This is a genomic window from Brachybacterium tyrofermentans (genome assembly GCF_039526165.1).
In the GTDB taxonomy this organism is placed as follows: Bacteria; Actinomycetota; Actinomycetes; order Actinomycetales; family Dermabacteraceae; genus Brachybacterium; species Brachybacterium tyrofermentans.
Window position 1 is genome coordinate 56973 of sequence record NZ_BAAAIR010000044.1, and the last position, 91056, is coordinate 148028.

A 91056-nucleotide genomic window follows, 5' to 3' on the forward strand; every position below is an offset into this window, starting at 1 on the left:
GGGGTCGTCATGGCGCCCAGCTCGATGCCGCGGGCGGCGTTGTCGACGATGGTGCTCCCGACCTGCTCGGACTGCATGTCCTCCGCGAACTGCACGGGATCCAGCCCCAGGTCGTCGGCGAGCTCGATCAGCGCCTCGCCGCTGAGCTGTGAGGACGATCGGATCTCGCCCCCGTCGAAGAGCGCCTGCTGATAGTCGGCGTGTCGTCCCTGCATGGCCGCGGCGAGGGCCGCGCGGGCGGCGCGCACGGAGTCCTCGCCGTAGACGTTCACGTCGCGCCATTCGATGCGCAGCTCTCCGCGCTCGACGTAGTCCTGCAGGGCGGGCAGGGTGTCGTGCGTCCAGCGGGCGCAGTAGGGGCACTGGTAGTCGGTGAAGACGACCAGCACGACGGGTGCGTCGACCGGTCCGTCGGCGAGGAGGTCCTCGGGGTCCCGTGACTCCGCGTCGCTGAGGTCCGGCACGGCGACCTCGGAGGGAGGCGGGAGGTCCGAGACGTCGACGGAGGATCCGGCCGTGCTGACGGTGTCGCCGCCGCCCTGCTCGCCACCCGGCCGGAGCCAGAGGACAGCCGCGATGAGCAGCGCGACGACCACGATGATCACGGCGGGGACCAGGAACCGGCGGCGCGGGGGAAGCTGCCGACCCGTGCCGGGTTCGGACTCGGACGAGTTCGCTCCGGTCATGTCGCCTCCGCTCCTGCTCGCCGGGCCCCCACGAGCGAGGGGTCCGGTCCCCCGCCACTGTGCCAGACCCGCAGGACTGCCGCCCTCAGCCGGCCCCTCCGAGCTCGACGAGCAGCACCCCGGCGACGATCAATCCCATTCCGGCCATCATCACCGGGGTGAGGGCCTCCCGGAACAGCAGTCGGGAGAGCAGGGCGGTCAGCACGATCCCGGCCGCGGCCCAGACCCCATACGCCACACCGAGCGGCATGCCCGCCTGCAGCGACCCGGACAGCAGAGCGAAGGCGATGGCGTATCCGACGATGACCAGGGCGTACCAGGATCGTCGGCCGCCCGCGGCGGCCCTCAGCGCGAGCGTCGAGACCACTTCGCTCACCACCGCGCCGCTCAGCAGCAGCCAGCTCATGCGTCCTCCCTCCGTCGCGCGGGCTCCGCTGCGCCGAGGGCATCCGGGGCGTGGGGAGCGTCGGCGGCAACGGAGCCGTCGGAGCCGTCGGAGCGAGCATCGACGGTTCCGCGGGCGCGGTGGGAGCCGATCTCGACCACCGCCACACCGGCCGCGATCAGCACGATGCCGCTGGCCTTCAGCACGGTGAACGCCTCGCCGAACAGCAGGGCGGAGAGGATGGCCGTGAGCACCACGCCGCACGCGGCCCAGATGCCGTAGGCGACTCCCAGACCCATCCCCCGGCGCAGCACCAGCGCGAGGAAGCCGAAGGAGAGCGCGTAGCCGGCGACGACCACCACGTAGAGCGCGGAATGGTCGAGGGCGCCGCGCAGCGAGAGGGTGGCGGTGACCTCGCTGAGAATCGCGCCGATCAGCAGGAGCCAGGCACTCATATGTCGCCTCCCAGCAGGTCCACGGCGATCTTCCGCAGCGTGACGGCCTCCTCTGCGGAGGTCTCGAGCAAGCCGCTGGCACGGTCGAACCAGAGGCCGTCGGCCAGGAGGCGCACGGCGAGCAGGCGCCTCCGGAGGCCGACGGACGTTCCCGCGGGAACGTCGAGCCAGCGATCCACCTGCTCCTGCCAGCGCTGGGTGAGCGCGACCCGCAGCTTCGGATCCGCGAAGATCACGAGGTCGGCGGAGCTCAGCGAGGCCCGGCCGGCCCACTCGAGGTAGGCCAGGAAGCGCTGCGGCGCGGTCGCCTCGGCGAAGACGGCGTCGTGGGTGCCGGCACCAGCACCGGCCTGGGCGTCGACAGGACGTCCCTCCTCGGGGGCACCGTCCGACGGGCTTCGGTCGATGGAGCCGAGCACGGCCCCCGCCGGAGGGCGCCCAGCGGGCGCCCTCTCCACCAGCGTCGACACCGCCTCCGCCATCTCCTGCTCGTAGCGGGCGGCGAGGCGGTCGAGGATGGCTGTGAGCAGCTGCTCCTTCGTCGCGAAGTGGTACATCAGCCCGGGCTTGGTGACGCCGGCCGCGCGGGCGGCGGAGTCCAGGCTCAGCGTGCCGTCGGCCCCGAGATGCGCCTCGGCGGCGTCGAGCATCGCGTCGCGGGCGGAGGGTCGGTGCGCGGGGCGAACCGACGTCGCGGAGGCCATCGGGTCGGACGGAGAAGGCATGCTTGTTACTTTACCTGTTGGCTAGGTGAGCGGCGCACGCCGCGGAGACGATCTGCACACCCTCATCGACGACCTGGGAGCAGGGCCGGTCAGGGACCTCGATCTTCTCGACTCCGCCGCCCATCGGCCGGCAACGACCCTGTGGGGGCGCGAGGCCTGCCCATCCATAGATCTGCAGGCCGCCGTGGCCCTCTCCCGCTGGCGGCGACCCGGCCTCCGCAGCGCTACTCCCCCCCGGCGGGGGCCCAGCGGGCGATCTGGGCGGCGAGGTGACCGGCGCCGTAGCCGTTGTCGATGTTCACCACGCCGATGCCGGGGGCGCAGGCCGAGAGCATGGTGAGCGCCGCGGTGACGCCGCCGTGCGCGACGCCGTAGCCCACCGACGTGGGCAGGGCGACCACGGGCGCGCTGATCTGGCCGGCGACCACGGTGGGCAGTGCGCCGTCCATGCCGGCGGCGACCACCACGCAGGCCGCCTCGCGCAGCTCGGGGAGGCGGGTGAGCAGGCGGTGCAGACCGGCGATGCCGATGTCGGCGATAAGCCTCGTGGGCCGGCCCAGGTAGCGGGCGGTCAGCTCGGCCTCGCGGGCCACGGGCAGGTCGCTGGTCCCGGCGCAGGCCACGATGACCAGGCCTCCCGTCGGCTCCGGGGCCTCGGCGGGCCAGGCGAGCAGGCGGGCGTCCGCATCGTGGAAGGCACCCGGCAGGGCGGCGAGGGCCGCCTCGGCGCGGGCCGGATCGGCACGCGTGAACAGCACCGGCCCGAGGTCCTCCCACCCGGCCGCGGCCAGCCGGGCGTACTCCTCGGCGATCGAGGCCACCTGGTCCACGCTCTTGGCGTCGCACAGCACGGCCTCGGGGGCGCCGCGCCGACGGGTCCGGTCCAGGTCGAGCTCGAGGACGCCCTCGATCTGCCCGTCGGCCGCTCCACCGTCCGGAACGGGACGCCCGTCCGGTCCCGGAGCGCTCTCAGCCACGGCTGCTGGAGTTGAGGATCTGCAGGGAGAACAGGCCCGAGCGGATGCCGTCGAGGTCGATGGTGACGTGCGAGAAGCCCGTCTCCTTGCCGGCGGCGACAAGGGCGGCGCGGATCTGCGGCTCCATGGCGCGTGCAAGCTCGTCGGTGGGCAGTTCGATGCGCCCCACCTCGCCGTGATGGCGCACCCGGCAGTCGCTGAAGCCCTGCTCGTACACGGCGTCCTCGAGATCGTCGATCTGGCGCAGCTTCTCGGGGGTGACGCTCTGCCCGAAGGGGACCCGGGAGGCCAGGCACGGCGCGGCGGGCTTGTCGGCGACGGGCAGCGAGAGGGCCCTGGCGATGCTGCGCACCTGCTGCTTGGTGACGCCGACGGTCGACAGGGGCCGCAGCACCTGGTGGCGGGTGGCGGCGCCGGCGCCGGGACGGTCGTGCCGGGTGGCGTCGTCGGCGTTCTCCCCGTAGGCGACGGCGTCGAGCTGGTGGGCGCCGACGATCTCGTCCCCGATGCGGGTGAACAGCTCGTTCTTGCAGTGGAAGCAGCGAGTGCCGTCGTTCTTCTGGTAGTCGGGGTTCTCGCCCTCGTGGGTGTGGACCTCGACCACGTCGGCGCCGATCACGGCGGCGACCTCGTGGGCGAGGCGGCGTTCCCGACGGGCGAGGGACGGGGAGACGCCCAGCAGCGCCACCACGTTCTCGGCGCCGAGCGCGCGGACGGCCAGGGCCAGGAGGGTCGCGGAGTCGACGCCGCCGGAGTAGGCGACGCCGAGGCGCTGGACGCCCTCGAGCTGCGCGGAGACCTCGTCGGCGAGCGCGAGCTCCTCTCCGCCGAGCGCCGCGACGGTCATCTCGGTGACCTCGAAGGAGGGGCGCCCGGGGGTGAACAGCGATGCGGTTCGCGTGGAGGGGTCGGCAGCCGGTGGGGAGTCCGGGGCCGACGGGGTGGTCGCAAGGGTGAGGTGGCCGGTGCGGCGGTCGGTGGTGGTCACAGGTCCTGCTCCTCTCCACCGTCACGTTCCGTGGCCAGGCGGAAGAGCACTTCGCCGGCGTGGTCGATGACGAGGGTGTCGGGGTCGGCCCGCAGCGCCTCGAGGTCGAGGGAGGCGGGGTCGATGTAGGGCACGTTGTACTCGGCGCACACCTCGGGCGGGATGGAGGTCGCGAAGGAGCGCTTGACGCGCTGCTTCTCCTCGCCGGTCGCGGGATCGTAGGTGCCCAGCCCGGTGACGTGCGTGGAATGGGCGAGCTCGCCCCAAGGGTGGTCCTTGAACCGGTCCCACTGCTTCGTGAAGTACTCGATGTTGTGATAGCCGATGTCGCGCAGGCCCGGGTGCATGGCGGCGACCTCGGTGATGTGCGGGGCGTAGAGGATGACCTCGCCGCCGTCGGCGCACACGGGCTCGGATTTGTAGAAGCCCTTGGCGCCGGTCCAGATGTCCTCGTACATCTCCGGGACCAGCGCGACGATCCGCTGGTAGGGCTTGTCGACGTACGTGATGTGCGTGAGCGCGGAGATCTTCGCGCAGGCGGCCCAGGCGGCCTGGGGATCGCCGTAGGCGATCGCGCCGAGGTCCGCTCCGCCCTCCTTGACGTCCATGGTGAGGCAGTATTTCTCGGCATCGATGAGGTCGCTCGCGGCGTCGACGAGCTGGCGCACCGGGGTGATGCCGAGAGCGCCGATGATGCGGCTGGCGGTGATGAGCGCACCCACCCAGTGGGAGATGTCGATGACGTCGTGCACCGAGCAGCCGGGGAAGAAGTACTTGTTGCCACCGGAGAAGCCCACGACCTCGTGCGGGAACACGGGGCCGACGATGAGGTTCACGTCGCTCTCGACGCACAGTCTGTTGATCTGCACGCGCATGGGGACGTCGGTGAGGAGCCCACCGGTGAGCTCGCCGATGCGCTCGGCGGAGATCTCGCCGAGGTCGGCGATCTGCTCCGGGTCGTCCCAGGCGTGGTTGACGACGGTCCATTCGGGATAGGCGGCCTTCGCGCCGCGCTCGGTGGAGCCCAGGAGCTTGTCGATCGCCTCCTCGCTCATCGCGGCATGGGTGCCCAGCGCGATCAGCACGGTCACCGAGGAGGCGCGGCCGGCGAGCGCGTCATGGATGGCGGGCAGCACCTTGGGCAGCGGCACGGAGCGGGTGCCGTCGGGGATGACCAGGCAGACGCTCTTGCCGTCGTAGTCGGTGCCCGCGAGCTGCTCGGCGACGAAGTCCCGGATCTGTTCGTCGGTCAGCGTGCCCTCCGGGCCGCCGAGCAGGGCGGCGCGTTCCGCGAGACCCTCGGGGATCGGCTGGATGGTCGGCACCGTTGCAGTCTGCTCGCTCATCGCTCCATGATGCGACGCCTGAGCAGGGAACGCCAAGGATGGGCTGGCTGTTGCCACCGGGGCGGTGTCCCGCGCTCGCTCCTCACCGTCGCAGACCCTCCGGCCGCTGCGTGCCGCGTCGCACTCCCACCGGGCCGGTGAGCATGCGCGGACTCCTCGACGGTCGCCCTGCCTGCGGTCTAGGCGAGCTCGGACAGCAGTGCGCGGACGCGGGCATCGATGTCGTCGCGCACGAGACGCATCCGCTCCATGCCTTCGATGCCGCGTTCGGAAGGCTCGTCGGTCTGCCAGGTGAGGATCGGTGCCGTCATCCCGTCGACAGGTTCGACGACGGCTTCACTGCCGACGACGACCACCCGATCAGCGCTGCGCAGCAGTTCTGCGGTGACCGGCTTCGGGGTCGCGCCGGACATGTCGGCACCGGCTTCGGCGATGGCGTCGGCCGACTGCGCGTTGAGCTTCGTGCCGGGCAGAGTTCCCGCCGAGTGCACCTCGACGGCCTCGCCGGCGTGATGGCGCATGAGGGCCGCCGCCATCTGCGACTTTCCGCCGTTCTTCACGCAGATGAACAGAACTGTCGGAGGGTCGGTGGTCATCAGGAGCTCCTGTGCGAGGCGGTCAGCGGGCCGGGACGGTGGCATCGTTCGGGAAGAGCCGCTTCCCCAGCCACAGAGAGACATAGACCAGAGCGACGAGCACCGGGACTTCGATCAGGGGGCCGACGACTCCTGCCAGCGCCTGCCCGGAGGTGACGCCGAACGTGCCGATGGCGACGGCGATGGCGAGCTCGAAGTTGTTGCCCGCGGCGGTGAAGGCCACGGTGGTCGACTTCGCGTAGTTCAGCCCGACCCCGCGCGCGAGGAACAGTGAGCCCAGGAACATGAGAGTGAAATACAGCAGCAGTGGCAGTGCGATGCGCGCGACGTCCAGGGGGCTGGTAGTGATCGCTTCGCCCTGGAGCGCGAACAGCAGCACGATGGTGAACAGCAGCCCGTACAGGGCCCACGGACCGACCTCGGGCAAGAACCGTCCCTCGTACCAGGTGCGGCCCTTGACCCTTTCACCGATCAGGCGGGTGAGGAACCCGGCTACGAGCGGTATGCCCAGGAACACCAGCACGCTGATCACGATGGTGCCGATCGAGAACTCCGCTGAGGCCGTCGGCAGTCCCAGCCAGGACGGCAGGACTTGCAGGTAGAACCAGCCCAGCGCCCCGAATGCGAGAACCTGGAACACGGAGTTGAGCGCCACGAGCACAGCGGCCGCCTCACGGTCGCCACAGGCCAGGTCGTTCCAGACGAACACCATCGCGATGCACCGCGCGAGCCCGACGATGATCAAGCCCGTGCGGTATTCCGGCAGGTCCGCCAGGAAGAGCCAGGCAAGGGAGAACATCAGTGCTGGGCCGACGATCCAGTTCAGCGCCAGCGACGTGACCAGCAGACGCCGGTCCGCGCCGATCCGACGGGTCTCGTCGTAACGGACCTTCGCCAGCACCGGATACATCATCACCAGCAGCCCGATCGCGATCGGCACCGAGATCCCGCCGATCTTCACCGACTCCAGCGCAGCGTTCAGGCCAGGAACGAACCGCCCCAGCAGCAGCCCGACGGCCATGGCGAGCAGGATCCACAGCGCCAACCACCGGTCCGTGAAGGACATCTCCCTCATCACCGGAGCGGAAGGCTCCACCGCAGCCGCCTTGGTACTCACGAGGTCCAGAACTCCCTTGCATCGATGGTTGTCGATGCGAACGGTACGCAGACACATTGATGTTCGTCAATGTAAGGTGGGGGCATGACTGCGAGTTCAGCAACGGGCCACGCCCCGTCGGCAGCCGGCGGCCAGGGGTGCTGCTCACTCTCGACCGGCCCCCTCGAGATCGCAAGCGCCGAGCGCCTCGCCGCACTCCTCAAAGCCCTGTCCGATCCCACTCGCCTGCGGCTGCTCTCCCACATCGCCAGCCAAGGCTGCGAGACGGTCTGCGCCTGCGATCTCACGAAGGAGCTCGGCATCAGCCAGCCCACCGTCAGCCACCACACGAAGAAGCTCGTCGACGCCGGACTGCTGACTCGAGAACAACGTGGACGCTGGGCCTACTACTCGGTGATCCCCACCGCCTTCGCCGAACTGCAGGCCTTCCTCGACCTCACCTGAATGACTGCGTCGCGACGTGGGCATTCACGAGATGGGCGATACTCGGAGCACTTCGAGGAGAGGTCGTGCGGGCATGAGTGACGAAGCCGATTCCGGATCCGAGGTCTCCACGGTGGTGCGCCAGCGCATCCGGGGGCTGCGGCAGGCGCGCGGGTGGAGCCTGGAGGCTCTCGCGGGGCGCTGCCAGCTGAGCGCGTCGACCTTGAGCCGCATCGAGACCGGCCATCGCAGCATCGGTCTGGAGCAGCTGGCACCCTTGGCCCGAGCGCTGGAGACGACGATCGATCAGCTGGTCGCCTCGGATCAGGACGACGACGTGGTCATCCGCCCGATTCCCCACGAAGAACCGGGCCTGACCATGTGGGCTCTCTCGCGGGACTCCCCGCAGCACGGCGGGTCCCTGGTCGCCAAGATGCGGATCACCAGCCAGCGGCGGCACGGGCCCGGCAGCCTGGCCGTCCATCCTGGCCGGGAGTGGTTCATGGTCCTCTCCGGCGTCGCGCTGCTGCATCTGGGAGAGCGGCGGATCACCGTGGAAGCCGGCCAGGCCGCCGAGTTCAGCACGATGACCCCGCACTCCATCGGCACCCTCGAGGGGACGGTCGAGATCCTGACCATGTTCGATGCGGACGGCGAGCAGGCCCATCGACGGTCCACCCGCTCCGAGGCATAGATCCGCCCCGTCCACCAGTTTTTGCGGTTACCGCAAGAGTCATTGCGGGCCATGGGATGTCTCGACATTCTGGGTGCATGCACCCAGAATCTTTTGACCCCCACCAGACAGCCTCCGAGGGCCACGGCGACCCCACCGCGTCCCTCCCTCCCGCCGAAACCGTCCGACCAGACGACGGCCCGACCTATGACGTGGCAGTGATCGGCGGTGGCACCGCGGGCCTGAGCGCCGCGGTGGCCCTCTCGCGCTTCCGACGCTCCGTCGTCGTGATCGACGACGGCACGCCGCGCAATGCACCTGCCGGCCACATCCACAACCTGCTGAGCCGCGATGGCGTCTCACCCGAGGAGCTCTACCGTCTCGGCCGGGACGAGGTGGACGGCTTCGGAGGCGAGTTCGTGAGGGGGACGGTCGACGCGGTCCGCGGCGAGCTGGGCGCGTTCACCCTGGACGTGGCCGACGAACGGCTCACTGCCGGTCGCGTGATCGTGGCGACCGGTGGCTGGGATGAGCTCCCGCAGCTGCCGGGCCTGGCGGAGAGGTGGGGCAAGGACGTGATCCACTGCGGCTTCTGCCACGGCTACGAAGTGCGGGACCAGCGGGTGGGCGTGCTCGCCACCAGCCCCATGGCAGCCCACCAGGCCATGATGTTCCGCCTGCTCAGCCCGCACGTGACCCTGCTGGCGCACACCACCGCGCCGAGCGCCGAACAGCACGAGGATCTCGCTCGTCGGGGAATCGCCGTCGCCTCAGGGACCGTCACGGAGGTGCTGAGCGAGAGCGATCGCCTCAGCGGTGTCGTGCTCGAGGACGGAACGCGCATCGAGCTGGACGCTCTGGTCGTGGCGCCCGTCGTGCATGCTCGCGCTGACTTCCTCGCGCCCCTGGGACTGCAGCCCACCGAGTTCGCCGTGGACGGCCACACCATGGCGACGCAGATCGAGACCGGGCCGAGCGGATCCACTGACGTGCCGGGCGTGCGGACCGCCGGAAACGCCAGCGAGCCCATGGGCCAAGTGGTCAACGCTGCAGCCAGCGGCCTTGCCGCGGCCTCCGCGATGGTCGGCGAGTTCGTGCTCGCGGGGGCGAGCGCCCGATGAGGACGACCACGCCCCACCAGCACTCACCTCATGCGCACGGCCCGACGGCCCACCCTCATGCCGATGCGATCCAGGCGCAGGTGCTCGATCTGGACGCGAAGGTCATGGCCGACCAGGTCGATGCGGTGATCGAGTGGATGCCTGTGCGCAGCGCTCCGACACGGATCGTCGACCTCGGCGCCGGGACCGGTGCCGGCACCTTCGCGCTGCTGCACGCGTTCCCCGACGCCGTCGCGACTGCTGTCGACTCCTCCGCGGAGCACCTCGAGCTCCTCCGCGACCGTGCACGCCGTGACGGACTCGACGACCGCATCCGGACCCTGCAGGTCGATCTCGACGCGGCCGACTGGCCCGATCTGGGCAGGCCCGATCTCGTCTGGGCTTCGGCGTCGATGCATCACCTCGCCGACCCGGACCGCGCCCTTCGCACCGTCCGAGACGCTCTCGGCGACAAGGGTCTGTTCGTCGTCCTCGAACTCTCCGGACTCCCCAGATTCCTCTCGCCGGACACGCCTGAGGGCCGTCCCGGCCTGGAGGAACGCTGCCACGCCGCCCTCGAGCCGTCGACCTCCGCCCGCATGCCTCATCGGGGCTCGGACTGGGCGCCGAAGCTCACTGCCGCCGGCTTGGAGGTCGCTGCCCACCTGGCTTTGGACGTCGCCATCGACAGCACCGAGAACGAGGCGATCGGGCCCTACGCCCTCGCCGCGCTCACAGGACTCCGCCGAGCGGGCGCGGAGCTCCTGCCCGCCGAGGACCTCGCTGCTCTCGATGAGCTCCTGGACACCACGAGCCCGCACAGCATCCTGTCCCGATCCGACCTCACCCTGCGCACCACGCGACTCGTCTGGGCCGCTCGCAGACCTGACACACCGGACGCCGACGAGGCTGACGATCCGTTCTCCCCCGCTGCGGAGGCGGCGAACTGCGAACGGGTGCTCGGGAGCAGGCGGCACGGCCTCGACAGCACCGTCTGAATCGTCCGCCTGCGCCGCACCGTCCGGGCGGCGCGCCAGGAAGTCCGCCGGGTGACAGCGAACTGTGCGGCACACCAGGGAAGGACCCGCTCCGACTGGTCGTCATCGAAGATCGGACGGCGGCTCAGAGCGGCGGTCTCGGGCAGACCGTCATCCTGCAGCGGGCTGCACTGCCAGATCTCCCCGGACGGAGGCTCACGCCGAAGGCCTGGGTGACCTCTGATAGCGCGCCTGAAGGCGAGACCAGGCAGCTGGCCAGCCGATGCTGCCCGCACAAGCAGGTGTCCCACCCCGGCCCAGATCTGCGAGGTTGAGCGCAGCTGCAGCGCCTCCCGGTCGGTGCAGATCAAACTGTGTACGCACTACGTCACCTCGGGATCGGGACCCGGCGAGGCTCCGCGTCGGCAATAGCGCTGGCCAACGACTGGTCCGGGCTGAATACTGCAAGGATGGTCCCTGCCGATCCGATTCGACGCGCTCCACAACCCCTCGCCGTTCTCCTGGCCGGCCTCACGGGCTCCGGGAAGACAACCGTCGCCACCGCTCTCACCGAACTGGGTTTCCAGCGGCTTTCCGTCGACGAAGAAGTGTTCCGTCTCCATGGACGCTACGGAATCGACTACCCGGAGGACACATACTTCGAGCGAGAGCAACCTGTCGTCGACGCCGTCCGCAGGGAATTCACGACTCTCCTGCACGACGGCATGAGCATCGTGCTGGATTACGGCCTCTGGACGCGGGCCGAGCGGACTCGATGGCGCGACATCGCGCGCGGCTCCGGAGGAATACCAGTCCTGATCTACCTGCCCGTGGAACGCGATGAGCTCTTGGCACGGCTCACGCTCCGCAATCACCGCTCTGACGCCAATTCCCTCACGGTGACCGAGAGCGCACTCGATGACTTCATCGACCGATTCGAACCTCCGCAGGACGACGAGCCGCTCCTGGAGTACAGCAACGACCTGGAGTCGCTGGGTTCACGAATCCTGTCCGTCCAGGCGGACCCTCAGACTGCGACGATCCGATGAACTGCGCGCGGGGGCGCCCTGGCCACGGCTCGCCATCCGCGCTGTCGCACGCAAGGATGGGCCCATGCCCGCTCCCCTGCCCCAAGCCGTCCACGATGATGTGCTTGCGGTGGCTGAGAGGAGTCACAGGTCATCCCGCTGGTCCAGGCTGCTGGGGTGCCGACTCCGGACCTCGTCGGCTACGACCAGGTCACGTCACACATGCCGTTCGGCCGGTGAGGCGAGAACTTCCGGGGCGACATCATCGCGGCCGCCACGATCGACCTGCTCGCCACCATGCCGCCCCGACAGTACGGACGTTGCCCTGGGCGACCCGGTCGGCTCGGGCTGCTAGTGCCAGAGCCAGCGGAGTGCGTCGGGAAGGAGAACACCGCCGTGGTTGGGACTATGCCCCCCGTCGCCGACCACCACGCGCGAGTCGTACCCCGCACGAGACAAGGCCGCCGCCGTCTCCAGGTTCTCCGCGAACCAGTTCATCTCGCGCCGGCCCCAACCGAGGTCCCGCTGTGCTGCGTGGAGGAAGACGCGAATCGGCCGATCGACCCCCTGGGCGAGCTGCCGCGGGTAGGGATTGCCGTCGGGCATCTGGGCGAAGCTCGCATTGAACGTGATGACCTTACGGAAGACGTCCGGCCTCTGCCAAGCGGCGGTGAAGGCGGCGTCACCGCCGGAGCTGCCTCCGCAGATGCCCCGCCCGGACGGGTCATCCGCCAGTGAGTGCATCTCCGCGACCCGCGGGAGCACCTCGGTGGCGAGGAAATCGCCATAGCGGCCGTCGTCCGCGTCGTACTCGACGTTGCGGTTCTTCGGATTCTCCGCGTCGGGGAAGACACCCGGGTCGACGAAGACGCCCACCAGAGGCGGCACGTCCCCGCTGTCGGCCAGGTTGTCGAGCACGGTCCCGCCGCGTACGTCCCCGTCCGGATCGAGATACCACCAACCGTCGTTGAAGACCATCACCGCCGCCGGAACAGTGGAGTCGTGGCCCCCGGGCGTATGCACCCAGACACGGCGGGTCGTTCCTGGGTAGGCCCGGGGGTCGACGATCTCGAAGGACCGGGTCTCCCCTGGTGCTCGGGTCCGCGGCACGGAGAACGGGCCGTACTCGTAGCGGACACCGTCGTCCGGATCAGGAAGGGGCCGGTAGGGCTCACAGTGCGTCACGGAAAGACCCTAGGCCCTGCGCACGGAGGCGCCCAGCGATTTTTGTGCACGGGAGGGGGCACCGGCGTCCGACGAACAATGGCCGTGGCCGACGACCTCGGACACTCAGGCTCGCCCTGTCACTCCGAGGGGACGGACCGACTGAAGCGCCTGCACACGTAGACCCGCGAGAACCGAGCGCGGAGGTCAGACTCGTCCTCAAGCCTCGCATGGCAGAAGGCCGCCAGCGGGGCAGAGAGCCGGTCCGGGCTGGTCCAGCCATCGTCCGAGTCCTCGCAGGTCTTGTAGACGTGGAGGTAGTGCTCCGATTCCACGAAGCCCTGGGCGTGGTACGAACCCAGTGCGGGCTCGTCCTCGCGGGTCCACGCGTCCACGGTGGTCACGGTGCTGGGCAGCTCGCGCCGCGCGTGCGTGAGCAGTGCTGCGGCGATTCCTTCGCCCTGGTTGTCCGGGTGCACAGCCACAGTGTCGATCGTTGCCAGATCATCCTCGATCTCGACGTCCAGGATGCCGACGACGGTGTCACCGCACCTCGCCACGAGCTGCACGGCGGGGCTCGCCGGGCGCTGCGTCCACACATCGTCGTAGTAGCAGGTGCTCAGGAAGGACAGGGCTCGACATCGCAGCCAGCTGGTTTCGTCAGTCGGCTCGTAGCTGCGGATCGTGAAGGACATAGATCTCCTGCGGATCGGGGTCATGGACTCGGAACCTCACGCGAAGAGCATGCGACGAGGGTATGCGCTCATCTCCTACGGGTCAGACCTTTTCCGGCACGGTGCAGACGCGACACCTCAAGAGGCAGAATCGAGTGATGACCCCAGAGCGCTGCGTGTTCCATTCCCGCACCACGCACAACGCCGACGCAGACGAGCTGCACCCTCTCAGTGCGCTCGAGCGGACGGACCCTCGTGCCTTCGCCGCCGCGATCGCCAAGTACGACGACACGCCAGAACGCCGACGGCTCCGGGAGACGTGGATCCCGGTTCTCGAGGCGACGTGGACCGGGGTGGTCTTCCTGTCCCCGATCCAGCCGCACGCGATCCGGGAAGCGTGGCGCGCCATCGCAGGGGTGGAGCTGCCCGCGCAGGAGTTCTGGGCGATCCCTGTCGACGACCTCGGCCCCGCGGTTGTCTTCGACCGGCATCTGAGCAGCACGGGCGATCCGATCGATCCGCAGGAGATCGAGGTCCTCGACGTCGCCGCCTACCGCTCCCGGGACGAGACTACGCCGCGAAATGCTCGGTGGATCGACCAGCTCGCGAGAGCGGGCAAGCGCGGGGCCTGGTTCAACGGGACACCGCACATCCTCACGAAGGGTCCCGTTCCGCTCCACTCCGCCGAAGTGATCGACTGGCGGGCGCCGTAAACGCTCTCCGACCCTGGGCAGGAGCGCGTCAGCACACGCCGCCAGTCGCGCCCTGACCGATACGGGATCTCGACTTCATCGGCAGTCTTCGCACAGCTCGTTCAGATCGGGCTGGTACTGCGCGATCAGGCCTTCCGAACACGCGGGAAACGACATCGACGAGCGCGGCGAGTATCACTGTGCCTGGTTGGACGCCTATCGCAACGAGGCGGATCGCCACGCGCACCTCTTCCGCGTTGGGTCGCATCCCGCTGGGTTCGCGCTCATCCGGCGCGGCGAGCCGACGATGGTGGCGGAGTGCTCGCGGACCGACGGACCGGCGACAGCGGTGGAGCTCGGATGCGGTATCGGTGTCGAGGCACGCTTCCTGGCCGAGAGCGGCTTCACCGTGCACACCGTCGACGGGGACGCGAGCGTCGAGCGCCCCATGGCGGCGCTCTCTGCGCAGCTGCCGATCCATCACACGAGCGTCGACCTCGCTCAGCTGCGAGAGCTGCCTCCGGCGGATCTGCTCCTGTCCTGCGCCACTCTCCCGTTCGTCCCCCAGCCCGCCTTCGGCGCTCTCTGGTCGAGGATGCGCGCGGCGCTCCGCCCCTGCGGGATCCTGGCGGTCGATCTCTTCGGCGACCGTGACGGCTGGGCGGGTACCGTCGGCACTTACCTCAGCCATGGCGACGTGGAGGGGCTCCTCGACGGACTCGAGATCCTCGAGCTCACCGAGGACGAACGCGACGGCCGCTCCTTCAGCGGCCCCAAGCACTGGCACACCTTTCGCGTGATCGCCCGTCGGCCCTGAGCAGAGAGCTCATTCAGACCCCTCGGTCTGCCGAGGCTCGACGATGGCAGTCAGAGTCGGCGAGCGGCGGCAGCTGTCGCCGTCGTGCCCTGTACTTCGGAACCCTCTGCCGCGAGGACGGCGTCGAGCAGGCCCGGGAAGCGTTCCGCCAGCTCCTCATCGCGCAGGCAGTTGAGGATGGCGGTGCCGCGGTAGCGCTGCGAGATGATGCCGGCCTCCCGGAGCACCCGAAAATGATGGGTCGACGTCGACTTCGTGACCGGCAGGTCGAAGGCGATGCAGGCCTGATCGTCATGCCCGCCCGCGAGCTGACTGACGATCACCCGGCGGATCGGGTCCGCCAGCGCGGAGAGCACCTGATCGAGGGCGATCTCCTGGACGTCGGGGTGAGGGAGTGAGCGCACCGTCGCCTCCTGGTCTCTCGGAACAACCTCCATAGTACTATTCTTCTCGTAGTACGGTGATCCTCGTACTATCCGACGACCTCTGGAGATCCCTCCTGTGACGACCCTGTTCAGCCCCATCCGGCTCCGCGACCTCGAGATGCCCAACCGGGCTTGGATGTCTCCCATGTGCACCTACAGCGCGGATCCCTCGCCGTCGGCGGCCGGGCGCCCCACCGACTTCCACCTCGCCCACTACTCGGCCCGAGCCGCCGGTGGCGCCGGACTGGTCATGGTCGAGGCGACGGGCGTGGCCCCCGAAGGCCGCATCTCGCCCTTCGACCTAGGCATCTGGGACGACTCGCAGACCCCCGACTTCGCGCGCATCGCCTCGGCGATCCGCACACAGGGAGCGGTGGCGGGTATCCAGCTCGCGCACGCCGGCCGCAAAGCATCCACGGGCCGCCCGTGGGAGGGCGGCGACTGGCTGAGCACCGAGGAGTACGGATGGATGCCGTACGGCGCCAGCCCGGTCGCCTTCCCCGGCGGCCCGGTCCCGCACGAGATGAGCCGTGAGGATATCGCGGCCGTCGTAGCCTCGTTCGCCGAGGCGGCCCGCCGCGCCCTCGAGGCCGGCTTCCAGGTGGCCGAGGTGCATGCCGCGCATGGCTACCTGCTGCACTCCTTCCTCTCCCCCATCGCCAACCAGCGCACCGACGAGTACGGCGGCGATCTCGCCGGCCGCGCCCGGCTCGCGCTCGAGGTGATCGACGCCGTCCGCGCGGTCTGGCCGCAGGACGCGCCCGTCTTCCTGCGCATCTCCACGACCGACTGGGTCGAGGAGAACCCCGAGGACTCCCGGGAGAGCTGGACCTACGAGCAGTCCGCCCAGCTGACCGCCTGGGCCGGCGAGCACGGCGTGGACCTGGTCGACGCCTCCTCCGGAGGGACCGACATCGTGCCGATCCCGCATGAGGAGGACTATCAGACGCGCTACGCGGCACGCCTGCGCACGGACACGACGGTCCCCGTCGCCGCGGTCGGCCGGGTGAAGGACGTCCGCCGTGCCGCCGAGCTGCTCAGCAACGGTGAGGCCGACGCGGTGTTCGTCGGCCGCGAGATGCTTCGCGACCCGTCCTGGGCCAATCACGCGTCCCGCGAGCTCGGGGAGGCTCCCCGATTCCTCGAGCAGTACGCGTACGCGCTGTAGCCAGTACGCGTACGCGCTGTAGCGCGTGAATCCGGCGCGCCCGTCGGCCGCCTGACCCACACGTGGAACGAGCCCGGTGAGCACCGCTCGCCGGGCTCGACACGCGGCTACGCTCTGCCCATGCAGACCCCACCGATCCGCGTCCGTGATGCGACGAGCGATGATGTCGAAGCACTGACCTGCCTCGCGGTTCAGGTGCAGACGCTCCATGCCGAGGGGCGCCCGGATCTCTTCCGCCCGGCCGTCGAGAGTGCGCTGCGCGACTTCCTGGTCGCCCGCCTCGCGGACGACGCGATCCTCCTCATTGCGGGCGATCATGAAGGGAAGGCCCTCGGATACCTGCTGGCGGAGGTGGTCTCGCGGCCCGATTCGCCCTTCCTCCTCGCCCACAGGTCTGTGTACGTGCATCACATCGCGGTCGATGAGGACGCTCGCCGTCAGCACGTCGGCACGCTCCTCATGGAGGAGATCACCCACAGGGCGCGGCAGGCATCCGCCGACACCGTGCGCCTGGACTCATGGTCCTTCAACGAGCAGGCTCACCGCTTCTTCGAGGATCAGGGGTTCCTGGAATCGCGCGTCATCTTCGAGCGGCCGGCCGGCACGTCGGGCTGACGCAGAAGAGGGCAGGCCCGATGCGGCGCCTGCACCCGCCTGCGACCCCAGAGGGGCGGACCTCATCGACCGATACGGCGCCCTCCTGTTCCGCATGATGCTCGGCACCGGGAAGCGTGCGCTCCCAGACACCTGTGCACTCAGGGAGCGCAGTCGATGCAGGTGGTGACCTCGGGGCGAACGGCCAGCCGGGCCGGAGCGATCAGGTTCCCGCAGGATCGGCACACGCCGTCCTCCCCACGTGCCCGGCGCTCCGTCGCGTCGTCGATCCCGGCGAGCGCTTCGAGGCGTGCGAGCCGCAGGCCCTCCAGGCGGGACCACTGCTCCGACAGCGGCACCCCGTCGGGGTCGTGCTCGTCATCGTCCGCCGCACCCTCACGCGAGCGCCTCAAGGCAGCAAGTTCGCGTTCGACGTCCTGCAGCTGCATCTGCATCTCATGGCGCCTGGAGGCGAGCTGCCCGGCCCGGTCGCGCGGGGTGCCGGCCCCTTCTGGTGGATCGTCCATCGATCCAGTGTGCCCGGTCGCCCACGGAGCACTCATCACTGGAGAGGTCCCGCGCTGAGCGGCCGCCCGCTCTCCGCACAGCACACGCATCAGCCCCATGATCCTCGGCCCGCCACGGAGAGCAAAGTTCGTCGTGTCGTACTTACTACTTTGCTTCGCCGTAGTTCTGCGTGCTACAACTAGATCTAGGGCCCCAGCCCTTCCATGTCACTACATCTAGTGCCGCCCGGCGATCGAGAGGATCTCCGAAGATGTCACTCCCATGGCGCCACGACAGCGGCGCGAGTGCTGCGACGGAGTCCGTCGCTCCCGAGACGCCCGACCTCGTGCACTTCTCGAGCGTTTCGGAGAACACGCACCGGTTCGTCGAACGGCTCCAACGCCCGTCGGCGCGGATACCCCTGCGGCCCCGGATCGAAGGTTCGCTGCACGTGAACCGCCCCTATGTCCTGGTCGTCCCGACCTACGGCGGCGGCACCCTATCGGGAGCCGTCCCCAAGCAGGTCATCCGCTTCCTCAACGACCCCTCCAATCGCCGTCTGCTGCGCGGGGTGATCGCCGCTGGCAACACGAACTTCGGCGCTGACTACTGCTTGGCCGGCCCGGTGATCTCCGCGAAATGCCAGGTGCCGGTGCTGTACCGCTTCGAGCTGCTCGGCACGCCACAGGACGTGGCGCGCGTCGACGACGGCCTGGACCAGTTCTGGGAACTATCCGCAGCGACGGACGTCCCCGCGTGAACCGCGCCGCACCACACCCAATTCCCTCCACCCTCACCGACGAAGGACACCGATGACCGCCCCGACCGCTGCCGTCGCTCTCACCGAGCGCTCCGTCACTCCACCCTCCTACCGCCACGACCCCTCCGTCCGACTGCGCCCGATCAACTGGAATCGCGTGACCGACGAGAAGGATCTCGAGGTGTGGAACCGGCTGACCGCGAACTTCTGGCTGCCCGAGAAGGTGCCGCTGTCCAACGATCTCCAGGCGTGGAGGAGGCTGGGAGAGGAGGAGCGCACCCTGACGATGCGCGTGTTCACCGGGCTCACGATGCTCGATACGGTCCAGGCCACCGTCGGAGAGGTCTGCCAGATCCAGGACGCCCGCACCGAGCACGAAGAGGCCGTCTACACGAACATCGCCTTCATGCAGTCCGTGCACGCCCGTTCGTACTCGTCCGTGTTCTCCACGCTGACCAGCACTCCGGAGATCGACAGCGCCTACCGGTGGGCTGTCGACAACGACCTGCTGCAGGAACGGTGCAAGAAGGTGCTGAGGCACTACTACGGGGACGATCCGCTCAAGCGCAAGGTGTCCTCGACGCTGCTGTCCTCGCTGCTGCTCTACGCCGGCTTCTACCTGCCACTGCACTTCTCCGTCCGTGCCACCCTGACGAACACCGCCGACATGATCAGGTTGATCCTGCGGGACAAGGCCGTGCACGGGTACTACTCCGGCTACAAGTACCAGCGGGGCCTCGAACACCACGACGACGCGACGCGCGAGCACATGCGGAAGTTCACCTACTCGCTGCTCGAGGAGCTCTACGAGCTCGAGCTGCAGTACTCCGGCGAGCTGTACGAACCACTCGGGCTGATGGACGACGTCGCCGCCTTCGTCCGCTACAACGCGAACAAGGCGCTCATGAACCTCGGCTATCCAGCGCGCTTCCCCGCCGAGGAGACCCAGGTGAACCCCGAGATCATCGCCGCCCTGTCCCCTGGCGCCGACGAGAACCATGACTTCTTCAGCGGATCCGGCTCGTCCTACGTCATCGGCACGGCAGAGAACACCAGCGACGAGGACTGGGACTTCTGAAGCGTCGGCGCGCTGGACGGGGCGGTCGTCGCGGTCGGCCCCCAGGCCGACGGCGACGACCGTTCAGGGCAGGCGGTTCGCCGCCGCGAGGTTCTCGCGCAGCTCGGCGGCCGTCTGGCGCACCACATAGGCGGGACGGTCCCGCTCTACGCGCCAGGATTCGCTGAGCGGGCTCACGTCGACCGCGTCGAAGCCGAGCTCGTCGTACAGACGCACGGCGAACTCGACCGCCTCGGGGAAGTCGCTCGAGACGGCGAGCGCGCGACGGTTCGGGGAGCCCGCAGGAGCGGTGTCGGTGGTGATGTCACCGAAGGGGATGTGGTTGAAGGCCTTGACGACCTTCGAGGTGGGCAGGTGCTCCTGGAGCATCTGCGAGGTGGTCGTCTCGCCCTGGTCCAGGTCATCGATGCGGCCGTCGCGCTCGTAGTAGTAGTTGTTCGTGTCCAGCACGATCTTCCCCGCGAGCGGCTCGACCGGGATGCTGTCGAGGGCGTGCAGCGGCACCGTCACCACCACGACCTCCCCCGCCGTCCCGGCGTCCTCTGCGGTCGCGGCACGAGCCTTCGGGCCCAGCTCCGCGACGAGATCGGTGAGCGTCTCGGGTCCGCGCGAGTTCGCGATCACCACGTCGTATCCCGCGGCGATCACCGCCCGTGCGACCTGGCTGCCGATGTGTCCTGCCCCGATGATGCCGATGGTGTTCGGAGTTGTCATGGCAGGTGCAACGCGGGCGGGGGTGTTCTGCTTCCCGGCGTGATCCCTGCCCCAGGGCCGGCGGCGCTCTCCCTGCCCGCCGGTGCGCAGACGTACCGTGTCGGAGGCAGTTCCCCGCCTCCCGATCCCCGCTCGCGACCCGTCCAGGGCGCGCGCACAGACCACCACCGGAGCATTCCCCACGATGAGCACGTCTGCGCGACCCGCGACCGTCCCCGACACCGCCCGCCGGGCACCGGGGCTGAAGGCGCGGCACATCCACTTCATCGCGCTCGGCTCCGCGATCGGCACCGGACTGTTCTACGGCTCCGCCGGGGCGATCCAGGCGGCCGGGCCGTCGGTCCTGCTGGTCTATCTGCTGGGCGGCGCGGTCGTGTACTTCATGCTGCGGGCACTCGGCGAGATGGCGGTGCGGATGCCGATCTCGGGCTCGTTCGCCGAGTACACCCGGCGGTTCCTGGGCGGCTGGGCCGGGTACATCACCGGCTGGATGTTCGCGTTCGAGATGCTCATCGTGTGCCTGGCCGACCTCACCGCGATCGCGATCTACATGCGGTTCTGGTTCCCCGACACCGCGCAGTGGATCTGGGTGGCCCTCACGCTGCTGATCGTGGGCGCGGCGAACCTCGCCAGCGTGCGCTGGTTCGGGGAGCTCGAGTTCGTGTTCACGATCATCAAGGTCACTGCCGTGATCGCGATGATCGTGGGCGGCGCCGCGATCCTCGTGTTCGGTCTCGGCGACGCGGGCACCGCCACGGGGCTGGCGAACCTCACGGCCGACGGCGGCTTCTTCCCGCACGGCGCCGGCGGCATGATCTCCGCGTTCATCCTGGTGCTGTTCGCCTTCGGCGGCACCGAGATCATCGGTGTGGCGGGCACCGAGGCGGAGGACCCGGGCACCGCGATCCCCAAGGCCGTCAACACGGTGCCCGTGCGGATCCTGCTGTTCTACGTGCTCGCGATCGGGGTGATCCTGCTGCTGAACCCCTGGCGCGAGATCACCGGCGAGGAGTCGCCGTTCGTGCAGATCTTCGACACCCTCGGGGTGAACTGGGCGGCCGCGCTGCTGAACGTCGTGGTGCTCACCGCGGCGCTGTCCGCGATCAACGCCGACCTGTTCGGGGCCGGCCGCGTGGTCGCGGGGATGGCCCGCGAACGGCTGGCCCCGCGCGCCATGGCCCGCACGATGCGGGGCGTGCCCGTGGTCACGACCGTCGCCCTGCTCGGGGTGCTGGTGGTGGGCGTGCTGCTGAACTATGCGCTGCCGGAAGAGGTCTTCACGATCGTCGCCTCCCTGGCCACCTTCGCCACGATCTTCGTGTGGCTGATGATCCTGCTCGCACAGGTCGCCTCCCGGCGCGGCATGTCCCGCCAGGAGCGCGCCGAGCTCGCCTTCCCGGTGCCGCTGTGGCCGTTCGGGCAGCTCTTCGCGATCGCCTTCATCGTGTTCACGTTCGGGATCATGGTGTGGCAGCCCGCGTATCACACGGCGCTCGGGGTGGGCGCAGGATTCCTCGTCGTGATGACGCTGCTCTATGCCGTGACCGGCCGCCATCGGGCGGGCCGGGTCTGAGCCGGGGCCGGCCGACGGGCGCCCGAAAGCGCTCCGCGGGAGGGCCGACGGTGAGTGCGCCTGTCAGCGCCGCGCCGTTCCGTCGTCGCTGGCCGCCTCGGCCGACTGCTCGGTGACGGCGAGACTGCCCAGGAGCCTCAGCCGCTCCTCGGAGGGAGTGCCGGGCTCCGCCGTGTAGGCGAACATGAACCATTCGGGGTTCGCCGGCAGGTCCATCGCCTCGTAGCTGAGCTCGAGGTCCCCGACCACCGGATGATGGAGCCGCTTCACTCCGCCGCGATGATGGCGCACGTCGTGCACCGACCAGCGCTGCCGGAAGGCGTCGCTGCGGGTCACGAGCTCGCCGATCAGGTCCGTCAAGCCCTTGTCCAGGGGGTTCTGCCCGGCATAGGTGCGCATCGTCGCCACGATGCTGTCCGCGTTCTCCTCCCACTCCAGGAAGAAGGTGCGCGCCGCGGGGTCGAGGAACGTGAACCGTGCCGTGTTCGCCCGGCCCGTCGGGTCCTCGAACAGCGGTGCATACAAGGCCCGCCCCAGCGGATTGGCGGCCACGAAGTCCATCCGTCGGTCCCGGACCCACACCGGAGCACCGGTGACCGCATCGAGGAAGCGCTGGAACGCCGGGGGCACACCGCGCGCACTGGGCTTCCTGCGCTTGCGGACAGGGCGCGGGCCAGCGGTGCGCGCCAGGTCCGCCAGATGATCGATCTCGGCCTCATCGAGCCTGAGGGCGTGGGCGATCGACTCCAGCACCTCGGTGGACACCCCGGCCAGCTCACCGCGCTCCATCCGCGCGTAGTACTCGACGCTCACGCCGGCGAGCAACGCCACCTCCTCCCGGCGCAGGCCGGGCACGCGACGCCGGGAGCCGCCGATGATGCCTGCCTGCTCCGGCGTGATCCGGTCCCTGCGGGTGCGCAGGAACTCCGACACCTCTGCTCGATGGTCCATGCACCCCACGGTAGGGCTGCCGTGACGCGGCAAGGAGGAACTGCCAGTACACGGATCAGCCGTTCCTCGCACCTCGGCATCCGGAGGACATACGGTGCCACCACCGCCCTGGCGACGCACCGGTCGTCGCAGGGCGCCCGCAGTTGACCACCACACCGCCCGACCCGAGGACCTTCCCGTTGAACCGCTTCCTGGTGCCGACCTCCGCGTTGATGTGGGGACTGCAGATCGCCTTCCTCAGCCCTTCGCTCGCGCTGATCCTCTCCACCCTCTACGGCGCGACCACGGCAGAGATCGGCTGGGTGCTGGCGATCTACAACGTCAGTGGCTTCATCGCCTCCCTCGTCGTGCCCGCCTGGGCGGATCGTCACCTGGACTATCTGCGGCCGATGCTGCTCAGCGGCGCGCTCACCCTGCTGCTCGTGCTGGTGCTCGCCGTGGTGACCACGCTTCCCCTGGTCACGATCGTCCTGGTGGTGGTCGGCGGCCCGGCCGGTGTCGGCATCTCCATGCTGTTCGCGCACCTGCGCCATGCCGGTGCGCGGCCCTCCCAGATCGTCGACACCCGCGCGATCGTCTCGGTCGCGTGGGTCGCCGGCCCACCGATGGCGACGCTGATCATCGGCTGGTTCGGACCCCGCGCAATCCTCCTCGCGATCGGCCTCGTGGCCCTGGCCAACATCGCCACCACGATGCTCATGATCCGCGGTCACCGCGCCGCGCTCTCGGCCGACGACCCCTCGACGCCCGCACCGGCCGACGAGGAGCTGCCGCTCGGGAAGATCGGGGTCGTGCTCGTCACCGCGGCGTTCGTGCTGCTGCAGGCGACGAACGCGACCAGCATGTCGTTCCTCGCCGTGTACGTGCCGCAGACCGTAGGGATCGACGTGGTGTGGGCGGGGGTCGCTCTCGGTGTCGCCGCCGGTCTCGAGGTGCCGGCGCTGATGATCGTCGGCCGGCTCACCGAGCGGTACTCGAGCCTGGGCCTCATCGTCACCAGCTGCCTCGCCGGGATCGTCTACTACCTGGGTGTCGCCGCCGTGACGGGGCCGTTCCTCCTGATCGCGCTGCAGGTGCTCAACGCCTGGTGCTTCGCGGGCATCGGGGGGGTGGGGCTCACGCTGTTCCAGCAGATGATCCCGCGGCCCGGTCTGTCCACCGGGCTGTACATGAACACCCGACGCGTCGGCGCGGTCCTCTCCGGGCCGCTGATCGTGCTCGGCGGTGCGACCGTCCTCGGCCAGCGCGCGACCTTCTTCGCGTGCGCCCTGCTCACCCTGGTGGGCCTGCTGATCATCGGCGCGGCGGGCCGGCACAGCACCTCACGCGCTCCCGCGGAGTCTGCCGCACCGGCCCGGTGAGGACCCCGCTGCCGTCGGCTCGTCAGATCGTCGCGACCGACCCCGCATCGACCCGGTAGTTCGAGCCGGTGACGAACGAGGCCCGGTCCGAGCACAGGAAGGCGACCACCGCGGCGACCTCCTCGGGCTCGCCCCGGCGCTTGAGCGCGAGATGGGGCCGCTGCTCCTCGAGGAAGGAACGGATCGCCTCATCGCGGTCGACGCCGAGCTCCGCAGAGCGCTTGTCCATCATCGCGTCGGTCATCGGGGTGTGGATGAAGGCCGGGGAGACCGCGTTGACCAGCAGACCCTCCCGCGCATAGGTGCGCGAGAGACCCTTGGACAGCGCGAGCAGACCGGCCTTGGAGGCGCAGTAGGGCAGTTCGTCGTCGTAGGGCTGCACGGCGTCCTCCGACGTGAGGAACACCAGGCGGCCCCAGCCGCCCCGACGCAGCGCCGGCAGGAACTGCTGGGTGACGCGCACGGCGCCGAGCAGGTCCGTGGTGAGGGTGTCCACCCAGCCCTGGTCGTCGATCTCGTGGAACAGCCCCTGCGCCCCGGTGACCCCGGCGGCGTGGACGAGGATGTCGATGTCGCCGATGGCCCCCTGCACCGCCGCGTCCAGCGCGCTGATCTCCTCGAGGCTGGTGACGTCGGCGGCGTGGTGCAGCACCTGGCCCTCCGGTGCCTCGAGAGCCTCCGCGGCCCGGGCGAGTTCGCCGGGGTCGCGGTCGGTGAGGAACACCGTGACGCCTTCGCGCACGAGCTCCTGGGCGGTGTGCCAGCCGATGCCGGAGTCCGCTCCGGTGATCAGTGCCTTCTTGCCGGTGATGTTCAGATCCATGGTCAGCCGATGCTCCCTCGCAGCAGGTCCCGGTCCGTGATCGCGTCGGCGATCACCGTGCGTGCGGCGTCCCGTGCCCCGTCGATCTGCCACATCAGCACGCCGACGGGTCGCCCGTGGTCGTCGAGGTAGTAGACGACGCTGTGGGCGGTGTCGTGGTGCACCTCGAGGGTCTCCAGGGAGGGATCCAGGGTGCCCACCGCTTCCCAGCGCACCCCGTAGACCATCGAGTAGAAGTAGGGGGTGTGCTCGTAGGTGGCATCGGACCCGGTCATCGATCGCCCCGCGGCCGCGCCGGATTCGCGCGCGTGGTCGACGTGCTCGATCCGGGTGACGCCCAGGATCGCGTCGGGGTACTCGATGATGTCGCCGGCCGCCCAGATCGACGGGTCGGAGGTGCGCAGGTGCTCGTCGACCACGACCCCCTCGGAGACCTTCAGCCCGGCCTGGCGGGCCAGGTCGAGACGGGGTTCGGCACCCAGGCCGACCACCACGATGTCGCCGCCGACGGCGGTGCCGTCGTCGAGCGTCACGCCGACGTCCGCGTCGTCCTGCACGGTGAGCGCCTCCGCACGTCGACCGGGGCGCAGCTCGACGCCGTGGTCGGTGAACAGCTTCTGGTAGCGCTCGGCGATGCTCGGCGGGAACTGCGAGGCGCCGAGCACGTCATCGGGGAAGACGAGGGTGACGTGGGCGCCGTTGAGCGAGAGCGACGCGGCGACCTCGGCACCGATGTATCCGCCGCCGACGACCACCGCGCGGGCCCCGTCGGTCATCAGGTGACGCAGGGTGCGGTAGTCGGCGAAGCTGCGGAAGTGGATGATGCGCTCGTCCTCCGGGCCGTCGAGCCGGCGCGGTTCCGAGCCGGTGGCCAGCAGCAGCTTCCCGTAGTCGATCCGCTCACCGCCCTCGAGCTCGACCTGCTTCGCTGGCGGGTCGATCGCGGTCACCACGGTGCGCACGCGCAGGTCGGCGCCGGTGTCCTCGGCCGTGTTCAGCGGGACGGAGTCCTCACCGAAGTCCGGGTCGATCCACAGCTTCTTGGTCAGGGCGGGCCGGGTGTAGGGAGCGTCCTCGTCGGAGCTCACGATGCCGATGGTGCCCACTGCATCGTGCTCGCGAAGCGCCCGGGCGGCGTCGTCCGCCACCTGGCCTCCGCCGATGATCAGATAGTCGTACGAGGTCATCTCAGAGATCTCCTTCGTCGCGGCGTCGCTGTGCCCCGAGTAGACACGTTCGGCGCGCGAACTTCGACCCTTGAGCGGGAAATCGACCGTTCGGTCTCACTCTGCCGTCGCGCATCGAGCGCTCGGGCACGAGGAGCACCCCGATCACCTGCTCACCGGCTGCGGCGCGAGCGCGGACCGGCAGGTCAGCCGAGCCTGGTGGTCTCTGCGCAGCCCGTCCGACCGCCCGGACCGCACCCGTGACGTCGGCATGGGGGTGACGTACCGTCGGGGCCACGCGGCTCGTCCCGCACGGGCGATCACCCGCCGCTGCGCGAGAGGAAGGCATCCCATGGACCACATCCGTCTTGGCCACTCCGGTCTCTACGTCTCCCGTCTGGCCCTGGGGACGATCCCCTTCGGGTCCGGGGGCGGTTTCGAGAAGATCGCCGGACTCTCGGTGGATGAGGCTCGTCGGCAGCTCGACGAGGCCCTCTCCTGCGGCGTGAACTTCCTCGACACGGCGAACATCTACTCGGCCGGCGACTCCGAGCGCGTCCTGGGCGAGGCTCTGGGGACGCGCCGCGACGACATCATCCTCACGTCGAAAGCCCGCACCTCCACGGGCGAGGGCCCGAATGACTCCGGCGCGAGCAGGTACCACGTGACCCGCGCGGTCGAGGACAGCCTGCAGCGGCTGGGCACCGACCACCTCGACCTGCTGTACATGCACCAGTGGGACGGTCAGACCCCGATCCTCGAGACCATCCAGACCGCCACCGATCTGATCCGCGCCGGCAAGGTCCGCTACTGGGGCGTGTCCAACTACAGCGCCTGGCAGCTCACCAAGACGGTCTACGAGGCGCGGCAGGCCGGTCTCGAGGCCCCCGTCGCGCAGCAGGTTTACTACACGCCCGAGGCGCGGGAGATCGAGTACGAGATCATCCCGGCCGCCCGCGACCTGGGCGTCGCCACGTTCGGCTGGAGCCCGCTGGGCGAGGGACTGCTGAACGGCAAGGTGCGCCGAGGCAAGGAGACCCCCTCCGATACGCGGCAGGGCGCCGGCTGGCCCGAGCCGCACGTGACGGACTGGGACCGCGCCTACGACCTGATCGAGCTGTTCGACGAGATCGCCGGTGACCTGGGGTGGACGATCCCCCAGGTGGTCATCTCGTGGATCCTCGATCGCCCCGGGGTGGACGGCACCGTGATCGCGGCGCGGTCCTTCGAGCATTTCCAGGAGGATCTCGCCGCCGCCGACCTCACGCTCCCCCAGGAGGCCCGGGACCGGATCACCCTGGCCTCGCAGCAACCGGCCTACTACCCGCTGTGGCATCGCCTGCTCAACGGTCAGGACCGCCCCGAGCCGGCCGAGACCGAGTTCTACCGGGAGCACCAACGCGCGCTGGATGCTCGCCAGGATGGGTGACACCGGGGCACCGAGAGGCATGCCGCCTGCCTACGGGGAACTTTGCAGGACCTCACCCGGGGCCGTCGTCAGCGAGGGAGAAGGATCTGGACGAAAGAGCAGCCTCGACATGGTCGGTACGACAGATTCGCGACTCATCATCATCCGCGGCAACTCCGGCAGCGGGAAGACCCTGCTAGCCCACGCGATTCGAGAGGCGCGGCCCCGAGGCATCGCCATCATCAGCCACGATGTCCTGCGCCGGGAGATCCTCCACGTGCGCGACCATCCCGAGTCCCTGAGCGTCGGGTACATCGACCTATCGGCACGGTTCGCGCTGAACCATGGCCTGCACGTGGTCGTCGAGGGGATCCTGCACTCCGAGTCCTACGGTGAGATGCTCACGCGCCTCGTGGAAGACCATGCCGGCGTGAGCCGCTGCTACCGCTATCACCTCGACCTGGCCGAGACCCTGCGTCGTCACCGCACCAAGAGCCTGGCCTCCGAGGTGAGCGAGGAGCAGGTGAGCTCCTGGCACCGACCCTTCGATCCGGTTACAACATTGCCGGAGATCGTCTTCGACGCCACTGTCTCCGCCGAGAGCGCTCTGGACGCGGTCCTGTCGGACGTGGGCTGGGAGCGAAGGAAGACATCCCTGCCCTAACGCCCATGCCGCTGTGAACACATCTGGGCACGTGCACCGCTCAGGGGCACATCGGATCGGAACGCCCGACGAGGGGCGCCCTGCGGGCCGCCCCTCGTCGTCACGCAGGCGCTCTCGGCGCCTATCGGCTCGTCGTCAGAAGCCGCCCTGGCCCTGGCCGGAGTCGGAGCCGCCGACGCCGCCCTGACCACCCTGGCCGCCGCCCTGATCCTGGTTCTGGCCGGCACCGCCGAAGCCACCACCCTGACCCTGATCGCGCTCCTGACCGGAGTCGACACCGCCGAAGCCGCCCTGTCCCTGCTGGGAGGACCCGCCCTGGCTGTCACTCTGGCCTTGCCCTCGGCCCTGCTGGTTCTGGTCCTGGCCGCCACCCTGGCTCTGCTGGCCCTGGCCGGCGTCCGCGCCGCCGATACCGCCCTGACCACCTTGGCCGCCGCCCTGGTCCTGGTTCTGGCCGGCGCCGCCGAAGCCACCGCCCTGGCCCTGGTCGCGCTCCTGGCCGGAATCGGCACCGCCGAAGCCGCCCTGGCCCCCCTGGCTCTGGCTCTGCTGGCTCTGCTGGCTCTGCTGGTCCTGGCCGCCGCCGAAGCCGCCGCCCTGCTGCCCCTCGTCCTGAGCGCCGAACTGTCCGGAGTTGTTCTGTTCAGTCATGACGGAACTCCCATCGTGTCCGTCGGCCGCACGCCGACCGAGCAATCTGCCCGTGACCGAAACGTTATGCGCGGTGTCGGGCAGATCACAAGTGCGCAGGTCGGCTCGGCGAGCCACTCCCGACAAGTCGCTCCAGTGGACCTCGCGAATCTGTGACCTGCAGAGAGACCTCTCTGACGGCTGGCTATCGGTTCGACCGCGCCGTGCCGCTGCCGTCCGGGCGCTCCGTGAACAGTGCGTGAACTTCTCGTCCGCGGCGACACTCCCGATACGGCGTGCGGTCAATGCGCTCCCCCGACGGAGGTGTCGATGCGCCGCGTCAGGCCCGCCGAAGCCCTGGAAACTCCGGTGCGGCCGTAGCAGGCCGGACCTACCATGACCGGATGACCTCTCCGGACGCCCCGAACTCCCTGGTCATCGCGCGCGCCGTCGAGGCGGATCACGAGCTGCTGGCGCGCCTGCTCCAGCTCAACCTCTACGACTTCTCCGACCATGCGGGGTACGACGTCGACGAGCGCGGCGAGTTCCACTACGCCTGGCTGGAGGAGTACTGGCGCGCCTCGGACCGCCACGCCTTCCTGATTCGCGTGGGCGGCCACCCCGCGGGCTTCGCGCTGGTCCGCAGCGGGAACCCGTCACGCATGGCGGAGTTCTTCGTGCTGCGAAAGCACCGTCGGACCGGCGTGGGAACCCAGGCGGCGCGCACGATCCTCGAGGCGTTCCCGGGACCCTGGTCGATCACCCAGCTCGCCACCAACACGCCCGCGACACGATTCTGGCGGCGCGCGATCCCCGTGCACTTCGACGAGGTCGTGCACCCGGACGGACACATCGAGCAGACCTTCACCATCGCGCCCCCGGTGCGCGCATGATGCCGTCCGAGGAGTTCCGCGCCCGGCTGCTCGCGCAGGACGACGCCGCCTGCCGTCCCTGGCTGGATTCCGTCGCTGAGATCTGCTCCGACGTCGCCCGGCTCTGGCAGCTCGAGCCGGCGGGACCACCGTCCTTCGGCGGCGCCGGCATCGTCCTTCCCGTGACACTGTCCGACGGTCGTCCCGCCGCTCTGAAGCTGGTCTCCCCGATCGCGGATGCCGGTGCCGAGCACCGAGCACTCTCCGTGCTCGCCGGCCACGGCGCCGTGGAGGTCTACGACGCGGACCTCGCGCGCAGCGCGCTGCTCCTCGAATTCGTCCCCGGGCCAACTCTCGCGGGAGCGAGCACACGCATGGATTCCCTGAGGGCAGCCTCCGTCGCGGGACACGTCGCTCGTACTCTCGCTGACTCCCCGGCGCCGCGTGACGCGCCCCAGCTCGCCGATGGAGCAGGGCGCTGGCTCACGCAGCTCGAGGCGCAGCACGAAGCGGCTCGTCAGGACGGCGATGCCGTGGACCAGGAGACCTTCACCGCCGCCGCCCACGCCGTGGAGCGGCTGGGTCGCGTTCGATCCGAGTTGCTCACCCATGGCGATCTCAGCTTCGAGAACATCATGTGCCGCTCCGACGGCACGTGGATCGCCATCGATCCCGGCTTCCTCTCCGGACCTGTCGAAAACGAAGCGCACACCATCCTGCGGAGTCTGCTGCCATGGATCGTGGAGTCCTCGGACCCGGTCTCAGCGATGGCTGAGGCAGTTCAGGCATTCTGCACGGCTGCGGGAGCCGACCTTGCGGTCGCCCTCGACATCTCCTTCGCGCGGTTCGTCGCCTCCTTCTACTGGGAAGCGCAGCACCAGGGTGACCCCGTGAACATCGAGCGACTGCGCAGGGCAACTCGCTGCGCCGACGCGCTACGTCGGGAGAATCCGAGCGCCCGCTGATCCTCAGCAGCGGCTCACGAGGCGCAGTCGATGCAGGTCGTGGCCTCAGGACGGGCTGCCAGCCGGGCCGGGGCGATCGGGGCTCCGCAGCGTCGGCAGCTCCCGTCCTCGCCCCGTCCCAGGCGACCCTCCGCCTCGTCGATCCCGGCGAGCGCCTCGGTCCGCGCGAGCCGCAGCCCTTCCAGGCGAGACCACTGCTCCGACAGCGGCACCCCGTCGGGGTCGTGCTCGTCGTCGTCCGACGCACCCTCGCGGGTACGGCGCAGCGCTGCGAGCTCCCGCTCGACCTCGTCCAGCTGCGCCTGCACCTCGCGGCGGCGCGAGGCGAGCTGGGCGGCCCGACCCCGGGTCGCGTCGGACTTCTGCGAAGGATCCTCCATGGAGACAGTGTGCTCCGAGAGTCCGACGCCGCTCTCGCGCCCGTCAGGGTTGGCGCGATCTGTACGGCCGGTGTCCGCGCTGCCGCTGGCGCCGGGGCAGGTGCTGCGGTGGAGTGGCGTCATGACAGAGAATCGAACAGCCACCGACCGCCGCGGCGGAGACGGCAGTGCGGGAGACGCCGACTACGGAACCATCGGATCCGGCTACTCCCGGTACCGTCGGCCCGAGCCCGCCTTCGTCGACGCCATCCACGCATCCCTCGACGGCGCGCGGAACCTGCTCAACGTCGGGGCGGGCGCCGGCTCCTACGAACCGGATCACCTCGAGGTGACAGCGGTCGAGCCCAGCGCCGCCATGCGCGCGCAGCGTCCTGCCGGGGCAGTTCCCGCGGTGGACGCCGTCGCGGAGGATCTGCCGTTCGGCGACTGCACTTTCGACGCGGCGCTGGCGTCGTTCACCGTGCACCAGTGGCGGGACCTGCGCAGCGGGCTCCGCGAGGTGCGACGGGTGACCCGCGGCCCGGTCGTGGTCCTCACCTGCGATCCGACCGCTCTGGAACGCTCGTGGCTCCACGAGTACGCGCCCGAGGTGATCGCGACCGAGGCAAGCCGCTATCCCTCGATCTCCGATGTGCGGTCCGGGCTCGGCGGAACGGTGACGGTCGAGCAGCTCCCGATCCCGCTGGCCTGCGTCGACGGGTTCTCCGAGGCCTACTACGGCCGGCCCGAAGCGCTCCTGGATCCCGGCGCGCGCCGCGCGAACTCGGCGTGGAGCTTCATGGGCTCGGACATCGAGGAGCGCTTCGTGAGGACGCTCCAGGCAGATCTCGCGTCGGGGGCGTGGGATGACCATTATGGGCATCTACGTACCCAGCCGACGTTCGATGGCTCCCTCCGGCTCGTCGTGGGGCAACGGTGACGGGTAGCCGTCTCCTGCGACACGGGCGAGTGCTCTGGCCGGCAGCCGCATGGTTCTGGGCCCTCCAGTTCGCAGTTCTCAACCCCCTCCTCGCGGTTCTCCTCGTCACGCTCTATGGTGCAACGCCGTCACAGGTCGGCTGGGTGCTGGGCCTCTACAACCTCGGCGGTTTCATCGCCTCACTGGTCATCCCGACATTGGCCGACAGGTCGGGCGACTACCTTCGCCCGCTCGTATTCTGTGCACTCGGCGGGGTTGGCCTGGTCGTGGTCCTCGCGGTGACGACGTCGTTGCCAATCGCGGTGATCGCACTCATGGTTCTCGGCGGCCCGACCGGGGTGGGATCGACTCTGCTCTTCGCGCAGCTGCGGCACGAGGGCGCACCGCCCGCTCAGGTCATCCGCACCCGCGCGATCGTCTCGTTCGCCTGGGTGATTGGCCCACCGCTCGCGACCCTGATCGCGGGCGCATCCGGAACACCTGCCGTGCTGCTGCTTCTTGCCGGGATCAGCCTGGTCAACGTTGTCACGGCGCTGCTACTCCTGCGCCGACGCACCCCGAACCTCAGGCAGGACGACACGCCTCGTCCGAGCCTGCTCAAGCAATTACGCGGATGGTCCCGTTGGGCAGCCGTCACGGCCTTCATCCTCCTGCAGGCGTCGAACATCGCCACCGTCACGGTAGCGACGCTGTTCGTCACTCATGACCTACACGCCCCAATCATCTGGGCGGGCGTCGTCCTCGGGGCCGCCGCCTTCTTGGAAGTCCCCGCGCTGATGATCATCGGCCGCCTCCACGAACGAACCCGGGCCCGAAGACTCCTTGGTACCGGTTGGGCCGCTGGAGTCCTCTACTACGGGCTCGCTACGCTTGTTCACGAGCCGTGGCAGCTGCTGGCCCTGCAGCCGCTGAACGCCTGGTTCTTTGCCGTGGTCGCGGGCGTCGGCCTGACCGTCTTTCAGGACGTCTTCCCCAGCCCGGGACTGGCGTCGGGACTGTTCACGAACACGCGCCGAGTGGGCGCCGTCCTGGCGGGTCTACTCATCGCCGCGCTCGGAGTCCTTCCGGATCCGTATCGTGCCGTGTACGGAGCCGCTGCCGTCATCGTCCTGCTTGTCATCGTCGGGGGCGTTCTCATCATGGTTGCGCAGACCCGTTCCCGGGAGTCGCTCGATGCGCGCTAGATTCACGCCCATGAATGCCGTTCGAGACCACCGCGTAGCAGTGCTCGTCCTCGAAGGAGCAAAGGCGCTCGACGTCGGAATCGCGGCGCACGTCTTCGCGAAACGGCCGAGCATGCCCTACGAAGTACGGGTCTGCGGCGAACAGGTCGGCACGGTCGACGGATGGAACGGACTGGCCTACGCCGTCAGCCATGACCTCGAGGTCCTCGCATGGGCAGACACCGTCCTCGTGCCCGGCTACCGGAACCCAGCCGACACCACCACCCCACCCACGGTGATCACCGCCCTCCAAGCAGCACACGACCGCGGCACCCGGATCGCAGCCATCTCCACCGGCGCATTCACCCTCGCCGCCGCAGGGCTGCTCGATGACCACCGCGCCACCACGCACTGGCACTACACGCACGTCCTCCACGAGCGCTACCCGAAGATCGACGTGGACGAGAACGTGCTCTTCGTCGACGCCGGTCAGGTCCTCACCAGCGCCGGCGCGGCAAGCGGTATCGACCTCTGCCTGCACCTCATCAGGCGAGACCACGGCGTCGCACTCGCGAACCACGTCGCACGACGACTCGTCAGCGCCCCCTACCGCAGCGGCGGCCAGGCGCAGTACGTGCCCCGCAGCATCCCCGAACCTCTCGGCGACGTCTTCGCGGCCACCCGTGCCTGGGCTCTCGAACATCTCCGGGAGGATCTCTCGCTGGCCGCGCTCGCGCAGCAGGCCAACGTCTCGCCCCGCACCTTCTCCCGACGCTTCACCGCGGATACGGGGATCACCCCGATGCAGTGGGTGCTCCGCGCCCGCATCGACCACGCTCGCGAGCTCCTCGAACGGACCGACCTCACCGTCACCCAGGTGGCGGAGGCGTCCGGACTGGGCTCCGACACCAACCTCCGTCGACACTTCGGCGCCATCATCGGCACCTCCCCCACGGCCTATCGGGACGCCTTCCAGGAAGGGGCGCATCCGTGATCAGGCGTCCGGCCGGGGGAGAGGTGCAACGCTCACCGCGCTGACGGGCAGGGCTGTGCCTCGAACTCTCCCTGCTGGGCGGCACACCGCCCGGCCCGGCGGCACGCTCTCGGCGGATTGCCCCCTGCGCTGAGGGCTGGCTCCGACTACTGTTCAGAGGATGGCCTCGGCGCATCGAACGCCCGGGCGAGGACGCCCTCCGGCCATCACGACCCCCAAGGGAACATCATGACTCGCGAACTGGTCTGGACCGGCTTCATGACGCTCGACGGCATCGTCGACTCCCCCGGCGGCGTGGTCGAGGGGCATCCGCAGGGCGGCTGGGTCCTCAGCACACCGATGGACCCTGAGGCCTTCTCCCTGAAGGGCGAGGAGATCGCCGAGACGTCCGCACTCATGTTCGGCCGGCGCAGCTACGAGGACTTCGCGCCGGAGTGGAACGGCTCCCCGGATCACGCCGCCTACCAGGACATCCCGAAGCTCGTCGTCTCCAGCTCGCTCGACGAGGCGGATCTGGTCGACGGCTGGGGCGAGACCCGGATCCTCCGCAGCACGGAGGACGTCGCGGAGGTGAAGCGGGACGAGCACGGCGCTGGTGGCGCGATCTTCATCCACGGCAGCGCAGAGCTCGCCCGCCGTCTCGCCGAAGCGGATCTCATCGACTGCTACCACCTGCTGCTGTTCCCGGTGCTGCTGGGCACGGGGAAGCGGGCTCTGCCCACCTCGGAGCACGAGCGACGGGATCTGAAGCTGCGCGACAGCGCCACCTACTCCAACGGCGTGGTGAAGCTCGTCTACGACGCCGTGCGCTGACCTCGATCGGCCATCGGCCGGAGAGACCGCCAAGGGACCATGGTCTACTGCAACTCATGAACCCGCCCGACGTCGTCCTGGTGCATGGCCTCTTCCATCAGCCCGCCCACATGGAGAAGCTCGCCGGCGTGCTGCGGCGCGAGGGAGCGATCGTCCACATCCCGCGCCTGCATCGCGGCTCCCTCGCCGAAGACGTCGCCGCGGTCCAGGAGGTGGTCGACGGCTGCGAGAGCACACCCGTCCTCCTGGGCCACAGCTACGGCGGCGCCGTCATCGCGGATGTTCATGGCGGGTGTGCGCAGGTCTTCGTCGCGGCGTTCGTCCCCGATGTGGGCGAGTCCTGCGCAGAGCTGGGCGGCCCGGACGCCCTCATCAACCCGTGGGTTCGCCCGCATCCGTCGGGCGGTTCCTGCATCGATCCTGAGGACGCGATCGAGCTGTTCTACGCCGACTGCTCTCCTCGCGACGCTGAACGAGGCGCCGCACTGCTCGTGCCCCAGGCAGGCGGCCACGGTCGGGGGATCGTTCAGCACGCGACGTGGAATAGCGCTCCGAGCAACTACATCGTCTGCTCGGAGGACCGAGCCGTGGATCCGGCTCTGCAGCGCCGTATGGCGGAGCGCTGCACCACCAGTCAGACAGTCGCCACGAGCCATTCGCCGTACATCTCGCAGCCAGAGGTACTGGCCCAGATCATCACCAGCTTCTGACCAGAGCGTCCTGACGTCCTCACCGTCACCGCGATCTCGAGCCCTCGCCCCGGGTTCGAGGCGCCAGGATCTCGATCGCCGATCACCGCGTCTTGGTAGTCTCGCGGCATAGAGAGTACGTCTCTCGGGTGGGTGGGAATCTCCAGGATTCCGTCATGCCACTACAGCCCTCCACGTCGACATCGACGCCCGTCAACTCGTCCCGTCGCGGCGCACTCGGCCTCCTGGCCGTGCTCATCTGCGCGACTGCCATCGGGGCGGTGAACCTGGCCGCACTGCAGATGGTCGCTGCTCGCCTGGGCAGCTACGCCCCGGCCGCCCTGGTCGTCGGGGCATTCTCCCTGGGCAATGCACTCGGCCTCGTCGCCCAAGGTCGACTGATCGATCGGTATTCCGCGACTCGCGTCCTCTACCCGGCCTCCGCGATCTTCTGCCTCGCGCTCAGCTCTGCGGTGTTCTGGCATTCGACCCACCAGGGGGTCTACCTCGGGCTGTTCCTCCTGGCCGGACTCTCACTCCCCGCGGTCACCGGTGTCGTCCGCGCTGCCGTGCCGGCCCTCTACCCCGAACGCCTTCATCTGCGGATGTACTCGGCCATCGCCGTGACGTTCCAGGCGGGCATGGCCTGCGGACCGCTCGCAGCGGCCGCCTTCTCCCCGCTGCGGTACAGCGGTTACGCCTTCCTCGTCATCGCCGGTCTCGTCGCGGCGTCAACCGTGTGCGTGGCCGGGCTGCCACGCCCAACGCGCCCCGCGGCTCAGCTGCTGGCATCGTCCCCGGGACAGCCGATGCGCCCCCCGCCAGCACGCTCAGGTCGCACAGACCCGGCGCTGCTGACCCGCGGCTACGTCACGGTCCTGCTGGGGATGGCGGGCTTCGGAATCTCCACCGGCGTGATCGCCGTAGGCGTGCCTGCGGCGCTCGACGCGGCCAACCCTGCTCTCGTCGGTGTCGCCTTCACCGCGTTGGCAGTCGGCGATCTGAGCTCGGGCATGCTCTACGGCAGCCGCAACTGGCCCGGAACCCTTCGCCAGCACCTGCTGCTGTCCCTGGTCCTCGCAGCCTGCGCCGCAGCGCTTCTCGCGTCACTGGTCAGTTGGCCGGCACTGGCACTCTGCGCGATGTTCCTGCTGGGAGCGATGAGCACGCCCGCCGGAATCGCGATGTCGGCCCTCCTGGACATCACGGTGCCTCGATCGCGACTGACCGTGGCCTACACCTCGATGATCGCGACAAACCTGGTGGCGGTCTCCCTCGGCAGCGCCGCCGCCGGGATGACGGTGGAGGCCGCGGGCCCGACACTCTCCCTGGTCATCGCTCCGCTGGCACTGCTCGGCGCCGCGTGCATCGTCGCGATGCGTCGACGCTCGATCAGCTGATCCCGGGCCGACCGCTCGCTCCGTCCGGGCCGTGCTCCATCAGAGCGCGACACGGAGAGCGAGATCGTCGGGACGACGGGTTCGATCTGCGCGACGATTCCGCAGCGGCTCGTGACGACCCGGCGCTGACAGACCTTCCGCTCGAGCCACGGCCTCACTCTGCACAGTGAGGACGTCACTTTCTACAGTGAGGACGTCACTCTCTACAGTGAGACGCTCAGTGCATACAGTGAGGCGCTCCCGGACGTACCTCCTCCGGCCTTCCCGGTGAGCCGGAGCCGAGGCGAGACCCCGATCCGTTAGCCACACGCCCGGAAGATCAGCTGGCCGTCGGCGCCTCCGCGGCGAGCACGGCGTCGAGCAGGCCCGGGAACCGCTGGGCGAGGTCGTCCTCGCGCAGGCAGTTGAGGATGGCGGTCCCCCGGTAGCGCTGCGAGATAACGCCGGCCTCGCGCAGCACACGGAAGTGATGGGTGGAGGTCGACTTGGTGACCGGCAGCTCGAAGGCGATGCAGGCCTGATCGTCGTGCCCATCGGCGAGCTGGGCGACGATCGTGCGCCGGATCGGGTCCGCGAGCGCGGAGAGCACCTGGTCGAGGGCGATCTCCTGGACGTCAGGGTGATCGAGGGTACGCACTGCCGCCTCCTGGTCGGTCGGAACGAGCACCCATAGTACTAGGGTTCCCGTAGTACGCTTCCCGTCGTACTAACCGGCAATCCCCTGGAGGCGTCTCCCGTGACGACCCTGTTCACCCCCATCCAGCTCCGCGGCCTCGAGATCCCCAACCGGGCCTGGATGTCCCCCATGTGCACCTACAGCGCGGACCCGTCGGCCACTGCCGCGGGCCGTCCGACGGACTTCCACCTCGCCCACTACTCCGCGCGGGCCGCCGGCGGGGCGGGCCTGGTGGTGCTGGAGGCCACCGGCGTGGCTCCCGAGGGACGGATCTCCCCGTTCGACCTGGGCCTGTGGGACGACACGCAGATCCCCGACTTCGCCCGGGTCGCCTCCGCGATCCGCGCCCAGGGCGCCGTCGCCGGGATCCAGCTCGCGCACGCCGGGCGCAAGGCCTCCACCGGGCGCCCCTGGGAGGGCGGCGCCTGGCTCGGTGCCGACGCCCTCGGGTGGACGCCGCACGGGGCCAGCCCCGTCGCGTTCCCCGGCGGCCCCGTCCCCCAGGAGATGAGCCGGGAGGACATCGCCGCCGTCGTGACCTCGTTCGCCGACGCGGCACGCCGCGCCCTCGAGGCCGGCTTCCAGGTCGCCGAGATCCACGCGGCGCACGGCTACCTGCTGCACTCGTTCCTGTCCCCGCTCGCGAACCAGCGCACCGACGAGTACGGCGGCGACCTCGCCGGCCGGGCGCGGCTCGTGCTCGAGGTCATCGACGCCGTCCGCGAGGTCTGGCCGCAGGACCAGCCCGTCTTCCTGCGCATCTCCACCACCGACTGGGTGGAGGAGAACCCCGAGGACGCCCGCGAGAGCTGGACCTACGAGCAGTCCGCCCAGCTGGCCACATGGGCCGGCGAGCACGGCGTGGACCTCGTCGACGCCTCCTCGGGCGGCTCCGACGTCGTCCCGATCCCGCACGATGAGGACTACCAGACCCGCTACGCCGCGCGCCTGAGCCGCGACACGGACGTGCAGGTCGCGGCCGTCGGCCGGGTGAAGAACGCCGCGCGCGCCGACCAGCTGATCCGCGACGGCGAGGCCGACGCCGTGTTCGTGGGGCGCGAGATGCTCCGCGATCCCTCCTGGGCCAACCACGCGGCCCGCGAGCTCGGCACGACCCCGCGGTTCATCGAGCAGTACGCCTACGCGCTGTGACGATGGACCGTGACGACGAGCCCTTCGCGGCGCTGACCCCGGACGCGAGGGATCAGCGCCGCTGAGGATCACGGCACGAGCGTGATCAGGCGCTGGGTGGCGCGGGTCTGCGCGACGTACAGGTCGCGCAGGCCCGCGTCCCCGGCGTTCTCCATGGCGGCCGGGTCGACGATGAGCACGGTGTCGAACTCGAGGCCGCGGGCCTCCGGGGCACCGAGCACCGTGACTCCCGTCGAGCTCAGCGCCGCCTCGAGCGCCGCGGCTTCGGCGGCGGGCGCGACGACGCCGATCAGCTCCCCCGGGTGCGCGGCGCCGAGCTCACCGATCAGGGAGTGGAGCGCGGCCTCGACGTCGCCGCGCTCCGCGGTGACGGTCCGCGGCGGTTCGCCGTGGCGGATGGAGCGGGACAGCTGCTGGTCCGGGGCGATCCTCGCCAGCAGCGGCCGGGTCGTCTCCAGGATCTCGGCCGTGGTGCGGTAGTTGATCGTCAGGGCGTGGTGGAGGAACCGGTCCTGGACGAACGGCTCCAGAGCGTCGGCCCAGGTCCGCACCGTCGTGGTCGGGCCCGCCTGGGCGAGGTCGCCCACCACTGTCATCGAGCGCGCCGGGCAGCGGCGCATCAGCACTCTCCAGTGCATCGGCGAGAGCTGCTGGGCCTCGTCGACGACCACGTGGCCGAACGTCTCGCCGGGCGGTCCGTCCACGAGGGCTCGCGCTTCGTCGAGCAGGGCGAGATCGGCAGTGGACCACTCCCCCGGGGCGTCGTCCGCGATCTGCGCGAGCTCCTCGGCAGCGGCGTCCGGGAGCATCGCCGCGAGCGCCGACGGATCACCGAGCACGCCGCGCACCACGTGCTCGGCCTCCAGCCGTGGCCAGATCTGCTCCACGGCGCGGTCGATGCCGGGATCCTCGAGCAGCTCGTCGCGGATCGCGTCCCAGTCGATGTCGAGGGCAGACGCCGTGCTGCTCGCGGGACCCGCTCCGGAATCCCCGAGATCCTTCGCGGCCAGGCGGTCGAAGCTGATCCCGAGCAGCGCCTTGGCCTCGTGCTCGAAGTCGGCGTCCTCCTGCGTCGACCGTGCTTCCAGCTCGGTGACCAGGTCCTCGACGATGGCCTCGGTGAACAGCTCGCGGGCGGGGTTGTGGCCGATCCCGCCCTGCAGCGCGAAGCGCCGTGCCGCATCGACCAGGCCGGCGTCCAGGACGAGGGCGTCGTGCGCGGTGCGCAGCCCGAGCGGCACGCCGTGCGGCTCCCGGTCGCGCACCCACGTCGCCAGGGCGTCCGCGAGCTCGGCGCGGCCCTTGAGGCGCGCGAGGTGATCGGGTTCGGTGCGCTGCGCGTCCACCTGCACGAGGTCCGACAGGGTCGACAGCTGCACGTCGTTCTCGCCGAGCGAGGGCAGCACGTCGGAGATATAGGTCAGGAACCGCTGGTTCGGCCCGTGCACGAGCACCCCGTGGCCGGCGACCGACGGCCACGCGTAGAGCACGTAGGCGGCGCGGTGGAGGGCCACGATGGTCTTGCCCGTCCCGGGGCCGCCGTCGACCACCATGACCCCGCGGTGCGGTGAGCGGACGATCTGGTCCTGCTCCGTCTGGAGGGTCGAGGCCGCTTCGCGCATGCGCCCGGTGCGCGCCCCGCCGAGCGCGGCGACGAGCGGGCCGTCGCCCACGACGTCCTCCGGGAGCGGCGGGCTGCCGTCGAGGATCTCATCACTGAGGTCCACGACCCGACGCTGCTGCACCCGCAGGTGGCGGCGCTTCCGCACGCCCATCGGGTGGGCCATCGTCGCCGCGTAGAAGGGCCGCGCAGCCTCCGCGCGCCAATCCACCAGGAGGATGTCCCCGGTATCCGTCCGCATCCCGATCCGTCCGATGTGCAGGCTCCCGCCGCCCTCCGCACGGTCGATGCGACCGAAGCACAGGCCCTGCTCCGCGGCACGCAGCTGACCGATCCTGTCCTGCAGCCGATGGAACTCGAGGTCCCGCGCGTGGGTGCCCGCGGGGCCCTCCGCCGGTTCTGCCAGCACGCGGTCCCGCGCCGTCTCCCGTGCCTGCAGATCGGCGTCGAGATGCGCGTACATCCCCTCCAGCGCGCGCTGCTCGATCTCTGCCTGGATCGCCTGATCCTCGTTTTGACCTGCCATGCTCATCTGCTCCCCCATGCACCCCGCCGTTCTGACCCCCACCAACTATGGGGATCGGGCGGCAGATGCACAACGTTGACTTTCCCCGGGAGCTCTGCCCGTGAGCAGGACATCTCGGCGCGCACCGTGACGACATCTGCCACGATGTCACCATGGCTGAACCGCGAGACCTCCGCCCCGCCGCCGACGCGATCGCCTCCATCGTCGAAGGCGTTCCAACGGACTCCCTGACGCATCCGACCCCGTCGACGGAATACCTCGTCGGCGATCTCCTCGAGCACATCGACGGCCTGTCCACCGGGTTGCAGGCAGCGGCCCGGAAGCAGCCCGTGCCCGAATCCGAGCTGCGCGACGGGGACGCGGATCTGCTGCGCCCCGACTGGCGCGAGCGCATCCCCGTCCAGCTGGCCGACCTGGCCCGTGCCTGGGCGCCGCCCTCCGCGTGGCAGGGGGAGACGGTCGAGGGCGGAGTGCCCCTGCTGGCCTCCGCAGCAGGGATGTTCGTGCTCGACGAGCTCGTGGTCCACGGCTGGGAGCTCGCCCGCGCCACCGGTCAGCCGTTCGACGCCCCCGAGGACGATGTGCTCGCCCTCATCGACTTCCTGTCCTCGCTGCCGCCGATGCCGGAGGGCGAGAGGCTCTTCGCCCCGCGCGAGCCGGTGCCGGAGACTGCACCGGCGATGGACCGCCTCCTCGGCCTGACCGGCCGCGACCCGTCCTGGCTGGGGGCGGCGCGCGAGCGCTGAGCACACCGCTACCCTCGAGCCATGGACAGCCCCGCGATCCGCGTACGCGACGCCACGAGCGACGACGTCGAGGCGCTGACCGGTCTCGCCGCCCAGGTGCAGACTCTCCACGCCGAGGGCCGACCGGATCTGTTCCGACCCGCTGATGGCGATGCGCTGCGTGAGTTCCTGACCGCGCGCCTCGCCGATCACTTCATCGTGCTCATCGCAGAGGACCTCGACAGTCACGCTCTCGGATACCTGCTGGCGGAGGTGACCTCGCGACCCGAATCCCCCTTCCAGCTCGCGCACACGGCCATGTACGTCCATCACATCGCGGTGGATGCGGGTGCCCGCCGCCAGCGCGTGGGCGAGCTCCTCATGGACGAGATCGCCGAGCGTGCACGGCAGGCCTCCGCGAGCACCATCCGCCTGGACTCGTGGTCCTTCAACACCGACGCCCACCGCTTCTTCGAGGCACAGGGGTTTGCGGCATCGCGGGTCATCTTCGAAAGGCCGGCCGACGCGGCGGAGTAGCTCGATCGTCGAGGGCTCGAGCCGGGTGCCGCGCCTACACTCGGCGCATGGATCGCGACGACCTCCTCGAGCACATCGCCTCGCGCCGTCGCGCGGCTCGGCACCCGCTCGTCGTCGGGATCTCGGGATACTGCGGATCCGGGAAGTCGACCCTGGCCCGTGACCTGGTGGGCTCGCTCTCCGGTGCGGTGCGACTGCGCGGCGATGACTTCCTCGATCCATCCCGCTCGCACCAGCGCTCGACCGACTGGGACGGCGTCGATCGGGCACGCCTCGTCACGGAGGTCCTGGAGCCTTTCCGTGCTGATCTGCCCAGCACCTTCCGTCGCTTCGACTGGTCCACCCGTGCCTTGGCCGACCCCGAACCGATCCCGCGCACCGATCTCCTCGTCGTCGACCTCATCGGGCTCTTCCACCCCGAAGCGCTCGCGCACCTCGACATCCGGATCTGGTGCGATGTCGAGCTCGAGGTCGCTGCCCGCCGCGGCCTCGCCCGGGATCGAGCGCTCGGCCGGAACCATGTGGCTCTGTGGCACGACGTCTGGATCCCGAACGAGCGCGACTTCGAACAGAACTTCTCACCCCGGGACCATGCTGACCTCTTCTACGTCCTGCCGGCTTGGCGGGGCGCCGGTGCGTCCACGGAGAGCACTCCCGGAGCAGCCATGCCCGAGGGTCCGACGCGATGACCGCGACGACGCGGCGAAGGGTGTGGACGATCGCCATCGTCGTCGTCGCGATCCTCGCCCTGCTCTACGGAGGCCGCGTGGCGGTGCAGTTCATGGGAGCTACGGAGGGCGATGTGCCTTCCGCGTCCGACATCCCGCTTCCCGACGGCGCCACGATCGTCGGTGAGAGCCGTGACTGCGGGAGTGGAGGCTGCTGGGTGACGTTCTCGGTGCAACCCCCACCTGGCCAGTCGCCGGCCGAGCTCGCCCAGGAGCTGGGGGCGACCCCTCAGCTCGAGATCCCCGGGACGTTCCTTGACCCGCGCACGACGTGGCTGACGGCAGAGCCGAAGACCGACGTGCTCTCCGTGCAAGCGGACTACTTCTCCCAGCGATGGACCCCGTAGCCGACCAATGCCGTCGGGCGGAATGGCTCATACCGGGCAGCTGCCGTGCGCTGGGCGTAGCTTCGGCCGCTGGCTAGGATCAGCCGGATGAGTCCAACTTTCCCCGCCCCGCTGACGCCCGGCGACGTCGTCGGCGTGACGAGCCCGTCCTCCGGGGTGCCCGCTGAGCTGCAGCCCCGCCTGGACGTCGCCGTGCAGGTCGTTCGGGATGCCGGCTTCGAGGTCGAGATCGGCTCCTGCATGGACGGGTCGACGCTCGTGAGCGCGCCGGCCGCGGAGCGGGCTGCGGAGTTCCAGCGGATGCTGGTGGACCCGTCGCTCCGGGCGATCGTCCCGCCCTGGGGCGGCGAGCTGGCCATCGACGTCATCCCCCTGCTCGACTGGGAGGCGATCGCCGCAGCGGAGCCGACGTGGGTGGTGGGGTTCTCCGACATCTCCACGCTCATCACCCCGCTGACCCTGCTCACGGGATGGGCCACAGTCCACGGTCAGAACCTCCTGGACACCCCGTACGCGATCCCCGAGGGTCTGCTCGGATGGCTCGACCTCGTGCAGCTGCCCGTCGGATCCACGGTCACGCAGTCCTCCCCCGGTGCCTACCGACACGGCTTCGTGGACTACGTCGAGCACCCGGAGGTCGACGAGTACGTGCTCGACACCCCCGGCAGCTGGTGCCGGCTGGACTCCCTGGGCGGTGACGTCGACGTGACGGGCCGTCTCCTCGGAGGATGCATCGAGACCCTCTCGAACCTCGCCGGCACCCGCTATCTCGACCCCACACCGTTGGCCGCGGCCGGTGACGGCCTGATCTTCTACGTGGAGGCCACCGGGGACGACGCGGCCGAGATCTGCCGGAACCTCCACGGCATGCGACTCAGCGGGTTCTTCGACGGCGCCTCGGCCATCCTCGTCGGACGAACTCCTGCGCCGTCCCTCGAGACCCTCACCCAGCACGAGGCGGTCATCGACGCCCTGGGCTCCCTGGGCGTGCCGCTCCTCGCCGACGTCGAGTGCGGCCACATCGCGCCGTACATGCCGCTGGTGAACGGGGCGCTGTGCCGGGTCGAGCACACCGCAGAGACGTCACGCCTGACCCAGACGCTCGCCTGAGAACGGTGCCCTCCGTCGCAGCACACCGATCTCGCAGTGATACCTTCGCCCTCGTCAGCTGGCCTCGCAAGGTCGGTGCCATGCATCCAGTCCGTCGGAAGGCAACCGTCATGAAGGTGCTCGTCATCGGGGCGACCGGGAACATCGGCCGCGTCGCAGCGTCCGCGCTCGAGAAGCAGGGGCACGAGGTCGTCCGCGCCTCCCGGTCGAGCGAGCCGTCGGTCGATCTGGCCGATTCAGCGTCGGTCGCCGCGCTGTTCGACGCGGTCGGTCCGCTGGACGCCGTGGTCGTCACCGCCGGTGGCGTGCCCTTCAAGCCGGTCACCGAGCTCACGCGCGAGGACTATGCGGACGCGTTCGCCGTGAAGACTCTCGGGCAGCTCGATGTGGTCCGCCATGCCTTCGACCATCTGAACGCCGACGGTTCGGTCACGCTCACGTCCGGGGTCCTGTCCCGCGAACCGATCGCCACCGCCGCGGCCGCCGCGGCCGCCAACGGGGCGATCGAGTCGTTCGTGACCACCGCGGCGACCGAGGCACCGCGCGGCATCCGCCTCAACGTCGTCTCCCCCGACGTGCTCGAGAACTCCCCGCACTTCCACGCGACGTTCCCCGGCCACCGGCCCGTCTCCGACGAGGAGGTGGCCAGGGCGTTCGTCCGTGCGGTCGACGGGGTGGACACCGGTCGGACGATCATCGTCTGAGGATCCCTGGCCCGGGCGAGATGCCCCGGACGGCTCCTCGGGCGCCCGCCCGGGTGTTCCGCAGGCGTCAGCCGCGCGAGACCCGCTCCGGGAAGACGTCCGGGTGCTTCTCCTGCACGCGCGAGAGCCGCCAGCGGTCGGGGAACAGCGCGACGGGCTCGCCGCTGGGTCGGAAGAGCACTTCGACCCCGCTGATCGACGCGATCGTGGAGACCTCGGAGCGCGCGAAGGGGCGCGACAGGCTGTACGGCATCGGCGGATCGAGCGCGATCTCGACCCCGAACTCACGACGCATCCGCTCGTAGACCACCTCGAACTGCAGTTCGCCGACCGCTGCGAGCACCGGCCCGCCGGGGCTGCCGTTCGAATCCCGGAGCAGCTGGATGGCGCCCTCCTCCTCGAGCTGGGCGAGGCCCTTGGTGAAGCGCTTGTGGCGCGCGGTGTCCAGGGACCGGGCAACGCGGAAACGCTCCGGGTCGAAGCGGGGCATGCCCGGGAAGACGACGCGACTGCCCTCGTGGATGGTGTCCCCGACGTGCAGACCGGTGGTGTTGACGAAGCCGACGACGTCGCCGGGCCAGGATTCATCGACGGTGGCTCGGCTGCGTCCGACGAGGTGATGGGCGTACTTCGAGGACACCGGGCGACCTGACTGCGCATGACGGAGCTCCATGCCTCGGCTGAACACGCCGGAGTTCACCCGGACGAACGCGACCTGGTCGCGGTGGGCAGGGTTCATGCCCGCCTGGATCTTGAACACATAGCCGGAGAACTCGGCGTCCAGCGGCCTGGCCACCCCCGCCTCGTCGGGCCGGGGGCGGGGCGCCGGCGCGCGATGGAGGAGGAAGTCCAGCAGGTACCGCACGCCGATGTTCCCCGCGGCGGCGGCGAACAGCACGGGGGTCTGCTCGCCGTCGAGGAACGGCTGGGCCTCGAACGTCCCGTTCAGCTCGGCCGCGACCCCGGCACCCTCGACCGCCTCATGCCAGAGCTCCTCGCCCAGTCCGCTGTCGGTGGCACCGTCAACGATCTCCTCGCGGGCCAGGCGCGCCCCGGAGGCGACGACCTCATGCCGCAGATAGGTCGATGCCCCGGGCTCCAGCAGCCCGCGGAACTCCCCGGCGTATCCCACCGGCCAGTTCACGGCGACCGGCGTGCGACCCGTGGCCTCCTGGATGTCGTCGAAGAGCTCGAGGGCTTCCAGCCCCGGCCGGTCCCATTTGTTGATCACGGTCACCACGGGGAGCCCGAGCCGCCGGCAGGCGTCGAAGAGCTTGCGGGTCTGGGCCTCCATGCCCTTGGCCGCGTCGACGAGCATGACGGCGAAGTCCACCGCGGTCAGCACCCGGAAGGTGTCCTCGGAGAAGTCCGAGTGCCCGGGGGTGTCCAGCAGGTTGACGACGACGTCGTGGTAGTCGAAGCGCAGAGCGGTCGAGGTGATCGAGATGCCTCGCTCGCGCTCGACCTCGCCCCAGTCGGAGAGGCTCGCGGCACGGCTCGCCTTGCCATGGGTCGCGCCGGCCTTGTCCACCAGGCGGGCGTGCAGCGCCAGCGCCTCGGTGAGAGTCGACTTGCCCGCGTCCGGGTGCGAGATCACCGCGAACGTGCGGCGTCGCGTCGCCTCCGCGAGCACACGGGGCGAGGTCGAGGTGGGGTCCGGAGAAGTGAGCATCATCAGCACTCTACGTGCGGGGGCGGAGGATGCCCCAGGGACGGACCGCCATCGACGCGCTGATCACAACGGACAGCCCTCGGCGCACACCAACCGGATCTACTCAGAAGAGAAGGGCCACCGCGCTCACTCTTCGAGCCGGCCACAACTCACGGCGTGTGACTCTGCCACCCTGCATCACCTTCACCGAGGACCTTCTGGGCGTGCTCGAACTGCGGGACTGCCGCGATGAACCGCTCCCTATACCCCTCGAACTGCTCACCACCTGCCATGCGCAGTGCGCGCGAGATCGCGATGATCGAGCACGTCAGCGCGACACTGTCCCGTAGCTGGCCGGGGTCGATATCGAGAGACCTCGCCCCCTCGAGATAGCTCTCCTGCAAAGACTCCACGGGAGCGTCGACCCACATGCTGAAGGTCGCGAGGTCCGCACCGATCGGGGCATGGCCCAGCTGGTCCCAGTCGATCGCGGTGACCACCCCGGCGTCGTGGCGCAGCAGGTTCCGCGGAAGGGCGTCACCGTGCGAGAGCACGTGGGGCATCTCGTCGAGCAGCGTCAGGGCGCCCGATCGACGCGACCAGATCTCCTCCGCCAGCCGTCGGATCCCGGTGTCGACGCCCTCGAGATCGACAGCCCCCACACCGGAGGCCTCGGCCAAGCGTGCACGGTCGCGGAGCCGACCGGTCACGAACCATCCCGGGTCCTCGATCCCGACAGTGGCGAACCGTCCCAGGGCTGTCGCAGCAATCAGCGGCGGGATCGGGCCGACGGTGATCTCACGGGTCCACAGGGTCGCGCCCGCCGAGTCCTCATGCACATAGGACTCGGGTGCGACGAGCCCGTCGAACGCCGCCGTCATGCCCGATGAGGCGACGTCGATCTCGCGACGCCACCACCGGAAGGACCTCGGATCGCGGCTCGGGTCGCCGCGTCGGATCCTCTTGACGACCCAGGATCCGTCGTCGCGTCGAGCGCGCCACACCCCGGCGGTCGCTGCGCCCTCGCCGCCACCGAGCGCATCCCAGTCGGAGCAGGGCACCCACGAAGCCGTCATCGGTGCAGAGTACGCGTGCTGCAATAGCCTCATGCCCCATCACGTCGTCGCCGGTGCCCTCCTCGGACCGCAGGGCGTTCTCCTCGTCCACCGGAGTCCGAACCGCCGGTACTACCCGGCCTGCTGGGACTTCCCCGGCGGTCATATCGAACCCGGCGAGAGCGCAGCCGCGGCCCTGGTCCGGGAGCTTCGCGAGGAGATCGGCGTCGACGCGACGGTCACCGGTGCGCCGGCTCTGCGAGTCGTGGAGAACGAGACGGCCGACGACGGGCTGGTTCTCCAGCTGTGGATCGTCACCGACTGGGATGGGGTACCTGCCAATCTGGCGACCGATGAGCACGATGAACTGCGATGGGTCGACGCCCACGATGTCTCCACGCTCTATCTGGCTCACCCGTCCTACCTGCCGTTCCTCGGTGGGCCGACGGGCACCGTGGCGTACGTGCTGCCGATGGCCTCGACGCCAGGGCCTCGTCCCGGGAGAATCACTGCATGACAGGCACTCATGGCATGGCGGAAGACGATTCGATCGCACCGTGGCAGTCACTCTCGTCCGGGTACGAGCGGGCGCGTGCTCGAGAGGATTCCTTTGATCGACTCGTGGAGTGGCCCGCACAGCGGGAGCTCATCGGTGATGTCACGGGACTCGCGGTTCTGGACGCCGGATGCGGCAACGGGGAGAAGATCGTCCAGCTGGCCGACGAGGGTGCTTCCGTCGCCGTCGGTGTCGACATCAGTGCGAACTTCCCGTCCTCGCGATCGGGGGCAGAGCTCATGCAGGGCGATCTGTCCGACCTGTCCGCGATACCCGGGCTCTCCGGGAGGTCGTTCGATCGGATCCTCTTCCTGCAGTCGATCGGGTATGCCGCCGACGGCGTCGCTGCTCTTCGTGCCGCGCGGGACATGCTGACTGAGAACGGCTTCATCATCGTCACCCGGACGCAGCCCGTGCGGTACGCCCTCGAGCAGGCAGAGCAGAATGGGACCACTCTGGGAGAGGAGTACTTCTCGACTGAGGCGTTCCCGTACCGTCACACGGCCTGGGATGACGGCGTGACGCTCATGAAGACGCCATACACAATGTCGGATCTCCTCAATATGTTCAGCCAGGCCGGGCTGTGGATCGAGGCCACCCTTGAGCCGCAGATGCCTGTCGAGGCAGCAAGGCGGTATCCGCACAAGCAGGCGGCGTTGGACACGCACCTCGGGATCCTCATATTCAGATTGCGTGCTCTGCCAGCGATGACGTCCTAGGTCCCGGGACTCGGCACGGCGAAGGATGCCCGGCGAGAATTCGGCGGAACGATACGGTGGTCAGTCGCGGTGCGCGTGCGTTCCTCACGGCCTGTCTACGGCCGGTATTCCTTTGGACTTACGAACCAAAGTCGACGGCAGTCTCAACCGGTCAACGCAGAACCCGCCGGGACTGCATATCTCTGGGCGCATGGTGCGCGTCCGAGCCGACTGGCCCGTTAACGTAGTCGTGTGGAGATCCAGGTTCGCAATGCGACGGCAGCTGACATTCCGAGCGCTGCGCGCACGCTCGCTGCCGCCTTTCATGACTACCCATGGACTCGCTGGTCAGTCCCTGCTGCGGACTACGCGGAACGACTGGAGGAGCTGCAAGGGCTCTACCTCCACCACGCCCTCGGGTGCGGACTTGTGCTCGTAGACGACAAGCAGCGGGGTGTGGCGGCTCTCCTTCCACCCGATGCACCAGAACCGGGTGCACTCGCTCAGGAGCGCATCGCCGAGTTGTTGGGCGATCGCCTCCACGCGCTGCTGGCGACAGAACTTCCCGAGCACCCCGCCGGGTCGTGGGACCTCGCCACCATCGGGGTGGATCCCGACAGCCAGGGAAAGGGTGTGGCCTCCGCGATCCTCGCTGAAGCGCTGCGCCGGCTCGACAGCTACCGAGCTGCCACTGCGCTCGAGACCTCAGCCGCTCGTAATGTCGCCCTGTATTCGCGGCATGGCTTCACCGTGACCGCGACGACCGAGATCCCTCACGGCCCCGTCGTCCACTCGATGCTCCGCTGCGCGGCCGACATCTGACTCGACCGTTGATGGCACGCGTCACTGGTCGGGTGCCACATGAGCATGCCATCAGCATCCACGGGGCCTCTGCTAGGTCGCCACCGGCAGTCGTGCCGCGTGCTCAGGGACTTGCCCGGGCCATCTGTGTGGTCGCAGAAAGCCATCGCAGAGCTCGGCCCGCCTGCGCCGGGCAGGCGTCTCATCGACGAGGGTCTCGCCGTCGTCAGGCGGCGCCGCCTTCGGCGGGAAGCTGCCTGATCACCGTCGCCGGGCTGCCCACGGCGACGACGTGGTCCGGGATGTCGCGCAGCACGACGCTCCCCGCCCCGATCACGGTGTTGCGGCCGATGGTGACCCCGGCGCCCACGGTGACCGAGGCGCCCAGCCACGTGTTCTCCCCGATGGAGATGGGAAGCGCCTGCTCCCACCCGTCGCGACGACGTGCGTGATCCTCGACGGGATGCAGCGCCGTCATCAGCTGCGCCCCGGGACCGAGCCGGACGTCCGGCCCGAGAGTGATCGCCGCATCGTCCATGAGGAAGGCATTCGCGTTGACGAAGGCGCGCTCTCCGAGCCGGATGTTCGTGCCGTAGGTGCACTGGAAGCGCGGGACCACCGTCGCCCCCTCCCCCACGGCACCCAGCATCGCGATCAGCGCATCACGCCGCACCTCGTCCTCGTCGGCCCTCGCGCCGTTGAACGTGTCCAGCAGTCGCCAGCAGTCGCGGCGTCGGGCCTGCAGCTCGGGGCCATCGAGATACCACTCGCCGCACGCAAGCCGTTCAGAGTGCGTGTCCATCACTCGATGATCGCAGGAAGCGCAGGCCGCCCTGGCAAGCCACCACGGATGGTCTCCGGGGCCTCATCGAAGCAGGCTCCTGCGAGTCCGCCCTCAGGAGTGCCAGAGGATGTAGTCCACGATGAAGTACAGGATCGCCGGCGAGATCAGCTCGAGGAGCCCCAGCGGGATGGTCCACCACGGTCTCCCCGCGATCACCGTCTTCGCCCGAGGAGGGGAGCGAGGACAACGGCCGTGGAATGCCCGACTCAGCTCGCGCAGAGGTCGGTGTCGGCGGGCCTGGCCGCGGTCTCGATCGGCGTCACGTCGGAGGGCTCCTGCGGGCCGGCCGGGGAGCCGGTGGGGGATGCAGCCGTTGCGGGAGCCGTCGATCCGGCCCCGTCCGCACCTTCGGTATCGCCGCCGTCATCCGCAGCGCTCCCGTCGTCCCCGCCCGACGACAGGAGAGGTACGTCGCGCCTCAGATGCTCGAACACGGCCTCGGCCTCCGCAGAGGGCACCACCCGATTGGCATCACCGGGCGCCGCCTGCCACGGCATGGTCAGGAAGGAGATGTCCTCCGTGGGGACGCGGGACACCCGGCTGCCGAGGGCCGCCATGTCGGCGATCCCGCTCAGCCCGGGGTCGACGGTGAGCGCCGAGGTGGTCGCGTCCAGGAAGGAGTAGAGCCGGTCGGGTCTCGCGATCACCTGCCGGCTCGTCGCCTCCTGCACCACCGCGGACATCACCATCTGCTGGTGGCCGAGGCGGGCGATGTCGCTGCCGTCGCCCACGGCGTGCCGGGTGCGGGCGAGGGCCAGGGCATCCTTGCCGCCGAGGGTCTGCTGACCGGCGGGCAGGTCGAGGTCCGCCGCGGGGTCCTCCAGGGCGTCGGGCAGGCACACGGGCAGACCGCCGAGGGCGTCGATGATCGCCATGAAGCCCTCGAAGTCCAGTTCGACGAAATGGTCGACCGGCACGCCGGTGAGCTCCTCCACCGCGGCGACCGAGCAGGCCGGGCCGTAGTTCAGAGCGGCGTTGAGCATCCCGCGCCCACCGGGGAAGCTTCCGTCCCCGGTGTCCTCGCAGGCCGGCAGGTCCAGGAGGGTGTCCCGTGGCAGCTGCACGGCGTCGATGCGGTCGTCGTCGGCCGAGAGATGCGCGAGCACCATCGCGTCGCTGCGCCGGGAGCCGTCGGCCTCCCCGAAGGACTCCTCGGCGAGGTCGCGGCTGTCGGACCCCAGCAGCAGGATGTTGAGATCGCCGTGCGCCGCACCGCGCTCCGCACTCGACCCGGCACGGAGCGGGGAGGTGGTGATGTTCCCGCTCAGCTGCCTCATCGTGGCGGCCGCCCCGACGCCCAGCACGAGCATGCCCACGAGGGTGAGCACCGTCGCGATCCGTGCCGGTCGCAGCGCGATGGTCCGGCTCCCGAGCCGTCGGTGCTGGGGCTGCGGACGCCCCATCGGTCGATCTCTCCTCGAGGCAGCGCCCACGGTCGCGCCCTCCTCCCCCTGATGTTCTGTCCTGGTCCGCGGACCAGGTCACCATGGGCATGCCCGCGCACTCCAATAGGCCGCGCAGGTTGATCCATGCACCGGCGCTATGTGCGCACCGTCCGGGCAGGTCAGCTCGGGTCCGGAGCGGCCGGCTGCGGCGAGCGGCGGCCTACGGCTCCAGGGGCTCCATGAGCGCCAGGAGCCCGCCCAGCGCCGGGTTCCTGCGCCCTCCGGGGCGGTGGATGATCCCGATGGAGCGCCGCACGGGTGAGCGCAGCGGGACCAGGCGGCCGCCGAACGCGGGTGCCGTGCGCGCGAGCACGTCGGGGACGACGGTGACCCCGTCGGACGCGATGCTCAGCGGCACGAGGCTGTCGCGCTGCGTGGTGGTGATGATCCGGGCGGGCTCGACGTCGAGCGACCGGTAGACGGAGTCGGTGAGCTGCCGGATGGAGGTTCCGCGGGGCAGGGTGACGAGCGTGCGCTCGGCCAGGTCAGCGGCGGACAGCGGCTCGCCAGCGGGCGCGGCCTCGCCGGTGACGTCAGCTGCGGCCGACGGCAGCACGGCTGCGAACTCCTGGGCGGGCAGCGGACTCACCGCGAGGTCCGCAGGGACGCGGTCGATGACCCCCGCGGCGGCATCCGCCCTGCCCACGCGGACCGCCTCGAACAGCTCCTCCGCGTCCTCGACCGTGAACACCTCCACCCGCACCCCCGGATGCTCCTGGTGGAACCGGCCGACGAGATCGGTCAGCACGCTGGCCACGAGCGAGGGCAGTCCGGTCACGCGCAGCGAGCCCGTGCTCAGCGCCCTCGCGGACGCGGTCATGGCCACGATCGAGCCCATCTCCGCCAGCGCGCGCCGCCCGGCCGCCGCCACGTCCCGGCCGCTCCCGGTGAGCTCCATCCGTCGACCGACGGGCGTGAACAGGCGGATGTCCAGAGCGTCCTCGAGCGTGTGGATCCGGCGGGACAGCGAGGGCTGGGAGATCCGCAGGAACTCCGCCGCGGCCGTGAAGGAGCCGTGGTCGACCACCGCGATGAGCGCCTCGACCTGGGTGAGACTGGGCGCGGCGCCCCGGCCGCCGCGGGATCCCGCCGCGTCGCCCCGGGGAAGATCCTGTTCTGCTGCCGCCATCGTGACCCGCCTCCTGGTCGTCGTCGGACTGCAGGTCGAGGATACGGAACGGGACCCGGCGGCTTGTCGGACGGATGCCCGCACCTGCGTGACGGACACCACACATACTGATCCGTGAGGATCTCCGGTCCCATGACGTCTTCCTGGTGTCACCATCCGCAGGCACCGGTGGAACCGGGCCGCATCGAAGGAGCACACACATGTCGAACGCTTCCATCCCCCAGACCGGTCAGCAGCAGGAGCGCGAGGCGGCGCAGCGCGAGGCCGAGCAGCAGAAGGCGCGCGAGCAGCAGCAGGTCGCCGCGCAGGAGAAGACGCCCCGCGGCCCCCTGCAGACCGACCGCGGCGTGACCACCCTGGACGAGACCGTGGTCGCCAAGATCTCCGGCATGGCAGCTCGTGAGGTCCCCGGCGTCTACGACATGGGCAACGCCGTGCGTCGGGCGTTCTCCGCCGTCACCGACCGCATCCCCAACGGGCAGACCAACGTCACCGGCGGCATCGCGGTGGAGAAGGGCGAGACCCAGACGGCGGTCGACGTGACCGTGGTCGTGGAGTACGGCGCCTCGATCGTCGAGGTCGGCAACGCGATCCGTCGCAACGTCATCGACCAGGTCGAGAGCACCACCGGCCTCGAGGTCATCGAGGTCAACGTGAACGTCGTCGACGTCCACCTCCCCGGCCAGGACGACGAGCCCGCCCCCGAGCAGCGCAGCGCCGACCTGAAGTGACCCGTCCCGCGCGGGTCGGGCCCGATCCCGCGCCCGCCCCGCCCCCTGCTCGAGGAGCTGTCATGAAGACATCGCAATTCGCCCTGCTGGTGGGCCTGCTGCTGGGCGCCGCCCTGGCGTTCGGCACGTTCGGCCAGTTCTTCCTGGTCCTGATCTTCGCCGTGATCGGACTCGCCGTCGGCATGACGATCGAGGGCCGCATCGAGATCCGGGGCCTCACCGATCGCTGGAGGCGGTGACCATGTCCGCCACCCTTGGCACGCCTCCGCTGGAGGGTCGCGGCACCACGAGCGTCCCCGCCCACGTGGTCGCCCGGATCGCGGAGCAGGTCGCCTCGGAGGTCCCGCACATCGGGTCCGACGCCGGCGGTGTGCTCGGCGTCGGGGCGCGGAAGGACTTCTCCTCCCGCCCCTCCGCCCGCTGCGAGCTCTACGGCCGCACCGCCGTCCTCACCCTGGACGTCGGAGTCGACTTCCCCAGCCCTCTCGAGACCGCGCTGAGCACCCTGCGTGAGCAGGTGCGCGAGCGGGTCGAGCACCTGACCGGCCTGGAGGTGGGGCGTCTTGACGTCACCATCTCCTGGCTGAACCCTGCGACCCGAGCGAGGAGGGCCCTGCGATGAGCAGCGCACCGCGCCGGCTGGACCGGCGCCCGTCCCGCAGCACCCCCGTGGTCCTGCTCGCCCTGGTGCTCCTGGCGAGCGGACTCCTCGGGGTCTGGCTGCTGGGCACCCTCCTGATCGACGGCGCCTGGCCGACCGCCGCGCAGGGGCGCATCGACTCGATCGGTGGCCTGCGCCTGGACTCCACCCCGATGCTCGTGAGCGCCGGTGTGCTGGCCGTGCTCGGCCTGATCATGCTCCTGGCGGCGCTGCTTCCCGGCGCCAGCTCGCGCAGCCGGGTCCTCGCCGGGGAGGTCCCTGGTCAGACGGTCGTCTCCCATCGTGATCTGGCCCGCCGGGTGACGCTCCGGGTGGAGCGGGTCGACGGCGTGCACAGCGCCCGGACCACCATCTCCGGTCGCCGGCTGACCGTGCTCGCCCGTACCGTCGTCGACGATGCGGACTCCGTGCTCACCGCCGCCCGCGAGGCCGCCGAGCAGTCCGTCGCCGAGCTCCGCCCCACCACCGCGTTCCGCACCCGCGTGCGGATCCAGCGGAAGAACTGAGAGGAGAGATCATGCGCACCGTCTCCGGACCCCGCAACCGCCTGATCCTCGTGGTGGCATCCGTGATCGCCCTGCTCGCGGCGGCGTGGCTCGCCTCCGCAGCGCTGGGGCTCACGACCCGCTGGCCCGGCGCCGAGGTGGTCCTCCCTCACGGCGGCTCGACCCCGGCCTCCCTGGCCGCGGCCCATGACCAGTGGATGCTCCCGGTCGCCGTCGTGGCGACCGTGCTCGCCGTGGTGATCGGCATCTGGCTGCTCGTCCTCCAGGTCCCCTCCCGCCCCACGACCGCTCCCCTGCGGTTCTCCGACGACCGCTCCGCCCTGCTCGGGACTCTCGAGCCGGCCGTGCTCGAACGCGCGCTGTCCGAGCACATCGAGGACGTCTCGGGCGTGCTCGAGGCCTCCGTGCAGGTCAGCGGCACGACCACGGCGGTCTGGGTACAGGCGTCGGCCACGATCGCCGAGGACGCCGAGGCCTGCTGGGCGGCGCAGTCCGTCCGCGGCCGACTCGCCGAGGACATCCGCACGGTGCTGGGCATCGAGGCCCGACAGATCGATCTGCTGATCCGTCTGCGCTCGTCGGCCGCCCCCTCGCGCTCCCTGGTCGGCACCCCGGAACGCGTCCCCGCCGCCCGGCAGAGCACATTCGCCCAGCAGAGCACGTCCACCCAGCAGGAGGCATCGGCAGATCCGGGGACGGCCCCCGCATGACCCCGGAGACCACCCCGGAGGAGCGGGCTCTCGTGCTGCGCGCGCAGGACGGCGAGTCCGCCGCCTTCGAGCAGCTCGTGGACCTGCACCAGGGCCGCCTGTTCCGGATCGCGTTCATGGTGGTCGGCGACCGCCAGGACGCGGAGGACGTGGTCCAGGAGTCCCTGGTCCTCGCCTGGCGGCGGCTGCATCTGCTCGAGGACCCGGCCGCCTTCCGCGGCTGGGTCGCCCAGATCTGCACCCGCCGCGCGACGGACGTGGTGCGCCGGCTGGCGCGGCGCGGAACCTCCGCGGCGGCCGACGAGGACCTCGAGGCCGGCTTCGGGGAGACGGCGGGCTCCGGCGAATCGGCAGGTGTTTCGCAGGTGTCCCCGAGCCGCTCCAGCACGAGAGACCCGGCCGCGAGCGCCCTGGTCAACGCCCAGATGCGCGCCCTCGCCGGAATTCTCGGCTCGATCGAACCCGCCCTGCGCACCTGCTGGGTGCTGCGCGAGATCGACGGGATGTCCTATCGCGAGATCTGCCGCATCGTCGACGCCACGGAGCCCACGGTGCGCGGCCGGATCGCCCGCGCACGCACCCAGATCGTCCGAGAGATGGAGGAATGGAGGTGAACCCCATGCCCGACCACGACCAGCCCGACCACGACCAGCCTCACCACGACCAGCACGATCCGGCCCCCGAGGACGACGCAGCCACCGCGCGGTACCTCGACCTGATCCGCGCCGTGCACACCGAATGGGACGAGCTGGAGAGCGCCGGCGACAGCTCGGTGCAGCTCTCCGCCGGAGCGCTGTCGACCATCAAGGAGTCCGTGCGCGCCGACGCCCGCCACGGCGCCCACGTGCACATGCCGCCCACGCCCGCCGGCCCGTTCACCGTGTCCGAACTGACCCTGCGCACGCTGGTGCGCCGCACGATCGACGCGGTCCCGGACGCCCGGGCACTGCGCACGACGTTCGAGTACGCAGACACTGGGCCGACCGGGTCGTCCGCATCATCGGGGTCGTCCGGGTCGACTGCGTCCTTCGGGTCGTCCGCACGCTCGCGCGGACTGCCCACCCGGGCGTCCTGCCGCCTCTCCGCGCGGCTCGGCACCCCGGACCTGCCCGCTCTGGCCGACGAGGTCCGCGCCGCGGTGCGCCTCGCCTGCGAGACGGACCTCGGCCTGACCGACCTGACCGTCGACATCCACATCGAGGATCTCCATGCACCCCGTCAGTCCCCAGCGCCCCGTGAGCACTGAGCCCGCCCGGACCCCCGCCACCGGGGCCGCCGCCCTGATCGACGTGGTCACGGCCGTGCCCGGCGTGGTCGGTCTCGAACCCGGGATCGCGACCACGCTGCGCACTCTCGATGCGCGCCTGCGCCGCTCCACCCCCTCGGCCGCCCGCTACGGGCTGGTGATCGACCCGGGGACCGGTGACGTGATCGTCGAGATCAGCGTGGGCGGCCCGCTCCCGGTGCGCAGCGTGGTCGAGGAGGTGCAGCGCGCCGTCCAGCTCGCCGTGGGCGATCCCGCGACGGGGCGGCCCGAGGTGCTGGTGCGCGTGCAGTCCCTCTCGACGCCCTGAGCCCGGCTCAGTTGCTGACGGGGTCGTAGTCCTTGTCGGACACGAACGCCTCGAACTGCTCCTCGCTGCCGTAGAAGAGGTTCGAATCTCCCGCGAAGGGGCCGGAGTCGGAGTACTGCCAGATCTCCCAGGCGTTCCAGGTGCCGGGGATCTCGACGCCCTCGGGCGGGTTCTCCGTGTACGCGGCCACGTGCAGCGGCACGTTCTTCGGGGCCCACTGCGGGCCCACCTGGTCGTCCCAGAACCAGGCGCCGGTGTAGACCACCGGGGTGCGGCCGGTCTCCGTGCGGTAGTGATCGACCCACTCGGTCACCCAGGCCTGGAGGTCCTCCCGGCCGAGGCCCGTGGGGTTGGTCTCGACATCGAGCATGCCGGGCAGGGTGCGGCCGTCGTCTGTCCAGCCGCCGCCGTTGTCCAGGAAGTAGTCGCACTCGTCGACCGGTCCGCTGTTGCCGGGCTCGGCGTAGTGGTAGGCGCCGCGCACCAGACCGGCGTCGTAGGAGCCGCCGTACTGCTGCGCGAAGTACGGGTTCGGGTACCAGTTCCCCTGCGTGGTCTTGCAGTAGGCGAACCTCGAGCCGAGCTCCTTCTGGGCGGCCCAGTCGACGTTCCCCTGGTGCGAGGAGACGTCCTGGCCGCGGATCCCGGCATCCTCCGCCCGGGCCCTGGCAGGCAGCAGCGCGGCGGAGGTGCCGCCGAGGGCGGCGGCTCCGGCAGTGCCGAGCAGCGCGGAACGCAGCACGGTGCGACGGTCGACGCGGTGAGCGGGTCGGGCTGACATGGTGTTCATCTCGGATCCTTCTCTCCTGGTCGGGGCCGGTTCCGCAGTCGGGGCGGCCGGCCCCTGCTCGCCGTCCGATCCCCTGCCGGGCGGTCCCGCGACGCTATCGATTCCCGGTGACGACGACCACACCCTTTGCCCGATGTTCATCGTCGGCGCGGGTCATGACGAGGGTTCCGACGCCCTACCGCTCGGCGTCCGGGATCGTGATCCGTGCCCCAGGGCCGGGGCGGACCGCGATGCCCGCCCACGAGCGGACGTACCGTGTCGACGGGCAGATCCCTGCCTCCCCACCGCGCGAGCCCCCTTTCGGCGCGCGCACAGACCCAGCCCCGGAGCACTCCCCACGATGAGCACGACCGCGAACGCCACCCCCGACACCACCCGACGGGCACCCGGGCTGAAGGCGCGGCACATCCACTTCATCGCGCTCGGCTCGGCGATCGGCACCGGCCTGTTCTACGGCTCCGCCGGGGCGATCCAGGCGGCCGGCCCGTCCGTGCTGCTGGTGTACCTGCTCGGTGGCGCGGTCGTGTACTTCATGCTGCGGGCGCTCGGGGAGATGGCGGTGCGGATGCCGATCTCCGGCTCCTTCGCCGAGTACACGAGGCGCTTCCTGGGCGGCTGGGCCGGGTACATCACCGGCTGGATGTTCGCCTTCGAGATGCTCATCGTGTGCCTCGCAGACCTCACGGCGATCGCGATCTACATGCGGTTCTGGTTCCCCGACACCGCGCAGTGGATCTGGGTGATCCTCACGCTGCTGATCGTGGGGGCCGCGAACCTCGCCAGCGTGCGCTGGTTCGGGGAGCTCGAGTTCGTCTTCACGATCATCAAGGTCGCCGCGGTGATCGGGATGATCGTGGGCGGCGCCGCGATCCTCGTGTTCGGCCTCGGGGAGGGCGGCGGCGGGAATCCGCTGGCGAACCTCACGGCCGACGGCGGCTTCTTCCCGCACGGCGCCGGCGGCATGATCTCCGCGTTCATCCTGGTGCTGTTCGCCTTCGGCGGCACCGAGATCATCGGCGTGGCCGGCACCGAGGCGGAGGATCCGGGCACGGCGATCCCGAAGGCCGTGAACACGGTGCCCGTGCGGATCCTGCTGTTCTACGTGCTCGCGATCGGCGTGATCCTGCTGATCAATCCCTGGCGCACGATCACCGGCGAGGTGTCGCCGTTCGTGCAGATCTTCGACACCCTCGGCGTGAGCTGGGCAGCTGCACTGCTCAACGCCGTGGTGCTCACCGCGGCGCTGTCCGCGATCAACGCGGACCTCTTCGGCGCCGGCCGGGTGGTCGCGGGCATGGCCCGCGAGCGGCTCGCCCCGCGCGTGATGGCCACGACGGTGCACGGCGTCCCCGTCGTCACCACCCTCTCCCTGCTCGGCGTGCTGGTGGTCGGCGTGGCCCTGAACTACGCGCTGCCGGCGGAGGTCTTCACGATCGTCGCGTCCCTGGCCACCTTCGCCACGATCTTCGTGTGGCTGATGATCCTGCTCGCGCAGGTCGCCTCGCGCCGCGGCATGTCCCGCCAGGAGCGTACGGAGCTCGCCTTCCCGGTGCCGCTGTGGCCGTTCGGCCAGATCTTCGCGATCGCGTTCATCGTGTTCACCTTCGGCATCATGGTGTGGCAGCCCGGCTATCACACGGCGCTGCTGGTGGGCGCGGGATTCCTGGCCATCATGTCGCTGCTCTATACCGTCACGATCGGTCGCCGCGCGGCCCGCGCCTGACGTCAGGCGAGGCGCGCTGCGTCTGCAGGAGCAGTGGCAGCATTCCCTCGGCTCCTGTGAGGGGCGGCCAGAGATCCGCTGGAGTCCACGTACCTGCACGGCGGAATCCTCCCCAGGGTCGGCAGCGCCGTTCCACGGTCCGAGAGATGCTCCGCGAGCTACCCTCCCCGTAACGGCCTCGGCAACCACCTGAGGTCCAGGCAGCGAGTGAAGCGCCGTGACTGCACACAACTGAATACGTTCGTCATCAACAGGGAAAGGGTGGGCATCGGGAGACACCCATGCCCATCGCACCCGGCCGGTCGAGCTCGTCACGCGACTTCAGGCTCCTCTGGCTCGCCCAGACGTCATCGTTGGCAGGCGTCCAGTTCGGGATCGTCGCCATCCCTCTGACCGCGGTCCTGACGCTGGATGCGTCACCAGCCCAGGTCGGTCTCCTGACCAGCCTCAGTTCGGCATCGTGGCTCATTCTCGGGGTTTTCGTCGGCCCGTTGGTCGATCGTGTCGCCTTCCGGCGGTCCATCATCTTCAGTCATGTCCTGAGAGCCGCGCTCCTGGCCTCGGTTGCCGTCCTTGCGATGTCCGGCACGCTCGGCATGGCCTACCTCTATTGCGCGGTCTTCGCGGTGGGCGCCCTCAGCATGGTGTTCGAGACGGCTTACCAGGCATTGCTGCCCACCATGTCCGCACGAGACGAACTGGGGCCGCGCAACGGGAAGCTTGCCGTGACGGACGGGCTCTCGCGCACTGCGGGTCCATCCCTGGCGGGCTATGTCGTCGACGCTCTCTCGAGCTCCGCCGCGCTCCTCACGCAATCGGCCGGGTACGCCCTGGCCGGAGTCGCTACGGCATGCATGACACCGGCCGACGGGCAGCGAGGGGAGCGTCGACGCCTAAGCACAGGGTCGTTGCGCGGGACCGCGTCCTTCCTGTGGGGAGAGAAGACCGTCCGGGCGATGCTCCTCTCGGAGGTCGGATACCTCTATTTCTTCAATATCGCGTTCGCGGTGATCATGGTCTTCTTCGTCCGTGAGCTCGGAATTACCGCGACGCTCGTGGGGTTGATATTCGCAACAGGAAGCGTCGGAGGAATCCTCTCCGGCCTCGTGTCCGTCCACCTGAGTCATCTGCCCCTCAGACAGCACCTGATCGTCGGATCGACCGTGAGAGCGATGGGCTTGGCCCTCATGCCTCTCGCAGTGTTCATGGATGGACAGGAGGTGTACTTCTTGGCCGGCGCACGATTTCTCAATTCATTCGGTTGGACGCTCTGGGAAGTTCGCAAGCGCACCGAGACACAGCTGCGATCCCCCGAGAAGATGCTCGGTCGCATTCAGGGACTCTTCTTGTTCTGTTCCCGCAGCGGCGAGGCTCTCGGTGCCCTGACCGGTGCCCTCTCAGCGGCTCTGATCGGAACGATCCCGACGGTCGTCACCGGATGCTTGGGCTGCGTCCTATCCGTGGCAGTGGCCTGGACGACGCCGCCGGTGCCCGCCCCGGACGCCGAGGGCCCCGACGCCGGTCACGGGAGCCCCTCATGAGCGCCAACTGACCGGCGGCGGGGCCTTCGGGCACTGCCCGACCCACCTCGACTCTCAGGGCAGGCGGTTCGCCTTGGCGAGGTTCTGGCGCAGCTCGTCGGCCGTCTGCCGCACCACGTAGGCGGGACGGTCGCGCTCCACGCGCCAGGACTCGCTCAGCGGGCTCACGTCGACCGTGTCGAAGCCGATCTCGTCGTAGAGCCTCGTCACGAGGTCCACCGCTTCGGGGTAGTCGCTCGAGGTGGCGAGAGCACGCCGGTTCGTGGCCCCCGCCGGAGCAGTGTCGGTGGTGATGTCCGCGGAGAAGATGTGGTTGAACGCCTTGACGACCTTCGAGGTGGGCAGGTGCTCCTGCAGCATCTGCGAGGTGGTGGTCTCGCCCGCGTCCAGCGCGTCAATGTGCCCGTCGCGCTCGAAGTAGTAGTTGTTCGTGTCCAGCACGATCTTGCCGGCGAGCGGCTCGACAGGGACCTCCTCGAGGGCGCGCAGCGGAACCGTCACCACGACGACATCCCCTGCCGCGCCGGCCTCCTGCGCGGTGGCAGCGCGAGCCTTCGGGCCGAGCTCCGCCACGAGGTCGGCAAGGGTCTCCGGGCCCCGCGAGTTCGCGATCACCACGTCGTACCCTGCCGAGAGGGCGGCCCGTGCGACCTGGCTGCCGATGTGTCCTGCGCCGATGATTCCCAGTGTTGTCATGGTCGGTGCAACGCCGCCCGCTCCGTTCTGCTTCCCGGGTGACGGCGGATGACGCGAGATGACCGGACACCGCATGTCAGCATGTCCTCCATGGACGAGCCTCTCGCCACCGACGCCTCTGGCCAAGCCCTTCTGAGCTTCCGGACTGCCGAGGAGCACGAGCATGCGAAGACGTCCGAGCATCCCTGTCCCTTGTCTCTCGTGGTCGTGCGATCTCGCGGCGAGGTGCTGTTCGGTCTGAACCGGTGGCGCCATGACTGGGAGCTGCCCGGCGGGATGAGAGAGGTGGGCGAGTCCGCTCGTGCCGCTGCACGCCGAGAGCTCGAGGAGGAGACGGGCGTGACGGTGACTCCGGACACCCTGCGGTGGGGTGGCAGGGCCACGTTCGACCTGGTGAACCCCCGACGAGTCGAGCTCGCCGCCGTCTATGTCGCTGACCTCGACGAACGCCCAGACATCGAGCCCTCTACCGAACTTGTCGAGGTGCAATGGTTCTCCGTCGATGCGCTTCCGACACCGCATTCAGTGCTGGACCTCGCGATCGCCCGGGAGGTCACGAGGTCTATTCTGAGAGTGGGGCGCGGCGAGTAGCCCCCGTCCCGGCCGTCCGCGCCACCCCCGCACTATCTTGAGGACTTTCTCCATGACTACCTCCCGCGTCACCGTCCAGCAGGCCTGGGATGAGCTCGCACACGGGAACGAACGATTCATGGAGGGCCGCCTCCTCCACCCGCAGCAGAACGCCGCCCGTCGCAGCGAACTTGCCGGCAGCCAGGCCCCGAACGCTGCGTTCCTGGGCTGCTCGGACTCCCGGGTCGCAGCAGAGATCCTCTTCGACTGCGGTCTCGGCGATCTGTTCGTGGTGCGCAACATCGGTCAGATCGCCAACGAGAACACGACGGCGACCATGGAGTTCGCCGTCGCCGAGCTCGGCGTCGCCGTGATCGTCGTGCTCGCCCACGGCTCCTGCGGCGCGGTGAAGGCGGCCATCGACCAGACCACGGCCTCGCCGAGCCCCACGACTCCCGCGATCAAGAAGGAGCTCGAGGCGATCCAGCCCGCCGTCCAGCAGGAATGGTTCGCCTCCCAGCGGATCAGCCCCTACGTGGAGCCCGAGCTGATCGATGCCGACGCCGTGGGCCGGCGCCATCTGGACGAGACGATCAACGCCCTCATGCGCCAGTCGAAGGTCATCAGCGACGCGGTCGCCGAAGGCTCGCTCGGCATCGTCGGCTGCCAGTACCGGCTCGCCGACGGCCGGGTCTCGCCGATCACCTCGGTCGGCCAGGTCACGATCACCCGCTGAGCCGCGGGACGACGCACCCCGTCGTCCCGACCCGCACGGGGCCCACGTTCCGGCCGCTCGCCCCCTTCGGGCCCCGTCGGCCGCGAATTCCCGTGCCCGATGGTCCGGTGCACCGTACGCTCCCGGGATGACCATGCACGACGATGAGCTCGATCTTCCGCACGACGTCGCTGTGCGGCTCCTCGTCGCTCTGCTCCCCGGGGTCGCCCCCTCTGACGTCCACCGGGTGGAGAGCACGGCGACCACCAGTCACATCGTCCGCATCGGGTCGGATCTGACGGCGCGGTTCCCGATCGTGCGGACCGACCCGGACGACGCCCGCACGGCGATCGAGGTCGAGCATCGGGCGATGGCGGAGTTCGCTGCCGCCAGCCCTCTGCCCGCCCCGGAACCGGTGGCGATCGGGGATCCCGACTCGGAGTACCCGATGCCCTGGTCCGTGCAGACCTGGGTTCCCGGCGATGTGGCGGACCCCGACTCCGTCGCGAGCTCGGACGCCGCCGCCGGGGACCTCGCCGAGCTCCTCGCCGCCCTGCACGCCACCCCGACCCGGGGACGCCGCTTCACGGAGATCGGCCAGGGAGGCGAGCTCGCCGCGCATGACGACTGGGTGCAGCAGTGCCTGGAGCGGACCCACCAGCTGCTGGAGCAGACGGAAACCCCTGGGCACGCCGGGCACATCAGCGCGGCCGACCTCGACGAGCTGGCGGCGCGCTGGTCACGCTGGCGGTCACTGGGCAGGTCCGGGCCCGACGTCATGTGCCATCGCGACCTCACCCCCATGAACATGCTCTGCGCCGACGGGCGGCTCACCGGGGTGCTCGACACCGGAGGGTTCTGCCCGGCGGATCCGTCCGTGGACCTCGTCCCGGCGTGGCACCTGCTCGACGCTCCTCGTCGGGACCTGCTGCGGGAGCATCTGGGCAGCTCCGATCTGGAGTGGGAGCGCGGCGCCGCCTGGGCGTTCGAGCAGGCCATCGGACTGGTCTGGTACTACGACACCTCGAATCCCCCGATGGCCGCACTGGGCCGCTCGACGGTGCGCCGCCTGGTGGAGGACCCGATCGGCAGCGCTCGCCTCCCGGGGTGGACGACGGGCATGGCAAGCTCGTCGGCGACCACGACCACCCCGCCCCTCGGAGGACCCCATGCTCGACGCCCACGGAGAACAGCCCGTCGCGGATCGTGACCTGTCACGAGTCACGCTCTTCAGCGGCTCCGCGCACGGGAACTCGCCCGTCTACGCCGAGGAGACCGCGCGACTGGCGCGCGGGCTCGCCGAGGCCGGTATCGGGATCGCCTACGGGGGCGGACGCGTGGGCCTGATGGGGACCCTCGCCGACGTCGCCCTGGACGCCGGCGGGGAGGTGCTCGGGGTGATGCCCCAGTCGCTGGTGGACGGCGAGATCGCCCACCTGGGCCTGACGAACCTCGACGTGGTCCCGGACATGCACGCGCGCAAGCTGCGCATGGCCGAGCTCGGCGATGCCTTCGTCGCTCTCCCCGGCGGCGCGGGCACGCTCGAGGAGCTGTTCGAGGTCTGGACCTGGCAGCAGCTGGGCATCCATGCCAAGCCGGTCGCGCTCTACGACGTCGCGGGCTACTGGCAGCCGCTGCTGACCGCTCTCGACGAGATGACCGCGGCGGGCTTCCTCTCGACGCAGCTCCGCGCCTCCCTGGTCGTCGCGTCGGAGCCCGAGCAGCTGCTCAGCGGGCTGAGCAGCTGGGTCGCCCCGGCCGCGAAGTGGGAGCGCCCCGACGCCGGGTCCACCGCCGCCACTGAACCCGAGGAGCGCCGTGCCGTTCGCTGACGAGATGATCGATCGGCGCACCGCCCTCGACCTCGCCGACGCGCTGGAGACGGCCGCCCCCAGCACCACGTCGGCCCGCGTGCGCGAGGTCGCTGAGTCCCTGTCGGCGCTGAGCCTTCGCGAACGGGTCGATGCGCTCCGCGCGGCGATGCTCCAGGACCTCGGTGATTCCTACCCGGCCCTCGCCGCGGTGGTCCGGCGTGCGGTCCGCGATGCGCCGACGTTCCGCGGCTGGATGATCTGGCCGGCCTCGACGGCTGTCGCGGAGTCCGCGACGGCGGACGGCAGCCCGGCGGCGACCTCTGACGCCCTCGATCTGCTCGCCGAGCTCACCGGCCTGCTGAGCTCGGAGTTCGCACTGCGGATCCTGATGCGCCATGACCTCGAGCAGGTCCTGGAGCGAGCGCTCGTGTGGACGGGCTCGGAGGACGAGCACGTGCGACGCCTCGCCTCCGAGGGCACTCGTCCGTATCTGCCGTGGGCGGTGCGTGTTCCGCGCCTGACCGCCGATCCCGGCAGGACCATCCCGATCCTCGACCGCCTCCACCGCGACCCGTCGGAGTACGTGCGACGCTCCGTCGCGAACCATCTCAACGATCTCAGCCGTGACGATCCGGCGCTCGTCGTGGCCACGGCCGCCCGGTGGATCGGGGCGACGGATGAGGCCGGCGGATCTGGTGCGCCGGCGGCGGCGACGCAGAAGCTCGTCCGTCATGCGCTGCGCACCCTCCTCAAGCACGGCGACCCCTCCGCGCTCGCACTGCTCGGGTACCCGGACCCCGCCGGCACCCTCGAGGTGGACGGACCGCACCTGGATCGCGAGCGAGTCGAGATGGGCGACTCGATCGAGCTGCGGGCGAGCGTGCGCAACACCGGCGCGGAGCCGGTGCGCCTGATGATCGACTACATCGTCCACCACGCCACCGCGGCGGGCACACAGAGCACGAAGACCTTCAAGCTCACCACCGCATCCCTGGACCCGGGTCAGGAGCTCACGGTGCGGAAGGCCCATTCGTTCCGTCCGATCACCACCCGCCGCTACTACGACGGGCCGCACGCGATCTCCCTCCAGATCAACGGTGTCGCCTCCGGCCGTCAGGGCTTCCACCTGGGCTCCCCGTCGGCCGACTGAACGATCGAGCCGATCCAGCGGATCAGACCGATCAGCGCGATCAGCGGATCAGCGGATCAGCGGATCAGCGGATCAGCGCATCGTCGCGGCGAGCTCCTGGTCGCTGAGCTCCCGATCGGAGTACACGAGCCGCACGGCCGACGGATCCGGGTTGCCGGCATCGGGGCCTCGATGGCGCAGGATGAGCCCCACCTTCTCGGCGACCACGGCGGAGGCCGCGTTGTGCTCGAGCAGGTAGGCGACGACGGGGAGCTCCGGGCGCGCCTCCCGGGCCGCGGTGATCGCCGCCTGGGACAGCTCCGTGGCCAGGCCCCTTTCCTGCGCCTCGGGCGCGAAGCGGTACCCGAGGTTCCAGAACGCGTCCTGCCGCACGGCGCAGCCGCCGTGACCGACCACCACGCCGCCTTCGCGCGCCACCCAGGCGCCGAGCCCGTGGACCGTCCAGTCCTCCAGCCACCTGTCTAGAGCGCTGCGGGTCGTCGCGAGGTCGGCGAAGCGGCCGCTGGGCAGGTGGGTCCAGGTGCGGGCGTCGGAATAGATGCGGTGGAGATCCTCGAGGTCCGCCTCGCGAGGAGCATCGAGCTGCAGCCGTCAGGTCTCGCGAAGAGCCTGCGGGCGGCCGCTCACGGGCGCACCTCAGAACGCCCTGAATGGTCCGTGACCCCAGAGCGCCCCGTGTGTTCCGAGCCGTCGCCACGGGAGCGCCGTCGGCCGATCCGCACCACGCCCGCGGCCACCGCGGTGATCACGACCGCGATGCCGACGATGTATCCGGCCACGCCCAGATAGCCGCCTGCGACGAGATGCGGGTCGAGGAAGGGGTACGGGTACCACCAGGGGTCGCCCGTCGCCGGCCCGGTGACGAGGTTCGCCCGGATCATCGTGTACAGGGCCCAGAGGATCGGGAACACGACCACCACGCCGATCGTGCGCCACGGGAGGGGTCGGCGCCGCGGCGCGAGCACGGCATCGACGAGGAGCACGAGCGGGATCACCACATGCAGGGTCTCGTTCGTCCACGCATCCGAGATCCCGGCGATCGAGATCGACCGCAGCAGCAGGTTGTAGACGATCCCGGTGACGACGATGTACGTGCTCGCGCACGCGAACAGGGTCGTGAGCCAGACGGGCTCCACCGCGGTGCCCCGGCGTTTACGCAGCAGCCACACACCTCCGAGCACGAGCGCGACCACGCAGCTCACGTTCGACAGGATCGTGAAGTAGCTGAAGAAGTTCGCGACCACCGTCGGCACATCGGATCCCCAGGCGGTGCCCGCCGCGCGGGCGTTGCTGATCGCGAGGGAGAGCTGCCGGAGGATCGCGGCGAGCGCGAGCGCCGCGGCGAGCAGTCGGACGTAGGGCCACCAGGTCGTCATCGAGCGTCCCCTGTTCGTCGCACCGACGGTGCATCGTATCCCGCGAGCAAGTTCGTTCGACCGAACTCCACCGTTTGCTAGCGTTCGAGCATGTCAGTCTCCACGCTCTCGACGAGCACCCAGAACTACCTCAAGGCGATCTGGAGCCTCGGGGAATGGTCGGCGGACCCGGTCTCCGCCTCCGCGCTGGCCGCTCGCGTCGGGGTGCGGCTCTCGACCGTCTCGGACGCGGTGCGGAAGCTGACCGAGCAGGGCCTGCTGGAGCACACCCGCTACGGCGCCATCGCGCTCAGCGCGCTGGGGCACGAGTACGCGCTGGCCATGGTGCGCCGCCACCGCCTGCTCGAGACGTTCCTCGTCGAGGTCCTCGAGTACAGCTGGGACCAGGTGCACGACGAGGCCGAGCACCTCGAGCACGCGGTCTCCGATTTCCTCATCGAGCGGATCGACCAGCACCTGGGACACCCCGCCCGTGATCCCCACGGCGACCCCATCCCCACCTCCGACGGTCACGTGGATCGACCGGACGCGATGCTGCTCGCCGCGGTCCCCATCGGGTCGACCGCCAGGGTGGAGCGCATCTCCGACGACGACCCCCACCTGCTCACCTATTTCGCCGAGCAGGGCATCGGGGTGGGCACGGAGCTGGAGGTGCGCCCCGGGGCTCCGTACTCCGAGGCGATCGAGGTGGCCCTCAGCGGGGTCGCTGCGGGCCTGTCCCTCGGACGATCCGCGACGAGCTCCGTCTGGGTCTCGGTCATCGCGCAGCCCGCGACCTCATGAACCCCGCGGGAGGACGGCCGCGTCCTCACCGGGAGCTTCTCGCTCGGGCGATCCGGCGCGCGGCCTCTGCTTGCGGCGCCGACGGGCGGTGAGCCCGCGCCCCAGCAGCCCGCGTCGGGGCTCGAGCAGATAGACGAGCGCGAACACCCCGCCCTGGACCAGCACGATGAGTCCCCCGGAGGAGGCATCGAGCCAGAAGCTGAGGAGGATCCCCAGCACGGAGGAGCTCACCGAGATCGACGGGGCGAGGAAGAGCATCCGTCCGAAGCGATCGGTGAGCAGATGCGCGGTGGCTCCGGGGACGATGAGCATCGCCACGACCAGGACCACCCCGACCACCTGGAGCGCGACGACGGAGGTCAGGGCGAGGACGCCCAGGAGCACACCGCCGAGGAACCTGGGCGACAGGCCGATCGCCTGGGCGTGGAGGGGATCGAAGGCGTAGAGGGTGAGATCCCGGCGCTTCAGGACCAGCACCACGAAGGCGACCGCGGCCAGGAGGCAGATCTGGAACAGGTCGCCCATGCCGACCCCCAGGATGTTCCCGACGATGATGTGGTTCAGATCGGTCTGGCTGGGCGTGACTGAGATGAGGACCAGCCCGAGCGCGAACAGGGTGGTGAAGACGATCCCGATCGCGGCGTCCTCCTTGACCCGGCTCGTGCCCCGGATCGCCCCGATGAGCACCACGGCCAGCACTCCGAAGAGGAGCGCACCGAGCGCGAACGGGGCGCCGAGGACATAGGCGAGCACCACGCCGGGCAGCACGGCATGGGAGACGGCGTCCCCCATCAGCGACCAGCCGACCAGCACCAGCCAGCACGAGAGCAGGGCGCACACGATCGCCGCCGCCACGGTCGCCACGAGAGCCCGCACCATGAAGTCGTACTGCAGGGGTTCGAGGATCAGGTCGAGGGGGCTCATGCGGGGCCTCCCGTCCCGGACATGCGGAGCGGGTCCGCGCTACCGGTGCGATCCAGGGTGCCGAGCGGATCGAGGCCGAAGGCCTCCGCGAGCCGGTCGGGAGCGAGGGCCTCGGCGACCGGGCCGTGGAAGAGGACCCTGCGTTGCAGCAGCACGGCCTCGTCGGCGAGCTGCGGCAGGGCGTGCAGGTCATGGGTGGAGATGAGGATCGTGCGCCCTTCGGCGGCGAGGCCCCGCAGAAGCGCGACCATCGTGGCTTCGCTGCGCTTGTCGACGCCGGCGAACGGCTCGTCCAGCAGCAGCACCCGGGCCTGCTGGGCGATGCCCCGGGCCACGAACGCCCGCTTCCTCTGACCCCCGGAGAGCTGACCGATCTGGCGGGCGGAGAAGTCGGCCAGCTCCACCCGCTCCAGCGCCTCCTGGACGGCCCGGCGATCGACAGGTCGCACCCGTCGGGTGGCACCCTGCAGTCCGTAACGGCCCATCATCACCACATCCCGCACGGAGACGGGGAACGTCCAGTCCACGTCCTCGCTCTGCGGCACGTAGCCGACCAGGCCGGCCCGGCGGGCGACGCGGGGGTCCTTCCCCTCGATCCGGACGTCCCCGGCCTCCGGCCGCACCATGCCCATGATCGCCTTGAACAGGGTCGACTTCCCTGAGCCGTTCATACCGACCAGTCCCGTGACCCTCCCTGTGGGCACGTCGACGCTCGCCCCGTCGAGCGCAAGGACCTCGCCGTAGCGCACCACGACGCCCCGCACGCTGATCGCCGCGCTCACGCCGTGTCCCCGGCGAGCGCGCCGACGATCGTGTCCGCATCATGGCGGAGCAGATCGAGGTACGTGGGCACGGGGCCGTCGGGCCCGGACAGGGAGTCGACGTAGAGCGTGCCTCCGAAGTCCGCCCCTGTGGCCGCGACCACCTGCTGCATCGGCTTGTCCGAGACGGTCGACTCGCAGAACACCGCCGGGATCTCGCGGGCGCCCACGACGTCGATCACGGACGCGATCTGCTGCGGCGTCGCCTGCTGCTCGGCGTTGACGGGCCAGATGTAGTGCTCCGTCAGCCCGGCGTCCCGGGCGAGGTAGGAGAACGCGCCCTCGCACGTGACCAGGGCCCGATGCGCCTCCGGCAGGGTCTCCAGCTCCGTCACGAGATCGTCCTGGACGTCCTGCAGCTGCGCGCTGTACTCCTCACCGCGAGCCGCATACTCCTCGGCGTGCTCCGGATCGAGCTCACTGAACGCAGTGACCAGGTTGTCCACGTAGATCTGCACATTCACCGGGCTCATCCAGGCATGCGGGTTCGGCTTCCCGGCATCGGCATCTCCGGTGATGTCGAGGACATCCACCCCCTCCGAGACGACGACGTGGGGTGCGTCGACGGACTCCATGAACTGCTCGAACCACAGCTCGAGGCCGAGCCCGTTGTCCACGACGAGATCCGCTCGGGACGCCTTGGCGATGTCGCGAGGAGTGGGTTCGTACCCGTGGATCTCGGCACCCACCTTGGTGATCGACTCGACCTCGAGATCGTCCCCGGCGACGTTCTGCGCGATGTCAGCGAGCACGGTGAAGGTGGTGAGCACGACCGGCTTCCCGCTCTCGTCGCCGCGGGGGTCGGCCCCGCAGCCGGCGAGCAGGAGGGCCCCCGCCAGGACGCTCGCCGTCGCCGTCCACCATTGTCTACGCATGTTCACACATCTTTCTTCGCGTAATCTGCTTCATAATGTTCGCCATGCCGAACATTAGCGGATGCTAGTCCACCGGAGCGGGGCGCACCAGCGCGACCAGACCAACTCGAGCAAGCGGGGCGACCGGGGCGAGCGGGGCGAGCGCGCCCAGAACCCTCGCCCACTCGGACGACGGCATCCCCGAGCGAGTTCCGGGCCACACCCCGACCACCTTGCATTCATTGATGCATGCATCAAAGTGGAGCTCATGGACCCCCTCGAACTGCCCTGGCATGACGAGTCCCCGAGCAGACCGCTCGCCGATCGCATCGCCGCCTCCGTGGCCCGTCGCATCGCCGACGGAGACATCGAACCCGGTGAGCTGCTCACCGAGGTCGAGATCGCCGCCCAGCACGGCGCGAGCCGCACCCCCACCCGCGAAGCGATGCTGACCCTGTCGAGCTGGGGCCTCGTGCGCCTGGTACCGAAGAAGGGATCCCTGGTCACGAGCCCCACGGCGCGGGAGCGGCGCGAGCTGCTGTCGGTGCGCTCGATGCTCGAGAGCCACGCGGTCTCCCGGATCGTGGGCGACGACGAGCTGCGCACGAGCCTGCTCACCGCGCTCGACGAGTCCCTCGCCGAGCAGGCCGGCTCCGTCGGCCGCCCCGCGGAGTTCGCCGTCCACGACCACGCCTTCCACCTGCGGATCATCCGCCACGAGGGCAACAGCGTCGTCGAGGGGATCATCGCCTCCCTCGCCCCGCGGCTCTATCGCCTCTCCCGCCTCGCGGTGACGGCCCCGTCGGCCGATCTGCCGGCCCTGCACCGTGAGCACGTGGAGCTCGCCGACGCCGTGCGCCGCCAGGACACCAACACCTTCCGCGCGCTCATCGAGCGCCACCTCACCTCCGGGCACGAGCACTACGAGGTCACGCCGTGAGCCGCGCCGTGCACAGCGCCGCAGGCCACGGCGACGGTCGCAGGCCGATGGCCTCCTGGCTGCGGGTCGCCCCCACCGGCTTCGTGCTCGCCTGGGGCGGCAACCACTTCACCCCGCTGCTGCACGTGTACGAGACGCTCGGCGGCTACGCCCCATGGCAGGCGAACCTGCTGCTGGGGATGTATGTGCTGGGGATCGTGCCGGGCATGCTGCTGGCCGCGGCGCTGTCGGACCGCTACGGGCGCAAGCCCCTCACCATCGCCGGACTCCTCGCCGCCATGATCGCCAGCTCGCTGCTCGCGGCCGGGATGGGGAGCTTCGTGGTGCTGTGCATCGGCCGCGTCCTCGCCGGGATCGGGGTGGGCGTGGGGATGTCCGTGGGCTCGAGCTGGATAAAGGAGCTGTCCGATCCGGTGCACGACGCGACGGCCACGGCGATCTCCGGCGCGAAGCGGTCCTCGCTCACCCTCACCCTGGGCTTCGCGATCGGCGCCGGGGTGACCGGCTCCCTCGCCCAGTTCGCACCGCTGCCCGGGCAGCTCCCCTACGCCGCCCATCTGCTGCTGTGCCTGCTCGCGGCAGCCGCGCTGCTCACCGCCCCGGAGAGCCTGCCGCGCGAGCTGCGCGCCCGAGGCTCGCTGCGCGATGACCTGCGGGTCCCGTCGGCCGCGCATTCCGTCTTCGTCCGTCTCGTGCTGCCGGCCGCCCCGTGGGTGTTCGCCGCCGCGGGCGTCGCCTACGCGATCCTGCCCAGCACCGTCGAGGACCGGATCGGGGACTCGGCCACGATCTACGCGACCGCGCTGACCGTGCTCACCCTCGGCGTCGGCGCCCTCGCGCAGGGCACCGTCGGACTGCTGAACCGGCTCACCCGCGGGCGTGCCCTGCTGGTGGGCATGAGCGGGATGACCGCGGGGATGATCCTCGCCGCCGTGGCGAGCGACCTGCACAGCCCCGTGATGGTCGTGGGCGTCGCCGCGCTGCTCGGCGCCTCCTACGGGGTGTGCGTCGTGGCCGGGCTGATCATCGCCCAGTCCCTCGCCACCCCGCGCGACCTCGCCGGGATCACCGGCGTCTACTATTCACTGTCCTACCTGGGGTTCCTGCTGCCCACGATCCTCGCCGCACTCACCCCGGTGCTGCCCTACACGGGCGGGCTCGTGATCGTCGCCGGGATCTGCGCGCTGTGCCTGATGTTCGTGGCGATCGGGCTGCGTCGACCGAACTGGTCGGCGCAGGATCCGGCGGGGCCGACGGCAGATCCGGCTGCGCTGACGCAGGATCCGACAGCGGCCGACAACGGCACCGACCTCACGACCGCCGCGGATCTGACCCTGAGCCGCTGACGGCGGGACGTGCCAGGTCGGGCTGGGTCGGTCCGGTCCGGTCGGGTCCGGTCGGAGCGGGCGGCGTTACTTCGCCGGCTCGGCCCCGTCGCGCGCGCCAGCACCCTCGTCAGACAGGGCCTGGCGGCGCAGACGGGATTTCAGGTACTCCGCGGTCAGCAGGGAGATGAGCATCCCGACCAGGGTGACGGTCACCTTGTCATTGCCCGAGACGAGGGAGCTGTACGCGACGAGCATCGTCGCCACGACGAGCACTCCCACGATCAGAGTGATTGCTTTGTTCCCGATCACGATCATGCCCGCCACGCTACCCCTGGCCCGGCTCGGGCCACTCGGCAGTGCGGGAATCGGCGGTCAGCCGGTGACGGTGCTGGCGATCTCGTGCATCTCGTCGAGGCGGGCCCATTCGTCGTCGTCGCTGCCGGCGTAGACGTAGGAGATCCGCCCGGCGTAGCCGACGTCGCGCAGCACGGTGAGTGCGCGGATGAGGTCCTCGGCGTCGAGCACGCCCGGGGAGGATTCGCGGGCCTTGACCTGCGAGCATTCCGCCATGCCGGCGACCTGCGCGATCTGCTCGTACTTGTCCTCGCCCGTCCAGTTGCCGGTGTCGATGAGGAAGCCGACCTCGCCGCCCAGCTGGTCGAACAGCTGGCGGGTGGTCGCCGCATCGATCAGCAGCGACTTCCAGTTCTCGGTGATCACCCGGATGTCCGGATGCTCGGCGGCGAGCTCCCGGAGCCGGCGGGCGCTGAGCGCGATCGTCTCCTCGTTCGGCGCCTGGTCCCCGGCGGGGACCCGCACCCGCGGGGCGCCGAGCTGCTCGGCGACGCCGATCCAGCCCGACAGCCAGCGCTGCTGCTCCTCGCCCTGCTCGGGATGGGTCACGTCCCCGTCGTCCACGAGCAGGCACTCGATGTCCACGCCCGCGGCATCGAAAGCAGCGCGCACCTCGGCGAGGTAGGAGGCATCGGTGCGCGGCAGGTAGAAGTGGCACAGCTGGGCGCTGCGGAACCCGTGCGCGGCGAGCTGACCGGGCAGCTCGAGCAGGTCCAGGCCTCCCCCGGAGGTGTTCTCGGTGAGCACGCCCGACGGGGCCGAGCCGGGCGCGACGTACCGCCCCATGGTCCGGAACACGGACCAGGTGTGCAGCGCCTTGGTGGGGTCGAGCGAGTGGGCCATGGGATCTCCTGTGATCGGGGTGGCGAGCGAGGTGTCGCCGTCGGCACCAGGACATCATGGCGCATTGCTCAGTCTGTGAGGCGCTGCCAACCCTTCGGGAGCGGCACGGGCGGCATATCGCGGGGCGGAATCCACCGGGACCAATCGGCGCCGACGAGCCCGCGCCCACGGCGGAGCAGCTCCGCGAGCTCGGCGCCGACGGACCGGAAGTAGGCGGCACGCTCGGGGCTGAAGGCACCCTGCTCGACGTACCAGTCCAGCTCGTCCTCGTCTTTGAACCGGACGGCCAGTCCCTCAGCGCCCGGGACTCCCTCGCCGACCACATCGAGCGCCCAGTCCTGGGTGTCGTAGCCGACGGCGCTGCGCCGCCAGGGAGATTCGAGGTTGCCGTACCAGTCCCCGACCCAGTTCTCGCCGTCGTGCCAGCGCCAGAGCGACCAGCAGCTCCCGCGCGGATGCACGCGAACCACCGTCGGCCCCTCCCAGGTGGCGACATCATGGGTGCCGTCCCACCCGGTCACGACGACATTGCGTCCGCGCGGGCCGGTCCGTCGGCCGGCGCGGGCGGCACGGTCGGAGCCGGGCGACGTCATCACGACGATCAGGTCCTCGTCGTCCTGCAGGACCGTTCCGGCGACGGCGAAGCTGACTGCCGGCTCCCGATCCGGAAAGTCCCGGATGCTGCGGATCGCGACCGCCGTGCCGACGGGGTGCGGGATCACGATGCTCTCCCCAGCTGGGCCCGGGATCGCCTCCAGCTGCTGCCTGACATCAGTGTCCATCGCGCCAGGGTAGTGGTCGGGGCCTCGATACCCTGAGCCCATGCCCACCCTGACCACCCGACCTGCCACGCCGGCCGACTCCGCGGACCCTGCTTTCGAGGATCTGCTCCCGGATCGCTGGCGGGAGGGTGACAACTGCCGCTCGGTGGTCGCCACCGACTCGGCGGGCCGTCTGCTCGGGCACTGTCGCGGCATCGACAACAGCTTCCATCCCGACTCCCGCTCGCTCGTGCTCGAGGTCCTGGACGGCGAGCCGTGGGACGAGGTCGCCGACGTGCTGCTCGAGGCCCAGATCGCGGTCTCGACCCTGCCGCTGCGGCTGAAGCCGGCGGCCCACGAGCCGGAGCTGCTGGACCTTTGCGCCCGCCACGGCGGCGTGCTCGTGCAGCTCATGCCACCCTGGCGCTACGTGGTCGATGATGCGATGCGCGCCTGGGCTGCGGAGCATCGCACGACGAGCGACGGCCTTCACGCCGGCCGCGTGGTCGACGCACGCCGCGAGGAGATGCTCGATCTGTACGTCGAGCACTACACCGCGCAGCACGCCCGCTGGTCCCCGGCGGCTGCCCCGACGGAGCTGCGAGCAGAGAACGCCCCGGACTTCGTGCCGGGCGGTGAGGGCAGCTTCGACCCCGATCGCAGCGTGGTGCTGGAGCGCGACGGCGTGATCGTCGCCCAGGCCCTGGCCTGGCCGCCCGAGCCCGACGGAGGCATCGAGATCACCCTTCAGTCCACGCCGCACGAGGGACGGACGGCACGGGAGGACATGGAGGCCTGCCTTGCCGCGGTCATCGACCGCAGCGCCGACGGCGACGTGCTGCTGATCGACTCGCACGCCACCGAGGAGCTGGAGTCCGCGATGATGCGCGACGTGCCCGGCCCTGCACCCCACCCGCAGGACACCTGGACCGCGATCGTCGGAATCCCTGTGCCAGGAGGTCCGGCACCGATCCCGCTGTCAGCCGAGCTGATTCCCGCAGCCGCCGCCAAGCTCGCCGACCACCTGCAGCTCTAGCAGCCGCACCAGCACCTGGAGCGGGAGCGGGAGCGAGAGCGGGAGCGGGAGCGGGGAAAGGATTGCGCGCGTGCGTCTGCCGCTCTAGCGTCAGCCGGATGCATCCTCACGCGGCAGCCCGCGCCCGTCTCGCCGCCATGGAGGTGGTGCGATCCCTCGGGCTCGAGGCCGACGAGATCGTCGACCTCCAGGACTCCAATCGCCTCACCGTGCGGGTGCTGCCCTGCGATCTCGTCGCCCGCATCGGACCCGCTGACCACGCCGGGGCACAGGTCGAGGTGGATCGGGTGCTGCGCCTGGCGGAGGCAGAGGCACCCGTCGGCCGCCTCGATCCGCGCACTCCCCCGCAGGTGCACGTGCGCGATGGCTTCGAGATCACCCTGTGGACCCACTACGCACCGCACGAGGACCGTGCGCTCCCCGCGGCCGAGTACGCGAGCACCCTCGCCCGCCTGCATGCCGCGATGCGCGCCGCAGACCTGGACGTCTCGCCTGTGGGAGACCGGGTCGCCGAAGCGCTCGCCCTCGTCGACGACCCTGTTTGCACCCCACGCCTGCCCGAGGCCGACCGCGCGTTCCTGCGCGAGATCCTGCAGAGCCTCAGCGAGGAGGTAAGCCGGCGCGGCCCCCAGCAGGTGCTTCACGGGGAACCCCACCCCGGCAATGTGCTCGACACCGCGGGCGGGCCTCTGTTCATCGACCTCGAGACCTGCTGCTCTGGCCCCGTCGAGTTCGATCTCGCCCACGCCCCGGCGCAGGTCGCGGCGCACTACCCGAACGTCGACCATGAGCTGCTCGAGGACTGCCGGATCCTGTCCCGCGCCCTGGTGACGACCTGGCGCTGGGACCACGAGGACTCCCTGCCGGACGGACAGCTGCTCGGCGTCGGCTGGCTGGACCAGGTGCGCACGCTCATGGCCCACCGGGGCGGCGCGGCTCAGCCCCGACGACTGGATGGCCCGGCTGGGCAGCTCGCAGTGGGACGAGGGCTTGCGCGAGCGCATCGAACAGCTGCAGTGGCAGATCGGCCAGGAGCTGCTCCAAGAGAATGTGGACGTGGTCATCGAGTGGGGCACCTGGGGGCGCGAGGAGCGCGACCGCCTGCGCGAGGGCGCCCGAGCACTCGGAGCCCGCGTCGAGCTGCTCGTCCTGGACGCCGACGACGAGGAGCTGTGGCGACGCATCAGCGCTCGCGCCGCGGAGAACCCGCCGATCACCCGGGAGCACCTCGCCGCCTACAGAGCGGCGTTCGAGGCGCCGACGGCCGACGAGCTCGCGCTCTACGACGCTCGTCGCAGCAGCACGCAGCTCTAGCCGCACTCGGCCGTTAGGTCGAGAGGCGGTATACAAACTCGTCCCGGACTTGCCCGGAAGCATCTCGCTGCACACGCCATGTACATTTTGTGAGTTCAAACGTACAATCTGAGCATGTCGACCATCAGCGCTTCAGACGCGCGCAAGAGCTTCGCGGCTGTTATCGAGACCGCCCAGCATGAGGCCGTCATCGTCGAGCGTCATGGCGAGGCCCAGGCGGTCGTCCTCAGCCCGGCCGAGTACGACCGGCTCATGGACGCCGCCGAAGAGTCCGAGGACGTCCGCGCCTTCGACTCTGCCATGGCCGAGGAGGGACCGAACATCCCCTGGGAGCAGGTCAAGAACGATCTCGGGTGGTGACCTCGTGCCCTACGAGATCGAGGTACGCCCCGCGGCATTGCGCGCACTGAAGCGCATCGACCATCAGGACCGTCGTCGCATCCAGGGCGCGATCGCGCTGCTCGCCGCCGATCCGCGACCCCCGGGCGCAAAGGCGTTACGAGGTCGGGACGGTTTGCGCATACGCGTCGGCGCCTACCGCATCATCTACACCGTCGAAGACACTCGGCTGCTCATAGTCGTCGTCATGCTCGGACACCGCCGCGACGTGTACGACCGCTGAACGGACGAGGTCGGCCCACCCCGACGACGGGTGTCGATGTCGGCACGACACCCGATTCCTTGACCAGCTCGAGGAACCCGAGTGTGATGGGCCCATGACCTCACCGAGCGAACGCGCCGAAGCCCTTCTCGCCCTGCACCATCGTTCGACCCCGGTGGTGCTGCCCACCGTGTGGGACGCCTGGTCCGCCCAGGCCGCGGTCTCCGGCGGCTTCGAGGCCCTGACCGTCGGCAGCCATCCCGTCGCGAACTCCGTGGGGGCCGGTGATGGTGAGGACATGAGCCTGGAGGACGCCCTCGCAGGCATCGCCCGCGTCACCCGCGCCGTCGACGTCCCGGTCTCCGCCGACCTGGAATCCGGCTACGACACCGCTGCCGCCGAGCTCGTCGAACGCGTGCTGGACGCCGGAGCAGTCGGGGTCAACATCGAGGACACCGTGCATTCGCAGGGCCGGCTGCGCGGAGCGCAGGAGCATGCCGACTACATCGCCGACATCCGCCGGGCGGCCGATACGGCCGGGGTGCACCTGGTCATCAACGGGCGCACGGACGTGTTCAAGACCGAGGAGGACATCCCCGACCGGCTGGCCGAGGCGATCACCCGCCTGACCCTGCTCGAGGCCGCCGGTGCCGACTCGCTGTACCCCGTCGGCGTGCCCGACGTCGCGACGCTGGAAGCACTGCTCGCCGCGGTCAGCACCCCGCTGAACGTCACCGCCCACCCGGTGAACGGCGCGATCCCGGAGGGCCTCGACCTCGCGCGGCTCACGGAGCTCGGCGTGCGCCGGGTCAGCTTCGGGCCGCTGCTGCAGGCCGCTCTGGCCGACCACGTCGCGGAGATCACCGCGGCCTGGCGCTGAGCGCCCCTGGTCACGGCACGCCGGCGGACGTACGCTTTCCGGCGGCGGACCCCGGGCTCCTGACGCGGGGACGCCACGATACGAGGAGCTCATCACGATGCAGTACTCCCAGCTCGGACGCACCGGAGCGACCGTCTCCCGGCTCGTCCTCGGCACCATGAACTTCGGCCCCCACACCGCGGAGGAGGATGCCTTCGCGATCATGGACCGCGCCCTCGATCAGGGCGTGACCTTCTTCGACACGGCCAACGGCTACGGCGGCGCGGATCGTCGCGGCTGGACCGAGGAGATCATCGGCCGCTGGCTGGCCTCCCGCGGCCGTCGCGAGGAGATCGTGCTCGCGACCAAGGTGTTCGGCGAGATGGGCCCGGGGAAGAACGACCGCGGGCTCTCGGCGCTGAACGTCCGCCGCGCGGTCGACGAGTCCCTGCGCCGCCTGCAGACCGACCACATCGACCTCTACCAGATGCACCACGTGGACCGCTCAGCGCCCTGGGAGGAGATCTGGCAGGCCATGGAGCTGCTGGTCGCGCAGGGGAAGATCACCTACGTGGGCTCCTCGAACTTCGCCGGCTGGCACCTCGCCCAGGCGAACGAGGCCGCCCGCGCCCGCCACTCGCTGGGCCTGGTCTCCGAGCAGTCGCTGTACAACCTGTTCACCCGCGACATCGAGCTCGAGGTGCTCCCCGCCGCAGAGCACTACGGCATGGGCGTCATCGCCTGGTCGCCGCTGGCCGGCGGCAAGCTCGGCGGCCGCTCGGAGAAGGGAGTGCGACGCGGAACAGCGGAGTCCCGCGACGACTCGGCGGAGCTCACCGCACAGCTGGACCGCTGGGAAGCGTTCTGCGCCGAGCGCGATCTGGCGCCCGGTCAGGTGGCCCTCGCGTGGCTGCTGCACCGGCCCGGCGTGCTCGGCCCGATCATCGGCCCGCGCACCATGGAGCAGCTGGACTCCGCGATCGAGGCCGTCGAGATCACGCTGTCCGACGACGACCTCGCGACGCTCGACGAGATCTTCCCCGGTCCCGGCGGTCCGGCTCCGGAGGCCTACGCCTGGTGACCTCGGCGTCGTCGCCTGAAATGGCCCGGGTCCGTTCCTGGTGACCCGTGGTGACCCAGGGTGACCCGTGGTGACCCGTGGTGACCCAGGGTGACGCTGAGGGCAACGCATCCACTGGCGTCATACGCGCAGCCAGCTCCCTCAGGGGCATGCCTGCACACCATGCGCCAGTGGATGCACCACCCCGGGTCCTCCTCGCTCGAGGTGCTCCCCGCCGCGGAGCACTACGGCATCAGCGTCATCGCCTGGTCACCACTCGCTGGCGGCACACGCCGTCGACCAGCAGGTCACCGAGATTCCGACCGGGTCGCCCTGCTATTCAGAACGTCTCACCGCCAGGGGAACGGCCAGCGACTTGTTTCCGGGACGAGCGTGTAGCCGAGCTCTTCAATCTGCCGGCGCAGCTCGAGGTATTCGAACTCCAGAGAGCGCTCGTCGGACCGACTCACGGGAGGGGCGTCCTCGAGGTGGAAGAATGCGTACACGTGGTCCATCCGTTCACCCCACATGACCGCACGTTCCACCAGCTCCTTCGGCAGCTCATCGGTCACGTCAAGGGGCTGCGAATCAGCCACATCCTCGCCCCATTCAAGAACGAACATGTAGTCCCACATGAGTCGGACTGATTTGTGGTGCTTCATGTGCGAGGAGCCTCCTTCTGTGGCGATGTGGCGCCCGTGCCGAGTCGCACCACGGGGCTCACCATTATCAGTCAGCGGTGGAAATCAGCCGCGATCGGCCCCGAGGCCCCGCGCGACGTCGGCGATGTAGGCATCGCGGACGACGCTGAGGCCCTCGGCCCCCGCGATCTCGTCGATCCGTGCGGCCTCGTCCTCGGGTACCCAGGTCCCGTGGTCGTCCTGCGACCCGTCCGCGGCGAGCGCTGACTGGAACCAGAGCGTCCCGGCGCCGAGCTCGCGGGCGGTGCGGGCCACGTCCGGCAAGTCCCGCTCGAGCTCGAAGCCGGGCCAGGGATAGACGTACAAGACGTCGGCCGATTCCGGCCTCACCCCGGTCCGCCGGTCGACGATCTCTCCGTCCACCAGCTCGGTCACCGAGACGTCGTCGGGCGCAGGGCCGCCGAAGACGGTCACGGCGAAGCCGGCGCGGGCGAGCGTGTGCGGCACATCGGTCGAGGGCCAGTTGTGCAGCAGCACGTGATGGGCGGCGGCGAGGAGCTTCGCGGGATCGGTCATGACGTACCTTTCGTCGGGAGCTGCCGAACGGCCCTGAGCCAGGCACCGCGAGCGTCCATCGGGAATGTCAGCTGCGAGCGGCGGCGGGCCCCGTCACACGGTCGTCGCCCTCGTGCTCGTCACCGTAGTCCTCCTCCTCGGCGAGGCGCACCGTTCCGGCGGATCCGTCGAGGGTGACGCGTTGGCCCGTGCGCAGGCGCCGGGTCGCCGTGCCGGTGCCGAGCACAGCAGGGATGCCGTACTCGCGCGCCACGATCGAGCTGTGGCTGAGCGGACCGCCCACGTCGGTCACCACGCCGGCGGCCATGGCGAACAGCGGGGTCCAGGCCGGGGTGGTGATCGCGGCGACGAGGATCTCGCCGGGCCGGAAGTCGCGGAACTGCTCGGGTCCGCTCAGCACGCGCACGGTCGCGGTGACGGTGCCTCCGCTGCCGCCGATCCCGGTGAGCACCTCGCCGTCCCCGCCCTCTCCGGCCGAGGGCATGAAGCGGTCGAAGGCCCGCCACACGGAGCGCTGGGGCAGCAGTTGGGGCGGGGTGGCGAGCTTCTGGCCGCGCCAGATCACACGCCGCTCCTCGACGAGGCCGGCCCGTGTGGGCAGTCGGCGACCGCCGCCATCGAGCTGTCCGCCACCATCGAGCTGTCCGGCGAGTTCGAGCTGTCCGGAGCCGTCGAGCTGTTCGGCGAGGTCGACGAGCTCGTCCCGGCGCAGCCAGAACACGTCGTCGGCCGCATCGAGAGCCCCGGCGACCGTGAGGCGACGCCCGAGCTCGCGCAGGGCCCGACGGGCCGCGGGCCAGCCCAGCCCCACTCCGGCCAGGGCGTCCTCCCGGATCGGGGTGAGCTCCTGGGCGCGGCGGAGCAGGCGGTCGAAGACCCGCCGCAGAGGCCTGCGCAGGTGCGCCCGGATCCGGTCGGCGCCCTCCTCGCGGGCCCGGACGGCGGCCGCGCGCCGAACCCCCGGATCGGTGCCCTCGCCGCGCAGGTACATCCGCAGCACGTCCCACAGCAGCTCCGGGGCATCGGCGGCGACGGGCTGGACGACGTCCAGCGTGTAGATCGCGTGGCCGTGCTCCGCCAGGTGCGCCGCGAAGCGCTCGCGCCACTCCTGCCACACCGCGTCGTCGACCCCGTCGGGTCGCTGTTCGAGAACGGTCTCCGAGGCCGTGAGCGCCTGCGCCAGCCCCTCCCTCTCGCGAGCCCAGCGGGCCAGGCCGTAGAGCGACTCCTCGGCGCGGATCGGTGCGCTCTCGTAGCCGAACAGCAGCGTCTCCGGGCTCGGGTCGCCGGGCTTCGCGACCCGTCGGCAGAACGCGGTGTAGACGGATTCGGCGATCACCACCGGTGGGATCACCGTCTGCACTGAGGTGTAGTACGCGAATCCTGCGGTGACCAGCCGCTCTGCGGAGGCGAGCAGCTCGCCCGCCGGCCGGTCCGCGACGTCGCCGACTGTCTCCTCCTCGACCACACTCCGGTACTGCGGCATCGCGGTCTCCCGCCAGTACCGCGGCCCGCCGATCCCCTTGCCGAGCAGCCGCGGCACGAACAGCACGGACTTCGCGCAGACCGTCACCATGGCGGTGTTGGCGTAGCAGTAGTAGGCATAGCCGTTGATGGTCACGAACTCGACGCCGCGGTCGGTGAACACGTCGTCGCGGCCGGAGGCGTCGGTGATCGTCGAGATCATCGCCTCGATGACGTGCGCCGCCGTGAGATCCGCGAACAGCGGGGTGAGCGGGTCGGGCATCTGCTCGACGATGCTCGCCCGGACGTAGCCGGCGTGCCTGCGGGGCGCCTTCCAGCTCTCGGGGGCGGGCCCGGCCGGCGCCGGCAGGGCCACGACGGGACGAGCCTGGGTGATCACGAATCCCGTGCCCACCAGCGCCCATTCCACGTCCTGCGGCGCCCCGTAGTGCGCGGCGATCCGGGTGCCCCAGCGGGCGAGGTCCAGCGCCTGCGCGTCGCTGAGCACGGGAGCGCGGCGACGCCGCGGCGGCACGGGGATCGTGGCGGTGCCGTGCTCGGCCGGGACCACCATCACGGACTTGTCCGCCGTGGTGCGCGAGACGATCCGGCCGCGAGCGGTGTCGACGACGAGATCGTCGGTGTCGACCATCCCCGAGACGACCGCCTCCCCGAGTCCCCAGGCGGCGCTGATCACGGTCTCCGTGCGGCGCCCGGTGGTGGGATCGGCGGTGAACAGCACGCCGGCCGCGTCCGCCGGGGCCATCTCCTGGATGACGACGGCGAGCGCGACGTCGGCCGGGTCGATGCCGCGCCGCGCCCGGTAGGCGAGGGCGCGGGCGGACCACAGGGAGGCCCAGCAGCCGCGCACCGACTCGAACAGGTCCGCGTCACCGACCACGTGCAGGAACGTCTCCTGCTGGCCCGCGAAGCTCGCGTCCTCGAGGTCCTCGGCCGTGGCGGACGATCGGACCGCCACGGGGGCTCCCCCGAGGGCGGCTCGCGCCGTGACGAGCTCACGACGCAGGTCCTCCGGGATCTCCGTGCCCGTGAACAGTTCGGCGACGGACTGCGCGGCACGGTCGGCGGCCTCGGTGTCCTCCGGGTCGAGGTCGCGCACCTGCTCCAGCAGTCGCTCCCGGATCCCCGCGACCTCGACGAATCGGCGATAAGCGGCGGTGGTGAGCACGAATCCCGGGGGCACCGGGAGCCCCGCCCGGGTGAGCTCACCGAGGTTCGCGGCCTTTCCGCCCACCTCGGCGATGTCGTCACGGCCGATGTCCTGGAACTGGCGGACGTTCATGGCGCCTTCTTCGACGGGGCACCCGGAATGGGGTGCGTGGCGACCAGAGCGTACTGCTGGTCACCGCGGGGCACCAGGGGCGTCGTCCGGAGGCCGGGGACGACCACGCCCGACGCCGACGTCCGTCGCTGGACGAATCCCGGAGTAACCGGATATTGCCTGGCCCCGCCGCGATGGATCCCGGACGATGAGCGGCATGCAGCCCTGCGACGTCGTCCTCCGCCCGTGCACCGCCACCGACCTGCCTGCTCTGGAGGATTGGGCGCCCACGGGCAACAGTCGGACGCATGCGATGAGGTTCTCGCACCAGGAGGCGGGCGACAGCACGTACTACCTGGCCACCTGCCGGCAGGACCCGGATACCTTCGTCGGCTCCTGCGAGATCCGGTGGACCGGGTGCGCTGCCTCGGAGGTCCCACGGTGCCCGGAGGTCAACGGGCTGCAGGTGTGGCCGGAAGTCCTGCGATCCCAGGGGATCGGGACGCGGATGCTCGGTCTGCTCGAGGAGGAGGCGAGAGCACGCGGCCACCACGAACTCGGTCTGGGGGTCGACGACTCCGGCCCGAAGCGCCTCTACCTGCGACTCGGCTACGTCGACACCGGGCACGACTATCTCGACCGGTACACGTGGATCGACGATGCGCACCAGGTGCACCACGTCGCCGACCCGGCCCGGTGGCTGATGAAGCCGCTCGACGGGGAGAGCCCCGAGTCCACCCGGAGTTGACCCGAACGAGCGTCACGAACGAGCGTCACGAACGGGGCAAAGTTGGGGGAATCAAGCGCCCATTCCCCCAACTTCGTCACGCTTACGGGATCACCGACACCCCACGGTGGCATTGCGCGGTCACGTCGATGTCAGGGTGGTGCTCCCCGGGCCGACCTCCACGTCGATGTCGCCGCGTCGCACCCGTGCGGTCGTGTTCGCGGGGATGCGCACCTCGACCAGTTTCTGCTCCCGGTCGTAGCGCACGTGCACGTCGCCGCGGATCGTCGGCACCGTGCCCTCCATCCACGCGAGCGGCCCGGGCTGCGGGGTGATCTCGAGCCGGGCGGCGCCGGGGGCGACGACGCGCACGCCGAGCACCCGGCGGGCAATGACGTTCACGGGGGCGGTGCCCCAGGCGTGGGAGTAGGTCATGTTCGGTTTGAGGGAGGGGTCCCAGGCCTCCGGGACGATGCTCGCTCCCAGGTCATCGAGCAGGTGCAGCCAGCCGCGCTGCCCGCGGGAGGTCATCAGCGCGTGCGCCTCGTCGGCCCTGCCCAGGGTGAACAGCGCATCCAGCAGGAACTGCGCGCCGTACACGCTCATCCGCATCCCGCCGGCGGCCAGCATCTCCCCGAGCCCCTCCCGGCGTGCGGTCGGCGCGAGGCCCAGCGCCACCGGGATCGCCGTGGCGTGCTGGGAAGCATGCTCACTGCCCAGCCCGTCGCGGTAGACGCCGTCCTCCCGCACCAGGTGCGTCTCGATCCCCGCGAGCATCCGCGCCGCGAGCGCCGCGTGATGCTCCGCCTCCGCGTCCCGGCCCAGCACGGTGCAGATCTTCGCGAGCGTCTCGTGGGCCGCCGTCTGGAAGGCGTTCAGCACGGTGTTCACCTCGGTGAACTCGTAGTCGTCGCGGCAGGTCTGCGGCCAGTCCACGAGGTCGGCGTCCCAGGCGCTCGAGGGGCCGGGGTCCTTGTGCAGCAGTCCGTCGAACCCCAGATGGCGGTCGTAGTTCGCCCGCCGCCACAGGTCCACATCGGAGCGCAGCTGCGCGTCGTCCCCGGTGGCGAGATAGTCCTCCCAGGCCACGAGCACGGGCATGAGGTGGTACTCGGCCGGCCAGGTGGGGCGGCGCGTCAGGTACTGGTTCGAGACGCGGGCAAGCGCGTAGCTGCGCCCGCAGGCGTAGTGGGAGAGCTGATTGACGTAGGTATCGCCCTCGTAGGGCCCGCGCTCGCGCGACGGGGTGTCGAGATAGAGATCCAGGGTGGTGGCCTCGATCGAGTAGCGGCACAGCTCGTGCACGCGGTCCAGATCCGGGTCCGACGACGCGAACGCGCCGGAGTGCCCGATTCCCCCGGCGTGCCCGATCTCCCCGTCGCGCACCGTCCCGCTGCTCAGGATCGTCCGCGTGACCTGCAAATTCTCGATCTCCCCGGAGAGCACGCGCAGCTCGCCGTAGCGGAAGGCGCGATACCCCCAGTGCTCGACCTCCTGCTCGCCGTCGCGCAGGGTCCACGTCTCCTCGTAGACGTTCCCGGTGGGCATCGAGGAGATCACCCGCCCGTCGGCGTCGCGCTGCTCGCCCAGGCGCACCTCGATCCGGGCCCCGTCGCTCGCCCGAACCTGCACGCGAAGCCCGCCGACGATCTCCCGGCCCAGATCGAACCGCCAGGCCCCGGGGCCGACGGGCTCCAGCGGAGCCGGGTCCCCGTCGGCCTGCCCGAGACTCACGATCGCCGGTGCCGGCTCCGCGGGCAGCGCCGGAGCGGCCGACGCCGCCGCCCAGCCCGTGTCGTCGAACCCGGGCGAGGTCCATCCGACGGGCTCCTCGCGCAGATCCCAGTCCTCCGCGGGGGCGTGGTACCAGCCGCCGCCGACGCTCCGCTCCCCCGGCAGCAGGGCGCTCCCGGGCAGCGCGCGCCAGGTCTCCGGCGACGTCACGTGCTCGATCCTGCTGCCGTTCTCGAGCACGACGACGAGGCGGGCGGCGAACTGGCGTCCCTCCTGCGCCCAGGCGAGAGCGGCGAGGGCGTTGCGACCCGGGTGCAGCAGGCCGGTGAGATCGTGAGTATGCAGCCGCGGGTGGTTGTCCTGGCTGCGCACGCTCCCGAAGCCCGTGACCTGGGCGTTCACCCACAGCTTGTAGACGTGCTGGCGTCCGCCGCGGGGCCCGTCCTCGCCGGGGCCGCCCTCCGGGGAGAGTCCGACGGCCTCCACGAAGGCGGCGCGGATCGGTGTCACCGGCAGGTCGATCTCGGTGCGCAACAGCGCCCAGTCGGCGGAGTCCCCGGCCCAGATCGGAGTCGCCGGCCACCGGCTCGGGGCGCTCGCGGAGGGGTCCGTCGTGCACGGCGCCGTCGTGAAGGGCGCCGTCGTCAACCGCGCGGCGAGCGACCAGTCGCCGCGCTCCGAGGTGTCGACCTGCACGCGCCACCAGTACGGGGTCGATGCCTGCAGGGGGACGACCTGGATCAGCACACCGGTGGAGCCCGCCGAGAGCACCCGGCCGGAGTCCCAGAACGGCTCGGCGCACGAGGGGTCCTCGGCGATCTGCACGCGGTAGCTGCGCTGCTGCGCGTCGCCCAGCATCGGGACGATCCAGCTCAGTCGCAGCGCGGCGCCGTCCACCCCGACGGCGTGCTCCTGGAGGTTCAGCAGCAGCCCGCTCGGGCGGCTGGTGCGACTGGTGCGACTGGTGCGACTGGTGGAGCCCATCGGACGCAACTCCTTCGCTCGCGACGACACGAGCAGGAAGATTAGCAGTGACGTGGGGAACAGGCCGCTGCTAGGTTCACCGTCATGACCCCGACGACCCCGCAGCACGAGTTCGTGATCGGCATCGACGGGGGCGGCACGCACACGCGCGTGGGCTGCTTCGCGCTGGACGGGACGCGCCTCGCCGCGGCCGTCGGCGGGGGCGGGAACCCGAGCCACAACGACGACGCGCTCGAGAACATCCGCGGCACCATCGCCCAGGCGATCGACTCCGGCGGGCTCGACCCGTCGGACGCCGTGGCCCTCGCGGCCGGCATCGCCGGATTCGAGCGCACCTGCTCCAACCAGAGCGACGGGGACAACGACCGCACGGCCGCTCTGGTCGATGCACCGGGTCTGACCTGCCCGAAGATCGTCGTGAACGACGCCGTGATCGCCCATCGCGGCGCGCTGTCAGGCCGGCCGGGCATCGTGGTGGTCGCCGGCACCGGGTCGATGATCCTCGCGATCGACGAGGAGGGCGTCGAGACCGAGAGCGGGCAGCTCGAGCACTATGCGGGCGCCGCACGGCACCTCGTGTACGACGTCGTCCAGCAGATCCTGATGAACGACTGCTCCCCGACGGATCCGCTGGTCCCGGCGGCTCTGGAGCATTTCGGCGTGGCCGACGCCCCGGCACTGCACGCGGCCGTCCTCGCCCGCTCCACAACTCACCGCAACACCATCAAACGGTCCTACGGGGACTTCGCGCCCCAGGTCACGGCGATGGGCGAGCAGTCCGCCCTCGCCGACCGAGCCCTGACCGACCTGGCCGCCCGCACCGCGCGCGGTGTGCGCCTGCTCGCCCCTGTGGCCGGGCCCCGACCGGTCCCTGTGGCCTGCACGGGCTCCCTCGCGGACGCTCCGAGCTTCCGCGACCGCCTCGACCGCATGTTGGTCGAGGCCGAACCGAGCGCCCTCGACCTGGTCCCCTCACAGCTCGACCCCCTCGGCGGAGCGGCGATCCTGGCCCTCGAGGCTGCCGGAGTCGAAGTCGACGAGGCGATGATCGGCCGGCTCGCCGGGCGGATCCCGTCGGCGATCCCCGCGTGATGTCAGGTCCTCGCGAGATCCGCATCGACGGCACGACGGTGCGCCGCCCGCGCAAGCCCTGGACGCCGACGATCCACGCCCTGCTGGAGCATCTGGGTGCGCAGGGCCTGCCGGTGCCCCGGCCTCTGGGCCTCGATGACCGTTTCGAGTACGTGAGCCTCGTGCCCGGACTTGCGGGGGACGACGCCTGGCCCGACGGGCTCTCCCCCGACGCCGCCCGCTCCCTGGGCCGGCTGCTGCGCGCCGTGCACGAGGCGACGCGCACGTGGATCCCCCCGGCGGACGCCGTCTGGTCGGTCCCGAGCACCCCGAGCACCCCCATCTGCCACGGGGATCCCAAGCCGGGGAACGTCGCCTGGCGGGACGGCATCGCCGTCGGGCTCTTCGACTGGGATGCCGCGCGGCCGGGCGACCCCGTCGAGGACCTCGCCTACGCCCTGCTGTGGGCCGTTCCCGTCGACGTCGATCCCGACGACGCCCCACTCTCGCCGGCCGAGGCCGAGCTCCGGCGGGCCCGCGCCCGCGCGCTCCTCGAGGGCTATGGCTGGAACGCCCCGATCGACGTCGTCGAGGCCGCGGCATCACGCCATGAGCAGGCGATCGACGAGGTCGAGTGGCTCGGCACCCACGGCCACGAGCCGCATGCGACCTGGGTGACGCAGGGCTGGCCCACCACCTGGCGCAGCCACCTCGAGTCGATGCACGAGGCGGGCCGACGCACCTTCCCGGTACCACTCCCCCGCTAGGCTCGCCCGATGCTGCTGCTCCTGGATCTCGACAACACGCTGGTGGATCGTGACGGCGCCTTCGCCGCCTGGGCCGAGGAGTTCATCGCCGCGCAGGGAGGCACGAAGGACGATCTGCGCTGGCTGCTCGAGACGGACGGTCACGGCTACACGCATCGGGCGATCCTCGCCGACGGACTGCTCGAGCGGCTCGACCTGACCTCGACCCGCGACGAGCTCGTCCAGACCCTGCTGCACGCTCACGCGGGCCACGTGCGCTGCTACGACGGCCTGCTCGAGAAGCTCGCCGAGCTGCGCGATCGGGGATGGACGCTGATCGTCGTGACCAACGGACTCGTGGCCCAGCAGTCTCGGAAGATGCGGGTGAGCGGGCTCGAGGGTCGTGTGGACAAGGTGGTGATCTCGGAAGCTGTCGGCGCGAGGAAGCCCGCCCCGGAGATCTTCACGGCTGCGGTGGAAGGATTCCCGGCCGACGGGGTCACCTGGATGGTCGGGGACCGCGCCACCGCGGACATCCAGGGCGGCCAGGCGGCCGGGTGCCGCACCGGATGGGTGACCCACGGTCAAGCCTGGGAGCTCGACGCACCGCCGACCTTGCAGGCACCCTCCACCCTCGAGGTGCTCGCGCTGGTCATGGAGTCAGAGGGCATTGACTCAGCCCCTCGGCGGGAGGTCTAATGGAGTAGCCATCTCCCGCTGGGAGACCGGAAGTAGAGGCCAGGACACCTGCGGTTTCGTAGGGCCTGGCCTTCGCGCTCATGCGAGCTTGATATCTATCCGGGTGACCTGCTCCGCCAAAGCGGGCGGAGCATCGACACGGTCGACATAGGCGTCGCCCAGCGCACCTAGTACGAGGTCTGGTGCCCAGAGCATGGGATCCTCGATCCCGGGCACCCATTCCACTCGCATATCTCGCGGGATCACAGCACGCGAGCGCAGTCCATCGACTCTTTTCAGATCTTTCCGGTCCTGCGACGGCGATCGCGACTCCACGACGACTCGAGCGACCTCACGTTGAGCCAGCTCCCAGAGCAATCTCTCGAAGCTCAGACCCCGAGCACGTTCCTGCTTGGCAGGGACCAGCGGCGCTGCCGAGACCACGACATGGCGGAGCCCCAGCTGAGGCAACAACGCAGCCGCCCGAGCTTTCCCGTTCGCACCGAGATCTCGCCAGTGGAGCTTGTTGCCGCGGGGTGCAAGTTGGCGGAGCAGCACAGGTGCCTCCGCCGGCTCCGACGAACCTATCGAGGCACCCAAGAAGTGGATCGGCACCTCAGCGCCTCGAATACGCATGCTTTCGTCCACCCATGCGCAGAGACTGGCCATGCTGCGAAGGGTAGGCAGTGGCCGGACGACCCAGCGGATGAATCAAGAATTGTGGACGGCAAGCATCCGTGCGAGAGAGGCCCCCAACCCGGGACGGGCGCCCTTGTCCAGCTTCGGAGAGACTTCAGAGTTGAACCTGGCCGAACGGACCACTTCAGCCTTCAGGCCATCCCCTCGCCAACTCCCTCGGTGCCCCGAGTGATCACCGCGTCCAGCCCCTCGGTGGTGTCAAGGCGTCGAAGCAACATGGGGTTCGCCGGCAATGAGTCGAGCGAACGCTTCGGTGGGGGTGAGGAAGCCCAGT

Annotated in this window: 100 protein-coding genes and 2 pseudogenes (1 of these 102 cut by a window edge); 62 read left to right on the top strand and 40 right to left on the bottom strand. The window is 70.2% G+C overall.

Annotated elements, in window-relative coordinates:
- The 9 genes from ABD093_RS13215 to arsB form a co-directional block, all read right to left on the bottom strand.
- Positions 1-686: the 5' portion of a DsbA family protein gene (locus tag ABD093_RS13215; RefSeq protein WP_343925072.1), read on the bottom strand. Its footprint begins 97 nt before the window's first position; the window shows 686 of its 783 coding nt (coding positions 1-686); the start codon lies at positions 684-686; its stop codon lies off the left edge, out of view.
- An 85-nt stretch (positions 687-771) separates the two neighbouring features.
- On the bottom strand, positions 772-1092 hold the full coding sequence (locus ABD093_RS13220) for a DMT family transporter (RefSeq protein ID WP_114359216.1): 321 nt from the start codon (positions 1090-1092) through the stop codon (positions 772-774).
- Complete coding sequence (locus ABD093_RS13225) at positions 1089-1526, bottom strand: DMT family transporter (protein WP_343925075.1); 438 nt, start codon at positions 1524-1526, stop codon at positions 1089-1091. The genes ABD093_RS13220 and ABD093_RS13225 overlap by 4 nt, the downstream gene beginning before the upstream one ends.
- Positions 1523-2251: a TetR/AcrR family transcriptional regulator gene (locus tag ABD093_RS13230; RefSeq protein ID WP_343925077.1), complete on the bottom strand. Its 729-nt coding sequence runs from the start codon at positions 2249-2251 to the stop codon at positions 1523-1525. Before ABD093_RS13230 ends, ABD093_RS13225 begins: the two co-directional genes overlap by 4 nt.
- Positions 2252-2475: 224 nt before the next feature.
- Positions 2476-3228: a nickel pincer cofactor biosynthesis protein LarB gene (larB, locus tag ABD093_RS13235; RefSeq protein ID WP_343925079.1), complete on the bottom strand. Its 753-nt coding sequence runs from the start codon at positions 3226-3228 to the stop codon at positions 2476-2478.
- Positions 3221-4075 carry an ATP-dependent sacrificial sulfur transferase LarE gene (larE, locus tag ABD093_RS13240; RefSeq protein WP_343925206.1) on the bottom strand — a complete coding sequence of 285 codons (855 nt, stop codon included), beginning with the start codon at positions 4073-4075 and terminating at the stop codon, positions 3221-3223. Before larE ends, larB begins: the two co-directional genes overlap by 8 nt.
- 137 nt (positions 4076-4212) lie before the next feature.
- On the bottom strand, positions 4213-5562 hold the full coding sequence (locus ABD093_RS13245; RefSeq protein ID WP_343925081.1) for a lactate racemase domain-containing protein: 1350 nt from the start codon (positions 5560-5562) through the stop codon (positions 4213-4215).
- Positions 5563-5741: 179 nt separating this feature from the next.
- Positions 5742-6158 (bottom strand): arsenate-mycothiol transferase ArsC, encoded by a 417-nt coding sequence (locus ABD093_RS13250; RefSeq protein WP_114304888.1) that lies wholly within the window; start codon positions 6156-6158, stop codon positions 5742-5744.
- Between the two features lie 22 nt (positions 6159-6180).
- Positions 6181-7233 (bottom strand): ACR3 family arsenite efflux transporter, encoded by a 1053-nt coding sequence (gene arsB / locus ABD093_RS13255; RefSeq protein ID WP_096197938.1) that lies wholly within the window; start codon positions 7231-7233, stop codon positions 6181-6183.
- Positions 7234-7359: 126 nt separating this feature from the next.
- Between arsB and ABD093_RS13260 the strand changes: the two genes are divergently transcribed.
- The 5 genes from ABD093_RS13260 to ABD093_RS13280 all read left to right on the top strand — a co-directional run bounded on the left by ABD093_RS13260 (position 7360) and on the right by ABD093_RS13280 (position 11497).
- Positions 7360-7719 (top strand): ArsR/SmtB family transcription factor, encoded by a 360-nt coding sequence (locus ABD093_RS13260; protein WP_343925083.1) that lies wholly within the window; start codon positions 7360-7362, stop codon positions 7717-7719.
- A gap of 73 nt (positions 7720-7792) precedes the next feature.
- Positions 7793-8392: a helix-turn-helix transcriptional regulator gene (locus ABD093_RS13265; protein ID WP_096164767.1), complete on the top strand. Its 600-nt coding sequence runs from the start codon at positions 7793-7795 to the stop codon at positions 8390-8392.
- Positions 8393-8469: 77 nt separating this feature from the next.
- On the top strand, positions 8470-9492 hold the full coding sequence (locus ABD093_RS13270; protein ID WP_096164769.1) for an NAD(P)/FAD-dependent oxidoreductase: 1023 nt from the start codon (positions 8470-8472) through the stop codon (positions 9490-9492).
- Positions 9489-10469 carry a methyltransferase gene (locus tag ABD093_RS13275; protein WP_343925085.1) on the top strand — a complete coding sequence of 327 codons (981 nt, stop codon included), beginning with the start codon at positions 9489-9491 and terminating at the stop codon, positions 10467-10469. The genes ABD093_RS13270 and ABD093_RS13275 overlap by 4 nt, the downstream gene beginning before the upstream one ends.
- Positions 10470-10918: 449 nt before the next feature.
- Positions 10919-11497 (top strand): P-loop nucleotide/nucleoside kinase family protein, encoded by a 579-nt coding sequence (locus tag ABD093_RS13280; RefSeq protein WP_114304891.1) that lies wholly within the window; start codon positions 10919-10921, stop codon positions 11495-11497.
- 330 nt (positions 11498-11827) lie between these two features.
- On the opposite strand, the gene ABD093_RS13285 is transcribed toward ABD093_RS13280, so the two are convergent.
- A complete protein-coding gene (locus ABD093_RS13285) occupies positions 11828-12661 on the bottom strand; it encodes an alpha/beta hydrolase (RefSeq protein ID WP_114304892.1) in 834 nt (277 codons plus the stop codon).
- A gap of 119 nt (positions 12662-12780) precedes the next feature.
- Positions 12781-13335 (bottom strand): GNAT family N-acetyltransferase, encoded by a 555-nt coding sequence (locus ABD093_RS13290; protein ID WP_114304893.1) that lies wholly within the window; start codon positions 13333-13335, stop codon positions 12781-12783.
- 137 nt (positions 13336-13472) lie between these two features.
- On the opposite strand from ABD093_RS13290, the gene ABD093_RS13295 reads away from it, so the two are divergent.
- Positions 13473-14027, top strand: coding sequence for a hypothetical protein (locus tag ABD093_RS13295; protein WP_343925088.1), 555 nt, complete (start codon positions 13473-13475; stop codon positions 14025-14027).
- Positions 14028-14214: 187 nt separating this feature from the next.
- A complete protein-coding gene (locus ABD093_RS13300) occupies positions 14215-14823 on the top strand; it encodes a class I SAM-dependent methyltransferase (RefSeq protein ID WP_343925090.1) in 609 nt (202 codons plus the stop codon).
- A gap of 50 nt (positions 14824-14873) precedes the next feature.
- Here the strand turns inward: ABD093_RS13300 and ABD093_RS13305 are convergent, their stop codons facing one another.
- Entirely contained in the window at positions 14874-15227 is a 354-nt protein-coding gene (locus tag ABD093_RS13305; RefSeq protein ID WP_245857406.1) for an ArsR/SmtB family transcription factor, read from the bottom strand.
- A 97-nt stretch (positions 15228-15324) separates the two neighbouring features.
- On the opposite strand from ABD093_RS13305, the gene ABD093_RS13310 reads away from it, so the two are divergent.
- Together ABD093_RS13310 and ABD093_RS13315 are read left to right on the top strand one after the other, a co-directional pair.
- A complete protein-coding gene (locus tag ABD093_RS13310; RefSeq protein WP_114311328.1) occupies positions 15325-16416 on the top strand; it encodes an NADH:flavin oxidoreductase/NADH oxidase in 1092 nt (363 codons plus the stop codon).
- 120 nt (positions 16417-16536) lie between these two features.
- A complete protein-coding gene (locus ABD093_RS13315; protein WP_114328665.1) occupies positions 16537-17031 on the top strand; it encodes a GNAT family N-acetyltransferase in 495 nt (164 codons plus the stop codon).
- A 140-nt stretch (positions 17032-17171) separates the two neighbouring features.
- Here the strand turns inward: ABD093_RS13315 and ABD093_RS13320 are convergent, their stop codons facing one another.
- On the bottom strand, positions 17172-17537 hold the full coding sequence (locus tag ABD093_RS13320; protein ID WP_343925092.1) for a TraR/DksA family transcriptional regulator: 366 nt from the start codon (positions 17535-17537) through the stop codon (positions 17172-17174).
- A gap of 251 nt (positions 17538-17788) precedes the next feature.
- On the opposite strand from ABD093_RS13320, the gene nrdI reads away from it, so the two are divergent.
- A complete protein-coding gene (gene nrdI, locus ABD093_RS13325; RefSeq protein WP_343925094.1) occupies positions 17789-18277 on the top strand; it encodes a class Ib ribonucleoside-diphosphate reductase assembly flavoprotein NrdI in 489 nt (162 codons plus the stop codon).
- Between the two features lie 52 nt (positions 18278-18329).
- Positions 18330-19355 (top strand): class 1b ribonucleoside-diphosphate reductase subunit beta, encoded by a 1026-nt coding sequence (gene nrdF, locus ABD093_RS13330; RefSeq protein WP_343925096.1) that lies wholly within the window; start codon positions 18330-18332, stop codon positions 19353-19355.
- 63 nt (positions 19356-19418) lie between these two features.
- Here the strand turns inward: nrdF and ABD093_RS13335 are convergent, their stop codons facing one another.
- Positions 19419-20159, bottom strand: a complete 741-nt coding sequence (locus ABD093_RS13335) for an NADPH-dependent F420 reductase (protein ID WP_377802372.1) — start codon at positions 20157-20159, stop codon at positions 19419-19421.
- Positions 20160-20253: 94 nt separating this feature from the next.
- On the opposite strand from ABD093_RS13335, the gene ABD093_RS13340 reads away from it, so the two are divergent.
- Entirely contained in the window at positions 20254-21642 is a 1389-nt protein-coding gene (locus ABD093_RS13340; RefSeq protein ID WP_343925100.1) for an amino acid permease, read from the top strand.
- A 63-nt stretch (positions 21643-21705) separates the two neighbouring features.
- Here the strand turns inward: ABD093_RS13340 and ABD093_RS13345 are convergent, their stop codons facing one another.
- Positions 21706-22593 carry a helix-turn-helix domain-containing protein gene (locus tag ABD093_RS13345; protein WP_114328672.1) on the bottom strand — a complete coding sequence of 296 codons (888 nt, stop codon included), beginning with the start codon at positions 22591-22593 and terminating at the stop codon, positions 21706-21708.
- Between the two features lie 143 nt (positions 22594-22736).
- On the opposite strand from ABD093_RS13345, the gene ABD093_RS13350 reads away from it, so the two are divergent.
- Positions 22737-23954 carry an MFS transporter gene (locus ABD093_RS13350; protein WP_241963906.1) on the top strand — a complete coding sequence of 406 codons (1218 nt, stop codon included), beginning with the start codon at positions 22737-22739 and terminating at the stop codon, positions 23952-23954.
- A 22-nt stretch (positions 23955-23976) separates the two neighbouring features.
- On the opposite strand, the gene ABD093_RS13355 is transcribed toward ABD093_RS13350, so the two are convergent.
- Both ABD093_RS13355 and ABD093_RS13360 read right to left on the bottom strand, forming a co-directional pair.
- Positions 23977-24777 carry an SDR family NAD(P)-dependent oxidoreductase gene (locus tag ABD093_RS13355; RefSeq protein WP_343925102.1) on the bottom strand — a complete coding sequence of 267 codons (801 nt, stop codon included), beginning with the start codon at positions 24775-24777 and terminating at the stop codon, positions 23977-23979.
- A 2-nt stretch (positions 24778-24779) separates the two neighbouring features.
- Positions 24780-25964 (bottom strand): NAD(P)/FAD-dependent oxidoreductase, encoded by a 1185-nt coding sequence (locus ABD093_RS13360; RefSeq protein WP_343925104.1) that lies wholly within the window; start codon positions 25962-25964, stop codon positions 24780-24782.
- 331 nt (positions 25965-26295) lie between these two features.
- On the opposite strand from ABD093_RS13360, the gene ABD093_RS13365 reads away from it, so the two are divergent.
- Both ABD093_RS13365 and ABD093_RS13370 read left to right on the top strand, forming a co-directional pair.
- A complete protein-coding gene (locus ABD093_RS13365; protein WP_343925106.1) occupies positions 26296-27372 on the top strand; it encodes an aldo/keto reductase in 1077 nt (358 codons plus the stop codon).
- Positions 27373-27481: 109 nt separating this feature from the next.
- On the top strand, positions 27482-28015 hold the full coding sequence (locus ABD093_RS13370; RefSeq protein ID WP_343925107.1) for an AAA family ATPase: 534 nt from the start codon (positions 27482-27484) through the stop codon (positions 28013-28015).
- A 135-nt stretch (positions 28016-28150) separates the two neighbouring features.
- Here the strand turns inward: ABD093_RS13370 and ABD093_RS13375 are convergent, their stop codons facing one another.
- Positions 28151-28666 (bottom strand): hypothetical protein, encoded by a 516-nt coding sequence (locus ABD093_RS13375; protein WP_343925108.1) that lies wholly within the window; start codon positions 28664-28666, stop codon positions 28151-28153.
- Between the two features lie 383 nt (positions 28667-29049).
- On the opposite strand from ABD093_RS13375, the gene ABD093_RS13380 reads away from it, so the two are divergent.
- Positions 29050-29538 carry a GNAT family N-acetyltransferase gene (locus tag ABD093_RS13380; RefSeq protein WP_343925109.1) on the top strand — a complete coding sequence of 163 codons (489 nt, stop codon included), beginning with the start codon at positions 29050-29052 and terminating at the stop codon, positions 29536-29538.
- A complete protein-coding gene (locus ABD093_RS13385; protein ID WP_343925110.1) occupies positions 29535-30482 on the top strand; it encodes an aminoglycoside phosphotransferase family protein in 948 nt (315 codons plus the stop codon). The genes ABD093_RS13380 and ABD093_RS13385 overlap by 4 nt, the downstream gene beginning before the upstream one ends.
- A 14-nt stretch (positions 30483-30496) precedes the next feature.
- Here ABD093_RS13385 and ABD093_RS13390 read toward each other — a convergent pair whose 3' ends face one another.
- The gene (locus ABD093_RS13390; protein WP_343925112.1) at positions 30497-30985 is read right to left on the bottom strand and encodes a TraR/DksA family transcriptional regulator; all 489 of its coding nucleotides are present in this window, start codon (positions 30983-30985) and stop codon (positions 30497-30499) included.
- Between ABD093_RS13390 and ABD093_RS13395 the strand changes: the two genes are divergently transcribed.
- From ABD093_RS13395 to ABD093_RS13420, 6 genes are all read left to right on the top strand, one after another.
- Positions 30984-31781: a class I SAM-dependent methyltransferase gene (locus ABD093_RS13395; RefSeq protein ID WP_343925114.1), complete on the top strand. Its 798-nt coding sequence runs from the start codon at positions 30984-30986 to the stop codon at positions 31779-31781. The two genes, ABD093_RS13390 and ABD093_RS13395, sit on opposite strands and share 2 nt — an antisense overlap.
- 29 nt (positions 31782-31810) lie before the next feature.
- Complete coding sequence (locus tag ABD093_RS13400) at positions 31811-32965, top strand: MFS transporter (RefSeq protein WP_343925116.1); 1155 nt, start codon at positions 31811-31813, stop codon at positions 32963-32965.
- 10 nt (positions 32966-32975) lie between these two features.
- Entirely contained in the window at positions 32976-33938 is a 963-nt protein-coding gene (locus tag ABD093_RS13405) for a GlxA family transcriptional regulator (RefSeq protein WP_343925118.1), read from the top strand.
- A gap of 228 nt (positions 33939-34166) precedes the next feature.
- The gene (locus ABD093_RS13410) at positions 34167-34751 is read left to right on the top strand and encodes a dihydrofolate reductase family protein (RefSeq protein ID WP_343925120.1); all 585 of its coding nucleotides are present in this window, start codon (positions 34167-34169) and stop codon (positions 34749-34751) included.
- 56 nt (positions 34752-34807) lie between these two features.
- Positions 34808-35461 carry an alpha/beta hydrolase gene (locus ABD093_RS13415; RefSeq protein ID WP_343925122.1) on the top strand — a complete coding sequence of 218 codons (654 nt, stop codon included), beginning with the start codon at positions 34808-34810 and terminating at the stop codon, positions 35459-35461.
- 155 nt (positions 35462-35616) lie between these two features.
- Entirely contained in the window at positions 35617-36840 is a 1224-nt protein-coding gene (locus tag ABD093_RS13420) for an MFS transporter (RefSeq protein ID WP_343925124.1), read from the top strand.
- A gap of 319 nt (positions 36841-37159) precedes the next feature.
- On the opposite strand, the gene ABD093_RS13425 is transcribed toward ABD093_RS13420, so the two are convergent.
- Positions 37160-37477 carry an ArsR/SmtB family transcription factor gene (locus ABD093_RS13425; protein ID WP_343925126.1) on the bottom strand — a complete coding sequence of 106 codons (318 nt, stop codon included), beginning with the start codon at positions 37475-37477 and terminating at the stop codon, positions 37160-37162.
- Positions 37478-37576: 99 nt separating this feature from the next.
- Between ABD093_RS13425 and ABD093_RS13430 the strand changes: the two genes are divergently transcribed.
- Positions 37577-38668, top strand: a complete 1092-nt coding sequence (locus ABD093_RS13430; RefSeq protein ID WP_343925128.1) for an NADH:flavin oxidoreductase/NADH oxidase — start codon at positions 37577-37579, stop codon at positions 38666-38668.
- A gap of 68 nt (positions 38669-38736) precedes the next feature.
- Here ABD093_RS13430 and ABD093_RS13435 read toward each other — a convergent pair whose 3' ends face one another.
- Positions 38737-40815: a HelD family protein gene (locus ABD093_RS13435; protein ID WP_343925130.1), complete on the bottom strand. Its 2079-nt coding sequence runs from the start codon at positions 40813-40815 to the stop codon at positions 38737-38739.
- 152 nt (positions 40816-40967) lie between these two features.
- On the opposite strand from ABD093_RS13435, the gene ABD093_RS13440 reads away from it, so the two are divergent.
- The 6 genes from ABD093_RS13440 (at position 40968) to ABD093_RS13465 (ending at position 44966) form a co-directional block, all read left to right on the top strand.
- Positions 40968-41561 (top strand): TIGR03086 family metal-binding protein, encoded by a 594-nt coding sequence (locus ABD093_RS13440; RefSeq protein ID WP_343925132.1) that lies wholly within the window; start codon positions 40968-40970, stop codon positions 41559-41561.
- A 21-nt stretch (positions 41562-41582) separates the two neighbouring features.
- The gene (locus ABD093_RS13445) at positions 41583-42077 is read left to right on the top strand and encodes a GNAT family N-acetyltransferase (protein ID WP_193118777.1); all 495 of its coding nucleotides are present in this window, start codon (positions 41583-41585) and stop codon (positions 42075-42077) included.
- A 47-nt stretch (positions 42078-42124) separates the two neighbouring features.
- Complete coding sequence (locus ABD093_RS13450; protein ID WP_343925134.1) at positions 42125-42766, top strand: uridine kinase family protein; 642 nt, start codon at positions 42125-42127, stop codon at positions 42764-42766.
- Complete coding sequence (locus ABD093_RS13455; protein WP_193118779.1) at positions 42763-43152, top strand: hypothetical protein; 390 nt, start codon at positions 42763-42765, stop codon at positions 43150-43152. Before ABD093_RS13450 ends, ABD093_RS13455 begins: the two co-directional genes overlap by 4 nt.
- Before the next feature lie 87 nt (positions 43153-43239).
- Entirely contained in the window at positions 43240-44262 is a 1023-nt protein-coding gene (locus ABD093_RS13460; RefSeq protein WP_343925136.1) for a S66 family peptidase, read from the top strand.
- 80 nt (positions 44263-44342) lie between these two features.
- Complete coding sequence (locus ABD093_RS13465) at positions 44343-44966, top strand: short chain dehydrogenase (RefSeq protein WP_343925138.1); 624 nt, start codon at positions 44343-44345, stop codon at positions 44964-44966.
- A gap of 67 nt (positions 44967-45033) precedes the next feature.
- Here the strand turns inward: ABD093_RS13465 and ABD093_RS13470 are convergent, their stop codons facing one another.
- Both ABD093_RS13470 and ABD093_RS13475 read right to left on the bottom strand, forming a co-directional pair.
- Complete coding sequence (locus ABD093_RS13470) at positions 45034-46641, bottom strand: peptide chain release factor 3 (protein ID WP_343925140.1); 1608 nt, start codon at positions 46639-46641, stop codon at positions 45034-45036.
- 146 nt (positions 46642-46787) lie between these two features.
- Positions 46788-47693, bottom strand: coding sequence for an aminoglycoside phosphotransferase family protein (locus ABD093_RS13475; RefSeq protein ID WP_343925142.1), 906 nt, complete (start codon positions 47691-47693; stop codon positions 46788-46790).
- Positions 47694-47724: 31 nt separating this feature from the next.
- Between ABD093_RS13475 and ABD093_RS13480 the strand changes: the two genes are divergently transcribed.
- The 3 genes from ABD093_RS13480 to ABD093_RS13490 all read left to right on the top strand — a co-directional run bounded on the left by ABD093_RS13480 (position 47725) and on the right by ABD093_RS13490 (position 49748).
- Positions 47725-48189, top strand: a complete 465-nt coding sequence (locus ABD093_RS13480) for an NUDIX domain-containing protein (protein ID WP_343925144.1) — start codon at positions 47725-47727, stop codon at positions 48187-48189.
- The gene (locus ABD093_RS13485) at positions 48186-48947 is read left to right on the top strand and encodes a class I SAM-dependent methyltransferase (protein WP_343925146.1); all 762 of its coding nucleotides are present in this window, start codon (positions 48186-48188) and stop codon (positions 48945-48947) included. Before ABD093_RS13480 ends, ABD093_RS13485 begins: the two co-directional genes overlap by 4 nt.
- Positions 48948-49178: 231 nt before the next feature.
- Positions 49179-49748: a GNAT family N-acetyltransferase gene (locus ABD093_RS13490; protein WP_343925148.1), complete on the top strand. Its 570-nt coding sequence runs from the start codon at positions 49179-49181 to the stop codon at positions 49746-49748.
- Between the two features lie 205 nt (positions 49749-49953).
- On the opposite strand, the gene ABD093_RS13495 is transcribed toward ABD093_RS13490, so the two are convergent.
- The 3 genes from ABD093_RS13495 to ABD093_RS13505 form a co-directional block, all read right to left on the bottom strand.
- Positions 49954-50529, bottom strand: coding sequence for a sugar O-acetyltransferase (locus ABD093_RS13495; RefSeq protein WP_343925150.1), 576 nt, complete (start codon positions 50527-50529; stop codon positions 49954-49956).
- A 248-nt stretch (positions 50530-50777) separates the two neighbouring features.
- The gene (locus ABD093_RS13500) at positions 50778-51974 is read right to left on the bottom strand and encodes an LCP family protein (RefSeq protein WP_343925152.1); all 1197 of its coding nucleotides are present in this window, start codon (positions 51972-51974) and stop codon (positions 50778-50780) included.
- 202 nt (positions 51975-52176) lie between these two features.
- A complete protein-coding gene (locus ABD093_RS13505; protein WP_343925154.1) occupies positions 52177-53145 on the bottom strand; it encodes a LysR family transcriptional regulator in 969 nt (322 codons plus the stop codon).
- Positions 53146-53345: 200 nt separating this feature from the next.
- Between ABD093_RS13505 and ABD093_RS13510 the strand changes: the two genes are divergently transcribed.
- The 8 genes from ABD093_RS13510 to ABD093_RS13545 all read left to right on the top strand — a co-directional run bounded on the left by ABD093_RS13510 (position 53346) and on the right by ABD093_RS13545 (position 57327).
- The gene (locus ABD093_RS13510) at positions 53346-53876 is read left to right on the top strand and encodes an Asp23/Gls24 family envelope stress response protein (RefSeq protein WP_343925156.1); all 531 of its coding nucleotides are present in this window, start codon (positions 53346-53348) and stop codon (positions 53874-53876) included.
- 62 nt (positions 53877-53938) lie between these two features.
- Entirely contained in the window at positions 53939-54115 is a 177-nt protein-coding gene (locus ABD093_RS13515; RefSeq protein ID WP_343925158.1) for a hypothetical protein, read from the top strand.
- A 2-nt stretch (positions 54116-54117) separates the two neighbouring features.
- Positions 54118-54498 (top strand): Asp23/Gls24 family envelope stress response protein, encoded by a 381-nt coding sequence (locus ABD093_RS13520; RefSeq protein WP_343925160.1) that lies wholly within the window; start codon positions 54118-54120, stop codon positions 54496-54498.
- Entirely contained in the window at positions 54495-55043 is a 549-nt protein-coding gene (locus ABD093_RS13525; RefSeq protein ID WP_343925162.1) for a DUF6286 domain-containing protein, read from the top strand. The genes ABD093_RS13520 and ABD093_RS13525 overlap by 4 nt, the downstream gene beginning before the upstream one ends.
- Positions 55044-55054: 11 nt before the next feature.
- Positions 55055-55753, top strand: coding sequence for an Asp23/Gls24 family envelope stress response protein (locus tag ABD093_RS13530; protein ID WP_343925164.1), 699 nt, complete (start codon positions 55055-55057; stop codon positions 55751-55753).
- Complete coding sequence (locus ABD093_RS13535) at positions 55750-56367, top strand: RNA polymerase sigma factor (RefSeq protein ID WP_343925166.1); 618 nt, start codon at positions 55750-55752, stop codon at positions 56365-56367. The genes ABD093_RS13530 and ABD093_RS13535 overlap by 4 nt, the downstream gene beginning before the upstream one ends.
- 5 nt (positions 56368-56372) lie before the next feature.
- The gene (locus ABD093_RS13540) at positions 56373-56999 is read left to right on the top strand and encodes an Asp23/Gls24 family envelope stress response protein (protein ID WP_343925167.1); all 627 of its coding nucleotides are present in this window, start codon (positions 56373-56375) and stop codon (positions 56997-56999) included.
- A complete protein-coding gene (locus ABD093_RS13545; protein WP_343925169.1) occupies positions 56989-57327 on the top strand; it encodes a hypothetical protein in 339 nt (112 codons plus the stop codon). Before ABD093_RS13540 ends, ABD093_RS13545 begins: the two co-directional genes overlap by 11 nt.
- A 7-nt stretch (positions 57328-57334) precedes the next feature.
- Here ABD093_RS13545 and ABD093_RS13550 read toward each other — a convergent pair whose 3' ends face one another.
- Positions 57335-58117: a GH25 family lysozyme gene (locus ABD093_RS13550; protein ID WP_343925171.1), complete on the bottom strand. Its 783-nt coding sequence runs from the start codon at positions 58115-58117 to the stop codon at positions 57335-57337.
- 340 nt (positions 58118-58457) lie between these two features.
- Between ABD093_RS13550 and ABD093_RS13555 the strand changes: the two genes are divergently transcribed.
- Together ABD093_RS13555 and ABD093_RS13560 are read left to right on the top strand one after the other, a co-directional pair.
- Positions 58458-59840 carry an amino acid permease gene (locus tag ABD093_RS13555; protein ID WP_343925173.1) on the top strand — a complete coding sequence of 461 codons (1383 nt, stop codon included), beginning with the start codon at positions 58458-58460 and terminating at the stop codon, positions 59838-59840.
- A 281-nt stretch (positions 59841-60121) separates the two neighbouring features.
- Entirely contained in the window at positions 60122-61381 is a 1260-nt protein-coding gene (locus tag ABD093_RS13560; protein ID WP_343925175.1) for an MFS transporter, read from the top strand.
- 54 nt (positions 61382-61435) lie between these two features.
- Here ABD093_RS13560 and ABD093_RS13565 read toward each other — a convergent pair whose 3' ends face one another.
- Positions 61436-62077, bottom strand: coding sequence for an NADPH-dependent F420 reductase (locus ABD093_RS13565; RefSeq protein ID WP_343925177.1), 642 nt, complete (start codon positions 62075-62077; stop codon positions 61436-61438).
- A 90-nt stretch (positions 62078-62167) separates the two neighbouring features.
- Between ABD093_RS13565 and ABD093_RS13570 the strand changes: the two genes are divergently transcribed.
- From ABD093_RS13570 to ABD093_RS13590, 5 genes are all read left to right on the top strand, one after another.
- The gene (locus ABD093_RS13570; protein WP_343925179.1) at positions 62168-62668 is read left to right on the top strand and encodes an NUDIX hydrolase; all 501 of its coding nucleotides are present in this window, start codon (positions 62168-62170) and stop codon (positions 62666-62668) included.
- 52 nt (positions 62669-62720) lie between these two features.
- Positions 62721-63383, top strand: coding sequence for a carbonic anhydrase (locus ABD093_RS13575; protein ID WP_343925181.1), 663 nt, complete (start codon positions 62721-62723; stop codon positions 63381-63383).
- Between the two features lie 127 nt (positions 63384-63510).
- Positions 63511-64572 carry a phosphotransferase gene (locus ABD093_RS13580; RefSeq protein WP_343925183.1) on the top strand — a complete coding sequence of 354 codons (1062 nt, stop codon included), beginning with the start codon at positions 63511-63513 and terminating at the stop codon, positions 64570-64572.
- Entirely contained in the window at positions 64532-65194 is a 663-nt protein-coding gene (locus tag ABD093_RS13585) for an LOG family protein (protein ID WP_343925185.1), read from the top strand. The genes ABD093_RS13580 and ABD093_RS13585 overlap by 41 nt, the downstream gene beginning before the upstream one ends.
- The gene (locus tag ABD093_RS13590; protein ID WP_343925187.1) at positions 65181-66326 is read left to right on the top strand and encodes a DNA alkylation repair protein; all 1146 of its coding nucleotides are present in this window, start codon (positions 65181-65183) and stop codon (positions 66324-66326) included. The genes ABD093_RS13585 and ABD093_RS13590 overlap by 14 nt, the downstream gene beginning before the upstream one ends.
- Positions 66327-66398: 72 nt before the next feature.
- Here the strand turns inward: ABD093_RS13590 and ABD093_RS13595 are convergent, their stop codons facing one another.
- Entirely contained in the window at positions 66399-66914 is a 516-nt protein-coding gene (locus tag ABD093_RS13595; protein WP_343925208.1) for a GNAT family N-acetyltransferase, read from the bottom strand.
- Between the two features lie 35 nt (positions 66915-66949).
- The gene (locus ABD093_RS13600; RefSeq protein WP_193118798.1) at positions 66950-67702 is read right to left on the bottom strand and encodes a Pr6Pr family membrane protein; all 753 of its coding nucleotides are present in this window, start codon (positions 67700-67702) and stop codon (positions 66950-66952) included.
- Positions 67703-67792: 90 nt separating this feature from the next.
- On the opposite strand from ABD093_RS13600, the gene ABD093_RS13605 reads away from it, so the two are divergent.
- Positions 67793-68485 carry a metal-dependent transcriptional regulator gene (locus ABD093_RS13605; RefSeq protein WP_193118799.1) on the top strand — a complete coding sequence of 231 codons (693 nt, stop codon included), beginning with the start codon at positions 67793-67795 and terminating at the stop codon, positions 68483-68485.
- On the opposite strand, the gene ABD093_RS13610 is transcribed toward ABD093_RS13605, so the two are convergent.
- Genes ABD093_RS13610 through ABD093_RS13620 form a run of 3 tightly spaced genes read right to left on the bottom strand, consistent with a single transcriptional unit; the run spans position 68480 to position 71105 of the window.
- Complete coding sequence (locus tag ABD093_RS13610) at positions 68480-69409, bottom strand: metal ABC transporter permease (RefSeq protein WP_193118800.1); 930 nt, start codon at positions 69407-69409, stop codon at positions 68480-68482. The two genes, ABD093_RS13605 and ABD093_RS13610, sit on opposite strands and share 6 nt — an antisense overlap.
- Entirely contained in the window at positions 69406-70191 is a 786-nt protein-coding gene (locus ABD093_RS13615) for a metal ABC transporter ATP-binding protein (protein WP_193118801.1), read from the bottom strand. The genes ABD093_RS13610 and ABD093_RS13615 overlap by 4 nt, the downstream gene beginning before the upstream one ends.
- Positions 70188-71105 carry a metal ABC transporter substrate-binding protein gene (locus ABD093_RS13620; protein ID WP_193118802.1) on the bottom strand — a complete coding sequence of 306 codons (918 nt, stop codon included), beginning with the start codon at positions 71103-71105 and terminating at the stop codon, positions 70188-70190. Before ABD093_RS13620 ends, ABD093_RS13615 begins: the two co-directional genes overlap by 4 nt.
- Positions 71106-71352: 247 nt before the next feature.
- On the opposite strand from ABD093_RS13620, the gene ABD093_RS13625 reads away from it, so the two are divergent.
- Entirely contained in the window at positions 71353-72024 is a 672-nt protein-coding gene (locus tag ABD093_RS13625; protein WP_193118803.1) for a GntR family transcriptional regulator, read from the top strand.
- On the top strand, positions 72021-73370 hold the full coding sequence (locus ABD093_RS13630; RefSeq protein ID WP_319021668.1) for an MFS transporter: 1350 nt from the start codon (positions 72021-72023) through the stop codon (positions 73368-73370). The genes ABD093_RS13625 and ABD093_RS13630 overlap by 4 nt, the downstream gene beginning before the upstream one ends.
- 66 nt (positions 73371-73436) lie before the next feature.
- Here the strand turns inward: ABD093_RS13630 and ABD093_RS13635 are convergent, their stop codons facing one another.
- From ABD093_RS13635 to ABD093_RS13645, 3 genes are all read right to left on the bottom strand, one after another.
- Positions 73437-73667: a hypothetical protein gene (locus ABD093_RS13635; RefSeq protein WP_193118804.1), complete on the bottom strand. Its 231-nt coding sequence runs from the start codon at positions 73665-73667 to the stop codon at positions 73437-73439.
- A gap of 57 nt (positions 73668-73724) precedes the next feature.
- Positions 73725-74549 (bottom strand): sugar phosphate isomerase/epimerase family protein, encoded by an 825-nt coding sequence (locus tag ABD093_RS13640; protein WP_193118805.1) that lies wholly within the window; start codon positions 74547-74549, stop codon positions 73725-73727.
- A gap of 68 nt (positions 74550-74617) precedes the next feature.
- Positions 74618-75331, bottom strand: coding sequence for a ribonuclease FAU-1 family protein (locus ABD093_RS13645; protein ID WP_193118806.1), 714 nt, complete (start codon positions 75329-75331; stop codon positions 74618-74620).
- Between the two features lie 40 nt (positions 75332-75371).
- Between ABD093_RS13645 and ABD093_RS13650 the strand changes: the two genes are divergently transcribed.
- The 7 genes and pseudogenes from ABD093_RS13650 (at position 75372) to ABD093_RS13680 (ending at position 80201) form a co-directional block, all read left to right on the top strand.
- Positions 75372-76346 (top strand): hypothetical protein, encoded by a 975-nt coding sequence (locus tag ABD093_RS13650; protein WP_193118807.1) that lies wholly within the window; start codon positions 75372-75374, stop codon positions 76344-76346.
- A gap of 137 nt (positions 76347-76483) precedes the next feature.
- Positions 76484-77038: pseudogene (locus tag ABD093_RS13655) on the top strand (phosphotransferase); the annotation flags it as partial.
- Positions 77039-77294: 256 nt separating this feature from the next.
- Positions 77295-77660, top strand: a pseudogene (locus ABD093_RS13660) (P-loop nucleotide/nucleoside kinase family protein); the annotation flags it as partial.
- A gap of 114 nt (positions 77661-77774) precedes the next feature.
- Positions 77775-78020 (top strand): type II toxin-antitoxin system Phd/YefM family antitoxin, encoded by a 246-nt coding sequence (locus ABD093_RS13665; RefSeq protein WP_193118809.1) that lies wholly within the window; start codon positions 77775-77777, stop codon positions 78018-78020.
- A 4-nt stretch (positions 78021-78024) separates the two neighbouring features.
- Positions 78025-78282, top strand: coding sequence for a type II toxin-antitoxin system RelE family toxin (locus tag ABD093_RS13670; RefSeq protein WP_193118810.1), 258 nt, complete (start codon positions 78025-78027; stop codon positions 78280-78282).
- A 94-nt stretch (positions 78283-78376) separates the two neighbouring features.
- On the top strand, positions 78377-79141 hold the full coding sequence (locus ABD093_RS13675) for an isocitrate lyase/PEP mutase family protein (protein WP_193118811.1): 765 nt from the start codon (positions 78377-78379) through the stop codon (positions 79139-79141).
- Positions 79142-79238: 97 nt separating this feature from the next.
- Positions 79239-80201 carry an aldo/keto reductase gene (locus ABD093_RS13680; protein ID WP_193118812.1) on the top strand — a complete coding sequence of 321 codons (963 nt, stop codon included), beginning with the start codon at positions 79239-79241 and terminating at the stop codon, positions 80199-80201.
- Between the two features lie 329 nt (positions 80202-80530).
- On the opposite strand, the gene ABD093_RS13685 is transcribed toward ABD093_RS13680, so the two are convergent.
- The 3 genes from ABD093_RS13685 to ABD093_RS13695 all read right to left on the bottom strand — a co-directional run bounded on the left by ABD093_RS13685 (position 80531) and on the right by ABD093_RS13695 (position 84164).
- Positions 80531-80842, bottom strand: a complete 312-nt coding sequence (locus ABD093_RS13685) for a hypothetical protein (RefSeq protein ID WP_343925195.1) — start codon at positions 80840-80842, stop codon at positions 80531-80533.
- A gap of 84 nt (positions 80843-80926) precedes the next feature.
- Positions 80927-81397, bottom strand: coding sequence for a hypothetical protein (locus ABD093_RS13690; protein WP_343925197.1), 471 nt, complete (start codon positions 81395-81397; stop codon positions 80927-80929).
- Between the two features lie 67 nt (positions 81398-81464).
- Positions 81465-84164: a PEP/pyruvate-binding domain-containing protein gene (locus ABD093_RS13695; protein WP_343925199.1), complete on the bottom strand. Its 2700-nt coding sequence runs from the start codon at positions 84162-84164 to the stop codon at positions 81465-81467.
- A gap of 196 nt (positions 84165-84360) precedes the next feature.
- On the opposite strand from ABD093_RS13695, the gene ABD093_RS13700 reads away from it, so the two are divergent.
- Positions 84361-84891 (top strand): GNAT family N-acetyltransferase, encoded by a 531-nt coding sequence (locus ABD093_RS13700; protein WP_343925210.1) that lies wholly within the window; start codon positions 84361-84363, stop codon positions 84889-84891.
- A 120-nt stretch (positions 84892-85011) separates the two neighbouring features.
- Here the strand turns inward: ABD093_RS13700 and ABD093_RS13705 are convergent, their stop codons facing one another.
- Positions 85012-87588, bottom strand: a complete 2577-nt coding sequence (locus ABD093_RS13705) for a family 78 glycoside hydrolase catalytic domain (protein ID WP_343925201.1) — start codon at positions 87586-87588, stop codon at positions 85012-85014.
- Positions 87589-87672: 84 nt separating this feature from the next.
- Between ABD093_RS13705 and ABD093_RS13710 the strand changes: the two genes are divergently transcribed.
- The 3 genes from ABD093_RS13710 to ABD093_RS13720 are packed head-to-tail and all read left to right on the top strand — an operon-like array spanning position 87673 to position 90104.
- Positions 87673-88680 (top strand): N-acetylglucosamine kinase, encoded by a 1008-nt coding sequence (locus ABD093_RS13710; RefSeq protein ID WP_343925203.1) that lies wholly within the window; start codon positions 87673-87675, stop codon positions 88678-88680.
- The gene (locus ABD093_RS13715; RefSeq protein ID WP_193118819.1) at positions 88680-89426 is read left to right on the top strand and encodes a phosphotransferase enzyme family protein; all 747 of its coding nucleotides are present in this window, start codon (positions 88680-88682) and stop codon (positions 89424-89426) included. Before ABD093_RS13710 ends, ABD093_RS13715 begins: the two co-directional genes overlap by 1 nt.
- 9 nt (positions 89427-89435) lie before the next feature.
- Positions 89436-90104 carry an HAD family hydrolase gene (locus ABD093_RS13720; RefSeq protein ID WP_193118820.1) on the top strand — a complete coding sequence of 223 codons (669 nt, stop codon included), beginning with the start codon at positions 89436-89438 and terminating at the stop codon, positions 90102-90104.
- Positions 90105-91056: the final 952 nt, after the last annotated feature.

Bases quoted from the DNA above. Each gene is read 5' to 3' on its own strand.
- ABD093_RS13220 (WP_114359216.1), bottom strand. From the start codon at position 1,092: ATGAGCTGGCTGCTGCTGAGCGGCGCGGTGGTGAGCGAAGTGGTCTCG.
- ABD093_RS13225 (WP_343925075.1), bottom strand. From the start codon at position 1,526: ATGAGTGCCTGGCTCCTGCTGATCGGCGCGATTCTCAGCGAGGTCACC.
- ABD093_RS13230 (WP_343925077.1), bottom strand. From the start codon at position 2,251: ATGCCTTCTCCGTCCGACCCGATGGCCTCCGCGACGTCGGTTCGCCCC.
- larE (WP_343925206.1), bottom strand. From the start codon at position 4,075: ATGACCGTCGCGGCGCTCGGCGGAGAGGAGCTCGCGCTCGCCGACGAG.
- ABD093_RS13245 (WP_343925081.1), bottom strand. From the start codon at position 5,562: ATGAGCGAGCAGACTGCAACGGTGCCGACCATCCAGCCGATCCCCGAG.
- ABD093_RS13250 (WP_114304888.1), bottom strand. From the start codon at position 6,158: ATGACCACCGACCCTCCGACAGTTCTGTTCATCTGCGTGAAGAACGGC.
- arsB (WP_096197938.1), bottom strand. From the start codon at position 7,233: ATGAGGGAGATGTCCTTCACGGACCGGTGGTTGGCGCTGTGGATCCTG.
- ABD093_RS13260 (WP_343925083.1), top strand. From the start codon at position 7,360: ATGACTGCGAGTTCAGCAACGGGCCACGCCCCGTCGGCAGCCGGCGGC.
- ABD093_RS13265 (WP_096164767.1), top strand. From the start codon at position 7,793: ATGAGTGACGAAGCCGATTCCGGATCCGAGGTCTCCACGGTGGTGCGC.
- ABD093_RS13270 (WP_096164769.1), top strand. From the start codon at position 8,470: ATGCACCCAGAATCTTTTGACCCCCACCAGACAGCCTCCGAGGGCCAC.
- ABD093_RS13275 (WP_343925085.1), top strand. From the start codon at position 9,489: ATGAGGACGACCACGCCCCACCAGCACTCACCTCATGCGCACGGCCCG.
- ABD093_RS13280 (WP_114304891.1), top strand. From the start codon at position 10,919: ATGGTCCCTGCCGATCCGATTCGACGCGCTCCACAACCCCTCGCCGTT.
- ABD093_RS13290 (WP_114304893.1), bottom strand. From the start codon at position 13,335: ATGTCCTTCACGATCCGCAGCTACGAGCCGACTGACGAAACCAGCTGG.
- ABD093_RS13295 (WP_343925088.1), top strand. From the start codon at position 13,473: ATGACCCCAGAGCGCTGCGTGTTCCATTCCCGCACCACGCACAACGCC.
- ABD093_RS13315 (WP_114328665.1), top strand. From the start codon at position 16,537: ATGCAGACCCCACCGATCCGCGTCCGTGATGCGACGAGCGATGATGTC.
- ABD093_RS13320 (WP_343925092.1), bottom strand. From the start codon at position 17,537: ATGGACGATCCACCAGAAGGGGCCGGCACCCCGCGCGACCGGGCCGGG.
- nrdI (WP_343925094.1), top strand. From the start codon at position 17,789: ATGTCACTCCCATGGCGCCACGACAGCGGCGCGAGTGCTGCGACGGAG.
- nrdF (WP_343925096.1), top strand. From the start codon at position 18,330: ATGACCGCCCCGACCGCTGCCGTCGCTCTCACCGAGCGCTCCGTCACT.
- ABD093_RS13340 (WP_343925100.1), top strand. From the start codon at position 20,254: ATGAGCACGTCTGCGCGACCCGCGACCGTCCCCGACACCGCCCGCCGG.
- ABD093_RS13345 (WP_114328672.1), bottom strand. From the start codon at position 22,593: ATGGACCATCGAGCAGAGGTGTCGGAGTTCCTGCGCACCCGCAGGGAC.
- ABD093_RS13355 (WP_343925102.1), bottom strand. From the start codon at position 24,777: ATGGATCTGAACATCACCGGCAAGAAGGCACTGATCACCGGAGCGGAC.
- ABD093_RS13360 (WP_343925104.1), bottom strand. From the start codon at position 25,964: ATGACCTCGTACGACTATCTGATCATCGGCGGAGGCCAGGTGGCGGAC.
- ABD093_RS13365 (WP_343925106.1), top strand. From the start codon at position 26,296: ATGGACCACATCCGTCTTGGCCACTCCGGTCTCTACGTCTCCCGTCTG.
- ABD093_RS13370 (WP_343925107.1), top strand. From the start codon at position 27,482: ATGGTCGGTACGACAGATTCGCGACTCATCATCATCCGCGGCAACTCC.
- ABD093_RS13375 (WP_343925108.1), bottom strand. From the start codon at position 28,666: ATGACTGAACAGAACAACTCCGGACAGTTCGGCGCTCAGGACGAGGGG.
- ABD093_RS13380 (WP_343925109.1), top strand. From the start codon at position 29,050: ATGACCTCTCCGGACGCCCCGAACTCCCTGGTCATCGCGCGCGCCGTC.
- ABD093_RS13385 (WP_343925110.1), top strand. From the start codon at position 29,535: ATGATGCCGTCCGAGGAGTTCCGCGCCCGGCTGCTCGCGCAGGACGAC.
- ABD093_RS13395 (WP_343925114.1), top strand. From the start codon at position 30,984: ATGACAGAGAATCGAACAGCCACCGACCGCCGCGGCGGAGACGGCAGT.
- ABD093_RS13390 (WP_343925112.1), bottom strand. From the start codon at position 30,985: ATGACGCCACTCCACCGCAGCACCTGCCCCGGCGCCAGCGGCAGCGCG.
- ABD093_RS13405 (WP_343925118.1), top strand. From the start codon at position 32,976: ATGAATGCCGTTCGAGACCACCGCGTAGCAGTGCTCGTCCTCGAAGGA.
- ABD093_RS13410 (WP_343925120.1), top strand. From the start codon at position 34,167: ATGACTCGCGAACTGGTCTGGACCGGCTTCATGACGCTCGACGGCATC.
- ABD093_RS13415 (WP_343925122.1), top strand. From the start codon at position 34,808: ATGAACCCGCCCGACGTCGTCCTGGTGCATGGCCTCTTCCATCAGCCC.
- ABD093_RS13420 (WP_343925124.1), top strand. From the start codon at position 35,617: ATGCCACTACAGCCCTCCACGTCGACATCGACGCCCGTCAACTCGTCC.
- ABD093_RS13435 (WP_343925130.1), bottom strand. From the start codon at position 40,815: ATGGCAGGTCAAAACGAGGATCAGGCGATCCAGGCAGAGATCGAGCAG.
- ABD093_RS13440 (WP_343925132.1), top strand. From the start codon at position 40,968: ATGGCTGAACCGCGAGACCTCCGCCCCGCCGCCGACGCGATCGCCTCC.
- ABD093_RS13445 (WP_193118777.1), top strand. From the start codon at position 41,583: ATGGACAGCCCCGCGATCCGCGTACGCGACGCCACGAGCGACGACGTC.
- ABD093_RS13450 (WP_343925134.1), top strand. From the start codon at position 42,125: ATGGATCGCGACGACCTCCTCGAGCACATCGCCTCGCGCCGTCGCGCG.
- ABD093_RS13455 (WP_193118779.1), top strand. From the start codon at position 42,763: ATGACCGCGACGACGCGGCGAAGGGTGTGGACGATCGCCATCGTCGTC.
- ABD093_RS13460 (WP_343925136.1), top strand. From the start codon at position 43,240: ATGAGTCCAACTTTCCCCGCCCCGCTGACGCCCGGCGACGTCGTCGGC.
- ABD093_RS13465 (WP_343925138.1), top strand. From the start codon at position 44,343: ATGCATCCAGTCCGTCGGAAGGCAACCGTCATGAAGGTGCTCGTCATC.
- ABD093_RS13470 (WP_343925140.1), bottom strand. From the start codon at position 46,641: ATGATGCTCACTTCTCCGGACCCCACCTCGACCTCGCCCCGTGTGCTC.
- ABD093_RS13475 (WP_343925142.1), bottom strand. From the start codon at position 47,693: ATGACGGCTTCGTGGGTGCCCTGCTCCGACTGGGATGCGCTCGGTGGC.
- ABD093_RS13480 (WP_343925144.1), top strand. From the start codon at position 47,725: ATGCCCCATCACGTCGTCGCCGGTGCCCTCCTCGGACCGCAGGGCGTT.
- ABD093_RS13485 (WP_343925146.1), top strand. From the start codon at position 48,186: ATGACAGGCACTCATGGCATGGCGGAAGACGATTCGATCGCACCGTGG.
- ABD093_RS13495 (WP_343925150.1), bottom strand. From the start codon at position 50,529: ATGGACACGCACTCTGAACGGCTTGCGTGCGGCGAGTGGTATCTCGAT.
- ABD093_RS13500 (WP_343925152.1), bottom strand. From the start codon at position 51,974: ATGGGGCGTCCGCAGCCCCAGCACCGACGGCTCGGGAGCCGGACCATC.
- ABD093_RS13505 (WP_343925154.1), bottom strand. From the start codon at position 53,145: ATGGCGGCAGCAGAACAGGATCTTCCCCGGGGCGACGCGGCGGGATCC.
- ABD093_RS13510 (WP_343925156.1), top strand. From the start codon at position 53,346: ATGTCGAACGCTTCCATCCCCCAGACCGGTCAGCAGCAGGAGCGCGAG.
- ABD093_RS13515 (WP_343925158.1), top strand. From the start codon at position 53,939: ATGAAGACATCGCAATTCGCCCTGCTGGTGGGCCTGCTGCTGGGCGCC.
- ABD093_RS13520 (WP_343925160.1), top strand. From the start codon at position 54,118: ATGTCCGCCACCCTTGGCACGCCTCCGCTGGAGGGTCGCGGCACCACG.
- ABD093_RS13525 (WP_343925162.1), top strand. From the start codon at position 54,495: ATGAGCAGCGCACCGCGCCGGCTGGACCGGCGCCCGTCCCGCAGCACC.
- ABD093_RS13530 (WP_343925164.1), top strand. From the start codon at position 55,055: ATGCGCACCGTCTCCGGACCCCGCAACCGCCTGATCCTCGTGGTGGCA.
- ABD093_RS13535 (WP_343925166.1), top strand. From the start codon at position 55,750: ATGACCCCGGAGACCACCCCGGAGGAGCGGGCTCTCGTGCTGCGCGCG.
- ABD093_RS13540 (WP_343925167.1), top strand. From the start codon at position 56,373: ATGCCCGACCACGACCAGCCCGACCACGACCAGCCTCACCACGACCAG.
- ABD093_RS13550 (WP_343925171.1), bottom strand. From the start codon at position 58,117: ATGAACACCATGTCAGCCCGACCCGCTCACCGCGTCGACCGTCGCACC.
- ABD093_RS13555 (WP_343925173.1), top strand. From the start codon at position 58,458: ATGAGCACGACCGCGAACGCCACCCCCGACACCACCCGACGGGCACCC.
- ABD093_RS13560 (WP_343925175.1), top strand. From the start codon at position 60,122: ATGCCCATCGCACCCGGCCGGTCGAGCTCGTCACGCGACTTCAGGCTC.
- ABD093_RS13565 (WP_343925177.1), bottom strand. From the start codon at position 62,077: ATGACAACACTGGGAATCATCGGCGCAGGACACATCGGCAGCCAGGTC.
- ABD093_RS13570 (WP_343925179.1), top strand. From the start codon at position 62,168: ATGGACGAGCCTCTCGCCACCGACGCCTCTGGCCAAGCCCTTCTGAGC.
- ABD093_RS13575 (WP_343925181.1), top strand. From the start codon at position 62,721: ATGACTACCTCCCGCGTCACCGTCCAGCAGGCCTGGGATGAGCTCGCA.
- ABD093_RS13580 (WP_343925183.1), top strand. From the start codon at position 63,511: ATGACCATGCACGACGATGAGCTCGATCTTCCGCACGACGTCGCTGTG.
- ABD093_RS13585 (WP_343925185.1), top strand. From the start codon at position 64,532: ATGCTCGACGCCCACGGAGAACAGCCCGTCGCGGATCGTGACCTGTCA.
- ABD093_RS13600 (WP_193118798.1), bottom strand. From the start codon at position 67,702: ATGACGACCTGGTGGCCCTACGTCCGACTGCTCGCCGCGGCGCTCGCG.
- ABD093_RS13605 (WP_193118799.1), top strand. From the start codon at position 67,793: ATGTCAGTCTCCACGCTCTCGACGAGCACCCAGAACTACCTCAAGGCG.
- ABD093_RS13610 (WP_193118800.1), bottom strand. From the start codon at position 69,409: ATGAGCCCCCTCGACCTGATCCTCGAACCCCTGCAGTACGACTTCATG.
- ABD093_RS13620 (WP_193118802.1), bottom strand. From the start codon at position 71,105: ATGCGTAGACAATGGTGGACGGCGACGGCGAGCGTCCTGGCGGGGGCC.
- ABD093_RS13625 (WP_193118803.1), top strand. From the start codon at position 71,353: ATGGACCCCCTCGAACTGCCCTGGCATGACGAGTCCCCGAGCAGACCG.
- ABD093_RS13635 (WP_193118804.1), bottom strand. From the start codon at position 73,667: ATGATCGTGATCGGGAACAAAGCAATCACTCTGATCGTGGGAGTGCTC.
- ABD093_RS13640 (WP_193118805.1), bottom strand. From the start codon at position 74,549: ATGGCCCACTCGCTCGACCCCACCAAGGCGCTGCACACCTGGTCCGTG.
- ABD093_RS13645 (WP_193118806.1), bottom strand. From the start codon at position 75,331: ATGGACACTGATGTCAGGCAGCAGCTGGAGGCGATCCCGGGCCCAGCT.
- ABD093_RS13650 (WP_193118807.1), top strand. From the start codon at position 75,372: ATGCCCACCCTGACCACCCGACCTGCCACGCCGGCCGACTCCGCGGAC.
- ABD093_RS13665 (WP_193118809.1), top strand. From the start codon at position 77,775: ATGTCGACCATCAGCGCTTCAGACGCGCGCAAGAGCTTCGCGGCTGTT.
- ABD093_RS13675 (WP_193118811.1), top strand. From the start codon at position 78,377: ATGACCTCACCGAGCGAACGCGCCGAAGCCCTTCTCGCCCTGCACCAT.
- ABD093_RS13680 (WP_193118812.1), top strand. From the start codon at position 79,239: ATGCAGTACTCCCAGCTCGGACGCACCGGAGCGACCGTCTCCCGGCTC.
- ABD093_RS13685 (WP_343925195.1), bottom strand. From the start codon at position 80,842: ATGAAGCACCACAAATCAGTCCGACTCATGTGGGACTACATGTTCGTT.
- ABD093_RS13690 (WP_343925197.1), bottom strand. From the start codon at position 81,397: ATGACCGATCCCGCGAAGCTCCTCGCCGCCGCCCATCACGTGCTGCTG.
- ABD093_RS13695 (WP_343925199.1), bottom strand. From the start codon at position 84,164: ATGAACGTCCGCCAGTTCCAGGACATCGGCCGTGACGACATCGCCGAG.
- ABD093_RS13700 (WP_343925210.1), top strand. From the start codon at position 84,361: ATGCAGCCCTGCGACGTCGTCCTCCGCCCGTGCACCGCCACCGACCTG.
- ABD093_RS13705 (WP_343925201.1), bottom strand. From the start codon at position 87,588: ATGGGCTCCACCAGTCGCACCAGTCGCACCAGTCGCACCAGCCGCCCG.
- ABD093_RS13710 (WP_343925203.1), top strand. From the start codon at position 87,673: ATGACCCCGACGACCCCGCAGCACGAGTTCGTGATCGGCATCGACGGG.
- ABD093_RS13715 (WP_193118819.1), top strand. From the start codon at position 88,680: ATGTCAGGTCCTCGCGAGATCCGCATCGACGGCACGACGGTGCGCCGC.
- ABD093_RS13720 (WP_193118820.1), top strand. From the start codon at position 89,436: ATGCTGCTGCTCCTGGATCTCGACAACACGCTGGTGGATCGTGACGGC.